This is a genomic window from Halopiger thermotolerans (assembly GCF_054654555.1).
In genome coordinates, this window is record NZ_BAAIEU010000003.1 from 57,278 (window position 1) to 172,620 (window position 115,343).

Genomic DNA, 115,343 nt, shown 5'->3' on the forward strand with positions numbered 1-115,343 from the left:
CTCTAAGTCGACGAGCATCGCGTGTTCGGCGCGTTCCTTCTCGTCGTCGCGGAGATCGGCCGCCAACCGTTCATCTTCGGCCGGCGTCCGCCCGCGGGGCCTGGTTCCGGCGATCGGTTCGGTGACGAGCGAGTCGTCGCGGACCTCGAGCAGCAGTTCCGGACTCGCGCTGACGAGATCGACGCCCGGGAACTCGAGCAGCCCCGAGTACGGAGCCGGATTCACGCGTCGGACCGCATCAAAGACGTCGACCGGATGGGCGGCCGCTGGGGCGGTGAGTCGGTGGGAGACGTTCGCCTGAAACGTGTCGCCGTCGCGAATGTATCGCTTGGCTCGCCGAACGCGGTCGGCGAACGCTGCCCGTCCGCACTCGCTCTCGAACGCGGCCCGGATCGCGTCGGCCGGCGGACTACGGTCCGCTTCGCTCCCGTCGATTGCCGCCTGCGCCAGGGAACGGGCCCTCGCTCGACCGGTCTCGTAGACGTCGGCGGGATCGCCGTCGACCACGGGACAGGCCGTCACTCGTAGTTCCGTTTCGCCGTCGTCGTCACGCGGTTCGCACCAGGCGGCGAGCCGATCGAAGACGCCCAGTTGAAGCCGCGGTAAGCCGCGTTCGTCGGCCGTCGTCGACGGCAACGACTCGAGTTCCCTGGCGACGTCGTAGGAGAGCCAGCCGAACGCACCGCAGGGATACGGAACCGAGCAGTCTCCGCGTACCAACCGCTCGCGCTCGAGGAGCGCGTCGATCGTTCTGATCGTCGGACTCCCGCCGTCCCGATCGACCGCGTTCGCAGTGACTCGAATTCGTTCGACGGGATCGACGCCGAAGTAGCCCCAGCCGGACTGCCCGCCAGTCGTCTCGAGGTACACCCCGTCGGACTCGTCGGTCCGCGCCCTGCGATAAGCGTCGAACGGATCGGTGACGGAGACGCGTACTTCGACCGGAACGCGAGCGCCGTCCGGCGCGCTCTCGGCAGTCTCTGTAAACGATTTCCTGTCGGTTATCACCGTGATCGTGCTCATGTCGAATACCCGCTACCGGGACCGGCCGCCCGCCGTCCCGGACGCGTTCGTATCAGGAGCGCAAGGAGAGGGCATAAAAACGTTGTGCTACAGATAGCCAAACCACACTATAACGGCCGTCCTGACGATCGGGGAGTGGTACCAATCACGGGGACATATGAAGGGGTGAATTATTCCTCATGTATCCTTATCCCAAATGGTCGTGTGATTACAGGTATCATGGGAGTCAGTGCCTCGATAGAGAAGCTCTCTCGAACGATCGAACGATACGAGGCGGACGGGGGCGAGATCCACCGCGTCGACGCGACGGTTCGAGGGAGCGGCGACGAACCGAGCATCGCGATCGACGTCGTCGTTCCGCTGTGTTCGGCCGCACAGACGCCGGCCGGCGAGACCGAAGCGACACCGCGAGCGGCGACGGTCGGGGAGAACGGCGGCCTTTGCCTCGAGTTTCCGCCGTCGGCCGTGCCGGAGATCACCGAGTTCGCGCCCGCGGACGCCTCGTGCGTCACGGAGGAAGCAAACGTCACCTCGGAGGGGACCGTCGTCGTCACGTTCAACCTCAGTCTCGAGGCGAACGCGGAGTCGGGCAGTGAGACGGCAAACGGGCACACTGAGTCCGACGACAGCGGAAGCGAATCGACCGTCCCCATCGAGGGCGATCGCGCGGACCGCGAGGCACCGGGCGATTCGCTCGAAGGAACGGTCACGACCGGCGAGTCGAAGTCGGAGTCGCCGGCCGAAGACGAGGACGACGGCACGACCGACTCCCGCGATCGATCCGCCTCGAACCCGGTGGCAAGCGACGTCACGATCGACGACGAGACCGAGCGCGCGCTCGCCGCCGCACGGAACGAAGACCTGCCGCCGTACGACGACGTCGAGTACCTGGAGTGTCTGTACGACTCCTTCGATACGTTCACCGTGATGGCGGAGGTGCTCGAGATGGACGTCGCGTCCGAGACCGTTCGGCGATACATGATCGACGCCGGCATCCACGAGCCGACGTCCTACGAGACGACCACGCCGGACGAGGACGACGCGACGGTCGACGATTCGGAGACGACGACCGGCCAGCAGAACCGCTCCGCCGCCGAAGACCAGGAGCCGACGACCGACGGCAAACTCGCTCGGTCGGCGACGGACGACGATTCGGCCGCGTCCGTCCCGGAGAAACAGCTCGTCGCCGACGGGATCGGTCTTCCCGAGGACGTCGAAATCAACGAACTGATGGACGCGATCGAGTCGTCCATGACGTTACACGACGTCACCCGGAAGCTCAGCCTCGAGCGTCGTCGAACTCGCGAACTGCTCGAGGAGCTGAATCTGCTCGACCTCGTCGTGAAACGCGTCTACGACGCTGACGAACCCACGCGACGCCCCTCGCGAAACGAGATCGCCGATCGGATCCGCGAGAGCGTCACCGACGGCCAGTAACGCGAGCCGCCGGGGGACGACTCCCAAAGGGCCAGCAGTGCGAACTGCCCCCTCCCCTCTCCCGCTGTTCCTGCTCTCAGACCCCAGTACAGCCACGAGTCGCCGAAATAGACTAGCTACCGCGACCGGGGCATACTGCACGTGCCACTGGCCGACTCGTCTCGACAGGCCGCAATCGCCGTCCTCGACCACGGCGCGATCGGTCACGACGACCTTCCGCGCGGGCTCGTTACGCGCGACGTCGCGACGCTCAAGACGACCGAGCCCGCGGACCGCGATCGACGGATGGAACGCTCGTTCCGGCACGTCCGTCTGCCGATACTCGGGGACGAGATTCATCCGCTACGTCCCTAAAACGGACGGATCACGGTATCAGAAAACGAACGGAGGACGCCTTCGAACGCCCCTCCCGCGTCCCTCGGATCGAGGTTCCCGCGACGACCGGCATCGGCCGTCGACGCGGTCCGACATCACCCCGGCGAACGACCAGTCTCGGTGACCGGGTCGTTCTCGAGCCGGGCTCTCACCCCGGATCGGTTCTCCACTTATATTCATGTTCAATATCACGGGTCAACCGTTTTTAGGTTTCATTGTGTTATTGATATCGTATGACACAGTGGGACGACTCACAGACGAAATCGGTGAGCGAGGACATCACGGACGATGCAAACGCGCTGCCGGCCCGGTACTTCACCGACGACGACGTCTTCGAGATGGAGAAGGAGAAGGTGTTCGGGCAGTACTGGGTGTACGCCGGCCACGCTAACAGCATCAGCGAGCCCGGTCAGTTCTTCACGCGAACTATCGGCGATCGCCAGCTGATCATCGTTCGCGGCCACGACGGCGATATCAAGGCGTTCGACAACGTCTGCGCCCACCGCGGCTCGAAGATGGTCGAGGATACGCCGATGACCGACCCCAATGAGGGGAACCGAATCCGGTGCCCGTACCACCTCTGGACGTACGACCTAGACGGAAAACTCCAGAGTACGCCCAAGAGCTTCGAGGAAGCGGGCCTGAACCCCGATCTCGAGGACGACGAGGTCCAGGAGTTCGATTGCGAGACCAACGGACTCAACGACGTCCACGTCGACAGGATCGGACCGCTGATCTTCGTGAACCTCAGCGAGGATCCGATGCCGCTGGCCGAACAGGCCGGCGTGATGAAGGACCGCCTCGAGGCGCTGCCCCTCGAGGAGTACGAGCACGCAACGCGGATCGTCTCGGAGGTCGAGTGCAACTGGAAGGTGTTCGCGAGCAACTACTCGGAGTGTGACCACTGCCAGGCCAACCACCAGGACTGGATCAAGGGCATCTCGCTCAACGAGTCCGAACTCGAGGTCAACGACTATCACTGGGTGCTCCACTACACGCATGCGGAGGACGTCGAGGACGAGATGCGGATCCACGACGAACACGAGGCCCAGTTCCACTACCTCTGGCCGAACTTCACGGTCAACATGTACGGCACCGCCGACGGCTACGGCACCTACATCATCGACCCGATCGACACCGACCGGTTCCAGCTGATCGCGGACTACTACTTCCGCGACAGCGACCTCTCCGAGGAAGAACGCGAGTTCGTCCGCACTAGCCGCCAGCTCCAGGAAGAGGACTTCGAACTGGTCGAACGCCAGTGGGAAGGCCTCAAAACCGGCGCCCTCGCCCAGGCCCAACTCGGCCCGAACGAACACACCGTCCACCGCTTCCACCAGCTCGCCCAGGAGGCCTACGACTCGTGATTGCACCGCCCACCGACCAGCGCTCGCCAGCACTCGAAACGGAATCCGAAATTCGACACCCATGAGCACGCAAGACCAGGCCCCGTACGTCGCGTCCTGTCCGGAGTGTGACGTCGATTTGCAAACCGAGACGCCGAACGAGATCGTCGAGTTCTACCGCCGTCATTACCGGGTGACGGGCCACGACGTGGAGTTCGAACGCGCACCGACGGAGCTCGCCGAGGACGTCGCGAGCGACGATCTCAAAGACGTCATCTGGCAGCTACAAGAACAGTACGAGAACGGCGTCCCGATCGGCGTCGTCGCGGCGGTGATGTCCGACCGCGGACGCTCGATCGGTGAGACCCTAGACGAGATCCACGAGGTGCGGATGACCGGCGGCCTGTACGAGCCGCAGGACGACCACCTCGGCGCGTTCTGACCGACCGTTTTCGTTCGCTCTGACTTCGCTGCCTCGCGTTCGGTTCGAAACGCCGGACGGTGCCCGCTCACCGCCTCCGCTCGTCGCGACGGTCACTCCTGGCGATCGGTCACGTCCGTCTCGAGCCGCTTCTCGTCGGGATCGATCGGTCCCACAGCGCGAGCGAGCACATCTTCGGTGGAGTCGCGGTCCTCGAGCCGCACGCTCCGGATCCGCCACTGGCGGCTCAGCTCCGGTTCGTCCTCGGGCGACTCGGCCGCCGCGAGTCCTGAAAGACGCACCACCGCGGCCGAGTCGCTTTCCCTCGTAGGTGTGCCGGGCGAAGACGGCGTGTTGCAGGTGTACTTGAGTTTGGTTGTATCTGGTCGTACCGACCGACGTAGGACCGTCAAACAGAGCCAAACTATCGAGTGATCAGGACGATACTGAGACACGCGAACGCGATTCCGGTAAGTCTCATCATCGTAACGTCGTCGCCGAGAATGACGATACCGAGGACGGCAGCTACGACGAAGTACATGGCGCCGAGAGTAGAGACCACCGTCGTTGACGCCTGGGAGAATCCGATGTACATCGAAATGAGGCCGATCCCGGCGAACAATCCAGCCGCGCTAGCGAGTAGTCCTCCTCTCGCGGTAACGGCGATCGATGCGTCCGAAACAGCGATAGATCCGAGCGCGAGGAGACCCGCTACGAGATACGTGATCGCGGCGGCAATCCTCGGATCGATGGACTCCGACGCACCGTTGCCCAAGAGTATCCAAACCCCCCACGACGTCATCGTAATCAAGCCGAAGAAGATTCCCGAATCCATTTCAGTAAACCCCATCGTTCGGAGCTTCGTGTCGGTGTTTAAAGAAAGCCTGTGTTCAGTATGGCTGGTATTTAAATAGTCGCTGCTACCGGTCTTCGACCCGAGAACGGTCGTTTCGGCGTCTAAATGCTCTGGAAAGTCATTCCGACGCGGTCACGCGATGGTGATCCTGTCCTCCAGGGCGCCTTCATTGAGAACCATGCTTTCCAAGAGTTTCGACCGGAGTTCGTCCTTCAGATCGGCGTACGCGGGATCGTCCCACAGGTTGTGCAATTCGCCTGGGTCCTCCTCGAGATCGAACAGTTCGCCGTACTCCCGTCCGGGATACACCGTCAGCTTGTACCGGTCCGTGACCAGCGTTCGCACCCGCAGATCGAGGTAATCCTCGTCGTTCTCGATGACGACGGTGTCTGGAATGCAGTCCGTTTCGCCTTCGAGCAACGGTCTGAGCGACTTCCCAGGGAGACTCGAGGGATCGTGGCGGTAGGACGGCGTGAACGAGGAGTGGGGATCGGACCCGCCACAGAGATCGAGCAGCGTCGGCGCGAAGTCGATGTGACTCGTCAGGCTCTCGATTCGCGCCCCTTCCTCGAATTCCCCGGGCCAACTCCAGATCATCGGCACCTGTACGAGGCCGTCGAACTGGAACGGTCCCTTCCGGATCATCCAGTGATCGCCGAGCAGTTCTCCGTGATCGGAGACGAAGATGACAATTGTGTCCTCGCGGACGCCCTGCTTTTCGAGCGCGTCGATGACGCGCCCCACTTCCTGGTCGAGATAACTGACCATCCCGTAGGTCTTCGCGATGATTTCGCGGATCGCCTCCTCCTCTACTTCGGGTTTCGGACAGCTGTAGAGCCCCTGTAGCTGCCGGAAATCCCCTTCGTACACGTCTCTGTAGAACGGGGGCAGATCGTCGAGTTCCCCCTCGCGTCTCGTCGGTAGGGAGACCTCGTCGGGATCGTACATCGATCCCCACGGTTCGGGGGCCGCATAGGGGTTGTGCGGGTCCGGGAAGGAACACCACGCGAAGAAGGGCTCGCCGTCGTCCGCTCGGTCCGAGATGAAATCGATCGTCTTGTCGCCGATCCAGCGGTTGTAGTGCAGCGACTCCGGAAGCGTCCACGTGTCGTAGACGTGGAACGTCTTCCCGGGGGCGTTGTCGGGATGGTCCTTCGCCAACCGGGGATACTCGTCCGGGTGATTCCGTTTGAGCCAGCTCTTGTACTCGCCGAAGATCTCGTTGACGTGCCCGCCCGTGAAGTCGGTCCGTTCGAACCCGTAGAACGGCTCCGGAAGCTCCGAAATGCGGCCGGTCTCCCACATCTCTCTCGCTTCGGGGAACTCCGATGGGTCGAATTCCAACTCGGCGTACTCGGTCGTGTTCGTCTCCGCGAACACCCGTGCGAGTTCCTCGGTCAACTCGTCCGCGAACGCGTCGAGATCGTCCTTGGAGAACTCCTCCAGCGGTCGATCCCCGATCGCTCTCTCGGCGACTGCCTCGAAGAGGACGGCGACGTCGGACCACCGCGGGACGTGGATCTTCTCGAGTTCGCGGACGAGCGGATTGTGCGCTCTCGTGGAAAACCCATCGTGATAGATCCCTGACTCTCTGTGTTCTCCGAGCTCCGGGGGACACTCGAGGTTCGCTCTCACTGCAGTCTCGACGGCATCTCGCAACTCCGTCGCGAACTCAGAGGTGGTAGTCGTCCCGAGTTCGGTGAGTATGTGGTGAAGGTGCTTTCGGACGGGGAGCGTGTACGTACGCTGATGCAGCTTTCCGGCGGAGTACGTTCGATATCCGGCGTCATTCAGCATGCCGGGAACCGTCGGCAGACGGTCGGGGAGCTCTACGCCGTTGCTCCGAACGTGGCTGTGCGGAGGCCGGCCGGTGAACATTGTCGCTCTCGCGGGCATACACATCGGGTTATTCGCGTAAGCCCGTTCAAACGTCACTCCGCTGTCCGCAAGCGCATCGATATTCGGCGTTTCGACCTCGTCGTTCCCCATACAGCCCAGGTGATCGTAGCGTAATTGGTCGGCGACGATACACAGGACATTAGGCGCCCTCTCAGATGCCATGAGTAGGCATACCATAGGAGTGGCATAAATATGTGCCGGGGAGTTGAAGATATGAGATGATGGACTAGTTTTATACGAGAGAGTGTGTAGCGGTTGCAGTATGCGAACAAATCGCAGAGAGGTACTCAGAGTAGGTGCTGTCAGTACCGGAGTCAGTCTCGCCGGGCTAGCTGGGTGCATTGGCGGCAGTGACGAGGTGGCGGTGGCCTCGATGAAGTGGAGCGAGGCACGGCTGATGGGGTATCTGGGCTACGAAGTGCTCACCGAAAACACCGACCACGAGATCCGAGACGAGATCGGGCTGGGCGGATCGAGGCAGTGTTTCGAAGCCGTCCGAAACGGCGAAGTCGACTTGTATCACCTCTATACGGGGGGTGCATGGTCGGAGATCCCGCCACAACGAGACGAACTCATCGGCGACCCCGACGAACTGTATCGGAAAGCGAAAAAAGACATGAAAGAGGAACACGGACTCGCGTATCTCGAACCGGCCGGGTTCAACAACACGTACGCTATCGGAACGAGTCCGAACTGGGCCGACGAGACGGGAATCGAAACGCTGAGCGGATTCGCCGAGTACATGAACAACGGCAACACTGACGTCTCGATCGTTCTGGGACCGGAATTCCAAGAGCGGTCCGACGGATGGCCGGGGCTGATCGAACACTACGGGTTCGAGGACGCGGCCAGTGAAGCGGATATCACCAACATCCAGGCGGACCTCACGTACGAAGTTCTCGGGGAAAACGAGGCGGACATCGGCATGGTCTTCAGCACCAATCCGAACATCGAACAGTTCGATCTCACCGTGCTGGAGGACGACAAGGACTTCTTCCTCCCCTATAACCCCGCGCCCTTGGTCAACGGGGACACCGCAGACGAGTACGACATCGAAGAGCCGCTCAACGAGGTCTCGCAATCGCTGACCTCAGAGGAGGAAATCATGGAGCTGAACATCCGAATCGACATCGAGGGGGAAGACGCGCAAGACGTCGCCAGGGAATACCTCAAAGAGAACGATCTGATATAGGCCATGATCGAGTCATACGTCGAGTTCGCGCTCGAGAACCGGACCGAACTCGTGGAACTGCTCATCGAACACATCGAACTGGTACTCCAGACGCTCGTGATCGCACTTCCGCTCGGAATTGGATTGGGAATATTCATCGCGTACTATCGACCGGCCGCGATCACCGTTCTGTGGTCCGCGGGAATTGCGATGACGATTCCCAGCCTCGCGCTGTTCGGGCTGCTCGTTCCGTTTCTCGGGATCGGAAACCCGCCCGTCATCGTCGCCCTCGTACTCTACGCGCAACTTCCGATTATCAGGAACACGTACATCGGGTTGACGAGCGTCGACGAGAACGTGATCGAGGCGGGCGAGGGCGTCGGTATGACGCGATGGCAACGACTCACTCTCCTCCAAATCCCCGCTGCGCTTCCGGTGATGACCGCCGGCGTCCGCAACGCGGTCGTGATACTGATCGGCGTCGCGACCGTCGGGGCCTATATCGGTGCCGGAGGGCTCGGCGACTACATTTTCAGGGGCATCTACTCGGCTAACACCGAGATGATCGTCGTCGCAACGATCATCGTCTCCCTTCTGGCACTGGTTTTCGACTACGCTCTCAAGACGGTCGAACAACTCCTTCAGCTGCGAAACGGCGAAGACGTTCCCCTGACGATGGGAACGAAAGCGATTACCGAGGTGATTCCATGATCGAATTCGAGAACGTAACGAAAATATACCAAGATTCGACGGTCGCGATAGAGGACGTCAGCTTCGAAATCGAAGAAGGCACGACGACGGTGCTCGTCGGCCCCTCCGGATGCGGAAAGACAACGACCATGAAACTGGTCAATCGACTCGAGGATCCGACCGAGGGGGCCGTATACTACGACGGAACCGATACCAGAGAGATCGACGAGACGGAGCTCCGCCGCGACATCGGGTACGTGATTCAGGAGATTGGTCTCTTCGATCACATGACCGTCGGTGAAAACGTCGCGACGGTCCCGAGGCTGAAAGGGTGGGAGGAGGAACGCATCGATGACCGCGTCGACGAGCTGCTGGAACTCATGGATCTCGCGCCGGAGGAGTACCGAGACCAGTATCCACGGGAACTGTCGGGGGGACAGCGCCAGCGGGTCGGCGTGGCCAGAGCGCTGGCCGCAGATCCGGACGTGTTACTCATGGACGAACCGTTCGGAGCGCTCGATCCGATCACGCGAGCGAGCCTCCAAGACGAGTTCCTGGAAATCCAGGAGGAGATCAACACGACGATTCTGTTCGTCACCCACAGTATCGACGAAGCCCTGAAGATGGGCGACAGGATCGCTATCTTCGACGTCGGTGAGGTAGTTCAGTACGATACGCCGAGGAATCTCTTGGAGAACCCCGAAAACGAGTTCGTCCGCAATTTCGTGGGAGATAATCTCACGCTCAAGAAGCTGAGCCTGATATCGGTGCAAGAAGTGATGAAACAACCGACCTCCGAAATCGAGGAGACGGCGTACGGAGCCGAGCGGAACGAACGGACGGCCGTACCGAACGGCGGGTCTCCCCAGTCGCCTCACCTCGCGAAAGACGACTCGTTGAAAACTGCGCTATCGGAGTTCGTCGAGTCGGGCGCCCGAACGCTCCCCGTCGTAGAGGGAGGAGACGTCGTCGGCGTCGTCGACCGAAACGAGGTCTACGACCGGTACGAGGGGGCGTGAGATGTCGGCCATCAGCACGCTGTTCGAGGGGGGTCAGTACCTGATTGAGAACTTCAACCAGTTCCTGACCTTGCTTCGAGAACACGTCGTTATGGTTATGATTTCGGAGCTGGCAGCGATCGCCGTCGCAGTACCGCTCGGCGTTCTCGCCGTCCGCTACAGTCGTCTCAGAGGAGGGATCCTCGCCATCGGAAACGTGGCGCAGACGATCCCCACGCTCGCCGTCATCGCTCTCGCCTTCCCGATTTTCGGTCTCGGCTTCAGATCCGCCGTGATCGCGCTCTTCGTGTACGCGCTTTTGCCCGTCCTCACGAATACGATAACGGGACTCGAGCAGGTCGACGAGAGCACGGTCGAAGCGGCCGAGGGGATGGGAATGACGGAAAACGAGATTCTCCGCAAGATCCGACTGCCGATAGCGATTCCCGTCATCTTCGCCGGCATCAGGACGAGCGTCGTCATCAACGTCGGGACCGCGTACCTGGCGTTCTTCATCGGAGGCGGCGGTCTCGGAGCGTGGGTCATAAGCGGTATCGACCTCTTCAACACGCCCCAGGTCTTAGCCGGGGCAATCCCGGGCGCGCTTCTCGCTATTCTCCTCGATAGCACGTTCGGATTCATCGAACGACGGATCGGCGGAGAAGGGCTCCAGGATCAATCGATCGCAACGGGGTAGCTGCTTTCTTTCCGTACCGTTTCGTGACGCTGTCGGCGTGTGATCGCGTCTCTGGGGGATCGCTCATCTGACGGCGTACTCATTTCGTACCCGTCACGCGGTATCATCTGACGCGTGATCAGACCGTCGCACCGTTCGATGTGGGGCGTTCGATGCCGGTCGCGAACTCCCACGGTCGGATCGATACGGCCGTTCGCTGGCGACCGGCGCGACGCAACGGCGATACGCGGGATCGCGCAGCCCGGTGAGTCATATTCGCCACGGCGCCTCTCGGATCGGTTTTCCGATCGCAACTGTAACTCCGCTGCGTCGACGCCGGCGAGACGATTCAGCGCGCGGCGGCCCCGGTACCCGTGGGCCTATAGATCGAGACGGCGTCTCTCTGAGCCCTCACTGTCGCGTAGTTCCCGCTCGAGAGACAGACGTCGGACGTCGAAAGTCGGGCTCACTGGGCGGTACAGAGCGTCATTCGAGCCACAGTGTGACAGAAGTTCCCGGCTGTGCCTTCTCGTATCCGGGTGCTCGAGGCGATCACAGCGGACGGGAGAACGGCGGATGTCGCCCCTCCGAACGGTACTTCGATATCGTCCAGGGAATCGGTTTACAGAATCACCGGCACGCGTGGGTAGCGTTCAGAACCGCGATACCACTGCTCTCTCCGTCGGTTAGTGTAGTCCCTAATCGTCGTCGTCCTGCCCCTGTGGGAGGGAGGCGTCCGTGTTCGAAGACGTGGAGGAATCGGTGTTCGGGGACGTGATCAGCGTCTCCCTGTTCGCCAACGTGGCCTCGCCTCGATAGTACTCGCGAGCGGTGACGTAACTCGCGTAGGCGATTGCCAGGAGGAAGAGCGTGAACGGGAGCGCGAGCACCGGGGGGAACGCCTGCATCGCGTCGAACACCGGGAGCTCGAGGGTCATCACACCGAGGAAGGAGAGCAGGACGCCCCACCACGCTCGATTTCGAGCGTTCGGCTCCTCCGTACCGAGGGTTATCGAGGAGAGGATATACACCGCCGAATCCAGGGACGTCACGACGTAGCCGGCGATCACTAAGATGAGCAACACGCCCAGCAGGGGCGCGAGCGGCGTGAGAGTGACCGCAGTCGCGAGCGCGTCGGGGATCCCGCCGCTGGCGAACGCCTCGCTGACCGGCTCGACGTATCCCGGTGCGAGCACCCAGCCGCCGACGATGGAGTGCTGTATCCAGAGTAGTACGCCCGGAATGACGACCAGGCAGACGAACGTCTCGCGGATGGTGCGGCCCTTCGAAACGCGGGCGACGAAACTACCGACGAATAGGCCCCACGCGGCCCACCACGCCCACCAGAAACTCGTCCACTGTTGCGGCCAGTTGCCCGCGGCCGTCGGGGCCGAATACAGCGAGAGGCGGAACATGTTGTTCAGCCAGACGCCGCCGGCATCGAGGCCGAGGTTGATCGTGAAGAGCGTCGGCCCGACCACGAGGAGCAGCGCGAACGTGATCAACATGAGGACGACGGTGATCCGAGCGGCGTTGCGAATGCCGCTTCGCAGCCCCAACCAGACGTCGGCGAGGAAGACCAGTCCGAGAACGCCGAACAACCCGTACGTGAACAGCGTTGCAGGGACTCCGAACACCGTATCCAGCAGGGCGGAAAACACCTGCGCGGAGAACCCGATAGCCGCCGCGACACCGCCGATAATGGCGATCAGCGCCGCCAAGTCGACGGTCCAGTAGAGGGGCTTATACCGGTCGTCGTCGAGGAACACCTTCAGCATCGAACTGAACTTGTACGAGTCCGTGCCGCGCGTGTAGATGATCAGCCCGAACGCCAGCGCGAACGGCGGATACCACATGGCGAGTCCCGGGAAGACCTCGTGGATGAACATGAACGCGAGCGCGAGCGCTTCGATGGAAGCCCCCGCGACCGGAACCGGTTCCGGAGGCGGACTGTTCACGATGGAGATGGGCTCGCCGACTCCCCAGATGATGATCGAGCCGCTGTACCCGACCGTGAACACCATGGCGAGCCACGAGAACAGACCGAACTCCGGCTCGGCGTCCTGTCCGCCGATCCGAATGTGGCCGTACCGCGAAAAGACCATATACGTCGAGAAAACCAGCAGTACGAAGCCGAGTAACATGAACCACCACCCGAAGTAGGTGAGCACCCAGCCGAAGGCCTGGTTGAGCGTATCGTTGAGTACTTGGGGGCTCCGTATCCCGATCACCGCTAACGCCAGCAACGCGCCTCCCGAGATGAAGAACAGGAGCTTCTCACCGACGTCTGCGCCCTCCAGACCGAATACGTGCCAGAGCTTCATGGTCTTCCAGTAGCGATGCTCCACGTCTCCGTAATCGATCCTCGATCCGACGCGTGACTCATGTTATGTATTACCAGTCCATCTGCTATCCCAACGGAATATCACTTATGCTTTTCGACCCGTTCGACGATTCGGTCGGAGAATTCGGCCGGGGTATCGAAACGAGAGCCGTCGTCGTACGCGATCTCGGTCCCAACCGAACGCGGAGGATTCGGTCCCGCACTCCGTCTCGCGCTCGAGATCGGTCGGGGGCGTCTCCGTCGCCTTCGGTCAGCGGTAGCGGAAGCGGTCGTCTCGACCACGTCGCGACGCCACCGTCACGTCAGTCACGATGCAACCGGCTCTCCGAATCCTCCTCAGAGCTCCGGTTCATCGAGATTGACGTAGACCGACTTCGTCCGTTGATAGTGGTCGAGCACCTCCGTCCCCAGGTCTTTTCCGATGCCCGACTCCTTGAAGCCGCCGTACGGCGCCTGCGGCAGGATCGGACCGTACTCGTTGACGTACACGAGCCCCGCTTCGATGTCCGCCGCCGCGTTGTGGACGACGGACGTCCGCTCGGTCGCGACGCCGGCCGCGAGTCCGAACTCGGTGTCGTTCGCGAGTTCGATCGCCTCGTCGTAGTCGGAAAAGGTGTTGATCGTCTGTACGGGACCGAAAATTTCCTCTCGAGCGATCCGCATGTCGTTCTCCACGTCGTCGAACACCGTCGGTTCGACGAACCAGCCGTCCCGGAGGTCGGAATCGGCCGGCGGTCCACCGCCCGTGAGCAGGGTCGCGCCCTCGCTCTCGCCGGCATCGATGTACTCCGTGACCGTCTCGTACTGGGACTCGGTGGTGAGCGGCCCCATCGTCGTCTCCTCGTCGAGCGGATCGCCGAGCGTGTAGGACTCGGCCTTCTCGACGAACCGGTCGACGAACTCCTCGTGAACGCTCTCGTGGACGAGCGCTCGCGAGAACGCGTCGCAGATCTCTCCGGTGCTGTAAAAGATACCGTCAGCGACGGCGGAAACCGCCTTTTCGAGGTCTGCGTCGGGGAACACGATGAACGGCGACTTCCCACCGAGCTCCAACGTGACCGGGGCGATGTTTTCGGCGGCCGCCTTCATCACTCGCTGTCCGACGCCGACGCTGCCGGTAAACGAGAGTTTCCGGACGCGATCGTGCTCGGTCAACGCGCCGCCGACCTCCGATCCGGTCCCGGTCACGACGTTGAGCACGCCGTCCGGGAAGATGCCTTCGGACAGTTCGGCGATGCGAATCGTCGTCAGCGGGGCCTCGGCCGACGGCTTGAGCACGGTCGCGTTCCCCGTCGCGAGCGCGGGCCCGAGTTTCCACGCGGCCGCCCAGATCGGGAAGTTCCACGGCGTGATCTGTCCGACCACGCCGTAGGGCTCCTTCCGCGTGTAGAGGTGCAGATCCTCGGACGTAGACACCTGTCTCCCGTCCTGACTCTGTCCCTGACAGATCGACGCGTAGTATTCCAGGGTTCCGATCGCCCCCTCGACCTCTCCTCGAGCCTGCGACATCGGCTTTCCGGTGTCCACGCACTCCAGAAACGCTAGTTCGTCGACGTGATCGCGGAGCACGTCGATCCACTCGAACATGCGCCGAGATCGCTCGGCAGGGGTCATCTCCGACCACTCCTCGTCGAACGCGCTCCAGGCGGCGTCGATAGCCGTATCGACCGCCGCCGGACCGCAGCGCGGAATCGCGGTGATCGGTTCACCGACGACGGGATCGACGGTCTCGACGACCTCGTCGGTCCCGTACCGAGCCCCGTCTATCCACGAATCGAACGCACTGATCTCCTCGACTCGGTCCCTCGCTTCCGCGTGATTCTCCCGTAACTGGCCGCTAACGGTCTCTGATGCCATTTCCAAAAAGTGGTTTGTTATCACCCCTCATATATTTTAGCATAGGCCCGTCGACGCTAGAGCTTCGGGTTCGGAGATCGGAACCGCGAACGGAACCCCTGCTACATCGTTCCCCGACGATCGATGGGACCAACGATGACCGGCGATGACCGACGTCCGCGACGGAGGTGCGATGCGACCTGCGTCCGGTCGGAACCGTTCGTCGCTGCCGTCGAAACTGTACGCCACCGGTCGGCCGTCGCTCCGTTCGCGTCTTCGGCTCTACACGGTCACCGGCTGCCGGAAGTCGGCGGAAACGAAATTACTGCGCCGGTATCGGAAAGGATGGACTCGGCCGAATCGACGGGCGACTGCGGTCGATCCCTCGTCGGCCGCGTTTCGCGTCCACGACGATCAGTACGCGTCTCGAGCGACTTCCAGGAGGTCGTCGGCGTCCGCGTCTCGGGGGTTGTCGTGAATCTCGATCGTGTCCAACGACTTCTCCGCGATCGTGGGGAGATCGTCCTCGGCGACGCCGAGTTCGCGGAGACTCGAGGGGAGGTCGACCCTGTCGATGAGGTCCTCCACGGCGGCCACCGCTTCCCTCGCGGCCTCCGCGTCGGATAACCCGGACACGTCCACGTCCATCGCTTCGGCGACTTCGGCGTATCGACCGGGAACGGCTTCGAGGTTGTATCGCATCACTGCGGGCGTGTACGCGGCGATGGCCTCGCCGTGTGGAATTTCGGGATACATTCCGCCGGTGGTTTCGGCCAGGGAGTGGATCGCTCCGAAGCCGGCGAAGTTCTCACAGATCCCCGCCACGTGAGAGCCGAACATCATCTGTTCGCGCGCCTCCATCTCGCCGTCCTCGTAGGCGGCAGGGAGGTGCTCCGAGACGAGCCCCATCACGTGTTTGGTCAGCGGTTCGACGATGGGCGGGCGGGCGGACGACACGTGATTTTCGAGCGCGTGGGAGAAAGCGTCGAAGCCGGTCGCGGCGGTCTGTCTCGGCGGTAGCGTTTCCGTCAGCGCTGGGTCGACCAGCGAAATTTCGGCGCCCAGGTACGGTCCGCCCGGGTACAGCGGCGATTGGCCGAGGGCCATCTTAAACTCGCGCTCTTCGTCGGTGATAACGGCCCAGTAGTCGACCTCGCTGCCGGTTCCGGCGGTCGTCGGTACCGTCACCAGCGGGAGGGGGTGGTTCTCGATCGGTTCCTCCATCACCTCCTCGGCCGACGTCACTTCGTAATCGGCGATCTCTCCGGGATTGGTCGCCATCAGCGACGCCCCCTTTCCGACGTCGATCGAACTGCCGCCGCCGACGGAGACGATGAAGTCACATCCCTCCCTCTCCAGCATCTCGGTCGCTTCGTCGACCATCCCGACCGTCGGGTTGGGCTCGACTCCATCGTAGGTAGCGTACTCGATGCCTTCGGCGGTGAGCGACGACCGGATTCCATCGACCAATCCGGCGTCGAGAATCCCCTGGTCGGTGACTATCAGCGCTTTCTCCCAGCCTTGAGAATCGACGATCGATCCGATATTCTCGCTGGATCCGTTTCCGAATTCGACCCAGATCGGGAACGTGAGCGTGTAGTCGTCGAGGCTCATCGGCGCTCACCCTCGCGTTTCGTGTCGGTGTTTTCAAGAGATTCCGTGGCTGGGTCATCTATCGACGCCTCTCTGTCCGCATGGGTGGTTTTCTCTCTCATCCCGATCGAGCGTTCCATATTCCAGTATATATATCTTCGTGTCAGGTCACTCTCAGTCGCGGTTTCACGAACGTCGTGCCCGGTCGTGTGGCCGGCTGGGGCTCGCTCACGTCGAATCGATCCGCCGACCGCACTATCGGTCTACCGCTCGCTCGAGGAGGCACTCCGACTCCACCCTCCCCGTTAGCCACCCAAACAATTCGTGTTCGGTAACCGAACAGTCCTCCGTTCCCACGCGTTTCGAATGTGTAAACGGACCTCGAGTAGCGTCGATCGTCGGTCTCGCGAGTCGATCATCGCGGGAGCGGAGTCGCGGTCGATCCGGCGGAGAACGCCGACGCCGTTCCGACGCGCCGCGCTCGGGCCGCTACGGCCCATCACTACGATCGTTCGCCACCCGTCGTTCGAACGATTCGACGGTCCGCTCGAGCACCGGGACGATATTCTGCTCGATCACCTCATCGGTAATGCGATAGCTCGGTCCCGAGACGCTCATAGCACCGAGGGGCGGGCCGTCCGGTCGATCGACCGTCATCCCGATGCTGCGCAGTCCCTCGGTGAATTCCTCGTCGTCGATCGCGTATCCCCGATCGTCGACGCGATCGAGTTCCTCGAAGAGGGCTCGACGATCGGTGATCGTGTTCTCAGTGTTCGCCGGTAGTCCCCACCGATCGAGGATCGCTTCGGTCCGGTCCCGGGGTAATTCGGCGAGAATCGCTTTCCCGGAAGCGGTAGCGTGCATGTGGTAATAGGTCCCCATTCGAGCACGGTAGCGGTTCGAATCGCTTTCGTCCGGGTGTTTCACCCATTTATGGTACGATTCCGAGATTGTGACGACGCGGCCGTGGTCCTCGATTACGAAATCGACCTCTTCGTCGGTCGCGTCCGTCAGCTCTCTCACAGCGTCGTCCGCGAACTGGTAGCCCACCTTTCGGCTCCGAGCGTGTTCGCCCAGGTCGAGGAATTTCGGACCGATGTGGTATTCGTCGCCCTCTTTTACCAAATAGCCGCATTCGTACAGGGTGATCACGTGCTTGTATACCGTACTTTTAGCGAGCGATAGATCCGCGGCGAGCTGAGAGAGGGTCGCGCCGCCGTGTTCCCGTATTCGGTCGATCAGCGCCAGTGAGCGGGCAGTCGTTTTCAACGTCGGATCCTTCGGTCGGCCCATCATGTGATGTCACTCCATGCCACTTCGGTTAAGGATTTCGCAAATCGGAACGCTAAGCCGAATTTCGCTTCCCAGAATACCCATCAGTGGGTCTGGAACCACCAGCTCGGTATTTCGACGATCCTCAATATGTAGGAAATTCTATCATCCATATATTCGAAATCGTCCGTCCGTCGTTCGCAGTGAGCAACGACGGTACGTCAGTTCGTCTCGTTCAATCTATTACATGCGTGTGGTTGTAATCGGCTACGTTTCCACCCGCCGTCTCAGTGTCGAGACCGATACATACGGACCGACCGAAGATGAGGTAACGGGGCTCCTATGCGAGTATCTTCCCCGTCAGACGACGGTACGTCGGTTCACCTCGCCCAGTTCATTTACACAAGTACGTTTGTAACCATCTCGGTTCCGCCCGTCGTCTCAGCGCCAGGATCGAATACATGCAAGCCGGCCAAAATCCGATCGGTAACTCGATGTTCGAACGGCTCGCCCGTTCTCATCGGCCAGCGGACCTCGAGCTCTCGTCGGCGCGATGGGCCATTTCTGCCGTTGATTCTCGATAGTACGTACCGGACTGCAGCGTCCGAAAGGAGGCCTCTAGAGTCTCAGTTACCGAATCCATCACGGCGAACGGCGACACCGAAACGACGATCTCGCCGTCCGCTTTTACGCATTCGAAAATGGGGGCTATATCACACCGTTCGTCCGTGATCGTACGCATCCGGCAGCAGTTCTATTTCTGTCTCTTTCGCACTGAAGTCGGAGTTCCCTTTAAAGACGTAGACCAGAGATACCGTACCCAATCACAAAAGATTAGATATCTAATCAGTTGTGTTTCACGATCTCGTTTTTCGTTTCGCGAAAATTTCGCATAAATACGGCGGGGCTCCGATGGCGCGGCACCGGTGAGTACGATTATAGCGGTGCCCCTCTCCTGCTCGAGTTCTCGTTGTCGGGTATCGTAGCGCTTCAACCTCGTGAGGCGGCACGTCGCTGGCTCGAGCAGGGCGAATCGATGTCGTAGAATTATCTACTACCGGATGCGGAAACCGACCATATAATGGCGTTCTATATAACTGGAGAACGCTTTTTCGGAAGGCTCTCGATCGTGTTACTGCATGACGCAATGGAAACAAAGCCAGACCGAGGCGGTGAGCGCAGACATCACGGAGAAGACGAACGCGCTGCCGGCCCGGTACTTCACCGACGACGACGTCTTCGAGATGGAGAAGGAGAAGGTGTTCGGGCAGTACTGGGTGTACGCCGGCCACGCTAACAGCATCAGCGAGCCCGGCCAGTACTTCACGCGAACTATCGGCGGCCGCAATCTTATCGTCGCTCGAGGCGACGGCGGTGACGTCCGCGCCGTGGAGAACTTCTCCGCTCACGACGGCGACGCGCTCCTCGAGGACGCGCCGATGACCGATCCCGGACGCGTCGATCCGGACGAGCTCGCCGACGCCGAGTCGGTGCACGTCGACAGCATCGGTCCGCTGCTGTTCGTCAACCTGCGCGAGGATCCGATGCCGCTGGCCGAACAGGCCGGCGTGATGAAGGACCGCCTCGAGGCCCTCCCGTTGGAGGAGTACGAACTCGCCACCCGGATCAGTTCGGAGGTCGAGTGCAACTGGAAGGTGTTCGCGAGCAACTACTCGGAGTGCGACCACTGCCAGGCCAACCACCAGGACTGGATCAAGGGCATCTCGCTCAACGAGTCCGAACTCGAGGTCAACGACTACCACTGGGTCCTCCACTACACGCACGCCGAAGACGTCGACGACGAGATGCGGATCCACGACGAACACGAGGCCCAGTTCCACTACCTCTGGCCGAACTTCACGGTCAACATGTACGGTACCGCCGACGGCTACGGCACCTACATCATCGATCCGATCGACACCGATCGCTTCAGGCTCATCGCGGATTACTACTTCCGCGACAGCGAGCTCTCCGAGGAAGAACGCGAGTTCGTCCGGACGAGTCGGCAGCTCCAGGAGGAGGACTTCGAACTGGTCGAACGCCAGTGGGAAGGCCTCAGAACCGGCGCCCTCGCCCAGGCCCAGCTCGGCCCGAACGAACACACCGTCCACCGCTTCCACCAACTCGCTCAGGAAGCCTACGACTCGTAACTGATCCAAAACGCGGAGAGGGGGGACTCGTCCGATCGAGCACGTTCCGCTTTTCAGACACCGAGATTCGTTATTTGAGGGTGCTGCGACGATGCTCATCGGTTTCGAGTCGCGTTTCCCACCGCCTCCGTTCCGCGATTGGCGGCGGGAAGGAGACTGAAACGACGAAGGAGTGAGTCGGTTCTCGTATGCCGCTCGACGAAATAGCACGTTTCCAGTTCTACAAAACACATCACATAAATTACCTGTTGTGGACGGTGCGAGCGGGCCTATAGCTGTCTCCTCGTTCCGACTGTGATGCCGGCCACAAACACAGCACTGCGACGATAGCCCGTGTATAGCCGGTAGTGGGGCAGACGACGAACCACAGCTCTCGGTGGTGACGGGAGATTCATTATCCGTCGACACGAGAGATTATACGGAATGGTCACGTCTCCACCAGAGATTCCGATCACCGTTATCAGCGGACCGTTGGGTGCGGGTAAAACGACGCTGGTCAACCGACTGCTGAACGAGCCCGGCGATAGGCGAATCGCCGTCATCGTCAACGATATGGGCGAGGTCAACGTCGACGCGGAGTTGATCGCTGACGAGACGGAGGAGGGTGTCGTCGACCTCTCGAACGGGTGTATCTGCTGTCGACTCCAGGACGACCTCGTGGCTCAAGCGACGCGGTTGGCCGAGGAGCGCTCGTTCGACTACCTCGTCGTCGAGGCGTCGGGAATCAGCGAACCGGTTCCCATCGCTCGTGCGCTCACCGAGGGGACAGAAGCGGACAGCCTCCCGGACCGGTTCCGCCTCGATACGACAGTCTCGGTCGTCGACGCCTACGGGTTCTGGAAAGCGTTCGATTCCGAAGAATCCCTCCCGGACGCTGCCCCGGACCCGGAGCGTCCGCTGACCGAGGTGTTAGTCGACCAGATCGAGTTCTGTGACGTGTTGCTGCTGAACAAGTGCGATATGGTACCCGACGATGCGCAGGCGTCTATCGAGGCCGCTATCCGCAAACTCCAGCCCCGTGCGACACTTCATCGAACGACGTACAGCAATGTCGACCCGAGCGCCGTTCTCGACACCGGATCGTTCGACTTCGACGCGGTACGGCGGCAACAAGGCTGGAAGCAGGCCTTGTCCGGAGAAGTAGCAAACGAGAGTTCGGGTCACGACCACGGTGACGACGCCGTTTCGGCTGCCGAGGCGCACGGCGTCGAGTCGTTCGTCTATCGGCGAGAGCGTCCCTTCCACCCCGAGCGGTTCGACGCGTGGCTCGACGACTGGAACGGCAATATCATCCGCGCGAAAGGGTTCGCGTGGGTGACGAGTCGCCCGGAGACGGTTCTCGGAATAAGTCAGGCCGGTCCGTCCGTTCAGGCTGGCCCGATCGGCGAATGGGGAGACGATGACCCGGCAACACGGTTAGTATTCATCGGTAGCGATCTCGACGAAGCAGCCGTGACCAACGAACTCGACGACTGTCTGGCGGCCTCCGACGAACGGACTGAGGAGTACTCTACCGATCCCTTCCCCCGCGGATCTGCTTGATCCCCGCCCGAACCCGAGTTCCAACGCCCACAGAATCCCTGCGGGCACCGTTACCCACCCCGGTACGAAGAACGCCGCGCAATAGATTGCGATCTTCTGACGCAAGAGGCGGAGGGACGCTAAAAAAGAGAGCCGTCCGATCGTGCCGGGGTTACGGTTCCAGCAGGACCTTCGTGACGCCTTCCTCGCGGTTGTCGAATTTCTCGTACATCTCCGGCGCATCCTCCAGGTCGACGCGGTGCGAGACGACCCAGCTGGGATCGGCGCGCCCTTCGATGATCATGTCGCGGAGTTCACGGTTGTACTCCTTGACGTTGCACTGGCCGGTACCGAGCGCCTGCCCCTTCTCGAAGAGGAGGCCGAAGTCGATGCCGAGACGGCCCTGTGCGGCCATGTCGTCCGGTGCACCGGGATCGTCAGGGACGTACAACCCCGGAATCCCGAGTTCGCCGGTCGGGCGGACCGTCCGGATGAGATTGTTGATGACGACGGCCGGATTTTCGCGAGCGGGGTCGTACGCGTCGTCGCCTTCCTTCTCCGGGTCGATAGCCTGGTATCCGACGGCGTCGATGCCCTTGTCCACGCCGCCGCCGTGGATGTCCTTGATCTGTTCGACCGGATCGCCCTCCTCGAAGTTGATCGACGTCGCGTCGCAGTGTTCCTCGGCCAGTTCGAGGCGGCTGGGAACGCGGTCGACGACGTAGATCTCCGCGGCACCTTTGAGCTTGGCGCTGTAGGCCGCCATCAGACCCACCGGACCGGCGCCGTAGATCGCGACGGAGTCACCGGCCTCGAGGTTGGCGAGCTCCGTGCCGTGCCAGCCGGTCGGGAAGATGTCCGCGAGCAGTGCGAACGAGTCCTCGTGCTCGTCTCCGTCGGGCAGTTTGAGCGCGTTGAAGTCCGCGTACGGAATGCGGAGTTTCTCGGCCTGACCGCCCTGGTACGGCCCCATCGCGACGTACCCGTACGCGCCACCGGCGAATCCGGGATTGACGTTCGTACAGAAGCCCGTGTAGCCGTTCTCGCAGTTCTCACAGAAGCCACAGGCGACGTTGAACGGCGCGACGACGCGGTCGCCCTCCTCGAGGGAACTCACCGCGTCGCCGACTTCAGTCACGATCCCCATGTTCTCGTGCCCGAACACGATCCCCGGCTCTGCGGCCGTCCGTCCTTCGTACATGTGGAGGTCGGAGCCGCAGATGCACGTCGTCGTGATGTCGATTACGACGTCGTTCGGGTGCTCGATCTGGGGTTCTTCGACTTCCTCGACTGCTACCTCGCGTTCGCCTTTGTAAACGACGGCATTCATGGACATTGATTAGTATCTCCACTGCCATCTACGATCGGCCCGTATTTATATTCAGTGTACATATCAATGGTTAAACACAACTCATAAAAATAGAGACCTTTAGTGGCGGAGATTCGTCCCTACGTGTCAGACTATAACTATTTCGTGGGTTCTCCGTCCACGTCGCTAGCCGCTGGTGGTCGCGACTCCGCACGAAAACAACGCGTCCCCTGCCGCATCTGTCCGCGAGCGATAGCGACGACTCCAGCAGCGATGGTGACCGTTTCCGTTACTGGAGATGAGACCGGCGTTGGAAGCGGATTCGTGCTACTCGTCCGAGCGTCTTCGTCGGCTATGTCACCCGGTGTTTTTCATCCCGGCGGCGATCCCCTTGACCGTCAATCGAAGCGTCCGCTCCTCGACCGCCGTGCGATGGGTCTGCTCGAGCAACTGGACCTGCAGGACGTTTAGCGGATCGACGTACGGGTTCCGGCGGTCGAGGTTTTCGCCGAGCCAGTCGCGGGGATGGAGTTCGTCGCGTCGGCCGATCGTCTTGACCAGTTCGGCCGCGCGCTCGTACTCAGCGGTTATGCGCGAGAAGAATCGCTCGCGGAGGTCGGGAGCCGCGATGTCCGCGTACTGGGCAGCGATCTCGAGGTCGGTCCGGGACAGCGAGAGGGCGGCGCTGTCCAGCGTCGTCCGGAAGAACGGCCACTCGTCGTACATCTCCTGGAGCGTCTCTATCGACCCACCGTCCTCGAGATAGGCGTCAACGCCGGCGGCGACGGCGTACCAGCCCGGGAGGGTACATCGCGACTGCGTCCAGGAGAACACCCACGGGATCGCCCGGAGATCCTCGACGCTTCGCTCGCCCGACCGCGAGGCCGGTCGCGAGCCGAGGTTGAGGTCCTCGATGACGGTGATCGGCGTCGCCTGCTCGAAATACTGGACGAAGCCATCGCTCTCGAGGAGGTCCCGGTACTCCCGGCGGGCGGCGTCAGCCATCGTCTCCATGGCACCGATCCACTCCTCGCGGATCGGCTCTTCGGGTTTTTTCAGGGCATAGAGGCGGGCGCGGAGTTGGGCGTTCAGCATCTGCTCGATGTTGCGCTCGGCGATGCGAGGATTGCCGTACTTCTCGGCGATGGCCTCGCCCTGTTCGGTGAACTTGACCTGGCCCGTGATAGTGTTGTTCGGCAGGGCCAGCAGCGCCTCGTTCATCGGGCCGCCGCCCCGTGAAATCGAGCCGCCGCGGCCGTGGAACAGCCGCATCTGGACGTCGTAATCGTCGCAGATTTCGCCCAGTCGGCGCTGGTTCTTGTACAACGACCAGTTGGCCGCGAGAAAACCGTTCTCCTTGTTCGAATCCGAGTAGCCGAGCATGATCTCCTGGGTCCGGCCGCGGACCGCGAGCGCCTGCGAGTAGGCCTCGTTCTCGAACAGGGTGCCCATGATCCGCCGGGCGCCCGAGAGGGCGTACTCAGTCTCCAGCAGCGGAACGATGTCGATGCCCGCGTGTTCGGGAAGCGCGACCACATCGGCCTGGTCCGCCAAAAACAGTACCTCGAGGACGTGGCTGGGTTCCTCGGTCATCGAGATGGCGTAGGTGTCGACGGCGTCGACGCCGTACTCGGCCTGCCACTCGGCGAGGCTGTCGAAGAGTTCGAAGACGCGCGCCGAGTCCGCCGAGAGGCCGTCGGTTTCGCTCAGGTCGAGTACGGGCTCGTCCTGTAACACGGCGTCGGTCAGGAACGTGACGCGCTCGTCTTCGGACATCGCGCGGTAGTCGATCCCCTCGCCCTCGAGGGCCTCGGCGATGGCGTCGGTGTGTTTCTGCTGATGTTCGCGGAGGTCGAGAGCGGCCAGCGAGAAGCCGAAGGTGGCAACTTGGCGCCGGATTGGGTCGACGTGGGCCTCGACGACGGTTTCGGCTACATTATTGCGTAGGCTTTGCGCGATGACCTCGAGGTCCGCGAGGAGTTCGTCGGCGTCGTCGTAACCGCCGGGGCGGACGTCGCCGACGCGTTCGAGGCGCTCGCGCATGAGTTTGAGTTTCTGGCGGTACGGTTCGTCGGGGTAGCGGTCTCGGGCCATGCGGGCGCTGTCGGGAAGTCGGTCGCGGTCTTCCTCGAGGGAGGCCTCGAACGCACCGCCGGTGTCGATGCGACTGCCGTCCTGGCTCAACACGCCGGAGAGCCGTTTGAGTTGCTCGCGGTACTGCTCGAGGACGACCTCGCGCTGGCGCTCGAGGGTATTCGACGTGACTTCGGGCGTCACGTAGGGATTACCGTCGCGGTCGCTGCCGGCCCACGAGCGGAACTCGAACAGCTTCGGAATCTCGAGGTCGCCGTCGACCTCCGCGTCGATGGCGTCGGCGAGTTCGTCGTAGACCTCGCCGACGACGTCGAACAGCGTGTTCTCGAGGTACCACTGGACGTTACGCGCCTCGTCTTCCGGCTCCGGCTGGCGGTTGCGCACCTGCTGGGTCTGCCAGAGGCTCGTCACCGCCGCGTCGACGTCCCGCCACACCTGGGACTGCTCCGTCTCGGTCAGCAACTGCTCGTCGAGCGTCTCGAGATGCGTCGCGATTTCTCTGAGTTTGGATTTGACCGTTTTCCGTCGCGCTTCGGTCGGGTGCGCGGTGAACGTCGGCTCGATTACGACGTCGTCGAGCACCCGTTCGACGGTCTCGACGTCTTCTTCACCCAGCTCTGCGGCCGCAGCGTCGAGACCGTCCTCGAAGGTTCCCTCGTGGGATTCAGTGCGGATCGTACGCACTCGCTCGCGTTCCTCCGCGAGATTGATCAGTTCGAAATACGTCGTAAACGCACGGACGACGATCCGCTGCCGGCGGGGCGACAGCTCCTCGAGTTCCGCTACTAACGGGCCACGGGACTCGCGCTCCCCAGAGCGGTATTCGATCGCGGTCTGGCGACACGACTCGACCGTCTCGAACGCCTGTCGCGACGTCTGGTCCTGCAGTACCTCGCCCAGCAGTTCGCCGAGTTCTCTGACGTCTCGCTGGATCTCTCTGTTATGAGTCGGCATGAGCTACCCACGCTGGATACATAGAATCTCAACATAAAGTCAGCGATCGATGACAGTATTATTACCTATACGGACGTCGACCGGTAGCCGTCTCAGGCCCGCTCTCGGGCTCTCGAACGTCGGGATCGGGATCGCGGAGTCCGTCGACGGAGACGGGCCGGACTCGTCGCCCGTCCTGACGTCGTTACAAACCAGCGGGAATTGCGCTTCAGCGGAGACACAGAAGCGCAACTGAGAGACGGCGGGAGTTCAGTTGCCTCGCGAGGAGTCGCTCGCCGATCAGTCGTTCGCCGTGACCACTTCCTCGTTGGTGAGTTCGTTCCACCGTTCGACGCCGGCTTCAGCGACCTCGCGGTCCTGACTCACGGCGCCGCCGGAGACGCCGATCGAGCCGACGACCTCGCCGTCTCGCTCGAGCGGATAGCCGCCACCGAAGATGACGATCTGGTCGTCGTCGGTCGTCTGGAGGCCGTACAGGGAGTTGCCCGGTTCGGAGGGCTCCGCCAGTTCGTGCGTCGGCATCTCCAGGGCAGCCGACGTGTACGCCTTGTTACGCGAAATGCTCACGGAGGCCAGCCAGCCGCCGTCCATGCGGTGCTGGGCGATGAGATTCCCCTCGCTGTTCGCGACCGTAATCACCATCGGGTTGTCGATCTCGTCCGCTTTCTCTTCTGCCGCAGCTATCAGCTTTTTCGCTGTTTCCAGCGGAATGGACTCTACCATGCAAGCGGAAAATGAAGGGTTCCCATGAAATAAGTTGCCGTTATTTCACCGGGATGATACGTGGTTTCGGGAAGCTCGCGAGGAACTACAGACCGTTAGACCCCCGTATTCGCACGTATCGGGTTTCGGTTGGTTGGTTCAGTCGGTTACAAAGGGAAGCCATCACTATCGCCAAATGTAATCTGTAACTGTCACTTTGTGCTTCCCCGTGGCCTGGTCAACGCCTCTATAGACGTGTCCGTGCACGGGCTCGAGCGCCGTCGCTTGGCGATTGCCCCAGATGATAACAGTGATATCACTGTTATCCACAGCCCCCGGAAAACTCCACCTGTAACCTTTCTGTTACATATTGGTGAGAATCTGAGTGAGCGATAATTATATTTGTACTCGACTGGCATCACGGGGTGTACGATTATGAACGCAGACGATAGCTTGCCGGACCAAGCAGACACTGTTATTGTCGGTGCCGGTATCGTCGGGTGTAACTTAGCGTACCAGCTCACCGAGCTCGGCCGAGACGACGTCGTCGTCGTCGACCAGGGACCGATGCCAACCACCGGCGGGTCGTCCAGCCACGCGCCGGGGATCATGTTCCAGACCTCCGAGTCGAAGATCCTCTCGAAGTTCGCCAAGTACAGCCGTAACCTGTACTCGGAGCTGGAGGACGACAACGGGGTGCAGGCCTACAAGGAAGTCGGCGGTATCGAGGTCGCGCGCAGTGACGAGCGGATGGACTTCCTCCAGCGCCGCGTCGAATGGGCCGAATCCTGGGGCCTCCCGGGCCCGGAGATTCTTTCGCCCGAGGAAGTGGAAGAAAAGCTGCCGCTCGTCGACAGCGACGTGATTCAGGGCGGGTACTACTCGCCGACCGACGGCCAAGTGTCCGGCGTCGTGGCCTGCGCTGCCCTCGCCAGAGAGGCCATGGAACGGGGCGCGAAGTTCGTTCCACATACCCGCACCGAAGACATCGAGACCGAGAACGGGTCGGTCAGCTCGGTCATCACCGAAAACGGGGTTATCGAGTGCAACGAAGTCGTCATCGCGACGAACATCTGGGCGCGTCAACTGGGCGAGAAACTCGACGTTCACCTCCCGGTGACGCCGGTCGAGCACCAGTACACGATGACCGAGCCGCTCGAGGAACTCGCCGACAACCGGGTCGACGTCAGCGATCACCCGCTGTACGAGAACTACAAGGACGTCTCCGGAGACAAAGCCGACCGCCTGCTCGCGAGCCCCGACCGGCCGATTCTTCGCGATCAGGACAACGCGATGTACTTCCGGACCCACGGGGACTCCTACGGAATCGGGTCGTACAACCACGAACCCGTCGTGCCCGACCCGCAGGAACTCGGCGGCAACGAGGAAGACGGCGAACAGGGCTCGGTCCACGAGTTCACCGAGTACCACATGAACAACGCGACGCACCCGGACAGGCCGGACAAGGCGCCCCGCCAAGCCAGCGACGAACTGCTACCGGCCACGGCGGGCAAGGAGCTCGAACACAAGTACAACGGCATGTTCGCGGAGTCTCCCAACGGCCTGCCGGTGATGGGTCCGGTCGAGAAGTACGACGGTCTCTGGACCGCGGCCGCCATCTGGGTCACTCACGCCGGCGGCGCCGGCAAGGCGCTCGCCGAGTGGATGGAAAACGGCGTCCCCCGCCTCTCCGACGGCCCGATCGACCTGCGCCACTGCAACGTCAATCGGTTCGACGCCCACGAGGGGAGCTGGGACTTCGCGCGGGACATCGGCGGCGAGGAGTACCGCATCGTCTACAACATCATGCATCCGAAATGGGTGTGGACGGATCATCAGCGCGACATCCGCCGCACGCCGATGTACCACAGCCACAAGGAACTCGACGCCGAGCTGTGGGCCGAAGCCGGTTGGGAGGAACCGCAGTGGTTCGAGTCCAACGCCGACCTGCTCGCTGAGTACGGCGACCAGATCCCGGACCGTGAGGGCTGGGAGGGCAAGTACTGGTCGCCCATCGAGGGCGCAGAGGCGCTCCACGTCCGCAACAAGGTCGGCCTCCACGATATGACGTCGTTCAATAAGATGGAAGTCATCGGGAGCGGCGCCGGAGACTTCGTCCAGCGCCTCTGTACGAACGACATGGACATCGACGTCGGCGACGTCCGGTACACCTTGATGTGTAACGAGAACGGCGGCGTCCGCGCGGACATCACCGTCACGCGCGTCGACGACGACCGCTACCTCCTGCTGACGACCGGTCGCGAGGTCGGAAACAACCACGTCGCGTGGGTCCGCGAGCAGTCCCCCGAGGACGTGGTCGTCAACGACGTTACCTCAAGCCTGGCGGCGATGGTCTGTACCGGTCCGAACGCGCGGAAGGTGCTCTCCAAGGTGACGGACGTGGACCTCTCCGACGAGGCGTTCCCGTTCTTCACGAGCCAGCAGTTCTTCATCAAGAACGTGCCCGTCACCGCGCTCCGGGTGTCCTACGCCGGCGAACTCGGCTGGGAGCTGTACACGCCCGCCGAGTACGGCGAGCGGCTCTGGGAGCATCTCATGGAGGCCGGCGAAGAGTACGACATTCGCCCGTACGGCAACGGCGCCTTGAACGCCTTGCGTATCGAGAAGGGCTTCCGGCTGTGGGGAGAGGACCTCCACACCGAGCACAACCCCTACGAAGCGGGCCTCGGGTGGGCCACCGACCTGGAGACCGACTTCATCGGGAAGGAAGCGGTCGTTGCAGCGGCCGAGGGTGACAACATCGACCACAAGGTCGCGTGCCTGACCCTCGACGATGAGGAGGCGACGATCCTCCCTCACCGTCCGATCTTCGACGGTGATGAATCGATCGGCTACGTACACAGCGCCGAGTACGGGTACACGGTCGGTGCCTGCGTCGTCTACACGTACCTCCCGCCGGAGTACGCGGAACCCGGGACCGAACTCGAGATCCTGTACGAGGGCGAACGGTACGACGCCACCGTTCGCGAGGAACCGCTACTCGATTAAAGGACCGCACTCGACGGCACAGTGCGATCTCGCGGTTGGCTTTTTAGTTTCTCGCGGTGGGATCGACGCCCCGTCGTGCGAGTAGAGAGGGAGTAGTCATAGAGTTCGGCAGTGACAGCAGTAGCTCGATCCGAGACGCGACGTATCAGCGGAGTCCCCGGCGAGGTCGGTGACCGTCTCGTCCGGTTCGCCGAAGCGCGTCGACCGACTGCCGGCGCTGGTGAGGCCCGCGCGCGGACACGATCGTCCCCGCAGTGCTGGAAATTCGACGACGAGGTACCTTTTGCACCGCAAGAGGACACATCCAACCGCCGCTCGGACGCTGGAACGTGGCCGCAAGCGAGCGGTACCGTCGACCGTTTCGATGGTCCCAACGAGACCGGCGTCCCCCCGACACGTGGATGGCAAAGCGGGCAGCTCAAGGACGCAGACCACATCGGTATCGCCGCCGGCGGCGAACCAGTGCGAGAGCGGGAGTATCCGGACGACGAAGACCGCAGAGGCGTCTCTCGAGCCGACGACGAACTACCGCCCGCGCTCCGAAAACCCCCTGCAGTCGGGGCCGAACCGTCTCGGCACGCATCTGGCACCGGTCTAGACGAAGTCGGTCGTTTGGTACCTACTGCGACCAGTCGTCGACAGCGTCCAGAAGCGGACGTAGCTCCGCAGCGCTCTGTGTTAACGTGGCTGTCTTCTGGACCTGATCGTACTCGACGATACCCGCATCTGCTAGTTTCGGAAGATCTGCGTGACAGAGCGACACGTAGACGTCTTTCGCGTCCGCTTTCGAGCCGGCGGTCGGCCCGGCGGCGTTCTCCGAAGCGGCGACTTCGTCCGCCAGGTTCGCCAACGTCATCGGACCGTCGCACGAAAACAGACATCGAAGCACGCACCGACGGCGCTCGTTCGACAGCACCTCGAGCGCGGTATCCGCGGCTAATGATTCGATACTGGCGGGATCTGACCCCGGGACTGCAGTCGAACAGGAGGTATCGTCCGGCATCAGGATGACTTCCGTATTATGATTAAAAGTATTTGTGAAATAGATCGGTAAATTCGCGTAGTACAGCATACGTTTGCGAAAGCAAATACTGCTAATCATTTCACATGTTGTGGTCTGGGCTACGGAACAGCACGTGGCCGCAGTTACCAAGCGGATTCGGCCACGAAATCCGGCTGTCGAGCGCTCACCGAAGCTCCATTTGCTCGGCGCGTTCGACGGCGAGGTCGGCGACCTCCTCGAGGGAGGCGTCGGAACGGTCGGCGAGGACGCGCAGCAGCATGCCGAGCTGAACCGCTGCGGCTTCCCGGAGTTCGGCCGCTTCCTCAGTATCGTTACCGAAGTAGTACTCGTGGCGGCCGTCTTCGTGGACAATACCGGTGTACACCGAACGGAGATCGGTATCGGAGACTGCCTCTGCCGCTTCCGTCTTGACTTCCTCGAATCGAGGATTCGTCATCGTCTCTGGTATTCGTCCAGAGCGTCCTAACCTCTTTGATAAGAGACTCGAACGATCGATGAGAGACCGACTCGCGTCGGTCCGTTGAAGCGGAGTGGCCGTGGCCGGGACGGGGAGACGGATCTCTCACGGGACCACCGAGCCCTGACAGTCCGGGTGTGACGCACCTGCGACTTCTGTCGTGGGTTTTGCGCCCGGTATTACACGAAAATAGTTACAGTGGTCCAGTCATGAGAGTTTTTATCCCTGGGATTCAACGGTATAACCAATGGAACGGGGTACGTCAACTCTCGTCCGCGTCGCGACCGGCGTAGCGGCGAACGGCGACGAACAGGTCGTGACGGCGATGCGAGACGAAGCTAATTCGATACCGGTGGTCCGCACCGGACCGACCGGTATGACGGGGAGCGAACCGCTCGTCATGGCGACGCACGAGGGCCGGACGGCGTTTTTCGCTGACTCGGATCCGTCGACCGCCCGGGGCGTCGTCGACGCGCTGGAGGACGGAACCGTCCCAGCGGACGACGCCGACGCGGTCGTCGACCACGGATTCGAAACGACGTCGCTCCCGATCCTAAACTCGGGGCCGCTCTCAGTCGGTCAGCGGTCGGTGCTCGGCCGGTGTGGATGGGTCGATCCGCTCGATCCGACGGAGTGGTCGATCGTCGCGTCCGAACGGACCGCAGAGACGGTGACGGACATCGGACTCCTCGGTCGGGGTCGCGGCGACGCCACCGCCGACGACCCCGTCACCGACGTGTGGGAGACCGTCCGAGACGCGGACGGGGATCCGGTCGTGGTTGCCAATGCGAACGAGACGCGCGACGAGCAGCGAGCGGACGAGGTGCTGCTCGGTGGCGCACCGATAGCCGTCCTCGACGGGATAGCCGCCGTCGCCGAGTACGTGGGTGCCGACGACGCCGTCGTCTACCTGAACGAGGCGGATACCCACCTGCATCGACACCTCCGCGAAGCGATCGATGCAGTCGCCGGCGAACTGCCGGTCGTTCCGCAGCTAGTGGCCGGCCCCGACGAGTACCGCGCCGGCGCCCCGACCGCCGCGCTCGAGGCGATGGAAGGCGCCGACCGCATCGAACCGCGTCTCCAGCCGCCCTCGCCCGCCAAGCACGGCCTCTACGGACGGCCGACGGTCATCCATACGCCGCGGACGTTCGCACAGGTACGGCGGGCGATCCGCGATCCGGACGCGTTCGACGCGGACGCCCCCGATCCGGGCACCCGGCTGATCACCGTCGCCGGCGACGTCGCTGATCCGGCGACCATCGAACTCCCGTCGGACAGCAGCCTTTCGGTGGCACGAGACGCCGTCGAACTGACAGGGTCGTTCAAGATGGCCTGCGTCGGCGGCGCTCTCGGCGGCATTACGCGACGCCTCGACGTCGCGCCGACCGCACAGTCGCTCGCCGCAGCCGGTCTCGGGACCGACGGCGTCGTCGAACTCCTGAACGACGACCGGTGCGTGGTCGCCGACGTCGGCGAGCGCGCCCGGTTCGCAGCCACCGAGAACAGCGGCCGCTGCGTGCCGGGTCGCGAAGGGACGAAACAGCTCACCGAACTCCTGCGAGACGTCTACCGGGGATCGCTCGAGACCGACACGATCCGCGAACTGGGTCGGGTGATGGCGCGGTCGAGCAACTGCCAGATCGGCGCGCACGCGCCTCGCCCCGTACTGACCGCGATCGACGAGTTCGAACCGGAGTTTCGAGCGCATACCGACGGCCGCTGCCCTAGCGGCACCTGTACGGAGCAACTATGAGTACTGACGACACGTTCCCTACTGTTCCCGATCTCGAGGATTCACGATCGAACACGCCGGTTACGACCGAGTTCGAGACCGGCACCGCGAACGACCCCGACGTCGGCACTGACACCGACGACCCGACGACGGTGACGATCAACGGCGAACCGGTGACCGTCCCGCCGGAGTCGACCGTCATCGACGCGATGCAGGCCGTCAGCGACGAGACGGTCAGCGTCGCCCCCGGGGCGGACGGCGTTGATGACGACGCCGATGTTCCCGCACTTTGCTACTACGACCGCGACGGCGACTGCAGCGGTGAGATCGGACCTCGAAGCGAGTGCCGGACCTGCATGGTCGAGACCGAAGCCCACGGCCTCGTTCCCGCGTGTTCGTTCCCGGCCGAGGACGGGCTCTCCGTGCGGACAGCCACGCCGGACGCCGAGGAAGCCCGGAGCGTCAACCTCGATCTGGTACTCTCGAACCACAATCTCCGGTGTACCACCTGCAACGGCAACGGGCGCTGCGAACTGCAGGACACCGCCATCAGCGAGGGCGTCGACCATCCGCGCTACGGCGTCTTCGACGACCGTGACGAGTACGAACCCGTCGACGACAGTTCGTCGTTCATCCAGATCGACCGGAACAAGTGCATCCTCTGCAACCGGTGTGTCGAGGGCTGTAACGACGTTCAGGTCGAGGGCGTGCTCCGCATCGAGGGCCACGGCGAGGACACGCGTATCGGCTTCCAGTCCGACGCCGAGACGATGGCCGAATCCGACTGCGTCTCCTGCGGTCACTGCGCGACCGTCTGCCCGACGGGCGCGTTGACGGAGAAGGACATCGGCGGCGCCGCGACGCTTCCGCTTCCGGGGTTCACCCAGCGTAACTCCGTCGGAACGGTTATCGAGCACGAGGCGGCCGAAACGCTCGACGAGACGACGGCGCCGAATCGCTCGCCCGACCCCGGCGGAGAGAATCGCATCGGAGCCAGCCCCAGCGTGCGTCCGGACAGCCGAAGCGGCGTCGCACGGTTCATGGCCCAGAGCAGACGCCGTGCGCTGGACCTCGCCACGGAGTACGGTCGGAAAGCCATGCTGGCCGGCGAACACACCGCCGAGAACGTCGCCGCGACGGTGCTTCCCGAAGGGCGATTGTTCGACGTTGCGTCGGCCGTGAGCGACTACCGACTCGGCAAGATCGACAAGGCGGAGACGACGTGCGGGTTCTGTGCCGTCGGCTGTCGGTTCGAGATGTGGGGGAAAGACGGTGACGCGATCGGCGTCCAACCCGTTGAAGACCCCACGAAGGCGCCCGCCAACAACTTCTCGACCTGCGTGAAAGGGAAGTTCGGTCACGAGTTCGCCAACAGCGACGAGCGGATCACGGAACCGCTCGTGCGCAACGACGACGGCGAGTTCGAGCGGGCGTCCTGGGACGAGGCGCTCGATCGCGTCGCCGACGAGCTGCGCGCGATCCAAGACGAACACGGCGTCGACGCCGTCGGCTGTCTCGCGTCGTCGAAGGGGAGCAACGAGGAAGCCTATCTCGTCCAGAAGTTCGCCCGTCAGGTGCTCGGGACGAAAAACATCGACAACTGTGCGCGGCTCTGTCACTCGTCGACGGTGGCGGCGCTGCAACAAACGCTCGGGTACGGCGCCATGACCAACCGTATCAACGAGGACATCGGCGAGGCCGACGCCTACCTCATCACCGGGTCGAACACGACGGAGTCGCATCCGGTTCTGGCGACCCGTATCAAGCAAAACGTCCGAGACGGGGCCGATCTGATCGTCTTCGACCCCCGCGAGATCGGCATCGCAGAGCACGCCGACCAGTACACACGGACCGAACCCGGGTACGACGTCGCCTGGATCAACGGTCTCATTCGATACATCATCGAGAACGATCTCCACGACGAGGCGTTCATCGAGCGCAACACGAAGGGGTTCGAGAAGGTCAAGGAGAAGGTACAGGCGTTCACGCCCGAGAAAGTCGAAGAGCTGGCGGGCGTACCGCCCGAAGATCTGAGATCCGCCGCCGAGACGCTCGCCGACGCCGAGACCGTCGTCTTCGGCTGGGCGATGGGGATGACCCAGTCCAGCCACGGGACGCAGAACCTCCTCGCGATGGCCGATCTCGCCCTCACGCTCGGCCAGGTCGGCAAGCCCGGTGCCGGACTCTCACCCTTCCGGGGGCAGAACAACGTGCAGGGCGGCGGTGGTGACATGGGGACGCTCCCCGGAAGCCTACCGGGCTATCAAGATCCGGCGGACGACGAGGTCGCCGAAAAGTTCGAAAACGCCTGGGGTGAGCGCCCGCCCGAGGAGCCGGGGCTCAAGGTGCCGGAAATGCTCTCGGAGGCTCACGAAGGCAACCTGCGGGGACTGTACGTCGTCGGGGAGAACCCCGCGCTGTCCGAACCCGACATCCAGCACGCCGAAGCGGCGCTCGAGAACCTGGAGTTCCTCGTCGTCCAAGATATCTTCATGACGGAGACGGCGACTCACGCAGACGTGATCCTTCCCGCAGCGACGTCGCCGGAGAAAAACGGCACGTTCACCAACACCGAGCGCCGCATCCAGCGGGTGCGGCCGACTGCGACGCCGCCCGGGACGGCGCGCCAAGACTGGGAGATCACGCAGGAGCTGGCTAACCGGCTCGGGTATCACTGGGACTACGACCATCCGCGGGAGATCATGGACGAGATCAGCGACCTGGTCCCGATCTACGGTGGCGTCAGCTACGACCGTCTCGAGTCGGGCGACGAGCACGGGCTCCAGTGGCCCTGCTGGGACGAGGATCACCCCGGAACGCCGTACCTCTACGATTACGAGGACGGGGAGTTCAATTTCGACGACGGCATGGCACGCTTCGTGCCCGCGGACGGCGGACATCCCGGCGAGCTACCGGACGAGGAGTATCCGCTCACGCTCACCTCCGGACGGGTGCTCTACCACTGGCACACCGGCCAGATCACCCGCCGTGTCGAGGGGCTCATGAGCCACGTCGGCGAGAGCTTCGTCGAAATAAACCCGTCGACGGCCGACGAACTCGGGGTCGCCGACGGCGAGTACGTCCGGGTCGAGTCTCGCCGCGGGGACATCGTCGTCAAGGCGGCCGTGACCGACCGCGTCGGTGACGGGACGCTGTTCATCCCGATGCACTTCGCTGCCGGTGCGGTCAACAAACTCACCCAGGAGAACTTCGACCCGCACACCGGAATTCCCGAGTACAAGGTGTCCAGCGTCCGCGTCGAGCCGCTCGGATCGGACGCCGATCCGGACACGTTGCGGGCGCCCGACGCCGGAGCCGACAGCAACGGCGGAACCGCAGCCAGCGACGACTGATCGTCGCTGGATCTGGCTGGATCTCGCTCGATCACGTACCCCGTCAGGACGCGCCGTAGCCGACTTCCTCCCGAAGTTCGTCCCACGATTCGTGGAACCCGTACGTCGCTTCCGACTCCGTACTGATGGTGTTCTGGTACACGTCGTCGTACTGTAATAACTGCGTCCAGCCGTCGTGGTACCGGTAGCTACAGTATTGACACATGGACGACCGTATCACGCCAAATAGAAAAGGCGTATCGGTCGAACCGAGCAACGGCCGACTGTATGGGAGTCGACCAGGCCGGTCGTACCCTCGTCGTCGGAAAGTCGCTTTCGAGACGCTGTTGCCATCGACCAGTGCATCGTCGGGGAGTTCGCCGTCGGTCGTAAGCGAGAGCCGGTCCGCGGTGAAACGCAACTCACCGTTTGTCGTTGCCTGACTGGACGCGCTCACGGCCGCCGGATCCTCGTCGGTACGTATCGCGCGCTTCGGCGATAGCGATATCTGCGCCTGTCTCCCAAAGCCCGGCGGTGCGCGAGTTTACCGGCACATAACGTCAGATACGTTATTTTTTGTGGTTAGATGCCAGCTGCACGCAAGATACTTACCGCCCATGATCGACGTCTAGCTATGGCGTTCGACCAATCACTCGAGCAGATAGATCCGAATACGGCCGAGGCAATCGACCTCGAACGCGAGCGGCAGGAATCGACGCTGGGGATGATCGCCTCCGAGAATCACGTCTCGAAAGCCGTGCTCGAAGCACAGGGGAGTGTCCTCACGAACAAGTACGCCGAGGGGTATCCCGGCGGCCGGTACTACGGCGGCTGCCAACACGTCGACACGGTCGAGGAACTCGCTATCGAGCGTGCGACGGAACTGTTCGAAGTCGACCACGCCAACGTGCAACCTCACAGCGGGACGCAGGCCAACATGGGCGTCTACTTCTCCGTGCTCGAACCGGGCGATAAGATACTGTCACTATCGCTGTCCCACGGCGGACACCTCTCTCACGGTCACAACGTCAACTTCTCGGGACAACTCTACGACGTCGAACAGTACGAGGTCGACCCCGAGACGGGGTACATCGATTACGACGACCTCGAGAGTCACGCGCGCGAGTTTGACCCTGACATCATCGTTAGCGGCTCGTCGGCGTATCCCCGCGAATTCGAGTACGACCGCATCGGCGAGATCGCGGATGCGGTCGACGCGTACCACCTCGCGGACATCGCTCACGTGACCGGCCTCATTGCGGCCGGCGTTCACTCGTCGCCAGTCGAGCACGCGGACTTCGTCACCGGCTCGACCCACAAGACGATCCGCGCCGGCCGCGGCGGCATCATCATGTGCGACGAGGAGTTTGCGGACGACATCGACTCCGCAGTGTTTCCCGGCGCACAGGGCGGGCCGCTGATGCACAGCGTGGCCGGCAAGGCCGCGGGGTTCGCAGAAGCGAGCACCGACGAGTTCCAGTCCTACGCTGAGCAGACGATAGCGAACGCGAATACGCTCGCCGATACGTTCAACGACCGAGGACTCTCACTGGTGAGCGGTGGAACGGACAAGCACCTCACGCTCGTCGACCTCCGTGACTCCCACCCCGACATCACGGGAAAGGAGGCCGAAGAGCTACTGTCCGACGTCGACATCATCGTCAACAAGAACACCGTCCCCGGCGAGACGCGGTCGCCGATGGTGACAAGCGGGATCCGCGTCGGCACGCCGGCGCTCACGACCCGGGGATTCGAAGAACAGGAGATGGAGACCGTCGCCGACCTTATCGTAGACGTGCTCGACAATCCCGAAGACGAGGACGTTCACGACCGGGTCGCTTCGACGGTCGAGGACCTTTGCCAGCAGTTCCCCATCTACGAGTAGCGGGCGGGCTATCGTCCCTCGAGGGACGACGTCGGCTGCACTGATGCGTTCCGTCGCTACGACCGCACGGTCGTCTCTCGATTTCAATTGGGCCCCCTGGCACGACCGCTCTCGCCGTCAGGTACGCTTCTGTAGAATCGTCTGACCCTTGCGCTGCGATCCTTCTTGGAGCGTCGAGTCCCGTTGACTGGTTCGACGCGGAATCGAACGATCAACGCCGCAGAACACCGAGTAGCTATCGCGGCGAGGATAGCTGATCGCCGGCATTACGAGAATACCGATGACGGCGAAGGGACCGCCGATGATGTTAGTCGTCGTCCGCGTTCGTCGCAAGCGCGGACGACTGCTCGTCGGTCGTAGGAGACGGATCGCCGGTGTTCGTCTGCAGGACCGGACGGAGACGTTGGAACTCCAGACACATCCCGACGATAGACAGGACGCCGATGATGGCGAACGGTCCGCCGGTGATGATAGCAGAGGAGCGCAGCGCGTCGATGCCGCCGCCGACGATGAGCAGCGACGCGAGACCGCCCATCAAGCCACCCCAAAGCACGCGATTGATGGTCGAGGGATGTTCCTTGCCGCCGGTCGTGAGCATCCCCAGCGCCAGCGTCGAGGAGTCGGCGGAGGTCACGAAGAACGTTATCACGAGCACCATGAAGGCCAGCGACAGCAGCGATCCAAGCGGCAGGTTGGCGAACAGCGGAAACCCGGAGACGGCGACGCCGTGTTCCGAAACGGCAGCGAGCATCGGCGCCGCACCGGTCCGTTCGAAGTGGATCGCCGTTCCCCCCATCGTCAGGAACCACGGGATGGTAGCCACGGTCGCTCCCACCAGCGCCGTCGCGGTCACCTGCTTGATAGTCCGCCCGCGAGAGATGCGCGCGACGAACAGGCCGCCGAACGGCGCCCAGGAGAACACCCACGCCCAGTAGAACACGGTCCAGCTGCCGACCCATTCGCCGGACCCCGAAGCGTTCGTGTACAGGCTCATCCGGAGAAAACTGTTGGCGTACTCGCCGATGGCCTGCAGGCCGGTGTTCATGATGTAGGTCGTCGGCCCCAGCAGAAACGTGGCCAGACACAGCACAACGAACCCGTACATATTGAACATCGAAACCTTCCGGATGCCACGCTTGACGCCCAGAACGACCGAGAGAGTGAACGCCAGTGTCATCCCCGTAATGACGAGGATGGTACCGCCATCGCCGAGAGTGACGCCGTAGTTGTACTGCAGGCCGGTCAGGAACTGACTTCCGACGAAACCCAGCGTCGTCGCGATACCGCCGATAGTCGCGAACACCGCCAGGATATCGACTACCTTGGCGATTGGACGGTCCAGATTATCGACGCCGATGAAGGGAGCCAGTAGCGTCGAGATACGCATCGGCGCGTCTCGTCGGTACGCAAAAAAGGCGATCGGAAGCGCGACGATCAGGTAGGGAACCCAGTACGAGATACCCCAGTGGAATAGCGTGTACTGAATCGCGCCGACCGCCGCCGCCTGTGTCTGCGACTCTGCACCGATCATCGGCGGAACCGTGTCGTAGTGGAACAGCGCCTCCGCCGGGCCCCAGAATACGATACCCGCCGCGATACCCGCCGAGAACATCATCGCGAAGAACGCAGGGGTGCTGAATTCGGGCGATTCGTCCGGATTACCGAGCTTGATGTCTCCCCACGGACCGAACATCAGCCACAGGCAAAATACGACCATTAGAAACATCGAGAAGACGTATACCCACATGAACTCCGACCAGAGGTACTCGTTGACCGCCCCCATCTTTTCGGCGGACGCCGCAGGGTTGAGGAAGAACACGACGATCGCTATCAGCGATACGCCGAAGCCGATGCTAAACACTCCCACATCTAGTTCCCCGGTAAATCGTTCTACGGCATTCTGTATTTTCATCTGTTGCTCTTTCTCACAAGCATTACGTGTGAATATATATGGGGAATATGTCGGGTATTTATTAGTCAGGTAGTTCTGTCTACCGGTACTGTCTCGTTTAGCATCACCGCTGGAATCCGTCCGTTGAGTGACTGGTTCAGTCACTTCGGGTTGCAGTAGTGTCCGGTCTGTTCAAGAGACTCCCTAGCGATCGCCCGACTGCCGACCCACGAATTATGGAAGCGGTCGATCTGCATTTTGAACGGGTAGAACCGCTTTCGATGCGGTTTCGATCGACGTAGTCGAAGTGATTGCTCAATCATAAACGGGAGAGGGTAGTTAGAAGCTAGCACCATCGATCAGAAACCAACGTCGGAGAGAGCGTGTTTCTCGGCGATTTCATGCAGAAACGCGGTAGCTGGGTCGGTGCTTCGCCGTCCAAAGACCGCGACCTCGAGAAGGCGTTTCGGCTCGAGTTTTCTTGCAGTATATATACAATATCGTCTGCCATAGGTCCTGACAACGATTCATCAACCGCGGCCCGCGACGGCACGGACACCCCGCGGAACTCGAGCGGTAGGGCTTCGAACACTGGCGGTTCATATGGCCCGTACTTAAATGACCACGATATCGTGGGACGAGTCAGATCGTTTACTTGATCCTGGGAATCGTCGATGCTGCTGTACGTCTCTCCCCGCTACTACCGAGTGAGGAGAAGGCCAATGACCCAATCCCAACTCAACCGACGGCACGTGATGCAGGCGATCGGGGCGACCGGCGCGGTAGCAGTGGCCGGCTGCCTCGGCGGCGTCACGCAGGGGAACAGCGAGGAAACCGACCAGCCGGCGGTTGAGGGCGATGAAGGGCTGCCGCCGGCGAAGAGCATCGACGTCGACCGCATCGCGCGGGATCCCACCGACATCCCGGCCCCCGTCGACTGGGACGAGCCCCGCGAGCACGACGTGACGATCAAGACCGAGCGGGTGACCGCCGAGATCGAGCCCGGGGTCACGTTCGACTACATGACCTTCGAAGGGCAGGTCCCCGGCCCGATGATCCGGGTTCGCCGCGGCGACCGCGTCAACCTGACCTTCGAGGTTCCCGAAGACCTGAACGTGGCCGCCCACAACATGGACTTCCACGCGGTCTACGGGCCTGGCGGCGGCGCCGACGCGACGACGATCGCTCCCGGCGACGATCCCACGCAGATCAGCTTCACCGCCGACTACGCGGGGGTGTTCATCTACCACTGCGCGATCCCGAACATGGACCAGCACATCAGTTCGGGCATGTTCGGCTCGATCCTCGTCGAGCCCGAGGACGGCCTGCCCGAGGTCGACAACGAGTACTACCTCGGCCAACACGAGATCTACACCGACGGCGACGTCGGCGAGGAAGGCCACCACAGCTTCGACTTCGACGCCATGATGGACGAGGAGCCGACCTACGTCGTCTTCAACGGCCAGGCATACGGGTTCACCCCTGACGGCGGCGTCCCCATGGAGGCCCAGACCGGCGAGACCGCACGGGTCTACTTCGCCAACGGCGGGCCGAACCTGCTGAGTTCGCTCCACCCGATCGGCAATGTCTGGAGCAACTACTACCGCGACGGCGACCTGCTCAGCGAGCCCGACCGGAACATCGAGACCGCGCCGGTCGCACCCGGCACCACGGCCGCCGGCGAGATGGAGTTCCCCGTCCCCGGCCCGGTCAAAATCGTCGACCACGCGCTGACCCGCGCGGCCCGCCGGGGCGCGCTCGGCGTCATCGACGTCAGCGGCGATCCCACCCGCGACGTCTACGACGAGGATCCGTGACGGGACTCGAGGACCGCTCGAGTCCGTGGGTGTCGAACTGACGTCGAGACGACAACCCTTCTTTCTCGACGTTTCGAAGGAGTTGTTGAACGGACTGCCGTCGATGCTGTCGGCTGTACCCGGAGGCGTACTTAAGTAGCTCTTTGAAGACGGTCCGTGTCCGATCATCAGTCGTCGAGGCGAAGTCGCCAATCGTCGAACGTACTGGTACGTTCGTTGACTTGTCGTCTGCTCCTCTTTTCGCCGAGTCCGGCACTGGTTAGTTAAGCGCTTCTGGCGGAGAACGGGGTCGCAGCGGTTATTACGTCTGTAGTGATGAACGTTGTGACGGTCTCCTCTCGAGAGAAATGTGCTGAAGCAGCCGACTCAGTTCATCTTATTGAGTGGACGACACTCATATCTGGTGATAGGTTGAGGTTTCACGGCTGATATTGCCACGTCATTGGTTCCACGTCTTGCGGTTTCCCCTATCTATACCGTGGCACACATCATGAAGTATACAAAAATGTTTTCACCACAGTCGTTGTCCGAACTACGCAATAATGGATCTAAGAAAGTTAAAAAATACGTTCTATCACGGTTCTAGCACGTTCTACCACGATTTTGATAGTGAAGAGAAGCTGTTGATATCGGTCGTCGATGCGATAGCGAGCGCCGAAAACTGCTCCCCGATCGATATCGATCCGATATACGGTAGTCTCGAGCCGAAACTGCTTACTTCGTTCTCGAAGTGTGCAGACGCGAGCGACGGATCACCACCGGTGAGCCTCACCTTCTCCCACGAGGGGTACCAGATAACCGTCGACGGCACGGGAAAAATAGTTCTGCGCCGAGACGAAACGAGTTCCTCGACGCTCTCTTTCATCCGCCCGTTCAGCGAGAGTAGCAGACTCGAGGAGTCGTCAGAAGAATTCACCTGTCATCACGACTTCGAGGACGATCCCTCTCTCACAGTCGTGCTCGCCAAGGCTCTCGCCGCAATCAAAAATACTCGACCGGCGGAGATCACTCCGCTCTACGAGAGTATCGATCCTGAAATCCTCAACATACTCGGCGACTATGCGAGCGAGCGAGACGACCTCTCCCCCGTTTCCCTGGAGTTCGTCCACTCGGATCATCGAATAACTGTCGACGAGCAGGGGAAGATCACTATCCGTGAGAGCACTCCGAATTCCAACGCCACTGACGTTGTTCGCGACGTCTGGAATTCAGACCCACCGCTAACCGCACCTCGCTAGAACCCTCTACTCAGACCATCTACTGCACGTAATTTAGCTCGGAATACGTGTTAAGTGTCAAAGTGGTTGAGTATGAGCTCAGAAGATAGCCGCAGACGCGGGAAATCGAGCGTATCGGAGTTCGTTAATGAGCTCGACACGACGATTTTTGTCGCAGGGTTTGCACTCTCTCTCACAGCCATAGTAACGTTTCTCGCCTACCCTCAGTTATCGATAGAAGTGGTTCTTTCTATTACTGATCATATTAAATATAACTACGCATGGATCTACATCGTCACCATGTTTCTCATGCTACTGTTCGTCCTCTTCCTGTTGTTCGGGAAGTGGAGGGACATCACGCTGGGAAAGCCGGCAGAGGACCCGGAGTTCACACTCTTTGGATTCTTCGCGATGATGTTCTCGGCGGGAATCGCGGCGGGCATCGTGTTCTGGGGCCCGGCGGAGGCGCTGTTTCACTACGACGACGTCCCGCCGATAATCAATGCGGAGTCACAGGTGCCTGCAGCGGCAGCAGGAGCGGTCCAGTACACGCTCTTTCATTGGGGGATTTACTATCTAATCCCCTACGCTATAATCGGGATCCCGATCGCGTTCCTCTCGTACAGGTACGAGGCCCCGTTACGGATCTCGACGCTTCTCGTGCCTTTCGTCGGCATTGACGGGCTCGACAACGTCTGGGGGAAACTACTCGATATCCTCGCAGTGCTCGTCACTATCGGCGGTATCACGACGACGTTGGGGTTCATCGGGAGCCAGCTCCTCAGCGGCGTTCAATACACCACCGGAATAACATTTGGAAATACAGAAGCGATCCTCCTCATCTCCGGGTTAACGGTCGTTTTCACGCTCTCGGCAGTCCTAGGAGTTGAACGGGGGATTCGGCGATTATCGCTGTTTAATGTTATTCTATTTTCTGTTCTGGGAGTGCTCACGTTCCTCGTAGGGCCGACTAACTTTATAATAAACTTAGGAGTGCAAGCGACGGGAGGGTATTTCGACGACTTCTTCGAGATGAGTCTGTACACCGGAATAGGAGAGACCGACGGATGGATCGGCTCCTGGACCGTGTTCTACTGGGCGTGGGTGTTCTCCTGGGCGCCGTTCGGTGGCCTGTTCGTCGCGCGTATCTCTCGCGGGCGAACCGTACGCGAAGTGGCTGCTGCAACCATCTTCGGGGCAACAGCAGGGACGCTCCCCTGGTTCTACACGATGGGTGGGACAGCTATCTGGCTCCAACGCTCTGGCCGCGTCAACCTGCTTGAAGAGATTTCAGCACACGGCGTTGCCATCTCCGGATTTCCGTTATTTAATGCGTTGCCCTTGGGACCGCTGCTGAGCGGTCTGTTCCCGGTTCTTATCACCACGTTCTTTCTCACGTCGGCAGATTCCTCGACGCTTGCACTCGGGATGTTAACGACCGGTGGGAAAGAATCGCCGTCTAGTCTCAACCGCATCATCTGGGGAACACTGATGGGCATTCTTGCGTCGCTACTCATCGTTGGAGGGGGAGTCCCGGCACTGCGATCGTTAGCAATTCTTTCGGGACTTCCGTTCGTCGTGATCGCGATGCTCGCTATCGCCACCATGAGCATCGAATTTCGGAAACTCACGCCGATATTCGAAAGTTCTGCCGAGCAAAAACGGTCGTCCAAGCCGGAATTCCACGAGGAGTCACAACGCAGCGAGGAGTCCCAGCGCAAAGACTGACTGCAGAAGTAACAGTCGTAGACGAGTTTGGGAACGGACGCTCTCCTACGACGGGTCACGGGCAAGTCCCGTGAGGCTTACCCTACGATAAGTTTCGAGAATTCGCCCGGCTATTCGAAGTCCCGTCCGTGGCGTGGTCCGCTTTTTTCCTCCTGGTTCCCGACCGAGACCATATGGACATCACCTCGGCTCTCGGAACCACTGCCGATCGCGCTGCGGGTGGTGCCGGTGACTGAATCCGGCTCGTATCCGCCGATCGAAGCCTACGCCGTCGTCGGAAACCTCGAGACGTGCGCGCTCGTCGCGCCGGACGGCTCGATCGACTGGTTTCCCTTTCCGCACCTCGAGTCGCCGAGCATTCTCGCGGCGATTCTCGACGCCGAAGACGGTGGCCGGTTTCGGATCGCCCCGACCGAGTCGTTCGAGACGGAGCGACGCTACGTCGATACGACGAACGTCCTCGAGACGACCTTCCGGACCGGCGCGGGTACCGTGACGGTGACCGACTTCCTGCCGCCGGCCGGTCAAGTCGACCACCCGAAGAAGGTGCTCTACCGGAAGGTCGCCTGTACGGACGGGGCCGTCGACCTCGAGCCGCAGTTCGATTACGGCCGCGCGGAGACGACGATCGAACCGGCCGAGAACGGCATCCTCGCCGAGGGCACCGAGGAACGGACGCTCCTCGAGAGTCCGATCGATCTCGAGATCGGCGACGGCCAAGTTACCGGCGCGTTCTCCCTCGAGGCCGACGAGACGGCATGGTTCCTGCTCCGGTGTACGGGCGCCGAAGACGCGGATGCGGATCCCGAAGCCGCACTGGAGGCGACGCTCGACTACTGGACCGAGTGGGCCCACGACTGCGACCCCGACGACTGCGCGTTCGAGGGGCCGTGGCACGATCAGGTCGTCCGGTCGGAACTCGTCCTCAAACTGCTCACGCACGCCGATTCGGGGGCGATCGCGGCCGCACCGACCACGTCGTTGCCCGAAGATATCGGCGGCGTCCGGAACTGGGACTACCGGTTCAACTGGCTGCGGGACGCCGGCTTCACCGTCCAGGCGCTGATGAACCTCGGTACCGTCGACGAGGCGACCGACTACTTCGACTGGTTCATGGACCTCTGTCAGGCGGACGATCCAGAGGCGATCCAGCCGCTGTACAGCCTGCACGGCGATGCCACCCTCGAGGAGCGGGAGCTCGATACTCTCGAAGGGTACCGCGGCACCCGTCCGGTCCGGATCGGGAACGAAGCGGCGCAGCAACGACAGCACGACACGTACGGCGAACTCCTGTTAGCCGTCGACGAGATGCACCGCCACGGGCGGGACCTAGACGAGGGGGAGTGGGACCGACTCCGCGATATCGTCGACTACGTTCGCGAGATCTGGGACGACCCGGACGCCGGTATCTGGGAGGTCCGCGGTGGAGTGGAACACTTCGTCTACTCGAAGGTGATGTGTTGGGCCGCCCTCGACCGCGGGCTCGCGATCGCGACCGACGGGGACTACGATGCACCGCTGGAGGCATGGCAGGAAACTCGCGAGGTGATCCGGGCGGACGTCCTCGAGAACGGCTACGACGAAGACGTCGGCGCGTTCGTCCAATCGTACGGGACCGACGCGCTCGACGCGACGGGGCTGTTGCTCCCGATCGTCGGCTTCCTGCCGTTCGACGACGATCGCGTTCGGGGAACGATCGACGCGATCGAAGCCGAGTTGGTCGCGGACGACGTCTTCGTCCATCGGTACGACGGCGATGACGGACTCCCGGGCGACGAGGGGGCGTTCGTCCTCTGTTCGTGCTGGCTGGTCGACGCGTTGGCCCTCTCGGGTCGCGTCGAGGCGGCCCAGTCCAGATTCGAGTCCCTGCTGTCGCACCTGAACCCGCTCGGACTCATCGCGGAGGAGGTCGATCCGGATACCGGCGCCCACCTCGGCAACTTCCCGCAGGCGTTCAGTCACATCGGGATCATCAACAGCGCCCTCTACCTCGGCTACGTCCGAGGCCACGAAACGCCCGGCCCGCCGCCGATGGGCGTCCGGCTCGGCGACCCGGTCGCGTTGCCCGAGGACGCACGACGGTAGCCGCGATCGGAACTAGACTACCGAGCGGTCCCGGTGAGCCACGGACTAGTGGTCGTGCCCGTGATCGTGGTCGTGGTCGTGCCCGTGCCCATGATCGTGAGCGTGGTCATGACCGCCGCGGGTGAACTGCCCCGAGAACGCGCGCTGGACGACCTCCGAGAGCGCGGGGTGAATGTGCACCGACTCGCGGATGTCTCGGACCGTTCCGGACCCGGCTTTCATCGCGACGACGACCTCCTCGATGAGGTTCGACGCCTCCGGCCCGACGATGTGACACCCCAGGATCTCGCCCTCGAGGGAGACGAGCGGTTTGACGAGCCCCTCGGCCTTCATCGCACTCCCGCGTGCGGTGTCCTCGTAGCGGTACGTCCGCTTGGCGTAGTCGCGATCGGCGGCCTGCAGTTCGGCCTCGGTCGCACCGACGCCGGCGACCTCGGGCGAGGAGAACACGGCGAACGGCATCGCCGTGTAGTCGACCGGCTCGAGGTCGTCGCCGAAGAGGTTCCGGGCGACCGCTTGCGCCTCGTGGTTCGCGTTGTGCTTGAGCAGGTACTCGCCGACGATGTCGCCGAGCGCCCAGACCCCGTCGGCGGTCGTTCGCAGGTACTCGTCGGTTTCGACGAATCCGTACTCGTCCGTCTCGATGCCGGCCTCGCTCACGTCCAGCGTATCGGTGTTGGGGACGCGTCCCGCAGCGACGAGCAGTTCGTCGCCGTCGACGGTGACGCGCTCCGCGGCTCCCTCACCGCTTTCCGGCGCCGGGTACGGTTGCGCACCGGATTCCAGATACGGTCGCGCTTCGACGGTGACCGTCCCGCCCGATTCGGAGACGGCCGTCGCTTCGTATCCCGTGTACACGTCGAACCGATCGGCGAGACGGGTCGTGAACTCGGCGGCGACCGCCTCGTCCGCGTCCGGCAGCAGGTGCGGCCGCCGCCCGATGATCGTCACGTCGCTGCCGAACGTCCCGAAGAAGTGGCCCAGTTCCGCCGCGATGTAGCCGCCGCCGACGATCACGAGGTGTTCGGGTGGCTCCTCCCGCTGGAGCGCCTCCTTGCTCGTCATGTAATCGACGTCCTCGATGCCGTTGATTGACGGAATGGCGGGGCGGGTCCCGGCCGCGACGAGGACGGTGTCAGCGGAGAGCCGCTCGCCGTCGTGCTCGCCGCCCGACAGTTCGATCGTGCGTTCGTCGACGAACCGACCCTCCGCGCGGTAGAGGTCGTGATCCGATGACGACTCCAGTCCCCGACGGATCGATTCGGCGTCCTCGCGGACCTCGTCGTTGACTTCCCGAACGATATCGGCGAACGCGACGCTGTCGACCGACGCGTCGATTCCGAATTCGTCGGCGCGCTCGATCGTCTCGAGGACGTCCGCGCGGTAGAGCAGCATCTTCGAGGGAATACAGCCGCGGTTGAGACAGGTTCCGCCCAACCGGCCTTTCTCCACGACGGCGACCGACCGGCCGCGTCGTGCGGCTACGTTCGCTACGTCCAGCCCCGATCCGGAGCCGATCACGAGGAAATCGTACTCCGCTGTGGATTGGGATGACACGTCCGACGTAACGACGGGGCGTCGGGAATCGTTGTCGCGGACATGTGCCGACGATGCACGTTCGCAAATAACGAAGTTCGCGTGCAGGCACGTCAAATCGGTGGTAGCCGGAGAGTCTCGACTACTCGCCGAACGGGTCCTCGTAGTCGTTCCGGATGAAGTACCGGATCCAGTTGCCGTAGATGCGATCGGCGGGATCGTCCGCGACCTGTTCGAAGCGAACCGTTCCCGACTCGTCGACGACGTACACCCCCGAGATGCCGGTGAGACCGTGGCTCGTCTCCTCGGTGCCGCTGTACTGCTCGGCGACCGCGCCGTCAGGATCGGCCTGCAGCTGGATCTCGAGGTCGTACCGGTCTCGCATTTCGGTGACCCGCGCTAGCGGATCGGGCACGACCGGGAGGATGTCGACGTCGTCGTTGAACCAGAGGTCGTAGGAGACCTCGCTGAACGTCTGAAGTTGCTCCGCACAGAAGCTACACCAGTGCCCGCGGTTGATGACGACGACGGCCGGACCTTCCTCGAGTCGATCCGAGAGCGAAACCTCGTCGCCGGCGGTGCTCGGAAGCGTGAAATCGGGTGCTTGCTCGCCTTCTAATCCCATACTTCACCGAGGGTCCACAGGGGGATATGGCTGTGGGAAGGGGCGCCGTTGGACACAGTCGTCCCGCGGTGAACGAGCGGTCGCTCGGAGGGGCAGACCCCCGACAGAAACGGGTTATCGCAGTTTTCCGGAGAGCACCTTCGACGCGACGAGCACGGGATCCCACGTGGTGTTGAACGGCGGAGCGTACGCGAGGTCGTAGTTCTCGAGGTCGAACGCGGTCGCCCCCTCCTCGAGGGCCGCGACGACCGCGTGACTGCGGTGGACGGCACCTTCGCCGTACTCGCTGACCAGGCTCGCGCCGAGCACGCGCCCAGTGTCGCGGTCGGCGGTCAGCGTGATCGTGACGGTCCCGCCGTCGGGATAGTAGCCCGCGCGAGAGTTCGCCGTGACGGTCTCGCTGATCGGATCGAAGCCCGCCTCTCGAGCCTCCTCATGGTCGAGGATTCCGGTCCGGGCGGCCTCGACGTCGAACGCTTTGACGGCCGCCGTGCCGGCGATGGCGCCCCCTTCGGTCGGTCGGCCGGCGACGGTCTGCCCGACCGCGCGGCCGTGGCGGTTGGCGGTCAGCGCGAGCGGGACGTACGCCGGCTCGCCCGTCACGACGTGCGTCGCCTCGGCGCAGTCGCCGGCCGCGTAGACGTCGGAAACGTTCGTCTCGCGATAGGCGTCGGTCTCGATCGCCCCCGTCTCTCCGAGTTCGATTCCGGCGTCTTCGGCCAGAGCGGTTCGCGGCCGAACGCCGGTTCCAAGCAGCACCATCTCGACCTCGATGCGCTCGTCGTCGGTGACGACGGCCGCGACGCGTTCGTCGCCCGACAGCGTCTCCACCTCCGCACCGAGATGAAGCGCAACGTCCTGCTCTCGGAGGTGATCGGCGACCGCTTCGCTCGTCGCCTCGCTGAACCCCTTCAGCACGCGATCGCCGCGCTGGAACAGGTTGACCTCGAACCCGTTCGCGGCCAGCGCCTCGGCCATCTCGATGCCGATGTAGCCCCCGCCGACGACGCCGACGGGACCGGAACAGTCCTCGAGATACCGACAGGCCGGCCCTCTGTCAGGCTGCTGGAAGGACTCGCCGTTCCGCGCTCGCGCGACGTACTCGCGGAGTTCTTTCCCGTCGCTCATCGAACCGAGCGTGTAGACGCCCTCGAGATCGGTCCCGTCGATCGGCGGGACTACCGACTCGGCCCCCGTCGCGACGAGGAGGGAATCGTACGGCTGGACGGTGTCACCACCGTCGTGTTCGGCGATGACCGTTTTCGCGTCGGGATCGATCGAGACGACCTCGTGGTCCGTCCGCAGATCGATGTCGCGTTCCTCGCGGAACTCCTCGGGCGTGACCGAGACGAGGTGTTCGAGCGACTGGATCTCCCCCTTGACGTAGTAGGGGAGGCCGCAGGCACCGTAGGATACCCACTCCCCTTTCTCGAAGACGACGACCTCGATGTCGGGATCGTCGCGTTTCGCTTTGCTCGCGGCGGACATTCCCGCCGCGTCTCCCCCGACGATAACGAACGTGTCGGTCATGCGTACTCGATCGACAGCCAGTCCCTTGAACGGTCGCCGGTCGACGTTCCGAACTCGAACGTACGCAACCGGACGAAACGTACAGCAGCGACCGGGAAGATCGAGCAACTGAGGGACTCCAACTCAGTCGACGACCCGTTTCCGATCGATCCGGGTGAGCGGACCCCACCGTAGCTTCGACCGGCTTCCCGCGTCCGTCACACCGCGTTTCCGGTGTAATCGGGAGCGAGACACTACGTTACGCGGTGGGAGAATCGAGGCCGCGTTGGCCCGCTCCCCGCAGTCCACATCGTCGCAGAAGCGTGGTCGAGATGCATACGGAATACGACGGATAGCGGTTTCACCGGAAATCCGGTGTCCCCGATGTCTCGAGCGAGACCTCTCATTCAACGGTAACGTCGGACACCGGGTTTCCGCTGAATCGGTACCAGTTGCAGAATGTGTTAAACGATATAAACTACGTACGATCATCTACTATTTCTCGCCATTTCACCGGAAATCCGGTGTGAATCGGATGAGCCGGCATTCCGTGCGGGCTATCACACCGGGTTTCCGGTGAACGACACCGCGTTTCCAGTGAATCACACCAGATTTCCGGTGAAACAGCTCAGTCGATCGAATCAGCGAGGACGTTTTTGACAACCTCAGGGTCTTCCAGGAGCATGTGCTCGGTGTAGCTCCCTTCGGCGCTGCCGCCGCTGTGACGCGATTGTTCGATCACGTCGAGGAACGCGTGTTCCTTGAGGAGATCGCGAACGCGACGGAGCGAGAGCGTATCGACCCCTTCCTGGCGACAGATCTGTTCGTAGACCTCGTAGATGCGAGTCGTTCGAAAGCCCTGTTCAGGCGTCACCGAGTCGTCCGATTTTTGTTCGAGGGAGAGGACCGTCAACGCCTGTAGGACGTACTTCGAATGCGGCGTCGAGCCGCGAATGAGTTCCCTGAACCGGTCGACCTCGGCCCGTTCCCTGGCCTGAACCACGAACTCCTCGCGGACGGTGTCGGCGCCGGTCGATTGCGCGATCTCGCCGGCGTATCGAAGGATGTCGATCGCCTTCCGGGCGTCGCCGTGCTCCCGAGCCGCGAGCGCCGCGGCTCGAGGAATCACCCCCTCGTCGAGGACGCCCGATCGGAACGCGTCGCTTCGCGCCTCCATAATGTCGTTGAGTTGGGTCGCGTTGTAGGGGGGAAACACGAATTCGCGCTCGCACAGACTCGATTTCACTCGCTCGTCCATCCGATCCTTGTACTGGATCTTGTTGCTGATACCGACGACTCCGACCTTGCAGTTGGTGAGTTTTCCCGCTTCACCGGCGCGAGACAGCTGCATGAGAATCGCGTCGTCCTCGAGTTTGTCGATCTCGTCGAGGATGATCAACACGACGTCGTATTTCTCGTCGAGGATTCGCCAGAGGCGTTTGTAGTACGTCGCCGTGCTGATCCCCTTGTCGGGAATGTAGATGTCCGTCTCGTCCGTATTGACCGAACTGGCGATCGTCTGGACGGTTTGCGTCTCTGTGCTGTCCTGTGCACAATCGACGTAGACGTACGTCGCGTCCGTCCCTTCTTCTTCGGCGGTGTCGACGAGTCGACTCGAGACGTACTTGGCACACAACGATTTCCCGGTGCCGGTTTTGCCGTAGATGAGAACGTTACTCGGACTCTGACCGAAGATAGCGGGGTTGACCGCGCTCGCCAACTGGCTGATTTCGTCGTCGCGACCGACGATACGACCTTCGTCAGGGACGTGGCTGATCTCGAGGAGTTCCTTGTTGACGAAGATCGGATCCGTGCGAACAAACAGATCGTCGGAGTCGGACATTTACTTGGACACCGTGTTTCCGGTGAAATCTCTTCAACGTTTCGCCGAGACACACACACCACGTTTCCGGTGAAACGCGTCGAAACAGGGGGTGACGTCCAGCGGAAATGAGGGTCCGAGTTCACTGGAAAGCCACTACGGACGGCTGCGACAGGTATTGGCACCCTCGTCAGAGAATCGTCAGACCGACGAAAAAGCCCGGTTTCGAGTGGCTCCGTACTGCGACTTCGTCGCAATTCCTTGAACGCGATCTACTCAGTGGACTTTACACGCTTCTAGTTAATAAGTAGTACGATAGCGATGCACAGATACTCCTTCATCGGTCCCTCAGAATCAATTCGATCCGGACGGCTTCTGGAGCCTTTCACCGGAAACGCGGTGTGTGTCTCCTCACGATAGACAATCAGCATCACGATAGGCAATCGGTAGGTGATCGGGACCGAGAGAAGTAATCGGAAGCGAGTTCAGTCACTCCAAACTCGATAGTCACTCTCTTCTCTGGTCCGCCGCTCCCACGGTCGACCTCCCCACGGTCGGCCACTCCCACGATCGCCTCGTTATCTCGAGATCAAACGGGATCGATCCACCCCAACGTATCCGCAGGCGTGATCTCGTCGTCTTCGTCACGCTCGATCTCGACGAGTGTACCGGCGGCAGGCGCCGACACGTCGACGCTGACTTTTTCGACTTGAATCTCGCAGATGCTCTCGCCGTCCTCGAGTTCCCGTCCCTCTCGAGCGAACCAGTTCACGACGACGCCTTCGTCCTCCGTCGCGTCTTCGGGCCAGTAGTCGCTCGCCTCGACCGCGATCGGGTCTCGTCCGCCGCTCATACTTCCTCGCCGCTCATGCTTCGTCGTTGACCGACCGGACCGTCGCTTCGATATCGTCGGCGTCCGGGATCACTTCGTTTTCCATCGATCGAGCGTACGGGAGCGGCACGTCCGGAACGGCGACCCGATCGACCGCCTCGAGGTCGGCGAGCCGGTCCTCGGCGACGCTCGCGATGATCTCGCCGGTGACCCCGTACGACCGGTAGTCCTCGTCGACGACGACCAGTCGTCCTGTCTTGCTCACGGAGTCGCACACCGTTTCGGTATCGAGCGGGACGAGCGTCCGCAGGTCGATCACCTCGGCGTCGATCCCGTCTTCGGCGAGCGATTCGGCGGCCTCGAGCGCCCGGTGGACGTGGAGCCCGAGCGTGACGACGGTGACGTCGCTGCCCTCGCGCTTGACGTCGGCGCTGCCGAACGGTATCGTGTACGACTCCTCCGGGACGGGCGTCTTTGGGCCGTCGGGTGCGGGCATCCACCCGATTCCCATCAGCCGTTTGTGGAACAGGTAGACGACCGGATCGTCGTCGCGGATGGCGTTGTGCAGCAGGCCCTTCGCGTCGTAGGCCGTCGACGGCACCACGACCTTCATCCCGGGGAGGTGAGCGAAGGTGCCGTAGAGGGTCTGGGAGTGCTGGGCGGCGTCGTTGTAGGTCCCGCCGACCGCCGCCGTCAGGACCATCGGCACGCTCACGTTACCGCCGCTCATGTACGCGTTCTTGGCCATCAGGTTGTAGATCTGGTCCATACAGACGCCGAAGAAGTCGACGAACATGAGCTCGGCAATCGGTCGCATCCCCTCCTGGGCGGCGCCGACGGCGGCGCCGAGGTACGCCGTCTCGCTGATCGGCACGTCCATGATGCGATCGCGGCCGAACTCCTCGAGGAGGCCGTCGGTACTGTCGAAGATGCCGCCGTAGTCGGCGACGTCCTCGCCCATGTAGAAGACCTCGTCGTTCTCGCGCATCTCGTGAGCGATCGCCTCGACCATCGCCCGGCTCATCGTCAGTTCGCGTTCGACCGTCTGCGGGGCTTCTTTCTGCGCCATCAGTCGTCACCTCCGGTTTCCGCACCGGCGAGTTCGTGGGTCGGTTCGTCGCTCGTCACGCCCGATTCCGGGTTGACGAACACGTCGTCGTACGCGGCGTCGGGCTCGGGTTTGGGCTGGTCTTTCGCCCATTCGATCGCCTCGTCGACGCGATCGCGGGCCCGCTCGCGGATCTCCTCGAGGTCCGCCTCGTCGACGCCGTCGTCTCGCAGCGTCGCGGCGAGCCGGGCGATCGAATCGCGCTCTTTGGCGGCTTCGGCGTCCTCGTCGGGGCGATAGCTCTCCGGGTCGCCCATGAAGTGTCCCATCCGCCGATGGACCTGCACCTCGAGCAGCGACGGACCGTTGCCGGCGCGAGCGCGGCCGATCGCGTCCTTCGCGGCGTCGTAGACGGCGACGGCGTCGTCGTACTCGACGCGCTCGCCCGGCAGATCGAACCCGTCGGCGCGCTGCGAGCCGTCTTCGACGTCGCTGACCCGCTCTTTCGGCATGCTGATCGCCCAGTCGTTGTCTTCGACGACAAACACGACGGGGAGGTTTTGGACGGCCGCGAGGTTCAGCGACTCGAGGAACGCGCCCTGGCTGATGGCGCCTTCGCCGATAAACGCGACGGCGACGCCGTCCCCGTTTCGCTTCTTCGTCGCGAGAGCCGCCCCGACCGCGGGGGGACAGCCTTCGGCGATGATGCCGCTACAGGCGAAGTTCACCTCGGGATCGTACAGGTGCATGTGGCCGCCTTTGCCGCCGCTGAGCCCCGTTTCGCGGCCGAAAATCTCGGCCGTCATCCGCTTCAGATCGACGCCCTTCGCGATCGCGATGTGGTGCGGTCGGTGTGGCGCCGTGACCGTATCGTCGTCCCGGAGGTGGTGACAGACGCCCGCCGCCGACGCCTCGTGGCCCGCTGCCAGGTGGAGTTCGCCCGGAATCGGCCCGGCCGAGATGTCGAAGGCCGGTTGTTTTCCCTCCAGGTATTCCTCCTGAAGCCGCTCTTCGTAGTAGCGGGCCGTGACCATATCCTCGAACATATCGCGTAATGTGGCACTCGATACCATAGCACACCGCAGTCGTACAATAACTTCCCACTTGAACGTATCTGACGACCTAGTTACAGGTGAGGTAGACAGTGTCCTACGGATCGATCCGACAAACCCATCACGCGCATGGACGTTGCGTCTTCGACCTCGATCACCGTCCGCTCCCGGCAGCTTCCTCTAGCGACACCTGCCCCGGCTCGACGGTGACGGACGTTCCCGCGTACTCGAACTGCACGCGAGCGCCCGCCGCTGCGCCGTCGATCAGCGCATCTAACGCGTCCGGATCGACTCGTTCGTACAGCGGCTCGAGTTCGGACGGCTGCGTCTCGGTGTACTCGGCGACGGCTCGTACGACTGCGATACTCGCGGATTCGTCGGTATCGATCTCGTATAGCATGGCTCTCTGCGATAGGTCCCCATTCCCGCGACGGGCTACCATATCGAGTATCTTAACGCTGGCGAATAAATCAGCCGAGTTACGGTACATGTACATTTTACGTAAGATGTTTAAAAAAACGTATCTAAACATCTTACAGAATTTCGAAGGGGATGACGAAGAAAACGGTGAAGGTGCGTGGGAGAACCGGCACTGCAACGATGGACATTACGATTCCTGCAGCAGTTTCGAGGGAATACGATATCGATCAGGGGGACGTGTTCGCAATCGAGACTGGGACAGACGACGAGGGACGCCTCGTCTTAGAATACACGCGGGTGTACGACGGCGAGTGATCGCAGCCCTAGCATCCTCCGCTTGCGGCCGAAACAGCGCGAAAGTCCACTATTATACTCCAAATACCGGCCGACAGTCTATAGGACGGATTCGAATTCTACCGACCGTTTTCGAGCGTCGGCGTCGCGGAGCGGGTCGTCAGTCGCTGTGAGAAGACTGCGGTCGATAGCTGCGGCTGACGACTTTCCAGTGGCCGGTGGTGAACCGGTAGTAGGTGATGACGGCGGGGACGAGCGTCTCGAGTACCAGCGCCGCGTACAGGGCTTCGATGCCGAGCGGCGTGATGGCCTCGAGGATCGGAACCGGAATCGAGACCGCCCCGAGGGCAGCCAGCGGGAGTGCGAAGACGTACAGCCCGAGCAGTTGCCCGTAGAAGGGCCAGCGGGTATCGCCGCTCGCACGGAGCGGGCCGGTCGCGCCGCCGCTGACGCCGCGGAAGATGACGCTGACGCAGGCGACGACGATGAACGTCGTCACGAGCGGCAGGATCGACGGATCGTCGACGAAGACGCGGCCGACCTGCTCGGCGAAGAGGAAGACGACGGCGGCGCTGAAGAGATAGACCGCCGTCCCGAACCGGAGCACTTCCCGTCCGTACCTGTCAGCGTCGCGTTCGTCGCCGGTGCCCAGCTCTTGGCCGACCAGGCTCGAGGAGGCCAGCGAGAAGCCCCAGCCGGGCGTGTCCATCAGGTCACGCACGCGGCGGGCGACGACGTAGGCGGCGACCACGTTCGGGCCGAACAGCGCCACGATCGCGAGCATCGGGAACTGGGCGGCCCGTCGGGCGACGTTGGTGAACACCAGCGGCGTTCCGATGTCGACCACGTCCCTGACGTCGGCGATCGTCGTGTACGGCCGGGCGAGACGCACGGTGACGGGGAACTCGCCGATCAGCGGCAGTCGACCGACGGTGAATCCGACGACGAAGGCCGCCAACACGAGCACGTTGGCTGTTACCGTCCCGATCGCCGCGCCGACGACGCCGAGGTCGAGCACGAACAGCAACACGGCGTTGATGGCGACGTTGATGACTGCCCCGCCCGCGCGCAGCATCATCGGGGTCCACGCGTCGTCGGCGCCGACGAGCGTGCGGCTGCCGATCAGGTTCAGTCCGGCGAAGGGAACGCCGAGCGCGACGATGTGGAGGTACTCCGCGCCGAAGCCGACCGACGCGCCGTCGCCCCCCACGATGGCGATCAGTCCCTCGGGGAACGTCCAGTAGAGGGCGGCGATCGGGACGGTGATCGCGACGACGACGAGCGCGCTCGTTGTCACCGCCAGCGACAACTCCTCGTCGGCGCCGGCGCTGAACCGCTGGGAGACGAGGCTAATCGTCGCTCCGGCGACGCCGCCGCCGAGCGCGAACGCGATCCCCCAGTACGGCGTTGCGAATCCGACGCCGGCGATCGCCGCGGGTCCCAGCGCTATCCCGACCATCGCCACGTCGGCCGCGGACTTCGACATCCGGGCGATCCCGGTGACGATTCGCGGCCAGGCGAGATCGGTCGTCCGCTCGACGCGGCGCGGATCGACGACGTCCGCCCGAGCGAGCAGGTACCCGATCGAGAGCAGCAGCCACCGGAACGGATTCGGCACTCGAGAAACCACGCTCGACGGTTCGCGTCTCAGCGTTAAAACGCTTCATATGTCGGCTATATGTAACGGTCGTTCAACCGGTATGGGTGCTGTTACTGGTGTTTTGTAGCGGAACCGAATACAAGTCACGAGATTTCAATATGTATGTGGCTGTGTTTCACGGGGTGCCTTCACACCCGCGATCGACCGACCGGCGCTCGTCTCGACAAGGACGGCGGCTGTGATCGGCTGAATACCGTGGGTTATATCATGGCGGATATTTATTACTGGAACGAGTACTCGATGACAGACACCGAAGATCGAATTCGCACGACGCACATCGGGAGCCTCCCGCGGCCCCCGGAGCTTCTCGACCTTCTCGAGCAGCGCCAGAACGGCGAAGACGTCGACGAGGACGAGTGGGAGTCCACCGTCGCGGACGCGACGCGAACCGTCGTCGAACGGCAGGACGAGGTCGGACTCGACATCGCCAACAACGGCGAGCAGTCCCGCGTTTCGTTCAACTGGTATGTCGAGGACCGGCTGAGCGGGATCGACGGCGAACGCGAGCAGGAGCTCTGGGCCGACCTGCAGGAGTTCCCGGAGTACGCCGAGGAGACGTTCAAGACGGACGTCATCGATCTCTCGATGCAACCCGTCGTCGCCGACCGGATCGAGTACACCGGGCTCGACGAGGCGGACGCCGAAATCGAGGGGTTCTTCGCGGCCCTCGAGGACGTCGACGCCGACTTCGAGGACACGTTCATGACCTCGGCGTCGCCGAGCATCGTCACGGCGACCCACGTCAACGACCACTACGACGAGTACGCGGAGTTCCTCTTCGACGTCGCGGACGCGATGGCCGAGGAGTACGAACGCATCGCCGACGCCGGGTTGACGATCCAGATCGACGCCCCCGAGTTCCTCACCACCGGGCAGACGGCCGCGTACGCCGACGCGCCCCTCGACGAGATCAAGGAGATCACGCAGCTCCACGTCGAGGCGCTCAACGAGGCCCTCGAGAACGTCCCCGCCGAGCAGGTTCGACTCCACACCTGCTGGGGGAGCTACGAGGGTCCCCACCACCTCGATACGGATCTCGCCGAGCTCCTGCCGGTGATCTACGAGGCCGACATCACCGGCCTCAGCGTCGAGCAGGCCAACCCTCGCCACCAGCACGAGTACCGCGCGTTCGCCGAGCATCCTCTGCCGGACGGCTGGACGCTGATCCCCGGCGTCGTCGACGTGAAGACGAACATCATCGACCACCCGGAGACCATCGCCGATCGCCTCGAGCGCGTCGCCGACGCGGTCGACGACTCGACGCCGCTGGTCGCCGCTCCCGACTGCGGGTTCGGCACGCAGGCCGGCCTCGGAATGGTCGACCCCGAAATCGCGTGGGCGAAACTCGAGGCGCTCGTCGAGGGCGCCGAGATCGCTACTGAGCGGCTCTACTGACCGAGGGTCGCCGCTCCCCTTCGGATGTCCGACTGTTGTCCGCGTCCGTAGGCTATTCTTCCTCGCCCACCTATCGTACCTCTTGAACCTATCCTACCTATTGTTATAGTCCAATGGATCAAGAATCGGGCCTCTCACCAACTCCTATGGCCGATATCGGAACAATAGGTGGCTATCCTCCATTCCGGGCGGGTCGTCGAAACGAGTTGTTCGGTCTCCGTTTGAAGCCGCTCTCGCTCACGCACTCCGATCGAGGGACGCCCTACTCGTCGGCGTACAGCGAGTCGAGAACGAACTCGTCGATAGCCCGGCGCGTCTCCTCGGGGGCGTCGTCCTCGCCCAGCGAAATCCGGCGCTCTCGAGCGGCGTGAATCACGTCGGTCAGCAGTTGTCCCATCCGCTCGGCGTCGACGTCGCGGAACTCGCCGCGGTCGATTCCGTCCTCGATGACGTCGACGATGCTCTCTCGGAGGCGGGAGTAGTGGTCCTTAAAGAGCTCGCGGTGTTGCTCGTCGTTTCGAGCGTGAGCGAACAGTTCGTGGTACACCTTCATGCGATCCCAGTGCGTGAACTCGTCGAATTCGGGCCCGAACAGGCACTGATCGATCCGCGCGTCGAGCCGTTCTTTCGGATCCGCCTCGCTATCGACGGTGACGCTCCCCTCGTACTGTTCGATGACGTACTCGAGAAACGAGGACATGAGATCGTACTTCCCGTCGAAGTGGTAGTGGATGACCTGCCGGGTCATGTCCATCTCCTCGCCGATATCGCGCATTCGAAGGTCCTTGTACCCGTGCTCGCTGATCGCACGGAACGTCGCCTCCATGATCACCTCCCGCGTATCGGTAGAAGAGACCTCCCCCTGTCGCTCGCTCATATACCGCATTCAGCGGCGTACCGTATATAACGGTTGCCTCGAGGACGACACGTGATGCGAGCGACTCGGACCGGGTCACCGATCAGCAGGAACGGCGACCGGTCGGCCCATCCCGACGGCCGTCGTTCGTTGGCGATTAGTTCCCCTGTCGATCGCCGAGGTTCGACGCCGCTCGGCCGCTAAGCGGTGTTCGATTCTGCTCTCCCGTCACGACGTGTCCGTCTCGCCGCTCAGAGCTCGGGAACGTCCGAGGGCATATCGAAGTCGTGGTAGTACTCGCCCTTCTCCTTCGAGAGGATATCGAGCACGGCCGCGGCGCCGTCTCCAGCCGCGATGACCGCCTGCCACTTCTCGGCGCGGCCCATCGCACCGGTCGCGTAGACGTTCTCGACCGACGTCTCCATATCGAGGGTCACGTCGACGACGTCCTCGTCGGTGAACGCACAGCCCAGTTGCTCCGCGAGGTCGCGGTTTCCGCCGGTCGCCAGAATCACGTACTCGGCGGTGTACTCGTCGTCTTCCGTCGTAATCGCGAATTCGTCGCCGTTTTCCTCCACGGCGGTCACTTCCTCGTCTTCGCGGAGGGTCGTCCCGCGGTCGCGGGCCTGTCCGCGCGAGATTTCGAGGAACTCGTCGCCGCTGATGCTCCGGACGGCGGGATAGTTGAACAGGTGCGCCTTGTGCATCCACGACTCGTCCGTGTCGAAGAGGATCGTCTCGAGGTCGTTCTTCGCGGCGTACAGTGCAGCGCTGAGGCCGGCGGGGCCACCGCCGACGATTGCTACGTCTGCCATGTTCGAAACCAGTCACTGCTCTATAATGTATTTTACCATCTGGTAAAGAACGCCGGTACGCGCCGTTTCCCAGACGAGCGGCCTGCGATCTCGGGTACGACCGCGAAAACTCGCTTTCGGAACCGTGCGGTCGCCACTCCGCTCGGTCGGTCTATCGTGCCGGCTCCGTAGTCCGTCTTTTCTGTACGCCGCTACAGTTGCGCCGTCGAAAGGTCGGCCGCGAACGACCGACGGGACCGTTCGTCGCCTCGGCAGCAAAGACGAATCCCGAGCGACCTGACGGCGAGCGGCCCGACGGCGACGGTATTCGCACAGCTAAAGGACGAACGGGCCCTGCTGGCGGATCGGATCGCCGTGAGGGCGTCCGGAAACGGCGACGAGACGGGCCGACCCTTCGGTCTCGAGGACGACGTCACCGCTGTGGGACTCCTCGACAAGGAACACGTCGCCCTCGCCGAAGGTGCGCTCGTGCCTGTCGACGGTTCCCTCGCCCGCAACGCCGTAGAGGAAGCCGGTCCAGTCGTCGGGCGGCGACCACGTCCAGTCGTCGGTGACGCGGACGTCCAGGTACTCCATTTCGGTGTGGAGGTCGATCGGCGACCCGTCGCCGACGACGGTGGTCACGGTCGCTCCCTCCCGGTCTTCGGTCGGCAGTTCGTCGCCCGTCGCGTCGGCGTACCCCGGCTCGGCGTCTTTCTCCGCGTCCGGGAGGTTCACCCAGAGCTGGAGGCCGTTGCAGGCCGCCCCGTCGGCGGCGAACTCCGAGTGGCGGATGCCGCTGCCGGTCGTGATCCGCATGGCGTCGCCCGCTCGAGCCGTGTAGCTCACGTCGAGCGTGTCCTCGTGGTCCATCCCGCCCTCGAGCATGTAGGTGACGATCTCGAACCCCTTGTGGGGGTGCATCGGGAACCCCTTCTCGGGATCGATGTAGAACCGCTCGAAGAGGACGAACGGATCGAGATTCGCGGGGTAGTTGTTCGTGGGGAACGCGCGGTTCGCGGTGACGCCGGCCCCGTGTCGAACCGTCGCGCCCGAGAGCGGCCCGTCTCGGTCGGTCGTCGTTTCGTTCGAGGTCATACTCGCCCTCGTTTCCCGCTCCTGATAAGGATCCCGTAGCCGGAAACCGAAAGCAGTCTAAAACCCGACATTAGATGCCTATGTGCGCCTAGGGGTGTCTGAGGGCCCGCATCTACCGGGCTGCAAACCCACCATCTCCGTTACTTGAACGCCCTACAGAAAATCTTCATATCCGTTCCGTTGCTACTCGAAACTGTATGAGCGATTACGAACTGCCGCCGCTTCCGTACGACTACGACGCACTCGAACCGCACATCAGCGAACAGGTACTCACCTGGCACCACGACACGCACCACCAGGGCTACGTCAACGGCTGGAACAGCGCCGAGGAGACGCTCGCGGAGAACCGCGAGGAGGGCGACTTCTCCGACTCGGCGGGCGCCATCCGCAACGTCACCCACAACGGCTCGGGACACATCCTGCACGACCTCTTCTGGCAGTCCATGAGCCCCGAGGGCGGCGACGAGCCCGAGGGCGACCTCGCGGACCGCATCGAGGAGGACTTCGGCTCCTACGAGGCCTGGAAGGGCGAGTTCGAGGCCGCTGCCTCGAACGCGGGCGGCTGGGCACTGCTGGTCTACGACTCCTTCAGCAACCAGCTGCGCAACGTCGTCGTCGACAAGCACGACCAGGGCGCGCTCTGGGGCAGCCACCCGATCCTCGCGCTGGACGTCTGGGAACACTCCTACTACCACGACTACGGTCCCGCTCGAGGCGACTTCGTCGACGCCTTCTTCGAGGTCGTCGACTGGGAGGAGCCGTCGGCCCGCTACGAGCAGGCCGTCGAACTGTTCGAGTAACGCCGCCTGACGTGGGCATCACGGCGGTCGGTATTCCGTCGACATCGTAACTGCCGTTCATTTTTCGCGTCTCGGCTCGAGCGACGCAGTCCGCGTGCTCCCTAGTCGATCACCGGTAGCCGCCGTTCGTCCCTGGCTTGTTGCGTCGAACCAAGACATATGATCACCGCGAAGAAAGAGATGCGACGTGAACGCTCGTCGATCGAGACGTGGTGGCCGGACGACTCGGAATGCCGGTCCGCGTGTAAACGAGTTCCCTTCGGTATGACCCCCTGCTACCCGTGATTCCAGTTACGTTCCTTCCGGATACGCCGAGCATCAATATCGCGATCATCGCCGTCACAACGGTCCTCATCTGGTTCGGCAGCGGCTGGCTCGAGGAATCCGCCGAACACCTCGCGACGTACTACGGACTCCCCGCCGTCGTTCAGGGGTCGATCGTCGTGGCGATCGGGTCCAGTTTCCCGGAACTGGCGAGCGTCGTTTTCACGGCGCTCGGCGGGACGTTCGACATGGGCGTCGGCGCGATCGTCGGCTCCGCGCTTTTCAACATCCTCGTTATCCCCGCACTGTCGGGCGTCGCCACCGAGGACGAACTCGAGACGAACCGGACGCTCGTCTTCAAGGAGGCGCAGTTCTACATGATCGCCGTCTCCGCGCTCGTCGTGACGTTCGCGCTCGCGGTGATCTACGTTCCGGTGCCCGACGGCTCGGAACTCACCGGACGGATCACGCGACCGTTCGCGCTGATTCCGATCCTCCTCTACGGCCTCTACGTCTTCATTCAGTGGCAGGACGTGAGCGATTACGACGCCGAGAGCGAGGCGCTCGAGGGTTCGATCGGAACGGCGTGGGGGAAACTGGCGGTCGGGCTCCTCGTGATACTCGTGTCCGTCGAACAGTTGGTCGGGGGCGTCGAATCGCTCAGCCACACGTTCGGGATCCCCGAGTTCCTGGCGGGCGTCACTATCATCGCGGCGGCAACCAGCCTCCCGGATACGCTCGTCAGCGTCCGGTCCGCGAAAGCGGGGAAAGGCGTGACGAGCCTCGGAAACGTGCTCGGATCGAACACCTTCGACCTCCTCGTCGCCATCCCGCTCGGGGTGATGATCGCCGGGAGCGTCCCCGTCGACTTCGCGGTCGCCGTTCCCATGTTCGGCGTCCTGACGCTCGCGACCGTGCTGCTGTTTACGTTTCTCCGGACGGACCTCGTGATCACGCGTGGCGAATCCTACGCGCTGTTGCTCGCGTACGGGCTGTTCGTTCTCTGGGTGATCGCTGAGACGGTCGGCGTAACGCAGCTGCTCAAAGGGACGTGAGCCGATCGGGTCGTGCTACCGAGACGGAGACCGCGGGAGTTACTGCGGCAGGTGTTCGACCACCGCCGTCTCGAGTACCGACCCGGTCTCGTCGAGCAGCACCTGGAGTTCGTCGCCGTCGCAGGGAAGCGTGAGCCGCACGCGGAGCGGGTCCTCCTCGACGATCGTCGTCCGGGCGTCGCTGACGCACCAGTCGAAGTTCCAGAACGGTTCCGCGTTCAGGTCGACGCCGCGCTCGGAGTGGAAGACGAGGACGTCGGCGTTATCGAGTAGCGTGAGGCCGACCGTCGACTGGAGCCGGTAGCCACAGCGCTGGCAGACGTGTTCGACGGCGACCTGTTGATCGTCGGCGTCGGGATCGCGGACGAGGTCGGTTTCGACGGCGCCCGTACACTCCGGACAGACGCCGTCGGCGGCGAGACAGTAGTGGTGGCGCACGTAGTGGTGAAACGCCTGCAGGAGTTCCTCGGTCGAGCGGTCGTCGAGGCCGCCGGTCGGGAACGGGTAGCTCACCTGAATCGCGCCGCAATCGGTACAGCCGATCGTGAGCGTATCGTCGACGTACCACCCCTGCAGCGAGCCGTCGCAGTCGTAACACGAGCCCTCGACCGGGAAGAAACCGAGCTTCGCGCGTTCGGTGAACGTCCCGCTGAAGATCGAGCTGACGACCTTCCGGCCGGGATAGCGGAACTCGTAGCCGTCATCGGTCCGCGCGATGAAGTGGTCGGTGAGCTGCTGGAGGTGGTAGTTGAAGTTCGCACTGTCCTCGATGTCGACCGCCTCGAAGAGCTCGGTGAAGCTGACCGGGGACTCGTCGGCGTCGAGCTCGAGCAGCGAACGGAGGATGTCCACGCGGGTCTCGTTGCCGAGGGTCGAAAACACGTCTGCGGGAAGCAGCCGGGATTCGGTTTCCGCGACGGGGTCGAGCTCCGACTCGGACTCGGCTTCGACGCTGGGGTCGGGGTTTTCCCCGGAATCCGAGTCGGACCCGACGGTCCGGTCGAACTGGCTCATGGGCGAATCTAGTTGACCACGTGGTAAAGTCTATCGAAGCGGCCGGTCCGATGTCGGTCTCGAGATCGACCGTTCGACGGGTTCGTTATCGGGGTTACCTGACGGGACGACGTACACCGGCCCGCCGATCATCGTTCACACGTACGCGGACCCGTTACCTGTTCTCGGTCGGCGGGGGTAGATCCGACTCGTTGAGCAACGTCAGGAGGCGATCGCCGTCGATGAGTTTGATTCCCGTCCCAAAGTCGGCGGCGTACTCTTCGGCCGTGCGTGCGAACGTCGAGGTCGTTACGACGACGACTCGATCGGCGTCGCCCTTCGCGAGCGTGCTCGCCAGCTTCTGGAGCGTCTCCCGACCGACGGTGTTGCCGCGTTTGTATCGCTTCGCCTGTACAGCGACGCGTTCGTCGTCGTCCTCGGCCCAGACGTCGATACCGAGGTCCGCCGTTTGCTGGGTCACCGTCGTCTCGTAGCCAAGCGTCCGGTACAGCGAGCCGACCAACTCCTCGAACTCCTCCCACGAGTACGCTTGGAGATGGTCGTGGGTCCAGAGGCTCTCATCCATCCGGTCGATCCGATTGGTCACCGGATCGAGTACCTTCGGATACGTTTCGGCAAGCGCCAGGTTCGCCGCATCCAGCCACTCGTCGGCGTCGATCGACGGATGGCCGTGATCGACGCGGTCGAGGAAGTCGACGACGGTCTCGACGCCGTTAACGATGCGTTCGTACTCTGAGAGATCGTCGGTCTCCGGCAGACCGGCTCGTTCTATCGTCGCGACGAGGTCCTCGAGGAACGCGTCGGTATCGTCGAGTTCGCGCCGCGCTGTGAGCGCCGCCGCACGGTCGACAAGCGAGGACGCTACCGCCACTCGATCGGCGACTGCCGAACTATCTTCGTCGCTGAGGGCGTCGGATACGCGCTCCGCAATGGGCGTGACATCAACCGGGGCCGTCGACTCGTCTAGTCGGGCCAACGCGTCGTCGATTCGCTCGTGTGCACCTCTCTGATCGATAACGGACTCGTACGCCGAGCGCGCCCGTCTAGCTCGACGGTACGACGCCGGCGCCGCAACGGACGGCGCCTCCGGAACGGAGAGGTACTCGTAGGCTGGCTCGTCGTTTCGGAGCTCGCGGTACTCGTCGAACGCAGCCTCCCACTCCGCGACCCGCGTCTCGAGCCGATCGAGCGCTTCGCGGGCGTCGTGTAGCGCTCGGAACTCGTCGAGGTCGGGGCAGTCCACCGCTGGCGCATCCGCGGACGGCGTTTTGGAACCGAGCTTATCGATTCGCGTTTCGAGCCGCGACCGCCGGTCCATCACCGCTCGCCAGTCGTCCTTCCAGTCGCTGATCTCGCCTTCGAGACGGTCGTACGCCGCGCGGGCCGCATCGACGTCGTCGAACGATTCCGGCTCGGGAACGGGTATCTCGCTCGTCGTCCGGTCGTGAAGCTCGTTCCGGTCCGCGAACGCGTCGATCCGGTTTCGGAGGGTCGAACGACTGTTGCGAAGCGACTCGGGCACGCCTTCCGTCTCGAGGGTAGCGGATTCGTCACCCGACGTCCGGGTCGTCTCGTCGCCGGCGGTTTCGGTAGTTTCGGTCTGGGTGGAGTCAGCGTCGCCGCTTCCAGCCGCCAGCAGAACTAGTAGGAGGCCCAGCCCGCCGAGGAGAACGAGCGGCGAAGAGACGGTGCTCCACACCGCTGCGAGTACGCCTCCGCCAGTACCTCCGGTTCCCGCCGCCGCGCTTTTGACGTCCCCGGGGAGCGGTACCGGCGAACTATCGGCGGACGTGATCGCGTATACGCGACCGTCGGTACTCCCGACATACGCGATGCCGTTCACGACCGTCGGCGTGGACACGATCGCGCCGCCCGTCTCGAACCGCCACCGTACCTCGCCCGCCTCGGCGTCGATCGCGTACAGGCTGTCGTCTTCGCTGCCGACGTACAGCGTCTCACCCGCAACGACCGCCCCGCTCGAGACGCCGGGACCCCAAAAGAGGAAACTCCACGAGCTATTGACGTCGACTCGCCAGCGTTCGGTACCGTCGTTGGCGGCCAAGGCGACGACCTCGCCGTCCGCAGTACCGACGTACGCCGTGTCGTCCGTCACCGCGACCGACCCCCGAATCCACGGCGTGACGCTAACGCTCCACCGCTCGGAGCCGGTTTTCGCGTCCAACGCGTACACGCGACCCTGGTCCATCTCCCCCGGACTCGCGCCGGTCACCCAGACCGTTCCGTCGGCGACCGAGAGCGTCGGAACCCGACTGACGACGGTGTCGATCGACCACCGTTCCACGAGGACGGGCCCGTCGGCGGTCGATTCGACGTCGAACGCGTAGAGGGTGCCGTCGTCGGTCCCGACGTACGCTCCGTCGTCGACCGCCGGCGTCGCTACGGTCTCCCCCGAAAGCGGTACCGAATCGAGTTCGTCGCCGTCGCCGCCGATCAGTCGGAGAGCGCCGCCGCCCGAGACATGTACGAGATCGTCCGCGACGACCGGCGTCGAGGGGTCGGCACCGACCGTCGCCGTCCACTCCGTACGCCCGCCGTCCGCATCGAGTGCGTACAGTCTTCCGTCCTCGGCGGCGACGTACACCAGTCCGTCGACGACCGTCGGCGACGTCGTCACTTCCGCATCGACGTCGAACGTCCACCGCACGCTCCCGTCGGTCGCGTCGAGCGCCGATATCGTTCCGTCGCCGCCGGCGACGTACGCGACCCCGTCGACGACCGCAGGTGACGTCGATATTTTCCCGTCCGTCTCGTGTTCCCACAGCACCACCGGATCGCGTTCCGGTCCCAGTTCGTTCGGCGCGTAGCCGGTATGGGCGCCGTCGTACTGATCTATCGGCGCGCCACCGACCGGTTCGGCCTGGACTGCTGCGCCGGTCCCGACGAGGCCGGGCGTCGTCGCAGCGGCAACGCCCCCGATCGTCGCCCTGCAAAGAATATCGCGACGAGTCCGATCTGTCATCCGTCTCGTCGTACTAATCAGCCGTAGAAATATCTTCTCTCCGAGAAGAATGTGCGAATTACTGAACTCGAGCTTCCTCTCTCGGAGCTCCCTCCAGATCGACTCGCTGGGCCAACACCGACGCGCAGAGGTGACGCGGAACTATCGCTCTATCGGAACATCCCACGAACGGGCTCGTCCTGTTGGTTCTGTCCCTGCTGTAACTGCTGTGCGACCTGCTGTTTTTGCCGTTGAATCTCCTCGGCCTGCTCGCGAAGTTCGGTGGTATCGATGTCGAACTCGACCAGCGGCTCGAGCGCCGTCTCGATCACGGACCGCGCCGCGGCCGGATCCGGAAGCCGGGGATCTGCGCGGACGAGCAGCAGCGCCGCCGGCACGTCCGCCTGATAGCAGGCGTTGATGAGCGCCCCGGTCACGCCGCTTACGGCGCCGGACTCTTCCGCCAGTTCGATCCCGGCGTCCTCGAGTTCCGTCCGCAGCTCCTCGGTCGTGGCGACGCCGACGACCTCGCCCTGCTGCTCCTCAGACTGAGCCGGCGCCCCGGCGAGGAAGATCGCCCGGCTGAAATCGTCGACCAGTTCCTCCAGGACGCACCGGCTCAACTCGTCGAACGCCTCCTCCGGGATCGGCACGTCGCTCTGGAGCGTCATGATGTCCGGATCCGTGCCGCCGTAGACCCGTACCGTATCCTGCACCAGCCCGTCAGTGAACGAGGCGACGGGCGGCAAGGCGTCGGCCCGGATCGACCCGTACTCCTCGAGGTCGAGCTGGTCGGTGAGCTGATCGACGGCGATCGACGCGACCAGTCCGTGGCCCGGCAACCCTTCGATCAGCGTCGGCGATTCGGCCTCGAGGTCGGTCGATCGATGGAACAGTCCGTCGGATGCGTCTGGCATGATTCCCGTCGGCCTACACCGACCGGTCACATATGCCTACGGGACGCGTCAGGTGCAGTATCGGTTGTCGATAGTGCCCCGGGTTCGGCGTTCAGAACGCCGGCGATTTCTATAGTATAGGGTGGTGGGCGATGTCGAAACGGAGCGCGTCTGCACCGCGCTTCGAGACGCGCGAACGCGTTCGGGCGACCGTTCTACGTTCCCGACGCGACGTCCGCAGCCGCCGCGACTCTATCGCGCCTCGAGTAGTGTCTTGCGCAGAAGGTACCGTCAGTGGCCCCCGGAGACGAGGTTGAGACCGACGATGCCGACGACGATCACGGAAATAAAGAGGAGGCGAGCGCTCGTCGCCGGTTCGTCGAAGAGGAGGATACCGAGCGTCGTCGTCCCCACGGCACCGATCCCCGTCCAGACGGCGTAGGCGGTCCCGATCGGGAGGTCCTGGACCGCTTTCGCGAGCAACACCATACTGATGACGAGCGCGATACCCGTTCCAACCGTCGGGAGCGGCTTCGAGAGCCCGTCGGAATAGGCCAGCCCGATCGCCCACGCGATCTCGAACAGGCCGGCGACGAAAAGGATGATCCAGGCCATCGCGTCGAACTTTTCGGCTCCCCGAGCTATGGCTTTCGGTATCGAATCCGCTCGGTTCGACGGTCCGGACGGATCCAGCCCGTCCGACGCGTCGGACGGGGAACTCGAGACGCGAGGCGAGCGCCGGGCGGTGGCTCGTCCCGTTCGGGGAGCGGGACGGCGCGTGTCGAAACGTTGAACTCGGCAGCCGTCAGAGTTCGGGTAGGAACCGCCGCTCGTCATTACATGTCCTCCTGGAAACGAGACTTCTCCCGCGGGCTGATCGTCCTCGCGCCGATCCTCGTCATCGGCTACCTCTGCTACGTGCTGTACGGATTCGTCGACGGTCTCACCCCGGACCTTCTCGTCCCCGAGTGGCTCCTCGAGACGTTCGTCGCGAACGACGCCCTACGGGCCAGACTGACGGCGCTGCTCCGCGTCGCCGTCTCGACGGGCGTGCTTCTCGGACTGCTCTACGCGACCGGGTTGGCAGCGCGGACGGCGCTGGGTGCGGTGTTCGAACGGGCGATCGATACCAGCGCGAACTCCCTCCCCGGCGTTCGCGTCGTCTACAACGCCTCGAAGACGGCCGCCGAAACCGCGGTGAACGAGCAGACGGAACTCCGTCAGCCGGTCAAACTCGAGGCCTGGGACGAGATCTGGGTGACGGCGTTCAAGACCGGCCGCTCGACGACCGACGGCCAGGCGCTGTACTTCGTGCCGACGTCGCCGAACGTGACCAGCGGCTTCCTCGTCGAAGCCGATCCCGACGAGGTGGAGCACCTCGACGAACCGTTCGAGCGGGCACTTGGGCGAGTGCTTAGCGGCGGATTCGGTACCGGTGACGAGGTCTCGCGAGACGAGGAAATCCCGATCGACGTCGTCGACGCCGCCGACCGGTCCCGAGAGAAAGATGGGGAGTGACCGAGAAGATCACTCGTTGAACGCTCACGATAGCTCGGTTCCGGTCGGTTCGTAGACCTGCACCCAGCCATCGCTTCTCACCTTGATGAGATGATCGGCGTAGCAAAATTCGACGGTTCCCGCCCCCTGTCGGGATGCTCTCCTCGTCTTGGAACCGAAGAACGCGTCTTCGATACCGGCGACATCGACGCTTTCGTACAGCGGTGGGGATTTCACCTCACTCGGAGAGACCTCCTTTGCTTCCGCGATGGCGAACACGATCGCGGTCGTAAGCCCACCATCACGCTCGGGTTCGTATAACCGCTGTGCGGTTTGCTGCCAGTGTCTCTCTCGATTGAGCGTCAGATCGTCGCCGCTGTCAGTTCCGCCGTTATCGTTCGTCGGCATCCATATCACTCCGGGCGTGCGCTTCTTGGTTGCTGTCGAGACTCGCTCCCACGCCTTCGAGCGCGAGCAGGACTTGGGCGGCGTTCTCGGCGGGTGTAATGGTCTCGGTCGCGTCATCGAAGGTGATGACACCCTCATCGACTAATTTGGGGACGTGAGCGTGATAGAGCGAGACGTACACCCGCTCTCGCTGTAGAGTCGTGACCTCGTGATCGGGGATGTCGTTCTCCCACGCGGCGATTTTCGTCGCTAGATCGGTCAGCGTCCACTCCGTAGTCTCGAGAAGCGTGTAGCAGAGATAGCGACGTCGCGGATGGCCCAGTGCCTCGTAGACGTGATCTAATTCCAGTACGGCTTGCGGCAGGGGTCCCTCCCCGGCCAGTGGACTCGCCGAGTCGATATCGCCATCATCATGATGTCCGGTATCATCTCCCATACTACGAAGAGACTGGCCGAATTATTAAACCCCGCTGCCAGTCAGATGCGTACACTAACAGGGCTACGAGAGATATCACCGATCGGAGGTTTCGACGCGGCCGGCCGAAAATTTTCGTCTGCGGGTAGGGCGAAGACGGGGGACGTACCGACGGAACTGACACGAACAGAAACCGCTCGGCGGGGGCTCGTTGCACTCTCTCGAGACCTGTTCTACCCTCGAGAACTCGTTGATCGGCTGAACGTCTCTCGATCGACGGTCGCCCTCGGTACCCGCCACGGTCGACGGCGGGGAAGAGTCGAACATCCTGACGACAGCGCTATCGCCGCTGCCGACTAAGGGACAGTACCGAGTCGGGTGCTACACCCACATCATCGACCCCGGCTCGGTATTCGTTCTATCGACCGCTACCACTCTACGGCCGACGTCACGGGACGTCACGGAGCGCGGCCAGCGTCTCGCATGTACTCGTCCAGCGTCTCCGCGAGTGTCTCGGCGAAGGCCTCGTCGTTGATGTCGGTCTCGCGTTCGAGCAGTTCGACGTCGTCGTCGAGCGTCGACCGCAGCGCGTCGAACAGCGCGTCGTCGGCCTCGGGATCGTGGAAGTCCTCGCCCTCGACGTCGATCGCCGAGACGCCCTCGAGCGGGAGCGCGAGCGCGGTAGGGCCGGTCGCCGCGTTGAGTTTCTCGGCGATGATCTCCCCGAGTTCGGCGTTCTCTTCCGGCGTCGTCCGCATGAGCGTCACCTGCGGATTGTGGATGTGGAACTGTCGTCCCTCGAACTCCTCGGGAACCGAATCGCGCGGCCCGAAGTTGACCATGTCGAGCGCGCCCGTCGACACGACCTGCGGGATGCCCTCGTCGCCGGCCGCCTCGAGGCGATCCGGCCCGGCGCTCAAGACGCCGCCGACCAGTTCGTCGGCCCACTCGGTCGTCGTGACGTCGAGCACGCCGTCGATGACGCCCTCCTCGACGAGCGACTCCATCGCGCGCCCGCCCGTCCCGGTGGCGTGGAAGACGATCGTCTCGTACCCCTTCTCCTCGAGTATCTCGCGGGCGGTCTGCACGCAGGGCGTCGTGACGCCGAACATCGTAATGCCGATCGTCGGCCGATCCTCGACGTCGACGTCGGGGTCGTTCGTCACCATCCCGACCATCGCCAGGGTGCCGTTGGCGATGATCCGCCGCGAGAGTTGATTCAGCCCCTCGATGTCGGCGACCGAGTACAGCATCGCGATATCTCGCGAACCGACGTAGGGCTCCGTGTCGCCGGAGGCCATCGTGGAGATCATGAGCTTCGGAACGCCGACCGGTAGCGCCCGCATCGCCGTCGTCGCGATCGAGGTGTTGCCTGATCCGCCCAGTCCGAGCACGCCGTCGAGAACGTCGTCGTCGTGGAGTTCCTCGGCGATCGCGGCCGCGCCCTCGCCCATCGCCTCCATCGCCTCGCCGCGGTCGGCCTCCTCGCGGAGGTGCTCGAGGGTCGTCCCCGCCGCCTCGGCGACTTCACTCGCCGGCGTTTCCGGTTTGACCATCGGCCCCGGTTCGCCCATTACGCCGGCATCAACGACGTGAACGTCCACGCCCTGGGCCTCGAGGACGTCCCTGGCGAAGCCGATCTCCTCGGCCTTCGTGTCCAGCGTGCCGATGATGACGACGCTCACGGGTCGGACTCACCCGATTCGACGCGGTCCATCGTCGGCGGTTCGCCGGCGGGAACGACCTCACAGCCGGGTTGCTCTCGCAATTGTGCTTCCGGACCCGGCGGCGCGTAGACCGCCAGGAGAAGCAGCGGCTCCCAGCCGGTGTTTACCGTCCCGTGCTCGACGCCTTCCGGGATGAACACCAACTCGCCAGCCGCAATTTCGCGTGTCTCGTCGCCGACCTCCTGCTTTCCCTCCCCGCGCAGGACGTAGAGGATCTCGTCGCTCTCGGGGTGTGTATGCCGCTCGTGGCCCTTCCCCGGCTCGAGTCGAACGACGCCCGCGCTGAAGCGATCGCCGCCGGTGACCTCGGGCGTGTGCAGCCACTTGAGGACGCCCCAGTCGAACGCCAGGCTCTCGACGTCGTCCGGTTCGACGAAGTGCGTGTGCGTCTCCGTCATGGTCAGAACTCGATCGATTTGAACTCGGCGGCCTGATTCTCGATTGCCTCCTCGGTCGGCAGGCGCTCGAGGCTGGAGGCCCCGAAGAAGCCGACGACGCCCTCCGTGTTGTTGAGGACGTATTCGGCGTCGTCCGGCCAGGCGATCGGTCCGCCGTGACAGATGACGAGCACGTCCTCGTTCACCTCCTTGGCGGCGTCGTGGTGGGCCTGCACCCGCTCGGCGGCCGCGTCGAGGTCCAGCGCCGTTTCGGCGCCGATGTCGCCCGACGTCGTCAGTCCCATGTGCGAGACGATCACGTCCGCGCCGGCCTCGGTCATCTCGCGGGCCTGCTCCTCGGTGAAGACGTACGGGCAGGTGAGCATGTCCTGCTCGGCGGCCTCCTGGATCATCTCGACCTCCTTGTCGTAGCCCATCCCCGTCTCCTCGAGGTTCTGGCGGAACTGGCTGTCCTCGTCGATGAGGCCGACGGTCGGGAAGTTCTGGACGCCCGAGAACCCCCGTCGCTTGAGGTCCTCGATGAAGACGTCCATCTGCCGGAACGGATCGGTTCCGTTGACCCCCGCGAGCACGGGCGTGTCCTCGACGACCGGCAACACCTGCCGTCCCATATCGACGACGATCTCGTTGGCGTCGCCGTACGGGAGCAAGCCGGCCAGCGAGCCCCGCCCGTTCATCCGATACCGGCCGGAGTTGTAGATGATCAGCAGGTCGACGCCGCCGCGCTCGGCGAACTTCGCCGACATGCCCGTCCCGGCACCCGCGCCGATGATCGGTTCTCCGTTCGAAACTGTCTCCTCGAGGCGTCGGACCGATTCGTCACGTGCAAATTCCATGACAGTCGATGACAACCACACTTCATCTCTTCAAGCTTTCCTCGAATGATCGACGTGTGGCCGTCGGCGAATCGGAGTCCCTGCCACCGTCGGGCGTCGGATAGTTGGGCCGAAGCCGATCGTTCCCACGCTACGTGTTCCCTCCAATTCGAAATGGACTACGCTACTCGCGCTATATTGCAAGGATAGGGGTTACCTGACTGCAAGCCGACGTATCTGCTGGAGGCGCGCTATTATGACAGAAAAAGAGAGAAGTACGATCCTCGACAGCTCGGACGATTCGCGTCGATCATTCATGAAGAAGGGAGCCCTCGCGTCGGGTGCCCTCGCCATCGGGACGTCCGGGACTGCAATGGCCCAAGATGATGACGACGACTTCAACCTCGACGACTCGTGGAAGGCGCTCATCCACATCAGCAACTTCTACCCGAATGCCCGGTTCGCGTTCGTGTCGGGCGTCGTCAACTGGGTGCCGAACTATGGCGATGTCCGAGACAGTTGGTTCTCGGACTACAACACGTACCAGATCCGGTGGCTCAACACTGGAGAGGTCGTCTCGCTGTTCGTCGCTCACGACGCCAGCATTGGCGAATACAACGAAGAACTCGGCTACATCACCGACGCCGATGACGATCCGGACCAGCCGCAGGTGTTCCAGATGAACCGGGAGTATACGCCCTTCAGCGACAATCAGGAGTTCGTCACCGTCAACGCCAGTCCCGTCGACGAGGAGGAGGAAGACGATATTCTCGAGACGGAAGACTGGTGGCAAACCAGTTAACGGGCAGTGAGGGCTCGTCCGCCTCGGCGACGGCACCTAATCAGTTTCTACCCTCCAACGATTATTACTCAGTAACCGGGACCGAGTCACGTTGCTCCGAGAGCCGCTTTGGGCGTGACGTGCTAACTACGAGACTGGTGAAAACGTCCTGCATCAGAAACGGTCGCTTATCGTTCTCCGAACGAGGGTATTCCGGAAACGTATCTACGATCTGTCTATTCCTATCTATATCCGCTACGCTGATACGAATAGCAGGGCAGTTCTGACAGGGACACCGACTTGGGACTGCCCCTGAGCGCGGTAGTGGTACTCGCACCGATCCGACGAAAGGACGGTTTCCCGGGCGATGGTCGGTTCTCGAGTCTCTCCTCCTCGTCACGTTCTCGGAATCACCTCCATCTATTCCTCCGGATCCCTCGAGAGTACGACTGCTCGCTCAGACGGCCGTAACTAGCCGCACGCCGTATCCGTCACCATCTATCTGCGCGCCATTTAAGTGGTTCTCGCCACAAGGTCAAGATATAGCAGGGGGAAGCGTTCTATTCCGGTCTCCCAACCTCGGTAGTCGCAACTCGCTCAGGGATACTCGAACTCGAGCAGCGGCGGTTCTACGGAACGACGGTACGGCGAGCTACCCCGACCGGCGGCCCGAGACGGTCGACGGGACGAGCTGCTGGCGCTGTATAACTGCATTCGGGGCAGGAATGCAGCACGGATCGACGCCCGTTCAGGGCTAGCCTGATCACTCGGTACCGGTGGGCACACGCTCACAACAGGAACGTTCCGAGAAAGCCCACTGCGGTCGCCAGGGTGATATAGGGACCGGCCTGCTCGTACGCGTCGGGGTAGATCTCCCCCGCGAGCGACGCGAGGATCGCACCGCCGGCGAACGCTCGTAGTGCGCTCTCCCAGTAACTCGGCAGCGACGGCAGGTACCGGTAGCCGAGGATGACTGCTGCGCTGACGACGAGCGCCGTCACGACCCACGCACCCATGGTCACCCGATTCCCTCGCTCCTCGGACATATTAGTGCCGGATATAATCGACTGCGAGCCGTTCGTGACCACGAGCGCGAACAGGAACGCCATCGCACCCTGTACGTTGCCGACGAGCAGCGACCCCATCGCCGCGTTCTCCGGAATGCCGTCGATGGTCACGCTGGCCCACAAGCCCGCGCCGTTCTCGGTCGATTCGTCGTTCGAGAGGCTGTCGATGAGGATGTCGAGGCCACCGAACGTGAACGTACCAGCTAGGAAGTACCCGGAGGCGTTCCACTTGCCGATGTTGTGGAACGCGGGGTCAAACAGTTCAAACGCCATCGAGACGACGAGCGACCCACCGCCGACCGCGAGCAGAACTGCCTGCCACTTCCGTTGCGGATCGACCCAGATGCCGATCGCCGCCCCGACGATCAGCGACACGGCTGAGAGGACCGCATAGAACCACGGGTTCGAGAGCAGTCCTGCGAAGAGCCCCCCTGAACTCGCGGTTCGAGCGACGACGGGGGCGATGCGAACTCCCACGTTCATGATTCTCTTCGGACGGCGTCACGGTCGAGCGTGCAGTTCGTCTCGCCGCGATTAGCGGCGGTACGATCGGGACCCTTCGGTCGACTCTGGCTGTGGAACAGCTCTCTAGGGGTCACGTTCTCGGCATTCCGTTCCGGCACACGACGATCCGAGGTGCGCTCGAGTCGGCCGAGTTCCGCATTCGGCCGGCGTTGCCCGGCGGATACGGTCCCACGTTGGCCGCAGCGTACGGCGGCGCGCCGCGGCACGCTCTCGGAACGCATTCGCATCGTATCGACGCCGCCCGGAACTGTAAGGCTTCTATTTGCGACAGATAATCGGTTAGCAGACGTGATTTTACCCGATACGGACGGCCGACCAGACACCAGGTGTCCAGCCTGCTCGCTCTGAATTCGGCCAGCGTTCGGTACGAATACACACCGTTCAGTGTGAACTACCGTCGGAACTCCTTGCTTGGACAAGGATTCTACTTACTCGTATCTACGCCTAAGCGCCGATGAAAGTAACAATGAGCACGACCGTCGAATGGCTTGCAGGTGTCAACGCCATTCTCGGCGCGTGGGTGATTGCGACCCCGTTCGTGTTCACCGATGCGGCGGCGCTCTGGACGGGGAGTGCGTTCTGGAACTACGTGCTCGTTGGTGGCGCGATCGTCTCGGTCTCCGGGTACAACTGGTGGATTACGGACGACGATGACGCCGGCAGTGAGTTGGCCGCCACGGGGAGCGTCGTTCTCGGTCTCTGGCTGATCGTCTTCCCGCTCGTAACCGACGTCGGTGTCGAGGGGCCGTTCGTCTGGATCGACATGGCTGTCGGAGCAACCATCGCGAAACTGGCCGCCTACAACATATGGCTGACCCTGAGCGACAAGTCCGTGACATGGACGACGAGAGTCTGAGCCGCGATCGGGCCAGATCGGCCGCGATCGTCGAATGGATCACCCTGACCGGTGACCGTATACACATTGCGGCCGTCTTACTCGTTGGCGTCCTCGTCGCAACGACCGCCGTTCAATTCCTGGTACTGCCGGAAGGCGGGCGGCCCACGTCGCTGTTCTATATGGCGAGTGCTATCATCGGCGGCAACTTCACCCTCCTTACTATCGTCATCTCCATCAATCAGCTCGTCATCTCACGGCAGTTAAGCGCCCCCGGCGAACTTCGGGACGAAATCGAAAACACGACCGCGTATCGTGATGCCGCCATCGAACTGCTGGAGACGAACACCGCTCCCGTAACGCCCGCGTCCTTCCTCAAATTCCTCCATCAGGGCGTCCAAGACTCGATCGATTACCTCCGCGATCGTCAACCCTCCCTCGACGAGAAGGTCGCTGCGGAGCTGAGCGACCTGCTCACCGGCATCGAAGACCAAGTCCATGAGGCGACGGCCCTGCTCGATGACTGTAACGCTGAAATCTTCGACGCGCTGATGATCACGCTCGATACCAACTACTCGGAGGATATCCACCACGTGTGGCAACTGCTTACCGCGTACGGCGGCGAGTTTGACGACGAGACCGTGGCGGAATGTACGTTGCTCGTCAAGCGTCTCAAACAGATCGACATCGCCCGGCAATACCTCAAGACGCTGTACATCCAGGAGGAGCTCGCACGGCTCTCTCGCTATCTGTTGTACGTCGGCGCGCCGACCATCCTGTTCGGCGTCGGGCTGCTTCAGATATTCGTCACCACGAACGTGGCGGCGCTCGGCCCCGAGGAACTTTCGTTTCTCGTGCCCGTCTTCGTCACGGTCGGCGTCGCGCCGCTCGCGGTCCTGTTCGCGTACGTCCTCCGTATCTCGACGGTCTCGGAGCGAACGGTCGCGATCACGCCGTTTACGACGCCCACTCAGGAGCAGCAACCCGAGTTGAAGTCGACCACTACTGACCTGGTGAGAGACCAGGACTAACACAGCCTCCCAGCTGCTCCCGGTCGCAGCGTCGGACTCGAACAGCGCGGTTCAGCGAGGAAGCGAGGACCGGGTTCAACGCCGCCAGTTTCGAACTGGAACGGCGCTGTCGGTACCGTTCGCAACTACGGCAGGTATCGACCGTCGATTCCCGCGCCGATACCGTCCTGTGACCCTGGAACGCAGAGCCGTCGGCTGACCGGTGGCTGCTCGACTCGTCCGAGATCGGCCGTGCCCGTCACCGACTGCGCCTCGTGGCGATGCGAGTACGATCGTAAACGGTGCCACTGACGTCCCGATCTCGCTATTGCGGATACTCGCCCTGCTGCTGTCACCTACGCATTAGGGGCTCGCTCCCGTCTTTCGGCGTATGGCTGACGATGACGGTGGCAAGCCGATCCGAAAGATCGACGACGCAAGTCACGGGACACCGCCGGAGAACCCGGTGAGACGTCGGCTCTTCCGGATGAAGCGGTGGTTTCTGCTCGACGCAAACCGAAACCTCGTAACCGGTCTCTTGTTCCTCGGAAGTTTCGTCACGATTCTCCTCGCCGGCTCGATCGGTCCCGTTCCCGTCCAGAGCTTTTTGACGGAGGGCGTTTCGCCGGGGGTCGCTCTCATCGAACTCCTCAAAACGATCGTTTCCGTCGTTGTCATCGTCCTCTCGATCAACCAGCTCGTTCTGTCTCCCGGGTTGGGTCCCGTCGACGAGCAGCGGGAACGCTTCGAACAGTCGATGGACCTGCGGCGAAAGGTGGAAACCCACACTGACGTTCGCGTGAGTCCCGCCTCACCGGCCGCGTTTCTCGCGGCTCTCCTCGACGAAATCGCCGATCAGGCGGCACAGATCGAGAAGACAGCATCTCGAGCAGACATCCGTGACAGCGGTATCCACGGCGAGATCACCGAGTTTGCAAACGAGACCCGAACCGAAGCGGAACGCGTCCACGCCCTGCTTTCGTCGAGCAGGTTCGGCAAATTCGAGGCGGTTTCAGCGGCCTTGCGATTCGCAATGTCGGAGAAGGTCCGGACGCTTCGTGAGATCCGTCAGTCCCGTAGCGAATCGTTCTCGGAGCCGCTACAGGAAGCGCTCGACGAACTGGGGGATCTCTTGAAACTGTTCACGGTTGCTCGAGAGTACTTAAAGATAGTCTACATCCGCGATGAGTACATCAGGCTCTCCGAAGGACTGTTGTACACCGGTCTCCCGGCGATTCTTATCACGTACTGTGCGGCCCAAATCGACGGCCCGGACGCTTTCCCGGGGCACTTCTTCGGGATCGAAAACCGGCTGATATTCGTCAGCGGCGCAGTGGCGATCGCCCTCGTTCCGTTCGCTGTCCTCCTGTCCTACGTATTCCGGCTAACCGCGATGTCGCGGTCGACGCTTTTCATCGGCCCGTTCGATGCGCGACGGAGCGAGACGCACTTCGAGAGCGAACGCGATCGTGGTCGATAACGGCGAACCCCCTCCTGTCGCGCCGGTACCAACGGGCTCGAGCAGACGACGGCCGCGGAGCGGACGCGGATCGGATACGCGAGTCGGTCGCTTCGCCGTTCGGTGCGGGCCGAGCACACGTCGTTCGGTACTGGTCGAGGAGGTGACGGGCGACGATCCCTTCGAAACCGATCGGCTGTCGCGTGCCGAATAGAGCGCCGATTTCGCAGAAGAACCTTTCTTGTTGTATCACGAACGGTCGGACGGAGCATGTCAGATATTAACTTGCAAGACGAGCAGGAACCGCTCAAAAAGGAGTACGAGGAGAACCCGGACGCGGCACGGGTCACGTTGACCGCGACCGGCGAGGAGCAGGCGGACGTCAGGTCCTGCAGCGTGGATATCGGCAGGGCGATGTACGAGGCGGAACTCCACGAGGGAGCGGGTGGCCCAGGTGCAGCGGCCTGCTCCGGCGACCTCCTGTTGGGAGCGCTGGCGGCCTGCTCGCAGCTGACCGCGCAGGCCGTGGCGGCGAACTTCGGCGTCGACGCCGCCATCAGCGTCGAGGCCAGCGGCGATCTCGACCTCCGGGGGACGATGGGCATCGACGACGAGGTGCCGGTCGGGTTCACGGACATTCGCCTCGACGTTTCCGTGGACGGGGATCTCGACGAGGAGACTGCGGCCGCGCTCCAGAAGTACACCGAGAAGTACTGCGTCGTGTACCAGACGCTAGCGGATCCGCCGGAAATCGAAACCACGTGGACCTTCGAGTAGGAGACTGTACTGCCGCGGTTCGTCGTCGAACGCTGTAGTCGACGGCGTCTCCTCGAGGCGCTCGGGGTCGGCCCCATCGGCCCGGTACTCGGCACCGCTACAGCACGAGCGATCGATGCGGACGGCGCCGGTTGAACGGACAGTACGCTCCCGTTCGACCCCTGATTTTGGCAGCTTTTCTCCCTTGGTATCAGATAGCTAGCTACATCCGATTTCAAATACTTCGAGTGCGATAGCTCAGTCGGGAATATTTCGACTTATACGTCTCGCCCCCACTATCTCCAATCTATACTCGATAATGGGAGATATATGGCCGATGAATACGGGAATTTGACCAATATATGAAGAATTCCGTCTCGAGATAGTTGGGCGACGACTACGGAATTATATCGACCGCCTTCGGCCTCAGTCTGCGCTAGTGGGCCGAAATGACGATCGAAATGCCTGACGCACGCCGCAAACTAAATCCTCTCGGTCACATACTGAAGCTGTCTGGTTCGAACAGCCATCAAAAATTTTGCAGCTCGAGCGCCGGACGCACCTTCGATACCTAAACTGCACTGCCCTCGGGCGGGACCCGAGCACAATCCGAGCGGACGAAGCCGGTCCGGGTCAGTCCTCGAGCGGCGATTCGGTGCCGCGAACGCTGTCGACGATGACGTCGCCGTCGGGTCGCGACGCGATCCAGAACAGCTTGTAGGCGTCGACGGACCGCTCGAAGCGTACGTCCGGCGCGGAGCCGACGGCGACCTTTCGGAGCGTCCAATTGAAGACCGAATCCTCGGCCTTCTCCCGCGTCTGCTCGTCGGAGAGTTCCGACGGGATGACGAGGACGTCCTCGACCGTCCGGTCCGTCGTCTCCGGGAACGTGTCCGCGCGAACGGCGAGTCGACGGGAGCGATCGACGGTGACGACGTACTCGAGCTCGCGGTCCGACAGCAGCGGCCGCTCGACGGTCGCGACGGCGTCGTAGACGCGGTAGGGATACGCGATGGCGCCGACGCGCCCGTCCGAGTCGACGTCGTCGCGCGCGACCGCCGGGGCGATGACGGACAGTTCCGCGCGCTCGCGGCGGTCGCCCCGAACGGGTGCGGACGGGGACGCGGACGCGGTGTCGGCCCGACGAGCGTCGCTCATCTACTCGTCACCCTCCGAGTCCGCCCAGTAGTCGCTGGCGGCGACGTGAGCGCGAATGTTGTCGGTCTCCGTCACGGCCTTGGGATCGACGTCTCGACCCCCGTCGGTGACGTAATCGGGAGTGCCGGTCGGGCTCTCGGTGCTCGAGAGCGCCGAGAGCGGCTTGTCGAACACGTCGAAGTGTTCGTCGACCCCCTCCGGCGGGCGCGTGAGCAGCGAGACGACGATCAGCGTCGTCGTCGAGAGGATGAAGGCCGGGAAGAGCCCGTAGACGCCGACGAGTTCGGACAGGAACGCCGAGCCTTCGACCACACTGGCGAGGCCGAGCACCTCGAGAAGCGCCGACAGCTGGGTCCACAGGATCATCGTCGTGGTGCCGACGATCATGCTCGCGACGGAGCCCGTGGCGGTGACGCGTTTCCACCACAGCGCCGCGATCAGCGTCGGCCCGATCGCCGCGCCGAGACCGCCCCAGGCGTAGTCGAGCACGAGCGTGTAGATCGGGGTGTCCTTCGCGAGGTAGGCGAAGGCGATGCTGGCCGCACCGAGCGCGAGCGTGACGATCTGGGAGTACTGGACGAGCTTCGCCTGGCTCGCGTTCGGGTTCACGTAGCCGTGGTAGACGTCCTCGACGATGGCGCTGGTCGCGACCAGCAGCTGCGAGTCGGCGCTGGACATCATCGCGGCCAGCGCCGCCGCGAGGATGATCCCCGCGATGGCGCCGGGGAAGAACTCGAGGGTGAGCATCGGCATGACGTTGTTCGGGTCCTCGATCCCGCTCTGGCCGAAGGCGACCAGCGCGTACAGCCCGACGAAGCCGGCGCCGATGTACGCGACGAACATGAACAGCTGGGCGACAAGCGCCGCGAGGCGGATGTTCTTCACTTCGTCGATCCCCATGAACCGCACCATCACGTGCGGATTGCCGGGGATACCGAGCCCGATGGCGGCGTAGCTGATGATGCCGAAGACGGCCGCCCAGCCGGTCATACCGGCCGTGATGCTCGTGTACGAACTCCCGACGGACGCCAGGTTGTCGAACGGGAGGCCGTAGTTCGTAAACGCGATGATCGGCAGCACGATGAACGCGCCGAGGATGATCGCGCCCTGGAAGTAGTCGGACCAGGCGACGGCGAAGTAGCCGCCGAGGATGGTGTAACCGACGACGATGACCCCGCCGACGAGGATGCCGACGAGCGGTTCGACGCCGGTCAACACCTCCAGCAGCGTCCCGGCGGCGACGATCTGGGCGCCGACGTAACCGCCCTCGAAGATCATGAGGACGAACGCGGAGACGCCCTTGACGAGGCCGGTGTCGTCCTGGAGCCGCGTCTCGAAGAACGTCGGCAGCGTGACTGCCTTCACGATCTCCGTGTACTTCCGGAGTCGCTTCGCGAGTCCCGCCCACGCCAACAGGTCGGCGGGGATCATACCGAGCCCGTTGTAGAAGGCCATCACGCCCGTCCCGAACGCGTCGCTGGGGACCCCGAGCGTGAGCCAGCCGCTCATCTCGGAGGCGCGTTCGGAGAAGCCCGTCACCACGGGTCCGACGCTCCGACCGCCGATGACGTAGTCGTCGACGGTGTCCATAAGCTGGGAGGAGTACAGCCCGATCCCGAGCAACACGAGAAGATACGCCGCGAACGTTCCGAGGACCCAGATGCCGGCGGAGCCGGCGATCCCCTCACTGGCCATGGTTCACCTCCTCGTACCTCTCACGGAGTCGTTCCTCTCGCTTTCCTTCCCACACGTAGTAGACGCCGAGCATCACGAGATACACGGCGAACGGTCCGAACAACCATATGAGGTCGACCGTGCCACTCACAGACATTGCCGTTGTGTGGTTACTACCCACACATAAGAGTATCGAATCTGCCCCTTTTTTGATGCTGGTAGGCGACTAGAACACTCTCTGACGGTGATAGGACTTCGACTCCCGTTACTGAACCTGCACAGGGAAGATCGGTACTGCTGCGTGGACGGTTCGAAACCGCGACGGACCCGGCCGTGGTTCACACACCGACGACGGCGCGAAGCGCGAACAGCGCGTTCTCCTTGCGCTCGCGGACCCGGCGGTAGAAGTACTGCATCCACTTGTCCCCGTAAGGGACGTACTGGTTGACCTCGTAGCCCTGCGCCGCGAGTCGACGCTGGGCGTCCTCGCGAACGCCCATGAGCATCTGGATCTCGAACGGCGTCCCGTACTCCTCGTGGAGGTCCCTGGCGGTCTCGAGCATCGCCGGATCGTGGCTGCCGACGGCGACGCCCCGGTCGAACTCCCGGAACAGGTACTCGAGGTGTTCCTCGTAGGCCTCGTTGACCTCGGCTTTCGTCTGGTAGGCGACCGACGCGGGCTCGTCGTAGGCGCCTTTCACGAGGCGGACCGCTGCGGGGACGTCGGCCAGGCGACGCAGATCGTCGCGCGTGCGCTTGAGGTTCGCCTGAATGGCGACGCCGACGCCGTGGGGATACGTCTCCGCGGCCGATTCGACGGCGTCGAGGGTCGTGTCGGTCGTCGTGTGATCCTCCATGTCGCACCAGACGAACACGTCCTCGTCGGCCGCGACCTCGACGATCCGGTCGAAGTTCGCCGCGAAGACGTCCGGTCCGACGTCGATCCCGATCTGGGACGGCTTGACCGAGACGCTTCCCTCGAGGCCGCGAGCGGCCAACTGGGAAACGAGTCGGCAGTACGCGTCGGCGTCCTCGTCGGCGGGTTCGCGCTCGTGATAGTGCTCACCGAGCAGGTTCACGATACCGCCGAGGTTCTCCTCGTTGCAGTCGGCGACGTGATCGAGCGCGCCGGACGCGGTCGTTCCGGCGACGAATCGGCTGGCGATCGGGGGAATCATATCGAATAACGGGGACGGATCCCTCCTAAATCGATACCCGACCAAAAGATTCGCTCTGCAAGATACTGAATAGAAGTCGATGGGCGGTCACACGGCATCGGGATTGAGGAGTTTCGCCTCGGCCTTCCGGAGGTGCTCGAGCAGCGTTGTCTTCGAGACGCCGAGCTCGTCGGCGAGCTCGCGCGTGCTGATTTCGCGGGGCCAGGCGTAGTAGTTTCGCTCGCAGGCGAGTTCGAACGCGTCCCGCTGGCGCGGCGTGAGACGGTCGAGTCGATCGATCGGGTCCGAGATCGGCGAGCCGCCGTCGGCCGCGCCGATCTTGCTGACCGTGATCTCGGCGTCGGTCTCCGCCCGGATCGTCTCGAGGCGGTCCCGAACCTGCGCGCGGTCGTCGGCGACGAAGACTGGCCAGTGTTCGACGCCGCCTTCGACGCGGACCGACGCCTCGTGGATGAAGCCGTGGGAGACGAGCGTGTCGCTGATGCTGTGTTCGGGTTCGTACTCGACGAACAGCTCGCGGGTCGCGTTCCCCGGGTTCGGCGCCGTGCTGGTCGGCCGCCCGCCGAGTTCGACCGCCGAGTGCGTCAGGGGCGATTCGTCGGCGAAGGCGACGAACTCGTCGATCTGGTCCGTCGTATCGGCGTAGACGGTGAAGTGTCCCTTGACGGTCTCGTCGACGGTCCGGTTGACCGTGTGGATGAGCAGGCCGGCGTCGACGGCTTCCGTCGCCTGAATCCCCCAACAGTCCGGGTGCCAGATCTCGAGGGTCAGGCGCGTCCCGTCGGTCGCTCCCGCCGCTGTCGTCGTCGAACTCGTGCTACTCATGTGTCAGTCTCTATCGTGCCTTTCGGTGGCATCGCTATAAACATATTGACTCCGGGTACCATCCGTCGTCCGGTCGTTTCCGCCCTCGAGTTATCGACCGTCGACTCCGAACCCGACCATGGGAGGGCCTGCTTATTCGGGGGTAATCCGTCATCGATACCGTATGAGTCAGCAGACCACGGCCCAGCCCGATCGGCACTACATCGACGGCGAGTGGACCGAGGGCGCGGGCGACGAGACGTTCGAGAGCGAGAATCCGGCGACCGGCGAGACGCTTCGGACCTTCCACCGCGGAACCGAAGCCGACGTCGACGCGGCCCTCGAGGCCGCGGAAGAAGCCCAGAAGGAGTGGCGCGCGCTCTCTCACATCGACCGCGCGGAGTACCTCTGGGACATCTACCACGAGCTGCGCGAGCGCACGAACGAGCTCGGCGAGATCGTCACCAAGGAGTGCGGCAAGGAGATTTCGGAGGGCAAGGCAGACGTCGTCGAGGCCGCCCACATGGTCGAGTGGGCCGCCGGCAACGCCCGCCACCCCCACGGGGACGTCGTCCCCTCCGAGATCGCGAGCAAGGACGCGTACATGCGCCGGAAGCCCCGCGGCGTCATCGGCTGCATCACGCCGTGGAACTTCCCGGTCGCGATCCCGTTCTGGCACATGGCCGTCTCGCTGGTCGAGGGCAACACGGTCGTCTGGAAGCCCGCCGAGCAGACGCCGTGGTGCGCCCAGATCGTCGCCGAGATGTTCGAGGACGCCGGCATCCCCGACGGCGTGTTCAACATGGTGCAGGGCTTCGGCGACGCGGGCGAGGCCATCGTCGAGGACGAGCGCGTCGACACCGTCCTCTTTACGGGATCGGCCGAGGTCGGCCAGCAGGTCGCCCGCACCGTCGCCGAGCAGCCAGGCAAGCTCGCGGCCTGCGAGATGGGCGGCAAGAACGCCGTCGTCATCACCGACGAGGCCGACCTCGACACGGCCGTCCACTCCGCCGTGATGTCGAGCTTCAAGACGACCGGCCAGCGCTGCGTCTCGAGCGAGCGTCTGATCGTCCACGAGGACATCTACGACGAGTTCAAGGAGCGGTTCGTCGACGTCGCCGAGAACATCGCGGTCGGCGATCCGCTCGAGGAGGACACCTTCATGGGCCCGCTCGTCGAGGGCGAGCACAAGGAGAAGGTCCTCGAGTACAACGAACTCGCGCGCAACGAAGACGTCAACGTGCTCGTCGACCGCGACGAACTGGCCGACGACGAGATCCCTGAGGGTCACGAGGACGGCCACTGGGTCGGCCCGTTCGTCTACGAGGCCGATCACGAGGCCGATCTCCGCTGTACGCAGGAGGAGGTCTTCGGTCCCCACGTCGCGCTCATGGAGTACTCCGGCGACATCGAGGACGCCGTCGAGATCCACAACGACACCGAGTACGGGCTCGCGGGTGCGATCATCTCCGAGAACTACCGCGAGATCAACTACTACCGCGACAACGCCGAGGTCGGCCTCGCGTACGGCAACCTGCCGTGTATCGGCGCGGAGGTCCACCTGCCGTTCGGCGGCGTCGGCAAGTCCGGCAACGGCTACCCGAGCGGCCGCGAAGTGATCGAGGCCGTCACCGAACGGACCGCCTGGACGCTGAACAACTCGAAGGAGATCGAGATGGCGCAGGGTCTCTCCGCGGACGTCACGACGAAAGACGACTGATTCGATCGGCACTGCGCGGTCGCTGCTAGCGTCGAGCGCTCGTCTCGTTCGCCGTTTCCGCTTTTCGCTTCGTTCTTCTCGCGTCGATCGGTCTCCCGGGTCCCAGTTCACGCCCAGTAGTCGGCTCTCCGGTATCGAACCCACCAAAACGTCCGCGCAGCGACGCGTTCGGGAGACGTAAACGCACCAGCCGTCGCTTCGAAACGCATTGCGCGAGGCCGTCAGTCTCGAGAGCGGTAGCGATCCGCTCGGCGGTTCACCGGCAAACCGTTCACGTATTTCGAACGAGTGGCGCGGTACTGCCGTACTGGCCGTGTCGACGGTGACAGTTGGTTGTTACCTGGCCGCGCGTAGCTATGCTTGGGCCGACCGAATCGGTATGATCGAGGACAAAGTGACCAAATACACTATTGGAACGTTCATCAAGGGGATAAAGCGAACGATCGTCCATGAATTCTGTTCACGTATTCCGAACGCTTATGCGGTCAGGGCCCGACCCATCCATCAATGACCGATAGTCGCTCGCGGCCGGTGAAGACGACGAAGACGTCGTTCGCGATCGTTCGGGCGATTCGCGACGGTGACGGGGACGGCGCGACGTTGAACGAGTTGGCCGATCGCCTCGGCCTGGCGAAAAGTACCGTCCACAACCACCTCCACACGCTGGTCGACGAGGGCTTTCTCGTCCGCGAGGGCGACACCTACCACGTCGGGCTCGAGTTCCTCCCGTTCGGCGAACACGCGCGCCACCGGAACCCGCTGTACGCGCCCGCTCGCCGACGCGTCTACTCGCTCGCCGAACAAACGGGCAACGAGGCCGACTTCATCGTCGAGGAAAACGGACGCGCGTACTCGCTCGAGTACGCGATCAGCGAGTCGACCCGCGGCGTCTCGGAATCGAGTCCGTTTCGAGCCGGCAACCGGTTTCACATGCACAATTGTGCGTCGGGAAAGGCCATGCTGGCCGCGATGTCAGAGGACCGCGTTCGATCGATCGTCGATCGGTGGGGACTGCCGGCGACGACCGAGCAAACGATCACCGACGAATCGGAACTCTTCGAGGAACTCGAGGCGATTCGACGCCGCGGATACGCCGTCAACGACGAGGAACTGATCGAGGGCTATCGGTCGATCGGCGCGGCGATAACGGGCCCGGACGGCGACGTCTTCGGTGCGTTTACCGTCGGCGGACCGACCTACCGCATGGCCGTCGACGACGAGGCGACCGAGTCGATCGGTCGTCTCTTACTGGACGAAGTCGACGCGCTGCAAGCCGACGCGTTTTAACGATGAATTACACTTGTATGTCTGTAATGGACTTCCGGACGCGGTCCGATCGACCGGTGAGCGAGCACCGAGGCGCCTTTCCGTCGATCCCGTCGCCGTCGGCCACTCCCGGCGGTCGTCTCGACGACTTTCGGCCGCCGTATCCGGCCGTATCGCTGCCGGCACACTGCGGTCGTGCCGACTCGAGACGGGGTCTCGAGGAACGGATGTCCGGCGCCGCTCGGTGACGAATGGCGTTCGCCGCTCGAGCGGTCGCATTCGGGGTTAGCGAACGGCGGAGTGAGCGTCCGTGCGTCCGACTGTCGTCGGAGCCTGAATCCGTCTCGCTTTCGCCCAGCGACCGATCGCCTGCCCGTCGATCAGCGACGGGAGCCGTCCGCGAGTACCGATATCACTCGGCCATTCGAACTCGGTCCGTCGTATCGGCATCCCCGGGTGAGTCTCTCTCCGTGACGGTAACATTCTGTTACCGCCGTCCGGTATATCGAATTCTCGGTAATCGTCTGCTATCCCGTCTGTTTCCCCGATTCGCTCGGTTCCTGCGGAACCGACTTTCGAACTCCCGAATCTCTCGTTCCCAGTTTCTCGGATATATATCCGCGTATATTGGATACGGTTTGCAGTAGTCGAAATCGGACAATTAGCGAGCCGTAACCGCTGACACGCCCACCCTTCAACGAATTATATTAATAGATTTGAAGCGAGGTAAGGGTTCACGGTTATAGTCTCGCCACGTCCTATTACGAGCGTACGGATGTAAATATATGCCACGCTTCGGTGTTGACCGACCGAATCCAAGTATATCGAATTTTTTCCACTCTATACGGAGAAGGCCGTCGGAGGGAGGCTGCGATCCGATTCGTCGTTCGGTCCTGAGAGCGATGCTACCGCGCCGTGTCGCTGCGAGCGTCGCGTACGGCGATGCGCATCGTCGACCGTGGTCGGCGTCGTTCGACGGCCGGCGGACCGACGCGAGGATTGGTGTGCCAGACTCGAGACCCCGTCGCACGCCACGAGCGGCTGCTACTCGGTGACTGACGCGAAAAATACACGAGAGCGGTCGTTACTCCGCGTCGACCGACGTCTCCGTGAAGTACGTCCGCGCGGTCTTCGGGACCTGCTTCGTGTCCGTGACTTCGAGGTCGGCCGTCGCGACGATATCGTCGGCCGAACGTCCGATGCGAACCTCGTAGGGGCCTTCCTCGACGGCGAGGTTCATGTCGAGGTCGTGGAACGCGAGCTGGGTGGCCGACAGTTCGAACGTCACGCGCTTGGTCTCACCCGGCTCGAGCGAGACGCGCTCGAAGCCGACCAGTTCCTGCACGGGACGGGCCTGGCTCGCGTTCGTCGCCCGGCCGTAGCACTGGACGATCTCGTCGCCGGCGCAGTCGCCGACGTTCGTGACCGTTACGCTCGCGGCGAACGAGCCGAGCGGCGCGACGCTGTCGGTCGACAGCGAGACGTCGCCGTACTCAAACGCGGTGTAGCTCTCGCCGTGGCCGAACGGGTAGACCGGCTCGCTGTCGGTGTAGACGTAGTCCTTGTTCGCGGTGTTTTCCTTCCGGTTGTAGTAGACCGGCAGCTGCCCGACCGACTTTGGCAGGGAGACGGGGAGCTTACCGCTCGGATTGTACTCGCCCAGCAGCGTCTCGGCGATCGCCGTCCCGCCCTCGTCGCCCGGCAGCCACGCGTAGAGGATCGCGGGCGCTTCCGCGGCGATATCCTCGATGGCGTGGGGCTTGCCGCTGACGAGGACGACGACGACCGGCGTGTCCGTCTCGAGCAGTTCCTCGACGAGTTCCTCCTGCACGCCGGGCAGGCCGAGGTGGGTCACGTCGCAGCCCTCCCCGCTGGTCGGGACGCTGGGCTTCGCTTCTTTCTCGGCTTCGACGTCCGAGAAATCGACCGCCGAGCGCGCGCCGACGAACGCCAGCGCGACGTCCGCGTCTTCGGCGGCGTCGGTCGCCGCGTCGAAGCCGTCCGTCGAGGGACCGGAGATCGTACAGCCCTGCTCGTAGGTCACGTCGAGGTCGTCGCGGGCCTCGAGCGCCTCGAGCGGGGTGACGGCGTCGGCCTCGTACTCCTCCTCGGGGTAGTGGGCCGCGTAGGCGTAGTCGCCCATCAGCTCCTTCGGGTCGTCCGCCTTCGGGCCGACGACGGCCACGTCGTCAACGGAAAGCGGCAGCAGGTCGCCCTCGTTCTTGAGCAGCGTCATCGACTGCCGGGCCGCCTCCCGAGTGACCTCGCGGGCCTCGTCGGTGTGGAATGCAGCCGCGGCCGCGTCCGCGTCGACTTCGGGGTCGTCGAAGACGCCCTTCCGGAACTTCTCTCGGAGGACGCGCCGCACCGACTCGTCGAGCGTCTCCTCTGCGAGGTCGCCTTCCTCGACGGCGTCCACGAGGTGTTCGCCGTAGTACTCCGTGTAGGGGAGTTCGACGTCGATGCCGGCCTCGAGGGCCTGCACGGCGGCCTCGGGTTTCGTGTTCGCGGTCTCGTGTTCGGTCACGAGGTGGCGGACGCTGTAGTAGTCCGAGACGACGGTGCCGTCGAAGCCGAACTCGCCGCGCAGCACGTCGGTCAGCAGCCACTCGGAGCTGGCGCAGGGGACGCCGTCGATGTCGTGGTAGGCGTTCATCACCGACTCGGCGTCGGCCTCGCTGATGACGGCCTCGTAGGGGAACAGGTGGGTTTCGCGCAGTTCCCGCGGCCCGACGTTGAGCGACGAGCGGTTCTTGCCGCCGTCGGTCGCGCCGTGGCCGACGAAGTGTTTCAGGGTCGCCGAGATGCCGTCCGCGCGGCCGTCGCCCTGTAGTCCGTCGACGTACGCACGCGCCATCTCGGCGACCACGTACGGGTCCTCGCCGAAGGTTTCCTCGACGCGCCCCCAGCGCAGATCGCGGGCGACGTCGAGCACCGGCGAGAGGGCGTGAACCGTGCCGATCCCCTCGAGTTCGCTGCGGATCGTCTCGGTGACGGTCTCCAGCAGGTCGGGGTTCCAGCTGCTCGCCATCCCCAGCATCTGCGGGAAGGTCGTCGCCTCCGGCCCCATGTAGCCGCTGAGACACTCCTCGTGGGGAATCGCGGGGATTCCCAGGCGCGTCTCCTCCCGCAGGTAGGTCTGAAGTTCGTTGGTCACGCGCGCGGCCTCGCTCGGCGCGAGGCTCCCCTCGCCGCCGAGCCGGGTGAAGTGGCCGATCCCGTGCTCGAGCCACTCGTCGACGGCGTCCCAGTCGATCTCGTCGTCCTCGTCGAGCAGTCGGTCGGCGTTGACCGATCCCAGTTGGGCGGCCTTTTCCTCGAGCGTCATCCGCTCGAGGAGGTCCTCGACTCGGTTCTCGACGGCTGCCGATTCGTCTAGATACGTCGCGGTAGGCTGGTCTCGTCTCACATCCCGACCCGTTGTGACCGATCGTCTTAGTATTTCTGACAGTGGTTTTGCGGTAGGGATCGCCGCGATCGGGGTGCCGCCGGTCGCCAATCGTCCGAACGTCGGCGGTCCGTCGGTCCGTGTCGTTCGTTCCCATTGAAACAGTACTTTTATTAGGGTCGGAAAGCACTTTATCGGTGTCAATAAAAGATGACTAATTGGCTCATTAAGCGAGTGGGACAGAGCGTGCTGACCGTTCTGGTCGTGTTCCACCTGACGTTCGCGTTGGTGCGGCTGATGCCGGGGAATCCGTTCGAGGCGATGGTCGCGCAGATGCTCGCCGAGAACCCGAACAACCCGCAGGCGGCGCGGCGGTTGGTCGAGGTGTACATGAACATCAACCCCGACGCGTCGATCTACGAACAGTACGTGAACTACATGTCGTCGGTTCTACAGGGCGACCTGGGGTACTCGATGTCCCAGAGCACGTCGGTCAACCAGATCCTCGCCGAGGCGGTGCCGTGGACGATCTTCTACATGTCCATCGCGATGGTCGTCACCTTCACGACGAGCCTCTGTCTCGGCGCGATCATGGCCTACTACGAGGGGTCGCGGTTCGACACGGCGATGACCGTCTTCGCCGTGGTCGAAAGCTCGACGCCCTACTACGTGGTCGCGCTGCTGATGCTGTTTATCTTCGCGTACCAACTCAACTGGTTCCCCACCGGAGCGCGGTACCCCGGCGGCGCGGACGTCGGCCTGAACGCCGAGTTCGTCGTCGGCGCGTTGCACCACGCTGCGCTCCCGATCCTTTCGATGATCGTCACGGGCGCCGCGGCCTCGCTCAGCATGCGGGGGAACTCGATCAGCGTGCTCGGCGCCGATCACATCCGGGTCGCGCGCCTCCGCGGGCTCCCGCCCACCCGGATCGCGCTGCGGTACGTCATGCGAAACGCGATCCTCCCGCTGTACACCGGCCTCCTGCTGATCATGGGCTTCATGATCGGCGGCTCGATCATCCTCGAGGACATCTTCCAGTACCACGGGATGGGGTGGTACATGTACGAGGGCGTGCTCAACCGCGACTACCCGCTGATGGTCGGCGGGTTCATGGTGATCTGTATCACCGTCGTTACCATGATGTTCATCGCGGACCTGACGTACAGTCGCCTCGATCCGCGCGCGAAGACGGGCGGCGACGACATGGAGGTCTACGGCAGTTCGGCCGGCGTGCCGATTCGGACGCAGCTCAAGCGGTACATCAAGCGGCTGACGAACAGCAGCGAAAAGCGTGCGGACGGCGGGACGACGACGCACGGGTTCTTCGGCGAGGAGGACGTCATCGACGTCGATCGAAAGGACGTCCTCTACCGGAAGTTCGACCGGTCCATCTACGCGCCCGCCAAGATCGTGTTGAGCGACTGGCGCGGGTTCCTCGGCACCGCGATCCTCATCGGGTTCGTCCTGCTCGGGACCCTCGGGTCGCGGTTCGTCCCGAGTCCGACCGCGACGTTCGACCGATGGGTGTCGCCGTTCGACGGGAACTTGGCCCATCCGCTCGGAACGACGAACAGCGGACAGGACCTGCTCTCGCTGATGGTCCACGGGACCTCGCCCGTGCTGATCATGATCACGGTGGGTGCGCTCGCGACGGTCACGCTGGGCGTGAGCATCGGCGCGACCGCCGGGTTCCGCGGCGGCAGCACCGACCGCCTGCTGATGACGCTGTGTGACACCATCGTCTCGGTTCCGGGCCTGCCGCTGATCATCGTCATCGCCGCGATCGTCGAACCGCGACACCCGGCGATGGTCGGGCTCGTCCTGTCGGTCGCCGCCTGGGGCGGCCTGGGGCGCTCGATCCGCTCGGAGGTGCTCAAGGTCAGAAGTCAGGAGTACGTCGAGGCGTCCCGCGCGATGGGCGTCAATACGTTCTCGATCATCCTGAAGGACATCCTGCCGAACATCTGGCCGTACATCCTCATCAACCTCGCCAACAACGCCCGCAACATCATCTTCTCCTCGGTCGGACTGTACTACCTCGGGTTCCTGCCCCGCAGCACGCGCAACTGGGGCGTCGTCCTCGACGCCGCGCACTCCAACAACGCGCTGTACTCCCTCGACCGGGTCCACTACATCGCCGTCCCGGCGCTGTTCATCATCACCCTCTCGATGGGACTGATCCTCATCTCGCAGTCGCTCGACCGGATCAGCAATCCGCGGATCCGCGCCCGCCACGCGAAGTCGGTCGAGGAGGAGGAACCGGTCTAATCTAACCCCGCTCGGTCCCACTCCTGCTCCCGTTCGATTTTGAACCGCCCCTTTTCCGCCGTTCCGAACGATTTTCGTTTCGTCCCCGCTCGAGGCTCGAGGGTGCCCGAGTCCGTTTCACCGCCGATCCGCGGGTCGACCGTCGACGGGTGCGTGCGAACCGCTCGAGTACGATGGCGGATCCGGTCTCGAGGATCGGCCGTCGACTGGTATCGACAGCTCGGGTCCTGCCGACCGAAGTCAAAAGAGCGCCGACGAAACCGGTGCGCCGTTCCTCGTTAGCTCGTCGAGTACGCGTCGGCTTCCGCGAGGACGGACGACTCCTCGAGCGCCCAGTCCTGCAGGTACGACTCCTCCGCGGCGACCAGTTCGGCGAACAGCTCGCGCGCCTCCTCGGTCTGGAGGGTCCGAACCTGCTGGTCGATGAGGAACCCCTGGAAGGCCGCGTCGACGTCGCCGTCGCGTGAGGCCTCGATGACGGTCTCGATGGTGTCGACGTGGCCGCGAATGAGGCTTCGGACCGGCCGCGGGAAGCCGCCGGCCGCCGTCGGCTTGACCTCGTTGTTGCGGACGACGGCGTTCGTCTCGACGACGGCACCGTCTTGGAGATCGGACACCTGGCCGACGTTGGGGAGATTGACGTTCGTGACGTAGGTGTCCCGACCGACTAGCCCGCGGAGGATATCGACGAAGACCTCGTTGGACTCGGTCAGTTCGAACTCCTTCTCGCCGCTGAGCCAGGCCTCGACGTCGGTCGTCTGGTCGGACTCGGCGGGCGTCCAGTGTTTCGAGCGGTAGTCGCTGCCGGTGCGCTTGACGCCCCAGCGGTTGAGCCCCTCCTGGCCGTCCTGGATGAACCACGTCGCGTACTCGACGAGGTGGCGATCGCCCGCCGCCGGCAGGACGTCGAACCGCCGGAACAGCTCCCAGGTCACCTGCCAGTTGTCGACGAAGACGCTCTCCTCGGCGAGGTCCTCCCACGTGAACTCCTGGCGGGCGTGCTCGCTCTCGAGGAGGTCCTCGAGGACCGGCCAGAGGTCGACGCCCTTGCAGCGGGCCTCGTCGATCCACGTGAAGTGGTTGATCCCCTTGACGTTGACCGAGATGTCCGACCGCTCGGCGTCCATGTCGAGTTCCTCGCGGGCGTAGCGCGCGAGGCGGTGGCGGGTGCCCAGCACCTCGTGGCAGAGTCCGAGTGCGTTGATGTCGGGGTACTCGTCGTAGAGCGCTCGCGTCACGAAGTGGACGGGGTTCGTGTAGTTGAACACCCAGGCGTCGGGGCAGTGCTCGCGGATCGCGGCGGCGAACTCCCGGTACTGCGGGACGGTCCGCATCGCGCGGAAGATCCCGCCGGGACCGATGGTCGCCGCGACGGCGCCGTAGATGCCGTACTCCTTCGGAATGTCGAGGTCGTGGACGAACGTCTCCGCCGGATCGTACTGGGTCGAGAGGATGACGACGTCGGCGCCGGACAGCGCCGTCTCGAGGGAGTCGACCGCCTCGTAGGACCAGTCGGACGAGGGATCGACGTCGGCCTCGCCGTGGACCCAGTTGCCGAACTCGGCGTTCAACTGGGCGCTCTCGTAGTACTCGTCGTAGAGTCGGACCTGACCGTGTAAGTCCGACTGCGCGAGATCGCGGATGAGGTTCGGTGCCCACTGTCGGCTGCCGCCGCCGACGTACGCGATCGTGACGTCGTCGGGATCGATCGCGCTCTCGGACCGCACTGCGGAGTGTACTTGCTGTGACATCGTACGAGTGAGTGTCATCCACTGACATAAATTCCGGGGTACGAGTAAGATCGCCCCGTTCCCGGCCTCGAGTCCTCGAACGCGGGACGGTAGCCGGTGAGCGCCGTCGGAATCCGACTCGAGCACGGACGGGGCGACTACCCCGCGGTCGACGGGTCGGGTGGGATGCGATCGACGCCGTGGGCGGCGACCGACGTCCCTGCGGTCGGACGTCAGAACCCGTACAGCTCCGCCGGGCGATCGTACGCGAGGCGCTCGACGAGGTCCCGCGCCACGTCCGCCGGCACCTGTCCGCGCTCGACCTGCTTGCCGACGACGTTGGCGAGCGAGCGGCGGAACATCTCGAAGCGCGAGCCGTACGAGAGGAGCTTCCGCGAGTCGCTGACCATGCCCGCGTGCTGCGAGAGCAACTCGACGGTCCCTGCGTACTCGAGTTGCCGTTCGATGCCGAACGGGCTATCGTTGAACCACCAGGCCGGACCGACCGTGACGTTCGGGAAGACCCGCGCGATCGTCGCGACCGTCGGGTAATGGGTCGGATCGATCGCGTAGAGCACGACGTCCAGTTCCTCGTCGAACCGGTTGAGGAAGTGCTCGAGCGGTTTCGCGAGGTCGACGTCCTGCGTCGAGATGTCGCCGCCGGCCGCGGGGCCGAGCCGCTCGAACAGCGAGTCCCGGTAGTTGCGGACGGGGCCGATGTGTAGCTGCGTGACCCACCCCTTCGCGGCGTTTAACTCGCCGATGTACTCGGTGAGATAGGCCTGGAAGTCCTCGACCTCGCGCTCTGAGAGCGAACCGCCCGCGAGCCCCTGCTGGTAGATCTCGCGGGCGCGCTCGTCGCTGACGGGGCGCGAGACGGGCTGTTCGATCCCGAGGTCGCAGGCCTGACAGCCCCGCTCGGCGAAGTAGTCGTGGGAGGCCTCGAGCGCCGCGAGGAAGCCCTCGAAGTCGTCGGTGCCGATCCCGGTCGCGGCCTCGAGTTCCGTTACGAAGTCGGTCCACTCGGGACGGTCGATTTTGACCGCTCGATCCGCGCGCCACGTCGGAACGACCTCGACGCCCTCGACCTCGTCTGCGGCGCGCTCGTGGTACTCGAGGTCGTCTGTCGGATCGTCCGTGCTGCCGACGACCTCGACGTTCATCTCGCGGAGAAGCTGCTGGGGGCGCATGTCGTCGTCGGCGAGTTGCGCTTTCGTCTCCGTCCAGATCTCGTCGGCCGTCTCGGCGGAGATGGGTTTCTCGATGCCGAAGCGCCGTTTGAGGTCGAGGTGGACCCACTCGTAGGTCGGGTTGCCGGCGAACTGCGGGAACACCTCCGCGAGGGCGGTCCACTTCTCCCGATTCGAGGCGTCCCCGGTGATCAGTTCCTCGTCGACGCCGCAGTTGCGCAGCAGCGCCCAGACGTAGTGGTCGGTCGCGGCCTCGACCTCCCAGATGTCGTCCCAGCCGTCGTTCTCGACGATTTCGGCGACGTCGGCGTGCGTGTGGGGATCGACGATCGGCAGGTCCGCGATCGCGTCGTACAGCTCTCGGGCGGCCTCGGTCTCAAGCAGGTAGTCCTCGTCGAGGAAGCTCATACGCGTCACGTCCCGCCGAATCGACTATAAAACTACGGATCCGGCCGTCTCCTCGCACCGACCACCGGGTCGGCCGCCGGCAGGCGGCGGGGCTCGAAACCGCCCACCTATTTATCGCAGGTGGGCGAATCACCCGCTCATGAGCGCCACTGATCCGGGCGATCTGCAGTTCGGCTGTCAGGTCGTCACGTACGGCGACGTCAGCGGTACCGTCGAGCAAGCCAAGCGCGCCGAGGAGGCCGGCTTCGACGTGCTCACGCTTCCCGACCACCTGTTCCACCCGACCGGCTCCGACGAGTTCCTCGTCGATCCGCCCTGGGAGGCCTTCACCGTGCTCGGCGCGATCGCCCAGCACACTGACCGCGCGACGATCATGCCCGGCGTCACCGACTCGGTGCGACGCCACCCGACGGAACTCGCCCACAGCACCGCCACGCTCGATCGGATGACGGACGGCCGCGCGGCGCTGGGCATCGGCGCCGGCGAGGCGTTCAACTTCGCGCCGATGACAGACATCGACTGGGACGACCCCTTCTCGCGGTTCGTCGAGGCCGTGAAAGTGATCGACGGCCTCTGGAGCTCTGCGGCCGACGATCCGTTCTCCTTCGACGGAGACATCTACGGCCTCGAGGACGCCCACATGGGACTGAAGCCGGTGCAGGAGCCCCGGCCGCCGATCTGGGTCGGCGGCTACGGCCCCAGCATGCGCGGCTTCGCGGGCGCGGTCGCCGACGGCTGGTTCCCGTGGATCCACTCGCCCGACCAGTACGCCGCGGATCTCGAGCGCGTGCTCTCGGTCGCCGAGGACCGAGGGCGCGATCCCGACGAGATCGACCGCGCCGTGATGGTGCCGACGACCGTGACCGACGACGCCGACGAGGCCCGGGAGATCGCGGTCGAGCGCAACCGGACGACGCTCGCGCTGCGCCCGCCGCTGCTGGCCGAGATGGGCTACGAGGGGATCGCCGAGGAGACGCCGATCATGCGGGACATGGCCTTCACCGACGAACAGGAGGAGCAGTTGCTTTCGGCCGCCGAACGCATCCCGGCGGAAGCGATCGACGAAGTCACCGTCTCGGGCGACCCCGAGCGCGCGATCGAGCGGATCGAGGCCTTCGCCGACGCGGGCGTCGACAATCTGGTGCTCATCCCCGTCGGGGACTTCGACGAGACGCTGCGTCACTACGAGGAGGAGATCATTCCGTACTTCCGCGACCGGTAGCGGTCCCACGGACCCGGCAGCACGTCGGACGGCGAGCAACTCACCGGCGCCGCTCCCGCTCCTCGAACGGGTCCCGCGTTCGTTCCGCCGCTTCGGCTCGGTCGAGGTCGCGCATGCGGCGTTTGTACTCCCAGTAGCTGCCGACGCCGAACAGGCCGCCGACGACGATTCCCGTCACGACCTCCCCGCGCGTCGTGAAGTACAGGAGACCGAGCGCGCCGATCAGCACGGAGAGCCGCATTCCCCACTTCGCGACCGTTCGCTGTGTATTAGTCGTTCCCATAGGCCGGATTCGAAAACCAGCCATACAATCCTTACGCCTGTGCCGCGGGCCGTCGCTCTCGAGCGGCGTGGCGCCGAAACTCGCGCCGTCGGTTGCCGTGTTCCGCACGTTTATGTGATTCGTTACCGCTGTTCGAGACGATGTCCGACGAGCCAACGCTTCGTACAGTCGCGGATGCCGACGCGTTCCGGATCGGCGCCGCGCTCGATCCCGACGCGCTGCGCGTCGACCCGAGTTACTGGAAGACCGCCAAAAACGAGTTCAACGCGATCACGCCCGAGAACGCCCTGAAGATGGGGCCGCTCCGCCCGTCACGTCACACCTACGACTTCGAAGACGCCGACGCGATCGTCGACTTCGGCAACGAGCACGACATGTACGTCCGGGGCCACACGCTCGTGTGGCACAATCAGAAGCCCGACTGGTTCCAGGCCTGGGACTACACCCCCGACCAGTTGCGGGCGTTCCTGCGCGACCACATTCACACCGTCGCCGGCCGCTACCGCGCGAAGATCGACGCCTGGGACGTCGTCAACGAGGCCGTCGCCGACGACGGCTCGCTGCGCGAGACCGTCTGGTCGGACGCGCTCGGCGAGGACTACCTCGCGGACGCCTTCCGGTGGGCCGACGAGGTCACCGACGCCGACCTCTACTACAACGATTACGGCGCCGACGCGGTCAACGCGAAGTCCGACGCCATCTACGACCTCCTCGAGGACCTGCTCGCCGACGGCGTGCCGATCGACGGCGTCGGCCTCCAGTTGCACGCGCTGGGCGACCACCCCGAACCGGCGTCGATCGCCGAGAACGTCGAACGCTTTCAGGATCTCGGACTCGATGTGCAGATCACCGAGATGGACGTCGCGTTCCACGCCGGCGAGGCGCCGGCCGACGCCGACGAGGTCCAGGCCGACTACTACCGCGAGGTCGTCGAGGTCTGTCGCGACGCGGGTTGCGATACGATCGTTACCTGGGGCATCCACGACGGCAGCTCCTGGCTGCGCAGCTTCAAGGACTTCGGCGAGCGCTACACCGGCGATCCGCTGTTGTTCGACGATCGATACGACGAGAAGCCGGCCTACGACGCGGTGAAGGGGGCGCTTGCGGACCGGTAGCGCTCGAGTCGATTACGACTCCTCCTCGTCGCCCCGCAGCAGGGCGTAGCCAGCGAGTCCCGAGAGGCCGGCGAGTCCCGACGCGACGCCGAGACCCGGAACGCTGTCGCCGTCGGCGCTCTCACCGTCGGCGTCACCGCCATCGCTTTCGCCGGCCCCGTCCTCGCTCCCCTCGTTTCCGTCAGCGTCACCGCCGCCGTCGCTCGAGTCTCCGTCGCCCGCGTCACCGTTGTTCGAACCGCCGTCGCTCGAGGCGCCCTCGAGCGCGAGTTCGACGGTCGTGCCGTCGTCCGAAACTGTCGCCGTCGTCGTCGTTTCCACGCCGTCGTAACGGGCGGTGACCTCGTACTCGCCCTTGAACGCCCGCGTTTCGTAGACGCCGCTGTCGGTCTCGCCCGTCTCTTCTGTCCACCACTCGTCGAAGACCAGGTTCGTGTAGTAGTCGTACGCCGGTTTCGGGTTCCAGTCCGTATCGAAGAGGACGCCGTCGGGCTCGGAGCCGTCGAAGTCTGGCGCCCAGTGGACGCCGTCCCAGTGGCCCCACACGAGGAACGACTCGGTGTCGGGGTGGCTGAACCACGTCTTCAGGAACTGGTAGAGGTACTCGCCCTGCGCCTCCGGGTCCTCCCAGTCGCCCTGGAAGGTGTCGAACTCCGTCGCGCGAAAGCCCGCGCCGTAGCCCTCGTAGCGCTCGAGATCCTCGAGGATCTCGTCGGGCGCGAGCCGCTCGTCGTCGGCGAAGTGACACTGGAACCCGATCCCGTCGAGGTCGACGCCCCGCTCGTCCACGAGGTACTCGATCTGGCGCTCGTACCTGGCCTGCGTCTCGTCGTAGCCGCCCTCGAGCGCGTTGTAGTCGTTGACCGCGATGTCGACGCCGTACTCGGCGGCGACTTCCTCGGCCCGTTCGTACCAGTCGCCCACGATTTCCGCGGTGGCCGGATCGACGTCCTCGCCCTCGACGGCCTCGATCATCGCCGTCGCGTGGAGGACCTCGTTTTTGACCTCCCACTCCGCGACGTCGTCGCCGTAGTGGGAGATGATCGCCTCGATGTGCTCCATCGACCGATCGACGACGTACTCCGGATCGCGGTCGGGATCGGTCGCGCCGCCGGCCTCCCACTTGACCCCCATCGCCTCGACGACGTCTGCCGGGATCGCCCAGGCGCCGACGTTGCCCCACAGGCAGACGTGCCCGCGGACCGTCATGTCCCGCTCGACGGCCCAGTCGACCGCGGTATCGGCGATCTCTCGATTGTTCTCGTTCTCCCACTGGTTCCACTTGTGGAGGTTCTCGAGGACGACCGTGTTGAACAGTTCGTCGACGGTCCGTCGGTACTCCTGCTGGTCGTCCTCGCCGAACTCGGTGCCGTCGGGCGCCTCGAGCGGACTGCCCCACTCGGTTCCCTCCGTGAGGAACTCCGCGTGGATCATCGTCCCGAAGTCGTACGCATGGGCCTGCATCGCGACCTCGACCTCGGCGCCGTCGATCGCGTTCCCGTCGGCGTCGGTGACCGTCACCTCGAGGTCGGCGGTTCGGTGTTCCTCGATTCGCTCCTCGGCCGCCGCCTCCCAGTCGCCGTCCTGTGCGGGGCGCGCCGAACGCGCGCCCGCACCGATACCGGATCCCAGCCCGCCGGCGACGCCCAACGTACCGATAGCACCGAGTATCGGTCGCCGTCGCACGGTCCGCCGTCTAGTCCCGTCGCTATCGTCCGTACTGCCGTCTGGCATGACACTGAATTGTTATTGGCTATCGATTATAATAGTTACCGATGGAGAGTGCGACCGGTGCGTTGTCGCTCGTTCCGTCGCCGACCGAACCGCGGTAACGAGGAACGTTTTTACCGCTGGTCTCACTCATGGGCACACGAATGTTCGACACCGACCACGACGACTGCTGGCTCCGGTACGAGCGCGTCGACGACTCGAAACTCGCGTCGTACCGCCGCCGGCTCACCCACGCGTACGTCTCCGAGGGCGCGCCGGAACTGGGCGCCGTTCGCGCGGAGCTCCGGACCGCCCTCGAGGGGATGCTCGGCCGGGAACCGCACCTCTGGCAGCACCCACCCCGATCGGTCGATAACTTCCTCGTGATCGGCCACCCCGAGGAGATGCGGCCGATTCACCAGACGATCGACCCCGACGAGGTCTGGGACCTCCACGAGGATGGGTATGTCATCCGTACGGTCCAGTGGGAGGGGCACGACTGTACCGTACTCACGGCCCCGAACGACCGCGGGTTGGTCTACGGCACCTTCCACCTGCTGCGGCTCGTCGCGCTTGGCGAACCGATCGACGACCTCGATATCGTCGAGGAGCCCGCGAACGACTCCCGGCTCATCAACCACTGGGACAACCCGTTCCGCCGCTCGGTCGAACGCGGGTATGCCGGCCAGTCGATCTTCGACTGGGAGCGCCTGCCCGACCTCCGGGAGCGCTACTACGACTACGCGCGCTTGCTCGCGTCGGTGGGCATCAACGGCGTCGTCCCGAACAACGTCAACACGGGCATCCCCTCGCGGCCGACCGCCAACGACGCCGTCGCCGAGCGGGCCGGCTGGCAACTGCTCGAGACGGAGAACCTCGAAAAGCTCGAGGCGCTGGCCTCGGTGTTCCGCCGCTACGGCATCCGGATCTACCTCTCGGTCAACTACGCCGCGCCGATCCGGCTGGGCGACCTCGAGACGGCCGATCCGCTCGATCCTGAGGTCCGGCAGTGGTGGCAAGACAAGGTCGACGAGATCTACGAACTCATCCCCGATTTCGGGGGCTTCCTCGTCAAGGCCGACTCCGAGGGGCAGCCGGGCCCGTACGACTACGACCGGAGCCACGCCGAGGGGGCCAACGTCCTCGGCGAGGCCTTCGAGGGCCACGACGGCCGCGTCTGGTGGCGCGCGTTCGTCTACTCCGAGCACGACGACCGCGCCGTGCAGGCCTACGAGGCGTTCTCCCACCTCGACGGCGAGTTCCACGACAAGGTCACCGTCCAGATCAAGAACGGCCCGATCGACTTCCAGCAGCGCGAACCCGTCTCGACGCTGTTCGGCGCGATGCCCGAGACGAACCTCGGCTGCGAGCTCCAGATCACTGGCGAGTACACCGGCCAGGGCGTCCACGCCACCTCTCACGTCCCGATGTGGAAGGAGGTCCTCGAGTTCGACACCCACGCCGACGGCGAGGGCACGCCGGTCAAGGACGTGCTCGCGGAGCGAGCGGGGCAGGGCGTCGCCGGCGTCGGCATCGTCGGCGAGGACCCGAGCTGGACCGGCAACTACCTCCTGCAGTCGAACCTCTACGGCTTCGGCCGACTCTGTTGGGATCCCGACCTCGAGTCGGAAGCGATCATCGCAGAGTGGGCGCGCCAGACCTTCGGCCGTGACGAGGCGGTTGTCGACACCGTCACGGAGATCCTGCTCGACTCCTGGCAGGCCTGCATCGACTACCACACCGGCGGCCTCGGCCTGATGCACATGATGTACAACGGCGAGGAGGCCCTCGAGAACCACTACGACCCGGCTCCCGAGGAGTGGCCGGAGTACGTTGGCGCGACCGCGGACGGCATCGGCGTCGACCGCACTTCCGAGGGCAGCGGCTACGCCGCCCAGTACCGCGATCCGATCGCGGACCGCTACGACGACCCGGAAACCTGCCCCAAGGAACTCCTGCTGTTCTTCCACCACCTCCCCTGGGAGCACGAACTCGAGGACGGCCGAACCGTGATCCAGACGCTGTACGACAACTGCCACGAGGGCGTCGAGGCGGTCCGCGAACTGCGCGCGAAGTGGGAGTCGCTCGAGGGCCTCGTCGACGAGCGCCGGTATCGCCACGTCGCCGAGCGGTTCGACGAGCACGTCGTGCAGGCCGAGCGGTGGCGCGACAGGCTCTGCGAGTACTTCTACGAGCAATCGGGCGTGCCGGACGAGAAGGGCCGCGTTCCGCGGGAGTAACACCGGCGTCCGTTCGGGTCTCCGTCTCGAGTCGCGCTGTCGTCGCGAGTCGAACCCGCGACGGGGAGCGTGGAGCCGGCGAAAAGAGCTGCGGACGGTTCGACGACGTTACTCGAGATCGGAGCGACGGATCCGCCACTGGCGCAGGACCTCGGTGCTGTAGGTGAGCGCGTAGATGGCGACGTACCCGATCAGGCAGATGATGAGCGCGACCATCGTGTACAGGGCCAGGAACCCGGCCGCCGAGTTCGCTCCGAGGGTACTGGCGATCACCGAGAGCGCGAACAGGACGCACGCGACCGGTAGCAGCGCCAGCAGGTACGGATGTTCGAACCGCTCCATGTAGACGTCGATCATACTAACGAAATCCGTGTCCGTCCTTATCAATCATGCGGTCTTCCACCACACCGATCGACCGCTCAGTGCGGTTCGCGGTCGCTGCGAGCGTGCCGTGCGGGACGTTCCCGCACGTTTATCTACGTCGAACCGGTAGTCGCGTCCATCGATGTCAGGTTCGCACTCGCACCAACCGTCCAGTTTCAGCCAGCAGATCTGGCTGTGGATGTTCGCCCTGTCGGTCACGTTCCTGCTGGTGCTCGGCTGGGCGTTTCTCCACCTCGAGCCGGGAACGCCCTCCTACGTCATCGGACAGGTGAGCGCGATCGCCCTGTCGGTCACGGCCGTCGGGACGGGGCTCGTGCTGTACTCGGACTGGCAACCGTTCTGAGCGGCGATCGACGCGGACTCGAGTCGGACGCTCGGTACGGCCTCGCGGCGTTCAATCGTCGTGACCGCCTGCAGCGTGAGAAGCGTGAATCGGTTCGGGACGGCCGGTACTAGTCGGCGGCCGAGGAATCGTCGACGACCGACGACTCCTCGAAGGCGTCTTCCTCGGCGAGTTTCTCGCTCTCCCAGTACTCGTGATCGGGGTTCTCGCGGAAGCACTTCGTCTTGTGGGGCTGGTCGCTGTCGCTCTCGTAGAACTCCGGCGCCTGCTCCCGGCACGCCTCGCGGGCCTTCGGACAGCGCGTGTGGAACCGACAGCCCGACGGCGGGTTCGTCGCGTCCGGAATGTCGATCTGTCGGACCGGCGGCGACTCGCGCATCGCCTGTTCGGCCTGCTCGGGGTCCAGTTCCGGCGTCGCCCACTGGAGCACCTTGGTGTAGGGGTGTTTGGGGTTCTGGATGATCTCTTCGGCGGTGCCCAGTTCGACCAGTTCTCCGAGGTACATCACGCCGATCTTCCCCCCGGACTTGCCGGCGAGGTAGCGGGCGTTCGCCAGGTCGTGGCTGATGAACACGAACGAGGTGTCGAAGATCTCCTGCATCTCGAGGAACAGGTCCATCACGCCGATGCGCAGGGAGACGTCCAGCGCCGAGACCGCCTCGTCGGCGAGGATGACCTCGGGTTCGACCAGCAGCGCGCGGATCAAGGCGACGCGCTGCTGTTCGCCGCCCGAGAGCTGGTGGACGTACCGCTCGGCGTAGTCCTCCGGCGGACTGATCCCGGTCCGCTCGAGCATCTTGAGGATCCGGCCGCGGCGCTCGGCGTAGTTGAGTTCGGGGTGCCACCGCTTGAGCGGCACCTCGAGGTTCTCGAGGACCGATCGGTAGGGGTTCAGCGCGGAGCCGGGGTCCTGGTGGATGATCTGCAGCGAGCGGCGGATCTCCTCGAAGGTGATCTCGTCGTCCTCGCCGTCGCGGACCTCCCAGATGTCGTGGCCGCGGTACTCGACCGAGCCGTTCGTGGGGCGGGTCAGCCCGACCATCGTCTTGCCGAGGGTCGTCTTCCCGCTGCCGCTCTCGCCGACCAGCGCGAGGACGTCGTTCTCGCCGAGGTCGAGATCGATGTCGTCGACAGCGTGGACGGTCGGGTCCTCCTCGAGGCCGAGCCGATCGGTGAGCCACGACGGCGTGACCGAGTTCAGCATCGAGGAGTCCTCGAAGTGGACGTCGAGGTCGCGGACGGAGATGACGGGGTCGCCGCTCATTCGTCGTCACCCCCGAACGAGAGCGGAACCGCGTCGTCGGCCTGCTCCCAGTAGTGACACCGGATCTCGTGCTCGTCGTTGACCGCGATGAACTCCGGATCCTCGACCTCGCAGCGGTCGTCGCCGAGCGGGCACCGCGGGTGGTACGAACACCCCTGCGGGTGACTTATCGGGTCCGGACTCTCGCCCTCGATCGGCTGCATCTCGTCGAGCGAGATCTCGAGGTTCGGCGTCGACTTGAGCAGCGCTCGCGTGTAGGGATGCACCGAGTTGCCGAGTATCTCGTTGGCCTCGCCGACCTCGACGAACTCGAAGGCGTACAGCACCGCCAGCCGGTCGGCGAACCCGGAGACGATCGGCAGGTCGTGGCTGATAAAGACGAGCGTGACGTTGTACTTGTCCTTGATGTCGTACAGCAGGTTCAGAATCGATCGCTGCATCAGCAGATCGAGCGCGGCGGTCGGCTCGTCCATGACGAGCACCTCCGGCTCGAGAATGAGGCTCAGCGCGATCAGCGCGCGCTGTTTCTGCCCGCCGCTCAGCTCGTGGGGGTAGGAGTTCAGCATCCGGTCGGGCTCGAGGTGGAGATCGGAGAACAGCTCCCGGGCCCGCTCGAGTCCCTCCGCCTTGTCCCAGTTGTGGGCCTCGAGCGTCTCCTCGAAGTGCTCCCCGATGCTCATCGTCGGGTTGAACGCGCTCATCGCGCCCTGGAACACCATCGAGATCTTCTCCCAGCGCAGTTCGCGCAGTTCCCACGGCTCGAGGCCGAGGACGTCGATCTCGCCGCCGTCCTCCGGATAGAACGTGATCTCGCCGGTGAGAATGCCGGGATCGACGACGGCGTCCAGCAGCGCGTCGGCGAACATCGACTTCCCGCTGCCGCTCTCCCCGACGACGCCGAGCGTCTCGCCCCGATAGATGTCCATGCTGACATCGTTCAACACGTTCGACGTCCCCTTGTCCATCTCGAACCGGACGTTCGCGTTTCGAACCGTGATGACCGGGTCCTGTTCGGTTCGGCTGCTCGTCTCGGCCGTATCGAGTGCGTTACTTGACATCGTCGCTCACTCCTCCGTCCGGAATGTGCGATCGATTGGCGCACATGGTGTTGCGGTCCACGAACCGATGGCACGTGACATTCGATACCACGTTTGGGCTTTCATCATATATATCATTCCATCGAACGAAGCCGCGGGGTTCGGCGAAAATGGCTCCGGAGACGCCGGTCGGGGGCGTGGGAGGCTGCGCCGCGTGACGAACTGGCATCGCGTACTGGTCGGCGGAGCACGCACATAACCGTAGCGATTTATTGTGTCCGACCGGTAACGCTCGCTCATGGGCGTAGCCGACTTGCAGTCGTATCTCGAATCGTTTACCCGCCGAGAGTGGCAGGCGTCGTCCGACGACGCCGGCCCCGTTCGGTTCGCGCTGGTCGGACTCGGCTGGTGGACCAGAGAACGGGCGATGCCGGCGATCGAGAACTCGACGTTCTGCGAGACGACCGTCCTCGTCAGCAGGTCGGCGGCGAAAGCCGAACGCGTCGCCGCCGACCACGACGCCGTCGAGGCGGGCCTCTCGTCCGAAGCGTTCCACGACGGCGCCGCCGTCGACGCCTACGACGCCGTCTACATCTGCACGCCGAACGCTCGCCACCTCGAGTTCGCCGAGAGCGCGGCCGCCCACGGCAAGGCGGTCCTCTGCGAGAAGCCGATGGAGGCGACCCTCGAGCGCGCGGAACGGCTCGCGGACGCGTGCGACGACGTCCCGGCGATGATCGCGTACCGAATGCACACCGAGCCGGCGGTCAGACGCGCCCGCGAACTCGTTCGCGCAGGTGCGATCGGGGAGCCGGTCCACGTCCACGGCAACATGTCCCAGTCGATCGCCGGCTGGGGCCCCGATCAGTGGCGGCTGGATCCCGATCTGGCCGGCTACGGGACGAGCGTCACCGATCTCGGGATCTACCCGCTCAACACGACGCGGTTCGTCCTCGAGAGCGATCCGACCGCGGTTCAGGCGATGATGGACTCGAGCCACGAGTACTTCGCGGACGTTCCCGACGAAGTCGCCGCGTTCAACGTGACCTTCGAGGACGGAACGCTCGCGAGCTGTACGGCCAGCCAGCACGCCCAGCTCGATAGCTTCCTGAAGATCGTCGGGACGGAAGGGTCGCTGGCGGTCGAACCCGCCTTCCACATGGAGAGCAGCCTCCGGGCGACGATCGGCGAGACGACGGTCGATCTCGAGACGCCGCAGGTCGATCAGATGGAGGCGGAGTTCGACTACTTCGCGGACTGTCTGCTCGACGGCCGCTCGCCGCACGCGACGCCCGAGCACGGACTCGTCGACATGCGGGCGATCGAGGCGATCTACGAGGCGGCCGAGCGGGGTGAGACGCGGTCCGTCTGAGCGCGAGGGTCGGTTCGAACGGATCGTCGCTGCTCAACCGTGTGTGTGAGACACACTCGAAACATTTATAATGTATTATATTACACATTAGGGCGATGCCAGCAGACAACCAGCGTAAGGAGTATCTGTCGCGTCGAACGATGTTGGCCCTGACCGGTGCAACGGGAACGGCGGCGCTCGCGGGCTGTTCCGGCGGCAACGGTGACACTCCCGACGACGTCGTCGACGACGGCACCGAGGAGATCGAAGCCGACGTCCCGGAGAACTACGAGGAGGACATGACCAAGGCGGTGCCCGGTAGCGGCGCCAACCCCTACAACGGGGAGTACATCTTCAACCCGTACCACCAGCTCTGGAACTCCGGCGACGTTCAGGAGATGGGCTTCGAGTACCTCTCGGTCTACAACACCGACATGGGTGAGTACGTCAAGCGGGTCGCCGAGGACTGGTCGATCGGCGAGGGCAACCTCACGGAGATCCAGATCAGCGAGGACTACGGCTGGCACGACGGCACCGACGTCACGGCCGAGGACTTCGTGGCGAAGATCCGGATGGACGGCTACATGCAGATGGGGATCGAGCAGTACGTCGATCCCGACGAGGGCGTCCGCGCCACCGGCGATTACACGTTCGAGATCGAACCGCGGGACGACTACACCGACCTCGAGCAGGGGCTGTGGCTGTCGCAGTGGGCCGAGACGATCCTCACCGTGTCCGCGGATCAGTACGGCGACTTCCTCGAGCAGTTCGAGAACGCGGGCTCCGAGGAGGAGCGACGGTCGGTCCAGGAGGAGGTGATCGGCTTCGAACCGGAGTGGAACGAAGTCAAGTACTCGGGGCCGTTCTTCTTCGCCACCGCGAACGAGGAGTTCGCCCATCAGGTGCCGAATCAGAACCACCCGATCGCACAGGAGTGGGGCTTCTTCCTCGAACAGGGTCGCTACGAGGAGGAGGAGGGGCTCCGCTCGGGCGACGTCGACTGGCTCCACAACGATCCGACCCTCGAGAACCTCCCGGACAAGTACGACTCGCCGCCGGTGTCGTACTCCGGTCAGTCGCTCGCGATCATCTTCGGCAGCCAGGACGAGTACATTCGTGACTACCCCGCCGTTCGAAAGGCAATCGCGTACGCCGTCGACATGCCGAACATCGCGGACGTGACGGCGCCGGGGACCCCGGTCGACGAGTACTCGGCCGGTATCGACGCCGGATACGTTCAGAACTTCGTCTCCGAGGACGTGCTGGACGCGATGCCGAACTACGCGCCCCAGGACACCGAGACCGCGGCGAGCCTGCTCGAGGAAGTCGGCTTTACGCGGAACGGGGACGGCATGTGGCAGACGCCCGAGGGCGAACTGTGGACGCTGAACTTCCCCGTCGGGAACTGGTTCGAGACGCACTCGGAGATGGTGTACAACAACCTCGCCGAGTTCGGCATCGACGTCGACTGGTACGTCCAGGAGATGCCCACCTGGCAGTCCGAAGTCCAGAACGACCTCGCCTACGACCTGACCATCCATCTGAACTACGGGATGGCGCGCCAGTACCACGCCCACGCCGACCTGTACAGCGAGATGTACAGCACCACGCGCGGGATCTACGAAACCGATCGGAACCTGTTCGGCGAGGAGGTCGAGGTGCCGGAAGTCGGCAACCCCGAGGGTGACACGGTTACGATCAACATCCCCGAGGAACTGCAGGCCCTTTCGACGGCGAGTAGCGACGAGGCGGTGAAAGAACACGCCGGCCGCCTCGCCTGGGCGCACAACCAGCTCCTCCCGGGTGCGATGATCTTCCCCTGGAGCGAACACTACTGGGTCAACGCCGGAGAGTGGAACTTCGATCTCGACACCAACGACTGGCTGACCTCGAACCGGATCACCCACTACTTCCTCGAGAACGGCCTCGCACCGGAGTAACCGTCCGAACCGCGATCCACACGCCTCGAGTGGATGCGGTCGCGACCCGAACCGACCGCCGATCGTCAGCACTCGTTTTTGCGCCGCTTCGAACCGTCACCGCCACCGGTACGCGTCAGTCGCTCGCGGATAGGCGAATGCGTGAATCCCGTCGAACGAGACGCGGGGCGTTTTCGTCGCCGGACGACGCTCGACGCCGCGTCCCCGTCCGTTGCGTCTAGCCGCCGGGACGTTCTCTTTCGCATCCACCGCAGTGGCCGTTGATTGGATCTGCTATCGGTGCTGACGCAACCACCGGAGTCATAGCCAACGCTATCCAAAACTATCGGATAGTTTCCGATATTGTCGGAGATCGTCCTTCACAAATTGGACCTAGATAGCCCAGCGCTCAGATTTACAGATGTATGATTGTAATAGATGGCGGCGCTATTACGATAGTACCCTCGTAATAACGAGAGACGGATAATCATAATGGTCGTCGATTATGTAGAACCGAGTATGTAGTGATAGTAAGTGACGAATACGGCCGTATATACGACTACAGCGTTCGTAGCACCGGTTTCGACTTTTGACGGTGCTTCTTCCAATATGCTCGGAAAACGTTTGACGAGACGGCAAATGAGATATAAGGGTGGCCGATAATACACCCTGTATGGACAGTCCGGAGCGGGAAACGTCTGAGCGGCGAATTCAGTCGCTCGAGCGGGGATTCGAGATCGTAGAGTACCTGTATCAGGAGGGCGAGACCACGGTTTCGGAGTTGGCGACCGAATTGGGGACCTCGACCAGCACCGCACACATCTATTTGAAAACGCTCAGCGACATCGGATACGTGGTGAAAGACGGACCGGCGTACTCCCTCAGCCACCGATTTCTTCGGTTTGGCACGAAGACGCGGGAGAAATCGAAGATCTACCAGGCGGCGCAATCGGAGGTGGATAAGTTAGCGGCGGAAACGAGCGAAGTGTCCGCGCTCGGCGTTTCGGAGCGCGGGCAACGCATTCTGCTGTACAAGGCGGAGAGTTCCGAGGCGGTGTACGACAATCCGCCCGTCGGCGAGTACACGTACATGCACTGGACGGCGCTCGGGAAAGCCATACTCGGCCACCTCCCGCGGGAACGGGTCGAGGAAATCGTTACGCAGCACGGATTGCCCGCCAGAACGCAACAGACGATCGATGAGGAATCCGAACTGTTCGCCGAACTCGAGACGATCAACGAAAACGGCTACGCGATCGAAGACGAGGAACGGTGGAACGGAATCCGCTCGGTCGCGGTACCGCTTTTCGACGACGACGCCATCGTCGGTTCGATCTCCGTCTCCGGGCCGAAGCACCGATTCGACCGCGACCGAATCGAATCGGAGTTGCTCGACCACCTTATGCGGGCAAAAAACGTGATCGAAGTGCGGCTGGCACACGAATGACGGCCGCTCACCGCTACCGCCTCCTCGCCGGAACGGCGACCGGCGATACGCTCCGGTGGGACGGGTTCGGGGACTCGGCCCGGCTGTCCGAGGGTCTCGGCGGTCGCGGCGATCCGACGCTCGGCAGTTACGTGCGGACGGACGACCGCACGACGACGCGGTCGACCGAAACAGTTTTGGGGTTGTCGTTGACGTAGTTAAACCAATGGGTAGCATTTCGTACGTGTCCCGTCGGACAGGCACTCAGCAACGCGACGATCCACTCGGTACCGGCCGACGGGCGACGGCCGACCGCTGAACGCGTAGACGATGTACGCATACATCCCGTCTACGGACACGCACCTCTCTCGGCATCCCGGACCGGCGCTTCACCGGCGAACGCTCGACGGCCGCGTGGCGACGTCCGCTGGGTGGCAGTTACAGCACGCGAGCGACGATCGCGGAGACCGCCCGGCCGTGAGTGTTCCCCGGTCCCTCGAGCGTCCCGACCGGTACTGCTACAGTCCGCTGACCAACTTCCGCAATGAGACCTACAGATGACTGACGAATACGACATGAACCCGACAGTAATGCTCCCGCCGAAACCGGATCGGCGGTGGACCATCGCCAAGCAGCTCGGCCTCGACACGGCCGTCGTGCGCTTCTGGGGGGTCGACGAGTGGTGGTCGTTCGACACGCTTCAACACACCGCCGCCCGCTTCGAGGATCACGGCTTCTCGCTGGACGTCATCGAGGACCGGCCGCCGATGGAGCGGACGGTCCTCGGCAAGGAGGGGCGCGACGAGGAGATCGAGACGGTGCAGACGCTGATCGAGAACATGGGCCGGCTCGGGATCGACACCTACTGCTGGGTCTGGAGCGAGAACCCGATCGGCGTCGTCCGAACCTCGGACTCGCTCCCGGGGCGGGGCGACTCCCAACGCATCGGCTACGACCACAAGTGGATGGAGCGGGCGCCCGACCACGAAGCCGCCGACATCACCGAAGCGGAACTGTGGGAGAATCTGGAGTACTTCCTCGAGGCGGTCATGCCCGTCGCCGAGGAGTACGGCGTCAACCTCGCCCTGCATCCGGACGATCCGCCGACCTCGCCCGTTCGCGGCGTCCCCCGGATCGTCCAGTCCGTCGACGACTACCGTCGCATCCTCGACCTCCACGACAGTCGACGCCACGGCGTCACGTTCTGTCAAGGGAACTTCTCGGCGATGGAGGGAGACACGATCGAAACCATATACGAGTTCGGCGACCGGATCCACTTCGTCCACTTCCGGGACGTCGAGGGCGACGAGCAAAACTTCGTCGAGACGTGGCACGACGAGGGCCCGACCGACATGAAAGCCGCTATCGAAGCCTATCGGGAGGTCGGCTTTGACGGGCCGATCCGTCCCGATCACGTCCCGCGGATGATCGGCGAACAGGACCGCGAGGACGCGATGGCCGGCTACACCGACATGGGCAGGCTGTTTGCCATCGGCTACATCAAGGGCCTTCTCGAATGACGGCTCCTCGACTCGATTCGTCGATACGCCGGCGTCGCTTTCGAGTTGCGTGACGAATTCGAGCTGATTTCGACTTCGAACTGTCTAGACCGACAGCAAGCGCCCGGACACTCCTCATATTCCGACGATCGTACGATTACTTCACCGAACGAACGCAGTGTTGGGATCAGATAGCCGATTAGCGAAGTAGTAGTAGAGAATATCTCGGAATATCCTTATATGATTTCATAGATAGGGTGGAAACAAGTCGTTCGTTAGCATCAGTGTTTTAGTATTCGAACGCCCAGTATTACGGAAATGGTTGTTCAGAAGCCGATCGCTCAGGACGCACGACTGTGGGCCCGGAATATCGGCGGGATCGACGAAACGACGGTCGAACTCGAGTCGGGGGTCACGGTGTTGGCAGGGCAGAACGCGACGAACCGGACCTCGCTCTTGCAGGCGTTTATGGCCGCCCTCGGGGGCGAATCGGCCTCGCTCAAGGCCGACGCCGACGAAGGCGAGGTCGAACTCGAACTCGACGGCGACACGTACACCCGCCAGTTGCGGCGAGCCGGCAACACCGTCGTCACAGACGGTGATCCCTACCTCGAGGACCCGGAACTGGCCGAACTCTTTGCCTTCCTGCTCGAGTCGAATCCGGCGCGCCGGGCGGTGACGACGCAGGACGACCTCCGCGAGATCATCCTCCGGCCGGTCGACACCGACCAGATCGAAGCCGAAATCTCCCGGCTAACCGCCGAAAAAGACCAGATCACCGACGAACTCGAGCGCCTCGAGTCGCTCAAGCGCGACCTTCCCGACCTCGAGCGCCAGCGCACCGACATCCAAACCCAGATCGAGGAGAAACGCGCCGAACTCGAGGAAGTTAAGGCCGAAATCGAGGCCGCCGAGGACGAGGCCGACGACCAGCAGGCCCAGTCCGACGAACTCGAGGAGAAACTCGAGGAACTGCGCGAGCGCCGCTCCGAACTCGAAGACGTCCGCTTCGACCTCGAGACCGAGCGAGAGAGCCTGGCGGCGCTGCGCGAAGAACGCGAGGAGATCGAGTCCGAGCGCGACGACCTTCCCGAACCCGACGCGACGGATCCCGACGCGATCGACGAGGAGATAGACCGCCTGCAACGCCAGTCCCAGTCGATCGACAGCGTCGTCAACCAGCTTCAGAGCATCGTCCAGTTCAACGAGGAGATGCTCGAGGGCTCACATCCGGAGATCCGGGAGCTACTGGCCGAGGGCGACGACGCAGCGAGTTCCGACGGCACCGTCACCGACGCGCTGCTCGAGGACGAGGAGACGGTGCGGTGCTGGACCTGCGGCAGCGAGGTCCAGCGCAGCGAGATCGAGGAGACCATCGAGCGGCTGCGCTCGCTCCAGGAGGAGAAACGCAGCGAGCGCACCGACCTCGAGGAGCAGATCGAATCGCTGCGGGCCGACCGCCGGGAGATCGAGCAGACCGAACGCGAGCGCCGCCAGCTCCGCGAGCGGCTGGCCGACGTCGAAAACGAGATCGACCGCCGCGAGGACCGCCTCGAGGAGCTGACCGAGCGACAGGAAGAACTGGAAAGCGAGATCGACGCCCTCGAGGACGAGGCGGCGGAGCTGGAGGCGGAGGCCGACTCCGAGGAAGACGCGGACGACGACGGGGAGAGCCTGTTGGAGCTCAACCAGCGAGCCAACGAACTCGAGTTCTCGCTGGGGCGCCTCGAGCGGGAGTTGGAGACGACGACCGAGGAGATCGAGGAGATTGAATCTGCCCTCGAGGAGCAGGACGACCTCGAGGCTCGCCGAGCGGAGATCCGCGAGGAACTCGAGGAGCTGCGCACGCGGATCGATCGGATCGAGCGCGAGGCCGTCGACTCCTTCAACGACCACATGGATACTGTCCTCGAGATCCTCGAGTACGAGAACATCGACCGGATCTGGATCGAACGTGTCGGCCAGACGGTCCGGGAAGGCCGCCGCAAGGTCGAGCAGACGGCCTTCGACCTCCACATCGTCCGGAGCACCGAGGAGGGAAGCACCTACGAGGACACGATCGACCACTTGAGCGAGAGCGAGCGCGAAGTGACGGGGCTGATCTTCGCGCTGGCGGGGTATCTCGTCCACGAGGTCTACGAGGACGTCCCGTTCATGCTGCTGGACTCGCTCGAGGCGATCGATTCCGAGCGGATCGCGGCGCTGGTCGAGTACTTCGAGGAGTACACCGACTTCCTCGTTGTCGCCCTACTTCCTGAAGACGCCCAGGCGATCGACGACCGACGCGAACGCATCAC

General features: G+C 63.5%; 91 protein-coding genes and 1 pseudogene (2 of these 92 running past the window's edge). 41 read left to right on the forward strand and 51 right to left on the reverse strand.

Going from position 1 to position 115,343, the window contains the following annotated elements; genetic code table 11:
* On the reverse strand, positions 1–1,023 hold the 5' portion of the coding sequence (gene pabB / locus ACYQ26_RS05615; RefSeq protein WP_459807859.1) for an aminodeoxychorismate synthase, component I. 495 nt of this gene lie to the left of the window's left edge; 1,023 of the gene's 1,518 nt are visible here — the first part of the coding sequence; its start codon is at positions 1,021–1,023; its stop codon lies off the left edge, out of view.
* A 219-nt stretch (positions 1,024–1,242) separates the two neighbouring features.
* On the opposite strand from pabB, the gene ACYQ26_RS05620 reads away from it, so the two are divergent.
* The 4 genes from ACYQ26_RS05620 (at position 1,243) to ACYQ26_RS05635 (ending at position 4,623) form a co-directional block, all read left to right on the forward strand.
* Entirely contained in the window at positions 1,243–2,460 is a 1,218-nt protein-coding gene (locus tag ACYQ26_RS05620) for a DUF8073 domain-containing protein (protein WP_459807860.1), read from the forward strand.
* 141 nt (positions 2,461–2,601) lie between these two features.
* Positions 2,602–2,814 carry a hypothetical protein gene (locus ACYQ26_RS05625; RefSeq protein WP_459807861.1) on the forward strand — a complete coding sequence of 71 codons (213 nt, stop codon included), beginning with the start codon at positions 2,602–2,604 and terminating at the stop codon, positions 2,812–2,814.
* Positions 2,815–3,068: 254 nt separating this feature from the next.
* Positions 3,069–4,202, forward strand: coding sequence for an aromatic ring-hydroxylating oxygenase subunit alpha (locus ACYQ26_RS05630; RefSeq protein WP_459807863.1), 1,134 nt, complete (start codon positions 3,069–3,071; stop codon positions 4,200–4,202).
* A gap of 61 nt (positions 4,203–4,263) precedes the next feature.
* Positions 4,264–4,623 carry a hypothetical protein gene (locus ACYQ26_RS05635; RefSeq protein ID WP_459807864.1) on the forward strand — a complete coding sequence of 120 codons (360 nt, stop codon included), beginning with the start codon at positions 4,264–4,266 and terminating at the stop codon, positions 4,621–4,623.
* Positions 4,624–4,715: 92 nt separating this feature from the next.
* Here ACYQ26_RS05635 and ACYQ26_RS05640 read toward each other — a convergent pair whose 3' ends face one another.
* The 3 genes from ACYQ26_RS05640 to ACYQ26_RS05650 form a co-directional block, all read right to left on the reverse strand.
* On the reverse strand, positions 4,716–4,904 hold the full coding sequence (locus ACYQ26_RS05640; protein WP_459807865.1) for a hypothetical protein: 189 nt from the start codon (positions 4,902–4,904) through the stop codon (positions 4,716–4,718).
* 122 nt (positions 4,905–5,026) lie between these two features.
* Positions 5,027–5,452: an EamA family transporter gene (locus tag ACYQ26_RS05645; RefSeq protein ID WP_459807867.1), complete on the reverse strand. Its 426-nt coding sequence runs from the start codon at positions 5,450–5,452 to the stop codon at positions 5,027–5,029.
* A 138-nt stretch (positions 5,453–5,590) separates the two neighbouring features.
* Complete coding sequence (locus ACYQ26_RS05650) at positions 5,591–7,699, reverse strand: sulfatase family protein (RefSeq protein ID WP_459807868.1); 2,109 nt, start codon at positions 7,697–7,699, stop codon at positions 5,591–5,593.
* Here ACYQ26_RS05650 and ACYQ26_RS05655 point away from each other — a divergent pair.
* The 4 genes from ACYQ26_RS05655 to ACYQ26_RS05670 are packed head-to-tail and all read left to right on the forward strand — an operon-like array spanning position 7,620 to position 10,913.
* Positions 7,620–8,549 (forward strand): glycine betaine ABC transporter substrate-binding protein, encoded by a 930-nt coding sequence (locus ACYQ26_RS05655; protein ID WP_459807869.1) that lies wholly within the window; start codon positions 7,620–7,622, stop codon positions 8,547–8,549. The two genes, ACYQ26_RS05650 and ACYQ26_RS05655, sit on opposite strands and share 80 nt — an antisense overlap.
* A 3-nt stretch (positions 8,550–8,552) precedes the next feature.
* A complete protein-coding gene (locus ACYQ26_RS05660; RefSeq protein ID WP_459807871.1) occupies positions 8,553–9,239 on the forward strand; it encodes an ABC transporter permease in 687 nt (228 codons plus the stop codon).
* Positions 9,236–10,237: an ABC transporter ATP-binding protein gene (locus ACYQ26_RS05665; RefSeq protein ID WP_459807873.1), complete on the forward strand. Its 1,002-nt coding sequence runs from the start codon at positions 9,236–9,238 to the stop codon at positions 10,235–10,237. The genes ACYQ26_RS05660 and ACYQ26_RS05665 overlap by 4 nt, the downstream gene beginning before the upstream one ends.
* A 1-nt stretch (position 10,238) precedes the next feature.
* On the forward strand, positions 10,239–10,913 hold the full coding sequence (locus tag ACYQ26_RS05670) for an ABC transporter permease (protein WP_459807876.1): 675 nt from the start codon (positions 10,239–10,241) through the stop codon (positions 10,911–10,913).
* 677 nt (positions 10,914–11,590) lie between these two features.
* Here the strand turns inward: ACYQ26_RS05670 and ACYQ26_RS05675 are convergent.
* The 4 genes from ACYQ26_RS05675 to ACYQ26_RS05690 form a co-directional block, all read right to left on the reverse strand.
* Entirely contained in the window at positions 11,591–13,216 is a 1,626-nt protein-coding gene (locus ACYQ26_RS05675; RefSeq protein ID WP_459807878.1) for a BCCT family transporter, read from the reverse strand.
* 356 nt (positions 13,217–13,572) lie between these two features.
* Positions 13,573–15,093 carry an aldehyde dehydrogenase family protein gene (locus ACYQ26_RS05680; protein WP_459807880.1) on the reverse strand — a complete coding sequence of 507 codons (1,521 nt, stop codon included), beginning with the start codon at positions 15,091–15,093 and terminating at the stop codon, positions 13,573–13,575.
* A gap of 393 nt (positions 15,094–15,486) precedes the next feature.
* Complete coding sequence (locus ACYQ26_RS05685) at positions 15,487–16,686, reverse strand: iron-containing alcohol dehydrogenase (protein WP_459807882.1); 1,200 nt, start codon at positions 16,684–16,686, stop codon at positions 15,487–15,489.
* A 468-nt stretch (positions 16,687–17,154) separates the two neighbouring features.
* Positions 17,155–17,961: an IclR family transcriptional regulator gene (locus ACYQ26_RS05690; protein ID WP_459807884.1), complete on the reverse strand. Its 807-nt coding sequence runs from the start codon at positions 17,959–17,961 to the stop codon at positions 17,155–17,157.
* A 1,115-nt stretch (positions 17,962–19,076) separates the two neighbouring features.
* On the opposite strand from ACYQ26_RS05690, the gene ACYQ26_RS05695 reads away from it, so the two are divergent.
* Positions 19,077–20,087: an aromatic ring-hydroxylating oxygenase subunit alpha gene (locus tag ACYQ26_RS05695; RefSeq protein WP_459807886.1), complete on the forward strand. Its 1,011-nt coding sequence runs from the start codon at positions 19,077–19,079 to the stop codon at positions 20,085–20,087.
* A 423-nt stretch (positions 20,088–20,510) separates the two neighbouring features.
* The gene (locus ACYQ26_RS05700; protein ID WP_459807887.1) at positions 20,511–21,629 is read left to right on the forward strand and encodes a CobW family GTP-binding protein; all 1,119 of its coding nucleotides are present in this window, start codon (positions 20,511–20,513) and stop codon (positions 21,627–21,629) included.
* Between the two features lie 151 nt (positions 21,630–21,780).
* Here the strand turns inward: ACYQ26_RS05700 and ACYQ26_RS05705 are convergent, their stop codons facing one another.
* From ACYQ26_RS05705 to ACYQ26_RS05715, 3 genes are all read right to left on the reverse strand, one after another.
* Entirely contained in the window at positions 21,781–22,938 is a 1,158-nt protein-coding gene (locus ACYQ26_RS05705; RefSeq protein ID WP_459807889.1) for a glutathione-independent formaldehyde dehydrogenase, read from the reverse strand.
* A 336-nt stretch (positions 22,939–23,274) separates the two neighbouring features.
* On the reverse strand, positions 23,275–25,965 hold the full coding sequence (ppc, locus tag ACYQ26_RS05710) for a phosphoenolpyruvate carboxylase (protein WP_459807891.1): 2,691 nt from the start codon (positions 25,963–25,965) through the stop codon (positions 23,275–23,277).
* Between the two features lie 279 nt (positions 25,966–26,244).
* Positions 26,245–26,688: a GlcG/HbpS family heme-binding protein gene (locus tag ACYQ26_RS05715; protein ID WP_459807892.1), complete on the reverse strand. Its 444-nt coding sequence runs from the start codon at positions 26,686–26,688 to the stop codon at positions 26,245–26,247.
* Between the two features lie 414 nt (positions 26,689–27,102).
* On the opposite strand from ACYQ26_RS05715, the gene ACYQ26_RS05720 reads away from it, so the two are divergent.
* Entirely contained in the window at positions 27,103–29,676 is a 2,574-nt protein-coding gene (locus tag ACYQ26_RS05720) for a GcvT family protein (protein ID WP_459807894.1), read from the forward strand.
* Positions 29,677–30,295: 619 nt separating this feature from the next.
* Here the strand turns inward: ACYQ26_RS05720 and ACYQ26_RS05725 are convergent.
* Together ACYQ26_RS05725 and ACYQ26_RS05730 are read right to left on the reverse strand one after the other, a co-directional pair.
* Complete coding sequence (locus tag ACYQ26_RS05725; RefSeq protein ID WP_459807895.1) at positions 30,296–30,748, reverse strand: DUF7344 domain-containing protein; 453 nt, start codon at positions 30,746–30,748, stop codon at positions 30,296–30,298.
* Positions 30,749–30,863: 115 nt separating this feature from the next.
* Positions 30,864–31,136: a DUF8113 family protein gene (locus tag ACYQ26_RS05730; RefSeq protein ID WP_459807897.1), complete on the reverse strand. Its 273-nt coding sequence runs from the start codon at positions 31,134–31,136 to the stop codon at positions 30,864–30,866.
* Between the two features lie 268 nt (positions 31,137–31,404).
* On the opposite strand from ACYQ26_RS05730, the gene ACYQ26_RS05735 reads away from it, so the two are divergent.
* On the forward strand, positions 31,405–32,913 hold the full coding sequence (locus ACYQ26_RS05735) for an NADH-ubiquinone oxidoreductase-F iron-sulfur binding region domain-containing protein (RefSeq protein ID WP_459807898.1): 1,509 nt from the start codon (positions 31,405–31,407) through the stop codon (positions 32,911–32,913).
* Positions 32,910–36,245, forward strand: coding sequence for a formate dehydrogenase subunit alpha (gene fdhF / locus ACYQ26_RS05740; RefSeq protein WP_459807899.1), 3,336 nt, complete (start codon positions 32,910–32,912; stop codon positions 36,243–36,245). Before ACYQ26_RS05735 ends, fdhF begins: the two co-directional genes overlap by 4 nt.
* A 43-nt stretch (positions 36,246–36,288) precedes the next feature.
* On the opposite strand, the gene ACYQ26_RS05745 is transcribed toward fdhF, so the two are convergent.
* Complete coding sequence (locus tag ACYQ26_RS05745) at positions 36,289–36,450, reverse strand: hypothetical protein (RefSeq protein ID WP_164722107.1); 162 nt, start codon at positions 36,448–36,450, stop codon at positions 36,289–36,291.
* A 408-nt stretch (positions 36,451–36,858) separates the two neighbouring features.
* On the opposite strand from ACYQ26_RS05745, the gene ACYQ26_RS05750 reads away from it, so the two are divergent.
* Positions 36,859–38,109 (forward strand): serine hydroxymethyltransferase, encoded by a 1,251-nt coding sequence (locus tag ACYQ26_RS05750; RefSeq protein WP_459807900.1) that lies wholly within the window; start codon positions 36,859–36,861, stop codon positions 38,107–38,109.
* A 307-nt stretch (positions 38,110–38,416) separates the two neighbouring features.
* On the opposite strand, the gene ACYQ26_RS05755 is transcribed toward ACYQ26_RS05750, so the two are convergent.
* Together ACYQ26_RS05755 and ACYQ26_RS05760 are read right to left on the reverse strand one after the other, a co-directional pair.
* Positions 38,417–40,021: a BCCT family transporter gene (locus tag ACYQ26_RS05755; RefSeq protein WP_459807901.1), complete on the reverse strand. Its 1,605-nt coding sequence runs from the start codon at positions 40,019–40,021 to the stop codon at positions 38,417–38,419.
* A 140-nt stretch (positions 40,022–40,161) separates the two neighbouring features.
* Positions 40,162–40,550, reverse strand: a pseudogene (locus ACYQ26_RS05760) (transposase domain-containing protein); the annotation flags it as partial.
* A 172-nt stretch (positions 40,551–40,722) separates the two neighbouring features.
* Between ACYQ26_RS05760 and nirK the strand changes: the two are divergent.
* The 4 genes from nirK (at position 40,723) to ACYQ26_RS05780 (ending at position 46,847) form a co-directional block, all read left to right on the forward strand.
* Positions 40,723–41,817 carry a copper-containing nitrite reductase gene (nirK, locus tag ACYQ26_RS05765; protein ID WP_459807902.1) on the forward strand — a complete coding sequence of 365 codons (1,095 nt, stop codon included), beginning with the start codon at positions 40,723–40,725 and terminating at the stop codon, positions 41,815–41,817.
* A 542-nt stretch (positions 41,818–42,359) separates the two neighbouring features.
* The gene (locus ACYQ26_RS05770; RefSeq protein ID WP_459807904.1) at positions 42,360–43,055 is read left to right on the forward strand and encodes a HalOD1 output domain-containing protein; all 696 of its coding nucleotides are present in this window, start codon (positions 42,360–42,362) and stop codon (positions 43,053–43,055) included.
* 72 nt (positions 43,056–43,127) lie between these two features.
* Entirely contained in the window at positions 43,128–44,762 is a 1,635-nt protein-coding gene (locus ACYQ26_RS05775) for a BCCT family transporter (protein WP_459807905.1), read from the forward strand.
* Positions 44,763–44,990: 228 nt separating this feature from the next.
* Positions 44,991–46,847, forward strand: coding sequence for a glycoside hydrolase family 15 protein (locus tag ACYQ26_RS05780; protein ID WP_459807906.1), 1,857 nt, complete (start codon positions 44,991–44,993; stop codon positions 46,845–46,847).
* A gap of 45 nt (positions 46,848–46,892) precedes the next feature.
* Here the strand turns inward: ACYQ26_RS05780 and ACYQ26_RS05785 are convergent, their stop codons facing one another.
* The 8 genes from ACYQ26_RS05785 to ACYQ26_RS05820 all read right to left on the reverse strand — a co-directional run bounded on the left by ACYQ26_RS05785 (position 46,893) and on the right by ACYQ26_RS05820 (position 55,671).
* Positions 46,893–48,404, reverse strand: a complete 1,512-nt coding sequence (locus ACYQ26_RS05785) for a dihydrolipoyl dehydrogenase (RefSeq protein WP_459807907.1) — start codon at positions 48,402–48,404, stop codon at positions 46,893–46,895.
* Positions 48,405–48,525: 121 nt separating this feature from the next.
* On the reverse strand, positions 48,526–49,008 hold the full coding sequence (locus tag ACYQ26_RS05790; RefSeq protein ID WP_459807909.1) for a peroxiredoxin family protein: 483 nt from the start codon (positions 49,006–49,008) through the stop codon (positions 48,526–48,528).
* A 114-nt stretch (positions 49,009–49,122) separates the two neighbouring features.
* Positions 49,123–50,538, reverse strand: coding sequence for an FAD-dependent oxidoreductase (locus ACYQ26_RS05795; protein WP_459807910.1), 1,416 nt, complete (start codon positions 50,536–50,538; stop codon positions 49,123–49,125).
* 607 nt (positions 50,539–51,145) lie between these two features.
* The gene (locus tag ACYQ26_RS05800) at positions 51,146–52,360 is read right to left on the reverse strand and encodes a Cdc6/Cdc18 family protein (protein ID WP_459807911.1); all 1,215 of its coding nucleotides are present in this window, start codon (positions 52,358–52,360) and stop codon (positions 51,146–51,148) included.
* A gap of 568 nt (positions 52,361–52,928) precedes the next feature.
* A complete protein-coding gene (locus ACYQ26_RS05805) occupies positions 52,929–53,192 on the reverse strand; it encodes a lipoyl domain-containing protein (protein WP_459807912.1) in 264 nt (87 codons plus the stop codon).
* A gap of 13 nt (positions 53,193–53,205) precedes the next feature.
* On the reverse strand, positions 53,206–54,240 hold the full coding sequence (locus tag ACYQ26_RS05810; protein ID WP_459807913.1) for an alpha-ketoacid dehydrogenase subunit beta: 1,035 nt from the start codon (positions 54,238–54,240) through the stop codon (positions 53,206–53,208).
* Positions 54,240–55,265, reverse strand: a complete 1,026-nt coding sequence (locus ACYQ26_RS05815; RefSeq protein WP_459807914.1) for a thiamine pyrophosphate-dependent dehydrogenase E1 component subunit alpha — start codon at positions 55,263–55,265, stop codon at positions 54,240–54,242. The genes ACYQ26_RS05810 and ACYQ26_RS05815 overlap by 1 nt, the downstream gene beginning before the upstream one ends.
* A 160-nt stretch (positions 55,266–55,425) precedes the next feature.
* Positions 55,426–55,671: a HalOD1 output domain-containing protein gene (locus tag ACYQ26_RS05820; protein ID WP_459807915.1), complete on the reverse strand. Its 246-nt coding sequence runs from the start codon at positions 55,669–55,671 to the stop codon at positions 55,426–55,428.
* Between the two features lie 152 nt (positions 55,672–55,823).
* Here ACYQ26_RS05820 and ACYQ26_RS05825 point away from each other — a divergent pair, with 152 nt between their 5' ends.
* Positions 55,824–56,006: a hypothetical protein gene (locus tag ACYQ26_RS05825; RefSeq protein WP_459807916.1), complete on the forward strand. Its 183-nt coding sequence runs from the start codon at positions 55,824–55,826 to the stop codon at positions 56,004–56,006.
* Positions 56,007–56,145: 139 nt separating this feature from the next.
* On the opposite strand, the gene ACYQ26_RS05830 is transcribed toward ACYQ26_RS05825, so the two are convergent.
* A complete protein-coding gene (locus ACYQ26_RS05830) occupies positions 56,146–57,603 on the reverse strand; it encodes an MATE family efflux transporter (RefSeq protein ID WP_459808283.1) in 1,458 nt (485 codons plus the stop codon).
* 282 nt (positions 57,604–57,885) lie between these two features.
* Here ACYQ26_RS05830 and ACYQ26_RS05835 point away from each other — a divergent pair, with 282 nt between their 5' ends.
* A complete protein-coding gene (locus ACYQ26_RS05835) occupies positions 57,886–59,040 on the forward strand; it encodes a methionine synthase (protein ID WP_459807917.1) in 1,155 nt (384 codons plus the stop codon).
* 262 nt (positions 59,041–59,302) lie between these two features.
* On the opposite strand, the gene ACYQ26_RS05840 is transcribed toward ACYQ26_RS05835, so the two are convergent.
* The 3 genes from ACYQ26_RS05840 to ACYQ26_RS05850 form a co-directional block, all read right to left on the reverse strand.
* Positions 59,303–59,917, reverse strand: a complete 615-nt coding sequence (locus ACYQ26_RS05840; protein ID WP_459807918.1) for a TetR/AcrR family transcriptional regulator — start codon at positions 59,915–59,917, stop codon at positions 59,303–59,305.
* A gap of 230 nt (positions 59,918–60,147) precedes the next feature.
* Positions 60,148–60,711 (reverse strand): NAD(P)/FAD-dependent oxidoreductase, encoded by a 564-nt coding sequence (locus tag ACYQ26_RS05845; protein WP_459807919.1) that lies wholly within the window; start codon positions 60,709–60,711, stop codon positions 60,148–60,150.
* A gap of 315 nt (positions 60,712–61,026) precedes the next feature.
* The gene (locus ACYQ26_RS05850) at positions 61,027–61,788 is read right to left on the reverse strand and encodes a pirin family protein (protein WP_459807920.1); all 762 of its coding nucleotides are present in this window, start codon (positions 61,786–61,788) and stop codon (positions 61,027–61,029) included.
* A 197-nt stretch (positions 61,789–61,985) separates the two neighbouring features.
* Between ACYQ26_RS05850 and sod the strand changes: the two genes are divergently transcribed.
* Positions 61,986–62,588 (forward strand): superoxide dismutase [Mn], encoded by a 603-nt coding sequence (gene sod / locus ACYQ26_RS05855; RefSeq protein WP_459807921.1) that lies wholly within the window; start codon positions 61,986–61,988, stop codon positions 62,586–62,588.
* Positions 62,589–62,869: 281 nt separating this feature from the next.
* Positions 62,870–63,907, forward strand: a complete 1,038-nt coding sequence (locus ACYQ26_RS05860) for a sodium:calcium antiporter (protein ID WP_459807922.1) — start codon at positions 62,870–62,872, stop codon at positions 63,905–63,907.
* Between the two features lie 39 nt (positions 63,908–63,946).
* Here ACYQ26_RS05860 and ACYQ26_RS05865 read toward each other — a convergent pair whose 3' ends face one another.
* The 4 genes from ACYQ26_RS05865 to ACYQ26_RS05880 form a co-directional block, all read right to left on the reverse strand.
* Positions 63,947–64,921 (reverse strand): ArsR/SmtB family transcription factor, encoded by a 975-nt coding sequence (locus tag ACYQ26_RS05865; RefSeq protein WP_459807923.1) that lies wholly within the window; start codon positions 64,919–64,921, stop codon positions 63,947–63,949.
* Between the two features lie 154 nt (positions 64,922–65,075).
* Positions 65,076–67,901: an outer membrane protein assembly factor BamB family protein gene (locus ACYQ26_RS05870; RefSeq protein ID WP_459807924.1), complete on the reverse strand. Its 2,826-nt coding sequence runs from the start codon at positions 67,899–67,901 to the stop codon at positions 65,076–65,078.
* Between the two features lie 149 nt (positions 67,902–68,050).
* Complete coding sequence (locus ACYQ26_RS05875) at positions 68,051–68,797, reverse strand: proteasome assembly chaperone family protein (RefSeq protein WP_459807925.1); 747 nt, start codon at positions 68,795–68,797, stop codon at positions 68,051–68,053.
* A 270-nt stretch (positions 68,798–69,067) separates the two neighbouring features.
* Positions 69,068–69,391, reverse strand: a complete 324-nt coding sequence (locus ACYQ26_RS05880; RefSeq protein ID WP_459807926.1) for a DMT family transporter — start codon at positions 69,389–69,391, stop codon at positions 69,068–69,070.
* A gap of 225 nt (positions 69,392–69,616) precedes the next feature.
* On the opposite strand from ACYQ26_RS05880, the gene ACYQ26_RS05885 reads away from it, so the two are divergent.
* On the forward strand, positions 69,617–70,294 hold the full coding sequence (locus tag ACYQ26_RS05885; RefSeq protein WP_459807928.1) for a DUF502 domain-containing protein: 678 nt from the start codon (positions 69,617–69,619) through the stop codon (positions 70,292–70,294).
* Positions 70,295–70,318: 24 nt separating this feature from the next.
* On the opposite strand, the gene ACYQ26_RS05890 is transcribed toward ACYQ26_RS05885, so the two are convergent.
* The 5 genes from ACYQ26_RS05890 to ACYQ26_RS05910 form a co-directional block, all read right to left on the reverse strand.
* Complete coding sequence (locus tag ACYQ26_RS05890; RefSeq protein ID WP_459807929.1) at positions 70,319–70,681, reverse strand: HalOD1 output domain-containing protein; 363 nt, start codon at positions 70,679–70,681, stop codon at positions 70,319–70,321.
* On the reverse strand, positions 70,665–71,117 hold the full coding sequence (locus tag ACYQ26_RS05895; protein ID WP_459807930.1) for a DUF7344 domain-containing protein: 453 nt from the start codon (positions 71,115–71,117) through the stop codon (positions 70,665–70,667). Before ACYQ26_RS05895 ends, ACYQ26_RS05890 begins: the two co-directional genes overlap by 17 nt.
* 437 nt (positions 71,118–71,554) lie before the next feature.
* Positions 71,555–72,781 carry a Tm-1-like ATP-binding domain-containing protein gene (locus ACYQ26_RS05900; RefSeq protein WP_459807931.1) on the reverse strand — a complete coding sequence of 409 codons (1,227 nt, stop codon included), beginning with the start codon at positions 72,779–72,781 and terminating at the stop codon, positions 71,555–71,557.
* Entirely contained in the window at positions 72,778–73,221 is a 444-nt protein-coding gene (locus ACYQ26_RS05905; RefSeq protein ID WP_459807932.1) for a cupin domain-containing protein, read from the reverse strand. The genes ACYQ26_RS05900 and ACYQ26_RS05905 overlap by 4 nt, the downstream gene beginning before the upstream one ends.
* Before the next feature lie 2 nt (positions 73,222–73,223).
* Positions 73,224–74,057, reverse strand: coding sequence for a phosphoenolpyruvate hydrolase family protein (locus ACYQ26_RS05910; protein WP_459807933.1), 834 nt, complete (start codon positions 74,055–74,057; stop codon positions 73,224–73,226).
* Between the two features lie 235 nt (positions 74,058–74,292).
* Between ACYQ26_RS05910 and ACYQ26_RS05915 the strand changes: the two genes are divergently transcribed.
* Positions 74,293–74,838, forward strand: coding sequence for a twin-arginine translocation signal domain-containing protein (locus ACYQ26_RS05915; RefSeq protein WP_459807934.1), 546 nt, complete (start codon positions 74,293–74,295; stop codon positions 74,836–74,838).
* A gap of 767 nt (positions 74,839–75,605) precedes the next feature.
* Here the strand turns inward: ACYQ26_RS05915 and ACYQ26_RS05920 are convergent.
* The gene (locus tag ACYQ26_RS05920; protein WP_459807935.1) at positions 75,606–76,367 is read right to left on the reverse strand and encodes a ZIP family metal transporter; all 762 of its coding nucleotides are present in this window, start codon (positions 76,365–76,367) and stop codon (positions 75,606–75,608) included.
* Between the two features lie 508 nt (positions 76,368–76,875).
* Here ACYQ26_RS05920 and ACYQ26_RS05925 point away from each other — a divergent pair.
* From ACYQ26_RS05925 to ACYQ26_RS05940, 4 genes are all read left to right on the forward strand, one after another.
* A complete protein-coding gene (locus tag ACYQ26_RS05925) occupies positions 76,876–77,265 on the forward strand; it encodes an SPW repeat domain-containing protein (RefSeq protein ID WP_459807936.1) in 390 nt (129 codons plus the stop codon).
* Positions 77,247–78,275, forward strand: coding sequence for a DUF7972 family membrane protein (locus ACYQ26_RS05930; RefSeq protein ID WP_459807938.1), 1,029 nt, complete (start codon positions 77,247–77,249; stop codon positions 78,273–78,275). The genes ACYQ26_RS05925 and ACYQ26_RS05930 overlap by 19 nt, the downstream gene beginning before the upstream one ends.
* Positions 78,276–78,645: 370 nt before the next feature.
* Positions 78,646–79,734, forward strand: coding sequence for a DUF7972 family membrane protein (locus ACYQ26_RS05935; protein WP_459807939.1), 1,089 nt, complete (start codon positions 78,646–78,648; stop codon positions 79,732–79,734).
* A 249-nt stretch (positions 79,735–79,983) separates the two neighbouring features.
* Positions 79,984–80,490, forward strand: a complete 507-nt coding sequence (locus tag ACYQ26_RS05940) for an OsmC family protein (RefSeq protein ID WP_459807940.1) — start codon at positions 79,984–79,986, stop codon at positions 80,488–80,490.
* Positions 80,491–81,102: 612 nt separating this feature from the next.
* On the opposite strand, the gene ACYQ26_RS05945 is transcribed toward ACYQ26_RS05940, so the two are convergent.
* The 5 genes from ACYQ26_RS05945 to ACYQ26_RS05965 form a co-directional block, all read right to left on the reverse strand.
* On the reverse strand, positions 81,103–81,627 hold the full coding sequence (locus tag ACYQ26_RS05945) for a hypothetical protein (RefSeq protein WP_459807941.1): 525 nt from the start codon (positions 81,625–81,627) through the stop codon (positions 81,103–81,105).
* Complete coding sequence (locus ACYQ26_RS05950; protein WP_459807942.1) at positions 81,628–83,322, reverse strand: sodium/proline symporter; 1,695 nt, start codon at positions 83,320–83,322, stop codon at positions 81,628–81,630.
* Positions 83,312–83,458 carry a hypothetical protein gene (locus ACYQ26_RS05955; protein WP_459807943.1) on the reverse strand — a complete coding sequence of 49 codons (147 nt, stop codon included), beginning with the start codon at positions 83,456–83,458 and terminating at the stop codon, positions 83,312–83,314. Before ACYQ26_RS05955 ends, ACYQ26_RS05950 begins: the two co-directional genes overlap by 11 nt.
* Positions 83,459–83,639: 181 nt before the next feature.
* On the reverse strand, positions 83,640–84,479 hold the full coding sequence (locus ACYQ26_RS05960) for a proline dehydrogenase family protein (protein ID WP_459807944.1): 840 nt from the start codon (positions 84,477–84,479) through the stop codon (positions 83,640–83,642).
* 87 nt (positions 84,480–84,566) lie between these two features.
* Complete coding sequence (locus ACYQ26_RS05965) at positions 84,567–85,304, reverse strand: helix-turn-helix domain-containing protein (RefSeq protein WP_459807945.1); 738 nt, start codon at positions 85,302–85,304, stop codon at positions 84,567–84,569.
* Positions 85,305–85,467: 163 nt separating this feature from the next.
* Here ACYQ26_RS05965 and ACYQ26_RS05970 point away from each other — a divergent pair, with 163 nt between their 5' ends.
* The gene (locus tag ACYQ26_RS05970) at positions 85,468–87,003 is read left to right on the forward strand and encodes an aldehyde dehydrogenase family protein (protein WP_459807946.1); all 1,536 of its coding nucleotides are present in this window, start codon (positions 85,468–85,470) and stop codon (positions 87,001–87,003) included.
* A 507-nt stretch (positions 87,004–87,510) separates the two neighbouring features.
* Complete coding sequence (locus ACYQ26_RS05975) at positions 87,511–88,290, forward strand: IclR family transcriptional regulator (RefSeq protein WP_459807947.1); 780 nt, start codon at positions 87,511–87,513, stop codon at positions 88,288–88,290.
* 1,063 nt (positions 88,291–89,353) lie between these two features.
* Here the strand turns inward: ACYQ26_RS05975 and ACYQ26_RS05980 are convergent.
* A complete protein-coding gene (locus ACYQ26_RS05980) occupies positions 89,354–91,597 on the reverse strand; it encodes a glycoside hydrolase family 3 N-terminal domain-containing protein (RefSeq protein WP_459808284.1) in 2,244 nt (747 codons plus the stop codon).
* A 270-nt stretch (positions 91,598–91,867) separates the two neighbouring features.
* Here ACYQ26_RS05980 and ACYQ26_RS05985 point away from each other — a divergent pair, with 270 nt between their 5' ends.
* A complete protein-coding gene (locus tag ACYQ26_RS05985; protein ID WP_459807949.1) occupies positions 91,868–93,925 on the forward strand; it encodes an ABC transporter permease subunit in 2,058 nt (685 codons plus the stop codon).
* Between the two features lie 278 nt (positions 93,926–94,203).
* Here the strand turns inward: ACYQ26_RS05985 and ACYQ26_RS05990 are convergent, their stop codons facing one another.
* On the reverse strand, positions 94,204–95,676 hold the full coding sequence (locus ACYQ26_RS05990; protein WP_459807950.1) for a family 4 glycosyl hydrolase: 1,473 nt from the start codon (positions 95,674–95,676) through the stop codon (positions 94,204–94,206).
* 212 nt (positions 95,677–95,888) lie between these two features.
* Positions 95,889–97,253 carry a glucuronate isomerase gene (uxaC, locus tag ACYQ26_RS05995; RefSeq protein WP_459807951.1) on the reverse strand — a complete coding sequence of 455 codons (1,365 nt, stop codon included), beginning with the start codon at positions 97,251–97,253 and terminating at the stop codon, positions 95,889–95,891.
* A 139-nt stretch (positions 97,254–97,392) separates the two neighbouring features.
* Between uxaC and ACYQ26_RS06000 the strand changes: the two genes are divergently transcribed.
* Positions 97,393–98,475: an LLM class flavin-dependent oxidoreductase gene (locus ACYQ26_RS06000; protein ID WP_459807952.1), complete on the forward strand. Its 1,083-nt coding sequence runs from the start codon at positions 97,393–97,395 to the stop codon at positions 98,473–98,475.
* Positions 98,476–98,515: 40 nt separating this feature from the next.
* On the opposite strand, the gene ACYQ26_RS06005 is transcribed toward ACYQ26_RS06000, so the two are convergent.
* Positions 98,516–98,758, reverse strand: coding sequence for a hypothetical protein (locus ACYQ26_RS06005; RefSeq protein ID WP_459807953.1), 243 nt, complete (start codon positions 98,756–98,758; stop codon positions 98,516–98,518).
* Positions 98,759–98,898: 140 nt separating this feature from the next.
* Between ACYQ26_RS06005 and ACYQ26_RS06010 the strand changes: the two genes are divergently transcribed.
* Entirely contained in the window at positions 98,899–99,873 is a 975-nt protein-coding gene (locus ACYQ26_RS06010; protein ID WP_459807954.1) for an endo-1,4-beta-xylanase, read from the forward strand.
* Positions 99,874–99,885: 12 nt separating this feature from the next.
* Here the strand turns inward: ACYQ26_RS06010 and ACYQ26_RS06015 are convergent, their stop codons facing one another.
* A complete protein-coding gene (locus tag ACYQ26_RS06015) occupies positions 99,886–101,607 on the reverse strand; it encodes an endo-1,4-beta-xylanase (RefSeq protein ID WP_459807955.1) in 1,722 nt (573 codons plus the stop codon).
* 140 nt (positions 101,608–101,747) lie between these two features.
* Here ACYQ26_RS06015 and ACYQ26_RS06020 point away from each other — a divergent pair, with 140 nt between their 5' ends.
* Positions 101,748–103,823, forward strand: coding sequence for an alpha-glucuronidase family glycosyl hydrolase (locus ACYQ26_RS06020; protein ID WP_459807956.1), 2,076 nt, complete (start codon positions 101,748–101,750; stop codon positions 103,821–103,823).
* A gap of 108 nt (positions 103,824–103,931) precedes the next feature.
* Here the strand turns inward: ACYQ26_RS06020 and ACYQ26_RS06025 are convergent, their stop codons facing one another.
* The gene (locus ACYQ26_RS06025; RefSeq protein WP_459807957.1) at positions 103,932–104,180 is read right to left on the reverse strand and encodes a hypothetical protein; all 249 of its coding nucleotides are present in this window, start codon (positions 104,178–104,180) and stop codon (positions 103,932–103,934) included.
* 148 nt (positions 104,181–104,328) lie between these two features.
* Between ACYQ26_RS06025 and ACYQ26_RS06030 the strand changes: the two genes are divergently transcribed.
* The gene (locus tag ACYQ26_RS06030) at positions 104,329–104,550 is read left to right on the forward strand and encodes a hypothetical protein (RefSeq protein WP_459807958.1); all 222 of its coding nucleotides are present in this window, start codon (positions 104,329–104,331) and stop codon (positions 104,548–104,550) included.
* Between the two features lie 109 nt (positions 104,551–104,659).
* Here the strand turns inward: ACYQ26_RS06030 and ACYQ26_RS06035 are convergent, their stop codons facing one another.
* The gene (locus tag ACYQ26_RS06035) at positions 104,660–105,814 is read right to left on the reverse strand and encodes an ABC transporter ATP-binding protein (protein WP_459807959.1); all 1,155 of its coding nucleotides are present in this window, start codon (positions 105,812–105,814) and stop codon (positions 104,660–104,662) included.
* Positions 105,811–106,872 carry an ABC transporter ATP-binding protein gene (locus tag ACYQ26_RS06040; RefSeq protein WP_459807960.1) on the reverse strand — a complete coding sequence of 354 codons (1,062 nt, stop codon included), beginning with the start codon at positions 106,870–106,872 and terminating at the stop codon, positions 105,811–105,813. The genes ACYQ26_RS06035 and ACYQ26_RS06040 overlap by 4 nt, the downstream gene beginning before the upstream one ends.
* Before the next feature lie 277 nt (positions 106,873–107,149).
* Here ACYQ26_RS06040 and gfo6 point away from each other — a divergent pair, with 277 nt between their 5' ends.
* From gfo6 to ACYQ26_RS06070, 6 genes are all read left to right on the forward strand, one after another.
* Positions 107,150–108,223: a D-xylose 1-dehydrogenase Gfo6 gene (gene gfo6 / locus ACYQ26_RS06045; RefSeq protein WP_459807961.1), complete on the forward strand. Its 1,074-nt coding sequence runs from the start codon at positions 107,150–107,152 to the stop codon at positions 108,221–108,223.
* Between the two features lie 95 nt (positions 108,224–108,318).
* Complete coding sequence (locus ACYQ26_RS06050) at positions 108,319–110,142, forward strand: ABC transporter substrate-binding protein (protein WP_459807962.1); 1,824 nt, start codon at positions 108,319–108,321, stop codon at positions 110,140–110,142.
* A gap of 652 nt (positions 110,143–110,794) precedes the next feature.
* On the forward strand, positions 110,795–111,568 hold the full coding sequence (locus tag ACYQ26_RS06055; protein WP_459807963.1) for an IclR family transcriptional regulator: 774 nt from the start codon (positions 110,795–110,797) through the stop codon (positions 111,566–111,568).
* Entirely contained in the window at positions 111,565–111,765 is a 201-nt protein-coding gene (locus ACYQ26_RS06060) for a hypothetical protein (RefSeq protein ID WP_459807964.1), read from the forward strand. Before ACYQ26_RS06055 ends, ACYQ26_RS06060 begins: the two co-directional genes overlap by 4 nt.
* Before the next feature lie 357 nt (positions 111,766–112,122).
* On the forward strand, positions 112,123–113,067 hold the full coding sequence (locus ACYQ26_RS06065; protein ID WP_459808286.1) for a mannonate dehydratase: 945 nt from the start codon (positions 112,123–112,125) through the stop codon (positions 113,065–113,067).
* Between the two features lie 297 nt (positions 113,068–113,364).
* Positions 113,365–115,343: the 5' portion of an archaea-specific SMC-related protein gene (locus tag ACYQ26_RS06070; protein ID WP_459807965.1), read on the forward strand. The gene runs 10 nt beyond the window's last position; 1,979 of the gene's 1,989 nt are visible here — the first part of the coding sequence; it begins with the start codon at positions 113,365–113,367; the stop codon falls past the right edge of the window.

What these genes read in the sequence shown, in the direction of transcription:
- ACYQ26_RS05770 (WP_459807904.1), top strand. Translation starts at nt 42,360, where the DNA reads ATGGATCTAAGAAAGTTAAAAAATACGTTCTATCACGGTTCTAGCACG.
- ACYQ26_RS05630 (WP_459807863.1), top strand. Translation starts at nt 3,069, where the DNA reads ATGACACAGTGGGACGACTCACAGACGAAATCGGTGAGCGAGGACATC.
- ACYQ26_RS05775 (WP_459807905.1), top strand. Translation starts at nt 43,128, where the DNA reads ATGAGCTCAGAAGATAGCCGCAGACGCGGGAAATCGAGCGTATCGGAG.
- ACYQ26_RS05915 (WP_459807934.1), top strand. Translation starts at nt 74,293, where the DNA reads ATGACAGAAAAAGAGAGAAGTACGATCCTCGACAGCTCGGACGATTCG.
- ACYQ26_RS06035 (WP_459807959.1), bottom strand. Translation starts at nt 105,814, where the DNA reads ATGAGCGGCGACCCCGTCATCTCCGTCCGCGACCTCGACGTCCACTTC.
- ACYQ26_RS05925 (WP_459807936.1), top strand. Translation starts at nt 76,876, where the DNA reads ATGAGCACGACCGTCGAATGGCTTGCAGGTGTCAACGCCATTCTCGGC.
- ACYQ26_RS06005 (WP_459807953.1), bottom strand. Translation starts at nt 98,758, where the DNA reads ATGGGAACGACTAATACACAGCGAACGGTCGCGAAGTGGGGAATGCGG.
- ACYQ26_RS05990 (WP_459807950.1), bottom strand. Translation starts at nt 95,676, where the DNA reads ATGTCACAGCAAGTACACTCCGCAGTGCGGTCCGAGAGCGCGATCGAT.
- ACYQ26_RS05890 (WP_459807929.1), bottom strand. Translation starts at nt 70,681, where the DNA reads ATGCCGACGAACGATAACGGCGGAACTGACAGCGGCGACGATCTGACG.
- ACYQ26_RS05670 (WP_459807876.1), top strand. Translation starts at nt 10,239, where the DNA reads ATGTCGGCCATCAGCACGCTGTTCGAGGGGGGTCAGTACCTGATTGAG.
- ACYQ26_RS06065 (WP_459808286.1), top strand. Translation starts at nt 112,123, where the DNA reads ATGAACCCGACAGTAATGCTCCCGCCGAAACCGGATCGGCGGTGGACC.
- ACYQ26_RS06030 (WP_459807958.1), top strand. Translation starts at nt 104,329, where the DNA reads ATGTCAGGTTCGCACTCGCACCAACCGTCCAGTTTCAGCCAGCAGATC.
- ACYQ26_RS05790 (WP_459807909.1), bottom strand. Translation starts at nt 49,008, where the DNA reads ATGGGATTAGAAGGCGAGCAAGCACCCGATTTCACGCTTCCGAGCACC.
- ACYQ26_RS05800 (WP_459807911.1), bottom strand. Translation starts at nt 52,360, where the DNA reads ATGTCCGACTCCGACGATCTGTTTGTTCGCACGGATCCGATCTTCGTC.
- ACYQ26_RS05910 (WP_459807933.1), bottom strand. Translation starts at nt 74,057, where the DNA reads ATGGAATTTGCACGTGACGAATCGGTCCGACGCCTCGAGGAGACAGTT.
- ACYQ26_RS06025 (WP_459807957.1), bottom strand. Translation starts at nt 104,180, where the DNA reads ATGATCGACGTCTACATGGAGCGGTTCGAACATCCGTACCTGCTGGCG.
- uxaC (WP_459807951.1), bottom strand. Translation starts at nt 97,253, where the DNA reads ATGAGCTTCCTCGACGAGGACTACCTGCTTGAGACCGAGGCCGCCCGA.
- ACYQ26_RS05940 (WP_459807940.1), top strand. Translation starts at nt 79,984, where the DNA reads ATGTCAGATATTAACTTGCAAGACGAGCAGGAACCGCTCAAAAAGGAG.
- gfo6 (WP_459807961.1), top strand. Translation starts at nt 107,150, where the DNA reads ATGGGCGTAGCCGACTTGCAGTCGTATCTCGAATCGTTTACCCGCCGA.
- ACYQ26_RS05725 (WP_459807895.1), bottom strand. Translation starts at nt 30,748, where the DNA reads ATGCTGTACTACGCGAATTTACCGATCTATTTCACAAATACTTTTAAT.
- ACYQ26_RS05805 (WP_459807912.1), bottom strand. Translation starts at nt 53,192, where the DNA reads ATGAGCGGCGGACGAGACCCGATCGCGGTCGAGGCGAGCGACTACTGG.
- ACYQ26_RS05715 (WP_459807892.1), bottom strand. Translation starts at nt 26,688, where the DNA reads ATGGTAGAGTCCATTCCGCTGGAAACAGCGAAAAAGCTGATAGCTGCG.
- ACYQ26_RS05880 (WP_459807926.1), bottom strand. Translation starts at nt 69,391, where the DNA reads ATGGCCTGGATCATCCTTTTCGTCGCCGGCCTGTTCGAGATCGCGTGG.
- ACYQ26_RS06015 (WP_459807955.1), bottom strand. Translation starts at nt 101,607, where the DNA reads ATGCCAGACGGCAGTACGGACGATAGCGACGGGACTAGACGGCGGACC.
- ACYQ26_RS06010 (WP_459807954.1), top strand. Translation starts at nt 98,899, where the DNA reads ATGTCCGACGAGCCAACGCTTCGTACAGTCGCGGATGCCGACGCGTTC.
- ACYQ26_RS05745 (WP_164722107.1), bottom strand. Translation starts at nt 36,450, where the DNA reads ATGTGTCAATACTGTAGCTACCGGTACCACGACGGCTGGACGCAGTTA.
- ACYQ26_RS05820 (WP_459807915.1), bottom strand. Translation starts at nt 55,671, where the DNA reads ATGCTATACGAGATCGATACCGACGAATCCGCGAGTATCGCAGTCGTA.
- ACYQ26_RS05810 (WP_459807913.1), bottom strand. Translation starts at nt 54,240, where the DNA reads ATGGCGCAGAAAGAAGCCCCGCAGACGGTCGAACGCGAACTGACGATG.
- ACYQ26_RS05730 (WP_459807897.1), bottom strand. Translation starts at nt 31,136, where the DNA reads ATGACGAATCCTCGATTCGAGGAAGTCAAGACGGAAGCGGCAGAGGCA.
- ACYQ26_RS05875 (WP_459807925.1), bottom strand. Translation starts at nt 68,797, where the DNA reads ATGCCAGACGCATCCGACGGACTGTTCCATCGATCGACCGACCTCGAG.
- ACYQ26_RS06055 (WP_459807963.1), top strand. Translation starts at nt 110,795, where the DNA reads ATGGACAGTCCGGAGCGGGAAACGTCTGAGCGGCGAATTCAGTCGCTC.
- ACYQ26_RS05945 (WP_459807941.1), bottom strand. Translation starts at nt 81,627, where the DNA reads ATGAGCGACGCTCGTCGGGCCGACACCGCGTCCGCGTCCCCGTCCGCA.
- ACYQ26_RS05980 (WP_459808284.1), bottom strand. Translation starts at nt 91,597, where the DNA reads ATGACGCTCGAGGAAAAGGCCGCCCAACTGGGATCGGTCAACGCCGAC.
- ACYQ26_RS05850 (WP_459807920.1), bottom strand. Translation starts at nt 61,788, where the DNA reads ATGACCTCGAACGAAACGACGACCGACCGAGACGGGCCGCTCTCGGGC.
- ACYQ26_RS05955 (WP_459807943.1), bottom strand. Translation starts at nt 83,458, where the DNA reads ATGTCTGTGAGTGGCACGGTCGACCTCATATGGTTGTTCGGACCGTTC.
- ACYQ26_RS05620 (WP_459807860.1), top strand. Translation starts at nt 1,243, where the DNA reads ATGGGAGTCAGTGCCTCGATAGAGAAGCTCTCTCGAACGATCGAACGA.
- ACYQ26_RS05895 (WP_459807930.1), bottom strand. Translation starts at nt 71,117, where the DNA reads ATGGGAGATGATACCGGACATCATGATGATGGCGATATCGACTCGGCG.
- ACYQ26_RS06020 (WP_459807956.1), top strand. Translation starts at nt 101,748, where the DNA reads ATGTTCGACACCGACCACGACGACTGCTGGCTCCGGTACGAGCGCGTC.
- ACYQ26_RS06040 (WP_459807960.1), bottom strand. Translation starts at nt 106,872, where the DNA reads ATGTCAAGTAACGCACTCGATACGGCCGAGACGAGCAGCCGAACCGAA.
- ACYQ26_RS05825 (WP_459807916.1), top strand. Translation starts at nt 55,824, where the DNA reads ATGACGAAGAAAACGGTGAAGGTGCGTGGGAGAACCGGCACTGCAACG.
- ACYQ26_RS05815 (WP_459807914.1), bottom strand. Translation starts at nt 55,265, where the DNA reads ATGTTCGAGGATATGGTCACGGCCCGCTACTACGAAGAGCGGCTTCAG.
- sod (WP_459807921.1), top strand. Translation starts at nt 61,986, where the DNA reads ATGAGCGATTACGAACTGCCGCCGCTTCCGTACGACTACGACGCACTC.
- ACYQ26_RS05885 (WP_459807928.1), top strand. Translation starts at nt 69,617, where the DNA reads ATGTCCTCCTGGAAACGAGACTTCTCCCGCGGGCTGATCGTCCTCGCG.
- ACYQ26_RS05665 (WP_459807873.1), top strand. Translation starts at nt 9,236, where the DNA reads ATGATCGAATTCGAGAACGTAACGAAAATATACCAAGATTCGACGGTC.
- ACYQ26_RS06060 (WP_459807964.1), top strand. Translation starts at nt 111,565, where the DNA reads ATGACGGCCGCTCACCGCTACCGCCTCCTCGCCGGAACGGCGACCGGC.
- ACYQ26_RS05685 (WP_459807882.1), bottom strand. Translation starts at nt 16,686, where the DNA reads ATGAGCCTCGACGACTACACGCTCACGTTCCCGATCTGGGTCGAATTC.
- ACYQ26_RS05835 (WP_459807917.1), top strand. Translation starts at nt 57,886, where the DNA reads ATGACAGACACCGAAGATCGAATTCGCACGACGCACATCGGGAGCCTC.
- ACYQ26_RS05695 (WP_459807886.1), top strand. Translation starts at nt 19,077, where the DNA reads ATGACGCAATGGAAACAAAGCCAGACCGAGGCGGTGAGCGCAGACATC.
- ACYQ26_RS05690 (WP_459807884.1), bottom strand. Translation starts at nt 17,961, where the DNA reads ATGATGGGCCGACCGAAGGATCCGACGTTGAAAACGACTGCCCGCTCA.
- ACYQ26_RS05635 (WP_459807864.1), top strand. Translation starts at nt 4,264, where the DNA reads ATGAGCACGCAAGACCAGGCCCCGTACGTCGCGTCCTGTCCGGAGTGT.
- ACYQ26_RS05795 (WP_459807910.1), bottom strand. Translation starts at nt 50,538, where the DNA reads ATGACCGACACGTTCGTTATCGTCGGGGGAGACGCGGCGGGAATGTCC.
- ACYQ26_RS05645 (WP_459807867.1), bottom strand. Translation starts at nt 5,452, where the DNA reads ATGGGGTTTACTGAAATGGATTCGGGAATCTTCTTCGGCTTGATTACG.
- ACYQ26_RS05975 (WP_459807947.1), top strand. Translation starts at nt 87,511, where the DNA reads ATGACCGATAGTCGCTCGCGGCCGGTGAAGACGACGAAGACGTCGTTC.
- ACYQ26_RS05735 (WP_459807898.1), top strand. Translation starts at nt 31,405, where the DNA reads ATGGAACGGGGTACGTCAACTCTCGTCCGCGTCGCGACCGGCGTAGCG.
- ACYQ26_RS05905 (WP_459807932.1), bottom strand. Translation starts at nt 73,221, where the DNA reads ATGACGGAGACGCACACGCACTTCGTCGAACCGGACGACGTCGAGAGC.
- ACYQ26_RS05970 (WP_459807946.1), top strand. Translation starts at nt 85,468, where the DNA reads ATGAGTCAGCAGACCACGGCCCAGCCCGATCGGCACTACATCGACGGC.
- ACYQ26_RS05720 (WP_459807894.1), top strand. Translation starts at nt 27,103, where the DNA reads ATGAACGCAGACGATAGCTTGCCGGACCAAGCAGACACTGTTATTGTC.
- ACYQ26_RS05650 (WP_459807868.1), bottom strand. Translation starts at nt 7,699, where the DNA reads ATGCACCCAGCTAGCCCGGCGAGACTGACTCCGGTACTGACAGCACCT.
- ACYQ26_RS05660 (WP_459807871.1), top strand. Translation starts at nt 8,553, where the DNA reads ATGATCGAGTCATACGTCGAGTTCGCGCTCGAGAACCGGACCGAACTC.
- ACYQ26_RS06000 (WP_459807952.1), top strand. Translation starts at nt 97,393, where the DNA reads ATGAGCGCCACTGATCCGGGCGATCTGCAGTTCGGCTGTCAGGTCGTC.
- ACYQ26_RS05935 (WP_459807939.1), top strand. Translation starts at nt 78,646, where the DNA reads ATGGCTGACGATGACGGTGGCAAGCCGATCCGAAAGATCGACGACGCA.
- ACYQ26_RS05845 (WP_459807919.1), bottom strand. Translation starts at nt 60,711, where the DNA reads ATGGCAGACGTAGCAATCGTCGGCGGTGGCCCCGCCGGCCTCAGCGCT.
- ACYQ26_RS05950 (WP_459807942.1), bottom strand. Translation starts at nt 83,322, where the DNA reads ATGGCCAGTGAGGGGATCGCCGGCTCCGCCGGCATCTGGGTCCTCGGA.
- ACYQ26_RS05865 (WP_459807923.1), bottom strand. Translation starts at nt 64,921, where the DNA reads ATGAGCCAGTTCGACCGGACCGTCGGGTCCGACTCGGATTCCGGGGAA.
- ACYQ26_RS05985 (WP_459807949.1), top strand. Translation starts at nt 91,868, where the DNA reads ATGACTAATTGGCTCATTAAGCGAGTGGGACAGAGCGTGCTGACCGTT.
- nirK (WP_459807902.1), top strand. Translation starts at nt 40,723, where the DNA reads ATGACCCAATCCCAACTCAACCGACGGCACGTGATGCAGGCGATCGGG.
- ACYQ26_RS05680 (WP_459807880.1), bottom strand. Translation starts at nt 15,093, where the DNA reads ATGGCATCAGAGACCGTTAGCGGCCAGTTACGGGAGAATCACGCGGAA.
- ACYQ26_RS05755 (WP_459807901.1), bottom strand. Translation starts at nt 40,021, where the DNA reads ATGAAAATACAGAATGCCGTAGAACGATTTACCGGGGAACTAGATGTG.
- ACYQ26_RS05870 (WP_459807924.1), bottom strand. Translation starts at nt 67,901, where the DNA reads ATGACAGATCGGACTCGTCGCGATATTCTTTGCAGGGCGACGATCGGG.
- ACYQ26_RS05920 (WP_459807935.1), bottom strand. Translation starts at nt 76,367, where the DNA reads ATGAACGTGGGAGTTCGCATCGCCCCCGTCGTCGCTCGAACCGCGAGT.
- fdhF (WP_459807899.1), top strand. Translation starts at nt 32,910, where the DNA reads ATGAGTACTGACGACACGTTCCCTACTGTTCCCGATCTCGAGGATTCA.
- ACYQ26_RS05675 (WP_459807878.1), bottom strand. Translation starts at nt 13,216, where the DNA reads ATGAAGCTCTGGCACGTATTCGGTCTGGAGGGCGCAGACGTCGGTGAG.
- ACYQ26_RS05960 (WP_459807944.1), bottom strand. Translation starts at nt 84,479, where the DNA reads ATGATTCCCCCGATCGCCAGCCGATTCGTCGCCGGAACGACCGCGTCC.
- ACYQ26_RS05930 (WP_459807938.1), top strand. Translation starts at nt 77,247, where the DNA reads ATGGACGACGAGAGTCTGAGCCGCGATCGGGCCAGATCGGCCGCGATC.
- ACYQ26_RS05655 (WP_459807869.1), top strand. Translation starts at nt 7,620, where the DNA reads ATGCGAACAAATCGCAGAGAGGTACTCAGAGTAGGTGCTGTCAGTACC.
- ACYQ26_RS06050 (WP_459807962.1), top strand. Translation starts at nt 108,319, where the DNA reads ATGCCAGCAGACAACCAGCGTAAGGAGTATCTGTCGCGTCGAACGATG.
- ACYQ26_RS05700 (WP_459807887.1), top strand. Translation starts at nt 20,511, where the DNA reads ATGGTCACGTCTCCACCAGAGATTCCGATCACCGTTATCAGCGGACCG.
- ACYQ26_RS05750 (WP_459807900.1), top strand. Translation starts at nt 36,859, where the DNA reads ATGGCGTTCGACCAATCACTCGAGCAGATAGATCCGAATACGGCCGAG.
- ACYQ26_RS05840 (WP_459807918.1), bottom strand. Translation starts at nt 59,917, where the DNA reads ATGAGCGAGCGACAGGGGGAGGTCTCTTCTACCGATACGCGGGAGGTG.
- ACYQ26_RS05705 (WP_459807889.1), bottom strand. Translation starts at nt 22,938, where the DNA reads ATGAATGCCGTCGTTTACAAAGGCGAACGCGAGGTAGCAGTCGAGGAA.
- ppc (WP_459807891.1), bottom strand. Translation starts at nt 25,965, where the DNA reads ATGCCGACTCATAACAGAGAGATCCAGCGAGACGTCAGAGAACTCGGC.
- ACYQ26_RS05965 (WP_459807945.1), bottom strand. Translation starts at nt 85,304, where the DNA reads ATGAGTAGCACGAGTTCGACGACGACAGCGGCGGGAGCGACCGACGGG.